The sequence below is a fragment of the Rhizobium sp. N324 genome (genome assembly GCF_001664485.1).
In the GTDB taxonomy this organism is placed as follows: Bacteria; Pseudomonadota; Alphaproteobacteria; order Rhizobiales; family Rhizobiaceae; genus Rhizobium.
In genome coordinates, this window is the sequence record NZ_CP013630.1 from 2,489,186 (window position 1) to 2,603,000 (window position 113,815).

At 62.4% G+C, this 113,815-nt stretch carries 99 protein-coding genes, 3 pseudogenes and 1 riboswitch (2 of these 103 cut by a window edge); of the genes and pseudogenes, 48 read left to right on the forward strand and 54 right to left on the reverse strand.

Translation table 11 applies throughout. The features are described from left to right. Both AMK05_RS12025 and AMK05_RS12030 read left to right on the forward strand, forming a co-directional pair. Positions 1-319, forward strand: partial view of a YcjF family protein gene (locus AMK05_RS12025; protein ID WP_064838654.1) — the 3' portion only. The gene continues 761 nt to the left of window position 1, outside the view; 319 of the gene's 1,080 nt are visible here — the last part of the coding sequence; its start codon lies off the left edge, out of view; its stop codon occupies positions 317-319. A 210-nt stretch (positions 320-529) separates the two neighbouring features. Further along, positions 530-1,081 carry a hypothetical protein gene (locus tag AMK05_RS12030; protein ID WP_003579600.1) on the forward strand — a complete coding sequence of 184 codons (552 nt, stop codon included), beginning with the start codon at positions 530-532 and terminating at the stop codon, positions 1,079-1,081. A 68-nt stretch (positions 1,082-1,149) separates the two neighbouring features. On the opposite strand, the gene folK is transcribed toward AMK05_RS12030, so the two are convergent. From folK to folP, 3 genes are read right to left on the reverse strand one after another with little or no spacing between them, the layout of a single operon-like run. After that, positions 1,150-1,668: a 2-amino-4-hydroxy-6-hydroxymethyldihydropteridine diphosphokinase gene (gene folK / locus AMK05_RS12035; RefSeq protein ID WP_171899828.1), complete on the reverse strand. Its 519-nt coding sequence runs from the start codon at positions 1,666-1,668 to the stop codon at positions 1,150-1,152. Next, a complete protein-coding gene (gene folB / locus AMK05_RS12040; RefSeq protein ID WP_003586182.1) occupies positions 1,661-2,026 on the reverse strand; it encodes a dihydroneopterin aldolase in 366 nt (121 codons plus the stop codon). The genes folK and folB overlap by 8 nt, the downstream gene beginning before the upstream one ends. Then, positions 2,023-2,892 carry a dihydropteroate synthase gene (folP, locus tag AMK05_RS12045; protein ID WP_064838656.1) on the reverse strand — a complete coding sequence of 290 codons (870 nt, stop codon included), beginning with the start codon at positions 2,890-2,892 and terminating at the stop codon, positions 2,023-2,025. Before folP ends, folB begins: the two co-directional genes overlap by 4 nt. Positions 2,893-2,993: 101 nt before the next feature. On the opposite strand from folP, the gene AMK05_RS12050 reads away from it, so the two are divergent. Then, the gene (locus tag AMK05_RS12050) at positions 2,994-3,620 is read left to right on the forward strand and encodes a DUF922 domain-containing Zn-dependent protease (protein WP_064838657.1); all 627 of its coding nucleotides are present in this window, start codon (positions 2,994-2,996) and stop codon (positions 3,618-3,620) included. A 312-nt stretch (positions 3,621-3,932) separates the two neighbouring features. On the opposite strand, the gene AMK05_RS12055 is transcribed toward AMK05_RS12050, so the two are convergent. Continuing rightward, entirely contained in the window at positions 3,933-4,253 is a 321-nt protein-coding gene (locus AMK05_RS12055; protein WP_064838658.1) for a 2Fe-2S iron-sulfur cluster-binding protein, read from the reverse strand. Between the two features lie 201 nt (positions 4,254-4,454). After that, complete coding sequence (locus AMK05_RS12060) at positions 4,455-4,838, reverse strand: Hpt domain-containing protein (protein WP_003569019.1); 384 nt, start codon at positions 4,836-4,838, stop codon at positions 4,455-4,457. A gap of 464 nt (positions 4,839-5,302) precedes the next feature. Between AMK05_RS12060 and AMK05_RS12065 the strand changes: the two genes are divergently transcribed. Then, positions 5,303-12,307, forward strand: coding sequence for a hypothetical protein (locus AMK05_RS12065; protein ID WP_064838659.1), 7,005 nt, complete (start codon positions 5,303-5,305; stop codon positions 12,305-12,307). Positions 12,308-12,428: 121 nt separating this feature from the next. Then, positions 12,429-12,990 (forward strand): annotated as a pseudogene (locus AMK05_RS12070) (cysteine hydrolase family protein). Between the two features lie 39 nt (positions 12,991-13,029). Here AMK05_RS12070 and AMK05_RS12075 read toward each other — a convergent pair. Together AMK05_RS12075 and AMK05_RS12080 are read right to left on the reverse strand one after the other, a co-directional pair. Beyond that, the gene (locus AMK05_RS12075) at positions 13,030-13,530 is read right to left on the reverse strand and encodes an AAA family ATPase (RefSeq protein ID WP_064838660.1); all 501 of its coding nucleotides are present in this window, start codon (positions 13,528-13,530) and stop codon (positions 13,030-13,032) included. Positions 13,531-13,674: 144 nt separating this feature from the next. Then, complete coding sequence (locus AMK05_RS12080; protein ID WP_064838661.1) at positions 13,675-14,424, reverse strand: aminoacyl--tRNA ligase-related protein; 750 nt, start codon at positions 14,422-14,424, stop codon at positions 13,675-13,677. A 369-nt stretch (positions 14,425-14,793) separates the two neighbouring features. Here AMK05_RS12080 and AMK05_RS12085 point away from each other — a divergent pair, with 369 nt between their 5' ends. Then, positions 14,794-15,669 carry a D-alanyl-D-alanine carboxypeptidase family protein gene (locus AMK05_RS12085; RefSeq protein ID WP_064838662.1) on the forward strand — a complete coding sequence of 292 codons (876 nt, stop codon included), beginning with the start codon at positions 14,794-14,796 and terminating at the stop codon, positions 15,667-15,669. Between the two features lie 110 nt (positions 15,670-15,779). On the opposite strand, the gene AMK05_RS12090 is transcribed toward AMK05_RS12085, so the two are convergent. The 5 genes from AMK05_RS12090 to AMK05_RS12110 all read right to left on the reverse strand — a co-directional run bounded on the left by AMK05_RS12090 (position 15,780) and on the right by AMK05_RS12110 (position 21,206). Beyond that, positions 15,780-17,033: a sensor domain-containing diguanylate cyclase gene (locus AMK05_RS12090; protein WP_064838663.1), complete on the reverse strand. Its 1,254-nt coding sequence runs from the start codon at positions 17,031-17,033 to the stop codon at positions 15,780-15,782. A gap of 147 nt (positions 17,034-17,180) precedes the next feature. Continuing rightward, a complete protein-coding gene (locus AMK05_RS12095) occupies positions 17,181-17,792 on the reverse strand; it encodes an ABC-type transport auxiliary lipoprotein family protein (RefSeq protein WP_064838664.1) in 612 nt (203 codons plus the stop codon). Between the two features lie 24 nt (positions 17,793-17,816). Further along, positions 17,817-19,187, reverse strand: a complete 1,371-nt coding sequence (locus tag AMK05_RS12100; protein ID WP_064838665.1) for an MlaD family protein — start codon at positions 19,185-19,187, stop codon at positions 17,817-17,819. 8 nt (positions 19,188-19,195) lie between these two features. Beyond that, entirely contained in the window at positions 19,196-20,035 is an 840-nt protein-coding gene (locus AMK05_RS12105) for an ABC transporter ATP-binding protein (RefSeq protein ID WP_064838666.1), read from the reverse strand. Position 20,036: 1 nt separating this feature from the next. Continuing rightward, on the reverse strand, positions 20,037-21,206 hold the full coding sequence (locus tag AMK05_RS12110; RefSeq protein ID WP_171899776.1) for an ABC transporter permease: 1,170 nt from the start codon (positions 21,204-21,206) through the stop codon (positions 20,037-20,039). Positions 21,207-21,304: 98 nt separating this feature from the next. Here AMK05_RS12110 and dgcA point away from each other — a divergent pair, with 98 nt between their 5' ends. Further along, a complete protein-coding gene (gene dgcA, locus AMK05_RS12115) occupies positions 21,305-22,288 on the forward strand; it encodes an N-acetyl-D-Glu racemase DgcA (protein ID WP_064838668.1) in 984 nt (327 codons plus the stop codon). Here the strand turns inward: dgcA and AMK05_RS12120 are convergent. Further along, positions 22,240-23,457 carry an MFS transporter gene (locus tag AMK05_RS12120; protein ID WP_064838669.1) on the reverse strand — a complete coding sequence of 406 codons (1,218 nt, stop codon included), beginning with the start codon at positions 23,455-23,457 and terminating at the stop codon, positions 22,240-22,242. The two genes, dgcA and AMK05_RS12120, sit on opposite strands and share 49 nt — an antisense overlap. A gap of 164 nt (positions 23,458-23,621) precedes the next feature. Beyond that, positions 23,622-24,434: a UDP-2,3-diacylglucosamine diphosphatase gene (locus AMK05_RS12125; RefSeq protein WP_064838678.1), complete on the reverse strand. Its 813-nt coding sequence runs from the start codon at positions 24,432-24,434 to the stop codon at positions 23,622-23,624. A 172-nt stretch (positions 24,435-24,606) separates the two neighbouring features. Between AMK05_RS12125 and AMK05_RS12130 the strand changes: the two genes are divergently transcribed. After that, complete coding sequence (locus AMK05_RS12130; RefSeq protein ID WP_064841346.1) at positions 24,607-25,356, forward strand: histidine phosphatase family protein; 750 nt, start codon at positions 24,607-24,609, stop codon at positions 25,354-25,356. A 271-nt stretch (positions 25,357-25,627) separates the two neighbouring features. On the opposite strand, the gene AMK05_RS12135 is transcribed toward AMK05_RS12130, so the two are convergent. Continuing rightward, entirely contained in the window at positions 25,628-28,780 is a 3,153-nt protein-coding gene (locus tag AMK05_RS12135; RefSeq protein WP_064838679.1) for an efflux RND transporter permease subunit, read from the reverse strand. A 5-nt stretch (positions 28,781-28,785) separates the two neighbouring features. Continuing rightward, positions 28,786-29,958 (reverse strand): efflux RND transporter periplasmic adaptor subunit, encoded by a 1,173-nt coding sequence (locus AMK05_RS12140; RefSeq protein WP_064838680.1) that lies wholly within the window; start codon positions 29,956-29,958, stop codon positions 28,786-28,788. 239 nt (positions 29,959-30,197) lie between these two features. On the opposite strand from AMK05_RS12140, the gene AMK05_RS12145 reads away from it, so the two are divergent. Continuing rightward, positions 30,198-30,758 carry a TetR/AcrR family transcriptional regulator gene (locus AMK05_RS12145; protein WP_064838682.1) on the forward strand — a complete coding sequence of 187 codons (561 nt, stop codon included), beginning with the start codon at positions 30,198-30,200 and terminating at the stop codon, positions 30,756-30,758. 227 nt (positions 30,759-30,985) lie between these two features. Here AMK05_RS12145 and AMK05_RS12150 read toward each other — a convergent pair whose 3' ends face one another. Further along, entirely contained in the window at positions 30,986-32,425 is a 1,440-nt protein-coding gene (locus AMK05_RS12150; protein WP_064838683.1) for an FAD-binding oxidoreductase, read from the reverse strand. 441 nt (positions 32,426-32,866) lie between these two features. Here AMK05_RS12150 and AMK05_RS12155 point away from each other — a divergent pair, with 441 nt between their 5' ends. After that, a complete protein-coding gene (locus AMK05_RS12155; protein WP_064838684.1) occupies positions 32,867-35,179 on the forward strand; it encodes an NADP-dependent malic enzyme in 2,313 nt (770 codons plus the stop codon). Positions 35,180-35,196: 17 nt separating this feature from the next. Here the strand turns inward: AMK05_RS12155 and AMK05_RS12160 are convergent, their stop codons facing one another. Continuing rightward, on the reverse strand, positions 35,197-35,730 hold the full coding sequence (locus AMK05_RS12160; protein ID WP_064838685.1) for a ribonuclease H family protein: 534 nt from the start codon (positions 35,728-35,730) through the stop codon (positions 35,197-35,199). Between the two features lie 153 nt (positions 35,731-35,883). On the opposite strand from AMK05_RS12160, the gene AMK05_RS12165 reads away from it, so the two are divergent. Beyond that, positions 35,884-36,975: a DUF2865 domain-containing protein gene (locus tag AMK05_RS12165; RefSeq protein WP_064838686.1), complete on the forward strand. Its 1,092-nt coding sequence runs from the start codon at positions 35,884-35,886 to the stop codon at positions 36,973-36,975. 18 nt (positions 36,976-36,993) lie between these two features. Here the strand turns inward: AMK05_RS12165 and bluB are convergent, their stop codons facing one another. Beyond that, positions 36,994-37,683, reverse strand: coding sequence for a 5,6-dimethylbenzimidazole synthase (bluB, locus tag AMK05_RS12170; protein WP_064838688.1), 690 nt, complete (start codon positions 37,681-37,683; stop codon positions 36,994-36,996). Between the two features lie 42 nt (positions 37,684-37,725). Next, positions 37,726-37,911, reverse strand: a riboswitch (cobalamin riboswitch). A 174-nt stretch (positions 37,912-38,085) separates the two neighbouring features. Between bluB and AMK05_RS12175 the strand changes: the two genes are divergently transcribed. From AMK05_RS12175 to AMK05_RS12190, 4 genes are all read left to right on the forward strand, one after another. Continuing rightward, a complete protein-coding gene (locus tag AMK05_RS12175) occupies positions 38,086-39,492 on the forward strand; it encodes an MFS transporter (RefSeq protein ID WP_064838690.1) in 1,407 nt (468 codons plus the stop codon). Positions 39,493-39,693: 201 nt separating this feature from the next. Then, positions 39,694-41,568 (forward strand): methyl-accepting chemotaxis protein, encoded by a 1,875-nt coding sequence (locus AMK05_RS12180; protein WP_064838693.1) that lies wholly within the window; start codon positions 39,694-39,696, stop codon positions 41,566-41,568. 59 nt (positions 41,569-41,627) lie between these two features. Further along, positions 41,628-42,209 (forward strand): hypothetical protein, encoded by a 582-nt coding sequence (locus AMK05_RS12185; protein ID WP_064838696.1) that lies wholly within the window; start codon positions 41,628-41,630, stop codon positions 42,207-42,209. A gap of 326 nt (positions 42,210-42,535) precedes the next feature. Beyond that, positions 42,536-43,597 carry a 3-deoxy-7-phosphoheptulonate synthase gene (locus tag AMK05_RS12190; protein WP_064838698.1) on the forward strand — a complete coding sequence of 354 codons (1,062 nt, stop codon included), beginning with the start codon at positions 42,536-42,538 and terminating at the stop codon, positions 43,595-43,597. Here AMK05_RS12190 and AMK05_RS12195 read toward each other — a convergent pair. Both AMK05_RS12195 and AMK05_RS12200 read right to left on the reverse strand, forming a co-directional pair. Continuing rightward, positions 43,594-44,421, reverse strand: coding sequence for a TolB family protein (locus AMK05_RS12195; RefSeq protein WP_064838701.1), 828 nt, complete (start codon positions 44,419-44,421; stop codon positions 43,594-43,596). The two genes, AMK05_RS12190 and AMK05_RS12195, sit on opposite strands and share 4 nt — an antisense overlap. Positions 44,422-44,490: 69 nt before the next feature. Further along, positions 44,491-46,170: an NAD+ synthase gene (locus AMK05_RS12200; protein WP_064838703.1), complete on the reverse strand. Its 1,680-nt coding sequence runs from the start codon at positions 46,168-46,170 to the stop codon at positions 44,491-44,493. Positions 46,171-46,360: 190 nt separating this feature from the next. On the opposite strand from AMK05_RS12200, the gene AMK05_RS12205 reads away from it, so the two are divergent. Then, a complete protein-coding gene (locus AMK05_RS12205; RefSeq protein WP_064838705.1) occupies positions 46,361-46,891 on the forward strand; it encodes a DUF1003 domain-containing protein in 531 nt (176 codons plus the stop codon). 140 nt (positions 46,892-47,031) lie between these two features. Here the strand turns inward: AMK05_RS12205 and AMK05_RS33260 are convergent. Together AMK05_RS33260 and AMK05_RS12220 are read right to left on the reverse strand one after the other, a co-directional pair. Continuing rightward, positions 47,032-47,792, reverse strand: a protein-coding gene (locus tag AMK05_RS33260; RefSeq protein WP_088930309.1) for an IS5 family transposase whose coding sequence is annotated in 2 segments (ribosomal slippage) — positions 47,032-47,465 and positions 47,465-47,792 — 762 coding nt in all. Because the reading frame shifts where the segments join, the coding sequence is not laid out codon by codon here. 68 nt (positions 47,793-47,860) lie between these two features. Then, a complete protein-coding gene (locus tag AMK05_RS12220) occupies positions 47,861-48,259 on the reverse strand; it encodes a GFA family protein (protein ID WP_064838707.1) in 399 nt (132 codons plus the stop codon). A 297-nt stretch (positions 48,260-48,556) separates the two neighbouring features. Between AMK05_RS12220 and AMK05_RS12225 the strand changes: the two are divergent. Then, a pseudogene (locus tag AMK05_RS12225) lies at positions 48,557-50,391 on the forward strand (ABC transporter ATP-binding protein). A 57-nt stretch (positions 50,392-50,448) separates the two neighbouring features. Here the strand turns inward: AMK05_RS12225 and AMK05_RS12230 are convergent. Beyond that, positions 50,449-51,822: a class II 3-deoxy-7-phosphoheptulonate synthase gene (locus AMK05_RS12230; RefSeq protein ID WP_003579666.1), complete on the reverse strand. Its 1,374-nt coding sequence runs from the start codon at positions 51,820-51,822 to the stop codon at positions 50,449-50,451. 255 nt (positions 51,823-52,077) lie between these two features. Between AMK05_RS12230 and AMK05_RS12235 the strand changes: the two genes are divergently transcribed. Continuing rightward, positions 52,078-53,361, forward strand: a complete 1,284-nt coding sequence (locus AMK05_RS12235; RefSeq protein ID WP_064838710.1) for a pilus assembly protein TadG-related protein — start codon at positions 52,078-52,080, stop codon at positions 53,359-53,361. A gap of 15 nt (positions 53,362-53,376) precedes the next feature. Here the strand turns inward: AMK05_RS12235 and gor are convergent, their stop codons facing one another. Next, a complete protein-coding gene (gene gor / locus AMK05_RS12240; protein ID WP_064838712.1) occupies positions 53,377-54,762 on the reverse strand; it encodes a glutathione-disulfide reductase in 1,386 nt (461 codons plus the stop codon). A 183-nt stretch (positions 54,763-54,945) separates the two neighbouring features. Here gor and AMK05_RS12245 point away from each other — a divergent pair, with 183 nt between their 5' ends. Continuing rightward, positions 54,946-55,164 carry a hypothetical protein gene (locus AMK05_RS12245; RefSeq protein WP_064838714.1) on the forward strand — a complete coding sequence of 73 codons (219 nt, stop codon included), beginning with the start codon at positions 54,946-54,948 and terminating at the stop codon, positions 55,162-55,164. 44 nt (positions 55,165-55,208) lie between these two features. Here AMK05_RS12245 and AMK05_RS12250 read toward each other — a convergent pair whose 3' ends face one another. The 3 genes from AMK05_RS12250 to rpiA form a co-directional block, all read right to left on the reverse strand. Further along, on the reverse strand, positions 55,209-55,493 hold the full coding sequence (locus tag AMK05_RS12250) for an acylphosphatase (protein WP_064841347.1): 285 nt from the start codon (positions 55,491-55,493) through the stop codon (positions 55,209-55,211). Between the two features lie 94 nt (positions 55,494-55,587). Continuing rightward, the gene (locus AMK05_RS12255) at positions 55,588-56,157 is read right to left on the reverse strand and encodes a DUF2059 domain-containing protein (RefSeq protein ID WP_003579679.1); all 570 of its coding nucleotides are present in this window, start codon (positions 56,155-56,157) and stop codon (positions 55,588-55,590) included. A 15-nt stretch (positions 56,158-56,172) separates the two neighbouring features. Then, positions 56,173-56,871: a ribose-5-phosphate isomerase RpiA gene (gene rpiA / locus AMK05_RS12260; RefSeq protein WP_064838717.1), complete on the reverse strand. Its 699-nt coding sequence runs from the start codon at positions 56,869-56,871 to the stop codon at positions 56,173-56,175. Between the two features lie 270 nt (positions 56,872-57,141). Here rpiA and AMK05_RS12265 point away from each other — a divergent pair, with 270 nt between their 5' ends. After that, positions 57,142-57,852: an HAD family hydrolase gene (locus AMK05_RS12265; protein ID WP_064838719.1), complete on the forward strand. Its 711-nt coding sequence runs from the start codon at positions 57,142-57,144 to the stop codon at positions 57,850-57,852. 313 nt (positions 57,853-58,165) lie between these two features. On the opposite strand, the gene AMK05_RS12270 is transcribed toward AMK05_RS12265, so the two are convergent. Together AMK05_RS12270 and AMK05_RS34525 are read right to left on the reverse strand one after the other, a co-directional pair. Continuing rightward, the gene (locus AMK05_RS12270; protein ID WP_064838721.1) at positions 58,166-60,079 is read right to left on the reverse strand and encodes a L,D-transpeptidase family protein; all 1,914 of its coding nucleotides are present in this window, start codon (positions 60,077-60,079) and stop codon (positions 58,166-58,168) included. A 70-nt stretch (positions 60,080-60,149) separates the two neighbouring features. Continuing rightward, positions 60,150-60,416 carry a hypothetical protein gene (locus tag AMK05_RS34525; protein WP_143535316.1) on the reverse strand — a complete coding sequence of 89 codons (267 nt, stop codon included), beginning with the start codon at positions 60,414-60,416 and terminating at the stop codon, positions 60,150-60,152. Between the two features lie 61 nt (positions 60,417-60,477). On the opposite strand from AMK05_RS34525, the gene fumC reads away from it, so the two are divergent. Next, on the forward strand, positions 60,478-61,869 hold the full coding sequence (gene fumC / locus AMK05_RS12275; protein WP_064838723.1) for a class II fumarate hydratase: 1,392 nt from the start codon (positions 60,478-60,480) through the stop codon (positions 61,867-61,869). Positions 61,870-62,047: 178 nt separating this feature from the next. Here fumC and AMK05_RS12280 read toward each other — a convergent pair. Next, positions 62,048-62,874, reverse strand: a pseudogene (locus tag AMK05_RS12280) (VCBS domain-containing protein). Between the two features lie 254 nt (positions 62,875-63,128). Between AMK05_RS12280 and AMK05_RS12285 the strand changes: the two are divergent. Both AMK05_RS12285 and AMK05_RS12290 read left to right on the forward strand, forming a co-directional pair. Next, positions 63,129-64,736 (forward strand): fumarate hydratase, encoded by a 1,608-nt coding sequence (locus tag AMK05_RS12285; protein WP_064838726.1) that lies wholly within the window; start codon positions 63,129-63,131, stop codon positions 64,734-64,736. 251 nt (positions 64,737-64,987) lie between these two features. Beyond that, positions 64,988-66,055 (forward strand): GGDEF domain-containing protein, encoded by a 1,068-nt coding sequence (locus tag AMK05_RS12290; RefSeq protein WP_064838729.1) that lies wholly within the window; start codon positions 64,988-64,990, stop codon positions 66,053-66,055. 48 nt (positions 66,056-66,103) lie between these two features. Here the strand turns inward: AMK05_RS12290 and AMK05_RS12295 are convergent, their stop codons facing one another. Continuing rightward, complete coding sequence (locus AMK05_RS12295) at positions 66,104-66,715, reverse strand: pyridoxamine 5'-phosphate oxidase family protein (protein WP_064838731.1); 612 nt, start codon at positions 66,713-66,715, stop codon at positions 66,104-66,106. 37 nt (positions 66,716-66,752) lie between these two features. Continuing rightward, positions 66,753-67,733, reverse strand: a complete 981-nt coding sequence (locus AMK05_RS12300) for an alpha/beta hydrolase (protein ID WP_064838734.1) — start codon at positions 67,731-67,733, stop codon at positions 66,753-66,755. 47 nt (positions 67,734-67,780) lie between these two features. Here AMK05_RS12300 and AMK05_RS12305 point away from each other — a divergent pair, with 47 nt between their 5' ends. Then, positions 67,781-68,248, forward strand: a complete 468-nt coding sequence (locus AMK05_RS12305) for a MarR family winged helix-turn-helix transcriptional regulator (protein WP_064838736.1) — start codon at positions 67,781-67,783, stop codon at positions 68,246-68,248. Between the two features lie 3 nt (positions 68,249-68,251). Here AMK05_RS12305 and AMK05_RS12310 read toward each other — a convergent pair whose 3' ends face one another. Both AMK05_RS12310 and AMK05_RS12315 read right to left on the reverse strand, forming a co-directional pair. Then, the gene (locus AMK05_RS12310) at positions 68,252-69,442 is read right to left on the reverse strand and encodes a low temperature requirement protein A (protein ID WP_064838738.1); all 1,191 of its coding nucleotides are present in this window, start codon (positions 69,440-69,442) and stop codon (positions 68,252-68,254) included. Between the two features lie 23 nt (positions 69,443-69,465). Further along, a complete protein-coding gene (locus tag AMK05_RS12315; protein WP_064841348.1) occupies positions 69,466-69,840 on the reverse strand; it encodes a gamma-butyrobetaine hydroxylase-like domain-containing protein in 375 nt (124 codons plus the stop codon). Positions 69,841-69,976: 136 nt separating this feature from the next. Between AMK05_RS12315 and moaA the strand changes: the two genes are divergently transcribed. Continuing rightward, complete coding sequence (gene moaA, locus AMK05_RS12320) at positions 69,977-71,023, forward strand: GTP 3',8-cyclase MoaA (protein ID WP_064838740.1); 1,047 nt, start codon at positions 69,977-69,979, stop codon at positions 71,021-71,023. A gap of 282 nt (positions 71,024-71,305) precedes the next feature. Here the strand turns inward: moaA and AMK05_RS12325 are convergent, their stop codons facing one another. After that, entirely contained in the window at positions 71,306-72,091 is a 786-nt protein-coding gene (locus tag AMK05_RS12325) for a methyltransferase domain-containing protein (RefSeq protein WP_064838742.1), read from the reverse strand. Between the two features lie 116 nt (positions 72,092-72,207). Here AMK05_RS12325 and AMK05_RS12330 point away from each other — a divergent pair, with 116 nt between their 5' ends. Genes AMK05_RS12330 through AMK05_RS12340 form a run of 3 tightly spaced genes read left to right on the forward strand, consistent with a single transcriptional unit; the run spans position 72,208 to position 75,167 of the window. Then, a complete protein-coding gene (locus tag AMK05_RS12330; protein ID WP_064838744.1) occupies positions 72,208-73,344 on the forward strand; it encodes an ABC transporter substrate-binding protein in 1,137 nt (378 codons plus the stop codon). A 6-nt stretch (positions 73,345-73,350) separates the two neighbouring features. Next, positions 73,351-74,421 (forward strand): FecCD family ABC transporter permease, encoded by a 1,071-nt coding sequence (locus AMK05_RS12335; protein WP_064838747.1) that lies wholly within the window; start codon positions 73,351-73,353, stop codon positions 74,419-74,421. After that, positions 74,415-75,167 (forward strand): ABC transporter ATP-binding protein, encoded by a 753-nt coding sequence (locus tag AMK05_RS12340; RefSeq protein ID WP_064838750.1) that lies wholly within the window; start codon positions 74,415-74,417, stop codon positions 75,165-75,167. Before AMK05_RS12335 ends, AMK05_RS12340 begins: the two co-directional genes overlap by 7 nt. A 22-nt stretch (positions 75,168-75,189) precedes the next feature. Here the strand turns inward: AMK05_RS12340 and AMK05_RS12345 are convergent, their stop codons facing one another. From AMK05_RS12345 to AMK05_RS12360, 4 genes are all read right to left on the reverse strand, one after another. After that, on the reverse strand, positions 75,190-76,140 hold the full coding sequence (locus AMK05_RS12345) for a sugar-binding transcriptional regulator (protein WP_064838753.1): 951 nt from the start codon (positions 76,138-76,140) through the stop codon (positions 75,190-75,192). Positions 76,141-76,161: 21 nt separating this feature from the next. Beyond that, complete coding sequence (locus AMK05_RS12350; RefSeq protein WP_064838755.1) at positions 76,162-77,628, reverse strand: FGGY family carbohydrate kinase; 1,467 nt, start codon at positions 77,626-77,628, stop codon at positions 76,162-76,164. 66 nt (positions 77,629-77,694) lie between these two features. Next, a complete protein-coding gene (locus AMK05_RS12355; protein WP_064838758.1) occupies positions 77,695-78,651 on the reverse strand; it encodes a transketolase family protein in 957 nt (318 codons plus the stop codon). Continuing rightward, positions 78,651-79,460, reverse strand: a complete 810-nt coding sequence (locus AMK05_RS12360; protein WP_064838760.1) for a transketolase — start codon at positions 79,458-79,460, stop codon at positions 78,651-78,653. The genes AMK05_RS12355 and AMK05_RS12360 overlap by 1 nt, the downstream gene beginning before the upstream one ends. 211 nt (positions 79,461-79,671) lie before the next feature. On the opposite strand from AMK05_RS12360, the gene AMK05_RS12365 reads away from it, so the two are divergent. From AMK05_RS12365 to AMK05_RS12385, 5 genes are all read left to right on the forward strand, one after another. Beyond that, positions 79,672-80,652 carry an ABC transporter permease gene (locus AMK05_RS12365; RefSeq protein ID WP_064838762.1) on the forward strand — a complete coding sequence of 327 codons (981 nt, stop codon included), beginning with the start codon at positions 79,672-79,674 and terminating at the stop codon, positions 80,650-80,652. Positions 80,653-80,768: 116 nt separating this feature from the next. After that, positions 80,769-81,698 carry a sugar ABC transporter substrate-binding protein gene (locus AMK05_RS12370; RefSeq protein WP_003569108.1) on the forward strand — a complete coding sequence of 310 codons (930 nt, stop codon included), beginning with the start codon at positions 80,769-80,771 and terminating at the stop codon, positions 81,696-81,698. 235 nt (positions 81,699-81,933) lie between these two features. Further along, complete coding sequence (locus tag AMK05_RS12375) at positions 81,934-83,412, forward strand: sugar ABC transporter ATP-binding protein (protein ID WP_064838764.1); 1,479 nt, start codon at positions 81,934-81,936, stop codon at positions 83,410-83,412. Positions 83,413-83,434: 22 nt separating this feature from the next. After that, positions 83,435-84,223: an SDR family oxidoreductase gene (locus tag AMK05_RS12380; RefSeq protein ID WP_064838766.1), complete on the forward strand. Its 789-nt coding sequence runs from the start codon at positions 83,435-83,437 to the stop codon at positions 84,221-84,223. 232 nt (positions 84,224-84,455) lie between these two features. Further along, positions 84,456-85,238 (forward strand): glucose 1-dehydrogenase, encoded by a 783-nt coding sequence (locus AMK05_RS12385; RefSeq protein ID WP_064838769.1) that lies wholly within the window; start codon positions 84,456-84,458, stop codon positions 85,236-85,238. Positions 85,239-85,773: 535 nt separating this feature from the next. Here AMK05_RS12385 and AMK05_RS12390 read toward each other — a convergent pair. Beyond that, on the reverse strand, positions 85,774-87,105 hold the full coding sequence (locus tag AMK05_RS12390) for an IS1182 family transposase (RefSeq protein WP_082935607.1): 1,332 nt from the start codon (positions 87,103-87,105) through the stop codon (positions 85,774-85,776). Positions 87,106-87,412: 307 nt separating this feature from the next. After that, the gene (locus tag AMK05_RS12395) at positions 87,413-88,180 is read right to left on the reverse strand and encodes an SDR family oxidoreductase (protein WP_064838772.1); all 768 of its coding nucleotides are present in this window, start codon (positions 88,178-88,180) and stop codon (positions 87,413-87,415) included. 342 nt (positions 88,181-88,522) lie between these two features. On the opposite strand from AMK05_RS12395, the gene AMK05_RS12400 reads away from it, so the two are divergent. Genes AMK05_RS12400 through mobB form a run of 3 tightly spaced genes read left to right on the forward strand, consistent with a single transcriptional unit; the run spans position 88,523 to position 90,585 of the window. After that, the gene (locus AMK05_RS12400; protein WP_064838774.1) at positions 88,523-89,431 is read left to right on the forward strand and encodes a DMT family transporter; all 909 of its coding nucleotides are present in this window, start codon (positions 88,523-88,525) and stop codon (positions 89,429-89,431) included. Positions 89,432-89,440: 9 nt separating this feature from the next. Continuing rightward, positions 89,441-90,070, forward strand: coding sequence for a molybdenum cofactor guanylyltransferase MobA (gene mobA, locus AMK05_RS12405; protein ID WP_064841349.1), 630 nt, complete (start codon positions 89,441-89,443; stop codon positions 90,068-90,070). Then, positions 90,067-90,585, forward strand: a complete 519-nt coding sequence (gene mobB / locus AMK05_RS12410; protein ID WP_064838776.1) for a molybdopterin-guanine dinucleotide biosynthesis protein B — start codon at positions 90,067-90,069, stop codon at positions 90,583-90,585. Before mobA ends, mobB begins: the two co-directional genes overlap by 4 nt. Here the strand turns inward: mobB and AMK05_RS12415 are convergent. The 3 genes from AMK05_RS12415 to AMK05_RS12425 form a co-directional block, all read right to left on the reverse strand. After that, entirely contained in the window at positions 90,520-92,682 is a 2,163-nt protein-coding gene (locus AMK05_RS12415) for a hybrid sensor histidine kinase/response regulator (RefSeq protein WP_082935715.1), read from the reverse strand. The genes mobB and AMK05_RS12415 overlap by 66 nt on opposite strands. Further along, the gene (locus tag AMK05_RS12420) at positions 92,654-94,165 is read right to left on the reverse strand and encodes an ATPase domain-containing protein (protein ID WP_064838780.1); all 1,512 of its coding nucleotides are present in this window, start codon (positions 94,163-94,165) and stop codon (positions 92,654-92,656) included. Before AMK05_RS12420 ends, AMK05_RS12415 begins: the two co-directional genes overlap by 29 nt. Before the next feature lie 151 nt (positions 94,166-94,316). Further along, positions 94,317-95,210: a LysR family transcriptional regulator gene (locus tag AMK05_RS12425; protein WP_064838783.1), complete on the reverse strand. Its 894-nt coding sequence runs from the start codon at positions 95,208-95,210 to the stop codon at positions 94,317-94,319. Between the two features lie 192 nt (positions 95,211-95,402). Between AMK05_RS12425 and AMK05_RS12430 the strand changes: the two genes are divergently transcribed. Further along, positions 95,403-95,798 carry a (R)-mandelonitrile lyase gene (locus tag AMK05_RS12430; protein ID WP_064838785.1) on the forward strand — a complete coding sequence of 132 codons (396 nt, stop codon included), beginning with the start codon at positions 95,403-95,405 and terminating at the stop codon, positions 95,796-95,798. A gap of 13 nt (positions 95,799-95,811) precedes the next feature. Beyond that, a complete protein-coding gene (locus tag AMK05_RS12435) occupies positions 95,812-96,801 on the forward strand; it encodes an aldo/keto reductase (protein ID WP_064838787.1) in 990 nt (329 codons plus the stop codon). A gap of 44 nt (positions 96,802-96,845) precedes the next feature. Here AMK05_RS12435 and maiA read toward each other — a convergent pair whose 3' ends face one another. From maiA to AMK05_RS12460, 5 genes are all read right to left on the reverse strand, one after another. Then, a complete protein-coding gene (gene maiA, locus AMK05_RS12440; protein WP_064838789.1) occupies positions 96,846-97,481 on the reverse strand; it encodes a maleylacetoacetate isomerase in 636 nt (211 codons plus the stop codon). Next, positions 97,462-97,737: a hypothetical protein gene (locus AMK05_RS12445; RefSeq protein WP_145924763.1), complete on the reverse strand. Its 276-nt coding sequence runs from the start codon at positions 97,735-97,737 to the stop codon at positions 97,462-97,464. Before AMK05_RS12445 ends, maiA begins: the two co-directional genes overlap by 20 nt. Positions 97,738-97,797: 60 nt before the next feature. Further along, on the reverse strand, positions 97,798-99,120 hold the full coding sequence (locus tag AMK05_RS12450; RefSeq protein ID WP_064838793.1) for an ATP-binding protein: 1,323 nt from the start codon (positions 99,118-99,120) through the stop codon (positions 97,798-97,800). Continuing rightward, positions 99,117-99,857: a response regulator gene (locus AMK05_RS12455; protein WP_064838795.1), complete on the reverse strand. Its 741-nt coding sequence runs from the start codon at positions 99,855-99,857 to the stop codon at positions 99,117-99,119. Before AMK05_RS12455 ends, AMK05_RS12450 begins: the two co-directional genes overlap by 4 nt. A gap of 114 nt (positions 99,858-99,971) precedes the next feature. After that, positions 99,972-101,006 carry an alpha/beta fold hydrolase gene (locus AMK05_RS12460; protein ID WP_064838797.1) on the reverse strand — a complete coding sequence of 345 codons (1,035 nt, stop codon included), beginning with the start codon at positions 101,004-101,006 and terminating at the stop codon, positions 99,972-99,974. 306 nt (positions 101,007-101,312) lie between these two features. Here AMK05_RS12460 and AMK05_RS12465 point away from each other — a divergent pair, with 306 nt between their 5' ends. Next, entirely contained in the window at positions 101,313-103,082 is a 1,770-nt protein-coding gene (locus AMK05_RS12465; protein ID WP_064838799.1) for a cytochrome c biogenesis protein DipZ, read from the forward strand. 53 nt (positions 103,083-103,135) lie between these two features. Continuing rightward, a complete protein-coding gene (locus tag AMK05_RS12470) occupies positions 103,136-103,894 on the forward strand; it encodes an alpha/beta fold hydrolase (RefSeq protein ID WP_064838801.1) in 759 nt (252 codons plus the stop codon). 152 nt (positions 103,895-104,046) lie between these two features. On the opposite strand, the gene AMK05_RS12475 is transcribed toward AMK05_RS12470, so the two are convergent. Next, the gene (locus AMK05_RS12475) at positions 104,047-106,254 is read right to left on the reverse strand and encodes an OmpA family protein (RefSeq protein ID WP_064838803.1); all 2,208 of its coding nucleotides are present in this window, start codon (positions 106,252-106,254) and stop codon (positions 104,047-104,049) included. A gap of 329 nt (positions 106,255-106,583) precedes the next feature. On the opposite strand from AMK05_RS12475, the gene AMK05_RS12480 reads away from it, so the two are divergent. From AMK05_RS12480 to AMK05_RS12495, 4 genes are all read left to right on the forward strand, one after another. Next, positions 106,584-107,357 (forward strand): transporter substrate-binding domain-containing protein, encoded by a 774-nt coding sequence (locus tag AMK05_RS12480; protein WP_064838806.1) that lies wholly within the window; start codon positions 106,584-106,586, stop codon positions 107,355-107,357. A gap of 113 nt (positions 107,358-107,470) precedes the next feature. Further along, the gene (locus AMK05_RS12485) at positions 107,471-108,277 is read left to right on the forward strand and encodes an ABC transporter permease (protein WP_064838808.1); all 807 of its coding nucleotides are present in this window, start codon (positions 107,471-107,473) and stop codon (positions 108,275-108,277) included. Beyond that, entirely contained in the window at positions 108,274-109,104 is an 831-nt protein-coding gene (locus tag AMK05_RS12490; RefSeq protein WP_064838810.1) for an ABC transporter permease, read from the forward strand. The genes AMK05_RS12485 and AMK05_RS12490 overlap by 4 nt, the downstream gene beginning before the upstream one ends. 173 nt (positions 109,105-109,277) lie before the next feature. Then, positions 109,278-109,544 (forward strand): usg protein, encoded by a 267-nt coding sequence (locus tag AMK05_RS12495; protein ID WP_003594110.1) that lies wholly within the window; start codon positions 109,278-109,280, stop codon positions 109,542-109,544. A gap of 16 nt (positions 109,545-109,560) precedes the next feature. On the opposite strand, the gene AMK05_RS12500 is transcribed toward AMK05_RS12495, so the two are convergent. Beyond that, entirely contained in the window at positions 109,561-110,286 is a 726-nt protein-coding gene (locus AMK05_RS12500; RefSeq protein WP_064838812.1) for a DUF2270 domain-containing protein, read from the reverse strand. 113 nt (positions 110,287-110,399) lie between these two features. On the opposite strand from AMK05_RS12500, the gene AMK05_RS12505 reads away from it, so the two are divergent. The 4 genes from AMK05_RS12505 (at position 110,400) to AMK05_RS12520 (ending at position 112,817) form a co-directional block, all read left to right on the forward strand. Beyond that, entirely contained in the window at positions 110,400-111,218 is an 819-nt protein-coding gene (locus tag AMK05_RS12505) for a methyltransferase domain-containing protein (protein ID WP_064838814.1), read from the forward strand. A gap of 101 nt (positions 111,219-111,319) precedes the next feature. Next, positions 111,320-112,006 carry a glutathione S-transferase family protein gene (locus AMK05_RS12510; RefSeq protein ID WP_064838816.1) on the forward strand — a complete coding sequence of 229 codons (687 nt, stop codon included), beginning with the start codon at positions 111,320-111,322 and terminating at the stop codon, positions 112,004-112,006. Further along, positions 112,003-112,344: an ArsR/SmtB family transcription factor gene (locus AMK05_RS12515; protein WP_064838818.1), complete on the forward strand. Its 342-nt coding sequence runs from the start codon at positions 112,003-112,005 to the stop codon at positions 112,342-112,344. The genes AMK05_RS12510 and AMK05_RS12515 overlap by 4 nt, the downstream gene beginning before the upstream one ends. Beyond that, on the forward strand, positions 112,341-112,817 hold the full coding sequence (locus tag AMK05_RS12520) for an SRPBCC family protein (protein WP_064838820.1): 477 nt from the start codon (positions 112,341-112,343) through the stop codon (positions 112,815-112,817). Before AMK05_RS12515 ends, AMK05_RS12520 begins: the two co-directional genes overlap by 4 nt. Before the next feature lie 122 nt (positions 112,818-112,939). Here the strand turns inward: AMK05_RS12520 and AMK05_RS12525 are convergent, their stop codons facing one another. Continuing rightward, positions 112,940-113,392 (reverse strand): DUF1801 domain-containing protein, encoded by a 453-nt coding sequence (locus AMK05_RS12525; RefSeq protein ID WP_064838822.1) that lies wholly within the window; start codon positions 113,390-113,392, stop codon positions 112,940-112,942. 33 nt (positions 113,393-113,425) lie between these two features. Beyond that, positions 113,426-113,815: the 3' portion of a DUF1801 domain-containing protein gene (locus tag AMK05_RS12530; protein ID WP_064838824.1), read on the reverse strand. It continues 81 nt past the right edge of the window; the window shows 390 of its 471 coding nt (coding positions 82-471); its start codon lies off the right edge, out of view; the stop codon is at positions 113,426-113,428.

Sequence of the window (113,815 nt, forward strand, 5' to 3'; positions counted from 1 at the left end):
GGCCGAGCTTTACGGCGGTCGCCCCGGCACGCTCGGCATGGTCCGCCTGTTGCGCGACGTGCTGGCGCATCTGGCCGTCACCGGCTCGATCGCCGTCGGCGACAGCCTCGTCCAGCAGGTGCTCGGCCATGGGCTGGCCTCCAAGCTCTCGGCCCGGCTCGGCGAAGGCGTCATCAACGGCCTGATGACCGCCCGCATTGGAATCGCGGCGATGGATCTCTGCCGCCCGCTCGCCTTCCATGCCCTGAAGCGGCCGGGAATCGGCGATTTCATCGGCGACCTCACGCCCTCCATGTCGCCGCGCGGCAACACTCCCTGAGAGACGGAGCAAATCCGCACAGTTTGCCATCCCTAACGGAATGTTGGCGAAATTACAGCAGATTCAAGGCTCTAATGGCGACAAGCTAAAATCTTGACCGCGCGAAACCCCTGTATTCCAGCGCATTTCGGCGCGATTGAAAGGAAGGATTAACCATTCCCAGGCAAAACTTGCAGCCAGTTCGTGAGTGGTGTTTGCCAAGGAAAATCCATGTATTCGCGCAAGTTTCTCATTATATGCGGTCTGGCCGCCGCGGCATTGTCTCCCGTCGCAGACGTCGCTCCGGCAGCCACTGCCGCAACCCGTGACAAGGCCTTCTTCGATTCCGTCGCCGGCTCCTGGAAGGGCCCGGGCGAAATCGTCGCCGGCAAGTACAAGGGGACGAAATTCACCTGCAATCTGATCGGCGAGCCCACGGGCGATAGCGGCGCCGGCATCAAGCTCGACGGCACCTGCCGCGTCGGCGTCTTCAAGCAGCCGATGACCGCCGTCATCTCTCAGTCGGGCTCGACCTACAAGGGCAAGTTCCTCGACGGCGCCGCCGGCAAGGGTCTCGACGTCGTCTCCGGCGCGGTCAGCGAGGATACCGTCGTCGTCGGCATCAACCGCGCCAAGCTCAACGGCGCGATGATCGCCCGCGTGCGCGACGACAAGACGATGAACGTCACCGTTTCGGTCAAGGTCGAAAGCCAGATGATCCCGGTCATCGGCCTGACGCTGACCCGTCAGGTCGACGAGATGGCCGTCGGCTCCATCCAGTAGATCAATCGCACAGCGGATTTTCCTGAAGCGGCGGGGTTCCCGCCGTTTTCCTTTTCAGGATCTTCGCCTCAGATCTGTAGCCACCAGTCGCGGCGGTTATCGGCGATTTCGATGCCGGCCACCTCGGCATCTTCAAGCCAGTCGCTGACCGCCCTGCCCTTGACGACAAGGTCCGGCGCGATATCGGCAAGCGGCATCAGCACGAAACCGCGATCGGTCATGCGCGGATGCGGCAGTTCCAGCCGCGGCGCCTCCTGGATGACTTCGTCATAGGTCAGCACGTCGATATCGAGTGTGCGCGGCCCCCAGCGCTCGATACGCTCGCGTTTCATCTCCCGTTCGATCGACAGGCAGACATCGAGCAAGGCCTCCGGCTTCAGCCGAGTTTCGACGGCGGCGCAGGCGTTGAAGAAGAAGGATTGGTCGGTCTTGCCCCAGGGTGGCGTGCGGTAGAGCCGCGAGACCGCCGTAACCCGGCAATCGTCTCGTGCGTCCAGCCGCTGCAAGGCGGCGGCCATCGCCTTGACGGGATCGCCTATATTGCCGCCGAGGCCAAGTGTGGCCGATTGCAATGCAGTTTCAGGCAAAGTGTTCAACGCTCACCTGCACGAAATCGAGCACGCCGGGCACCGGCGCGTTCGGCTTGCGCACCGTGATCTTCGCCCGCCGGACCTGCGGGAATGTCTCGCAGAGCCCCTTGGCTATATCGAGCGCCAGGGCTTCGATCAGGTAGCGCCGTTTGCCGGTGACGATCCCCTCGATCACCGTGAAGGCGATGCCGTAATTGACGGTATCGTCGATCGAATCGCTTTTCAGCGCCTCGCCGGCAACGACATCGAGCTCGGCATCGACGAAGAAGCGCTGGCCGAGGAATTCCTCCTCGTCATGCACGCCGTGGCGCGCAAAGAAGGCGCAGTTCTGCAGCGTGATCGTGTAGGTGGTCATGTCGGCCGCTTCCTCTCGAATTCCTGGCGCGCATTCAGCATAGCATCGGCAATATCCAGCGCATCCCTGTTGATTGCGACATTATGCACCCGGAAAATCGCAGCCCCCTGAACCCTGAGCAAGGCGCTGGTGACGGCCGTTGCCGCATCCCTGTCTGCCGCCTCACGCCCGGTCACCGCGCCGAGGAAGCGTTTGCGCGAGGTCCCCGCAAGCAGCGGCAGGCCGAAGCGGGAAAGTTCGGAAAACCGCGCCATCAGTTCGAGGTTCTCCTCTGCCGTCTCCTTGGCGAAGCCGAAGCCGGGATCGAGCACGATGCGGTCGCTGTTGACGCCGGCTGCCTGGGCGATCTCAAGCGACCGCTTCAGAAAATGCACCTGGTCGGCAATCACGTCGGGAAGCTTCGCCCTGTCGCGGCCGGTATGCATGATGCAGAGCCCGGCCCCGGTCGCCGCCGCGATGTCGGCGATATCCGGCTCCCTCTGCAGCCCAAAGACGTCGTTGACGATGTGGGCGCCGGCGCTGACCGCAAGCCGCGCCGTCTCGGCGCGATAGGTGTCGATTGAAATCAGCGCCTGGGTACGCCCGCGCAGCGCCTCGATGACCGGCAGCACACGCGCCTGCTCCTCGGAAGGGCTGACGGCAGCGGCGTTCGGCCGGGTCGATTCGCCGCCGATATCGATAATCCCGGCCCCTTCGCTCACCGCCCGAAGCCCATGTTCGACCGCAGCATCGACGGTTTCGAAGCGTCCGCCGTCGGAAAAGGAGTCCGGCGTCACGTTGATGATCGCCATGATGAGAGAACGACGGCCGAGTTCGATCTCCCGGCCATGGCCCACACGCCATAAACTGCCTTCGAACCCTGTCACCAGACTTATCCCATCGATCGCGAAAAAAGCGCCATCCGATATTGCGCTTGCGGTGGCTATGCCCCAAGCTCCGGTCGATTTCAACACGGGTTGCGTACAGAATGCCGCTTGCAGTGCGTTATATGGTCCTTCCTATCGCCTTTTCCATTGCTCTTTCCGTCTGCAGCCCAGTGCAAGCAGAAGTGATTGCATCGAAAAGCTATTCCTATTTCGACATTCGCGGCAAAACCGCGGATGAGCTCGACCGCGAACTCAGCCGGCGCGGGCCGACGTCGAGCGGTTCCTCGGCGCGCCACCCCGGCGCAACGAAGATCCGCTTCGGCGGTGAAGCCACCTATATCCAGGATAATGGCCGCTGCCGCGTCGGCAACGTCAAGGTCACGGTCCACACCCAGATCATCCTGCCGCGCTGGAACAGCCGCAAGGGCGCCAGCAAGGAGCTGTCGATGATCTGGGACGCCCTGTCGAGCGATATCAAGCGTCACGAGGAGCGCCATGCCGAAATCGCCCGCGATCAGGCCCGCGCCATGGAACGCGCCATCCGCGCCCTGCCGCAGCAGCGCGGCTGCGAAGCCATGCAGGAACTCGTCTCGGGCGAATCAGCTCGCGGTATAGAGGAGCACGATCGGCAGCAGGCGCGATTCGACCGGGTCGAGGCGGTCAATTTCCAGAAGCGCATGTTGAGATTGCTGAACAATCGAATCAATGGCCGAGCCGGCGCAAAATAAGGCTTTTTCAGTCTGGTTGCGAGCGGAAAACCTTAGCTGCACAACGAAACCTGTGCGAAACTTGCCGCCTCCCCAGTGATTTAATGGTCATTTTTCATCCTGGCAGACTCAACCGGAACGCGTTAATATGAACACATTCGAAAGTGCAGCTACGGCATCTGCCCTTTCATCGCTGGGTTCTCCTGGCGCGTTCCGAAGCCGCGGATGTTCCTCCCTCATCCGTAGGTAATGCGCCCGCCTCGCCTCGCTCGCACCAGCGCGCGAGGCGTCTTTTTTCTGGATCGTATACTGGCGAAGGTGAAGCGCAGGCGCTTAAGCCTGGCGCTCCGGCACGTGCACCACGAGGCCGTCATAGGCAGCCTTCATGCGGATCTGACAGGACAGCCGCGAGGTCGGGCGCACATCGAAGGCGAAGTCGAGCATATCCTCTTCCATCGCTTCCGGCTGGCCGACCTGCTCGGTCCAGGCCTCGTCGACATAGACATGACAGGTCGCGCAGGCGCAGGCGCCGCCGCATTCGGCCTCGATGCCGGGCACCGAATTGCGCACGGCATTCTCCATGACGGTGGAGCCTTGGTCGACGTCGAGGTCGAAGTGCGTGCCGTCGAAGGCGACGATGGTAAGTTTGGGCATCAGGACTATTTCCGGTCTTCAAATGATGGGCGGATTTTCTTCCGACAATTCGACGCTTCAGTCAACATCGGGAAAGTCGCCCTAACCTCGCAGATCGGGCCGTCACCCGCCGTCTTCAAAGCGTCATGGAAGACGTCGCAAAAAGACCCGCGGTTCCGCAATGGAACAACGGGCCTCATTTGGACGCATCTAGAACAGGGATCAGCCGCGGCAGAGCTTCAGGATGAAATTCTCGGCGTCGATGACGGCGGCACCGAGCGCAGCCGTCGCACCGGCGTCACCGCCGGTTTCCTCGACGGCTTCGGCCGTCTGCGACACGCGGAACGCGCCGACCGAGCTTGCCGCGCCCTTCAGGCGGTGCGCCGCCGCGCCGACCCGGATGGTTTCGCCGCTCGCAATATCCTGCAGACATGCGCGAGCCTGGCGTGCAAACATCTGAAGGACTTCAATTTCCAGCGACTTGTCGCCCATCGTCTGCTTGGCGAGATGGACGAGATCGATCGGCCGGACCTTCGAGGGACAGGGTCCCTTTGCATTATCCGGCGCCTCGAATACGATGTTCAATGCTGCCATCTGAGCTGCCATTGCCAATTCTCCCGTCTCGTGTCGTGCGCTGTTGCAACAGTTCTGCGTCAGGAGGGTGGCCATCGCGTTAAATTCCGGCACATCCGGGGCCGAAATCTCGCCATATGGTTAACGTCCGTTAAATATCCCTAAATTATTGGTTTTTAAGCGCTGCCGCGGATTCAAAGATGTTAACAACGAGTTAACGAGCCTTGAATCTCAAGCCTTCATTAATTGTGTGAAGAGCCCAGATGTGTCACTACGATACTGGTGGAGCGGGTTTATGGTACGCGCCTTTGCCGAGCGAGTGGATAATGGTAGTGTTTTGATACCTTCCGTTTGAAAAAGCGGCTATCCACTCTGAAATGACATGCTTATCCGTCCGTCGTTGGGATGGAAGGCTGAAACGGCAAAGTTGTTCCCCGGGTGAGGCGGAAGCCCGGGATTGCGTTGCCGGACCGGCCGACAGTAACGAGGCATAACCAATGGCGAACAACAAATATAACGAGTCGATTGAGGACAAGGCGTTCAAGGCATTGGACGAGGCGCTCCAGATCGACTTCGGCAAAGATAACGTGCCGTCTCGCCGCGGCGACGCGCCTGAGGCCCCGGAGGCTAATGTGTCTGATCCAGTGAATGCGCGTAACCAGCAGGCCCAGGAAGAAGCGCAGCGCCGCAACCGTCGCGGCGCCGGGGCTGAGCAGGCTTCGAGAGGGCCGGCTTTCACGCCCGCCAATGATGCCAGCCGCAACACGCCCGCCTCGATCCTGAAATCCTTTGACGGCGCCTCCAGCCGGTCGGCGATGCGCACCGCAACGCTGTTCTCAGTGCTCTGGGTCATGGGCGGCCTCGGCCTGATGTCGCTGCTGTATGCGCCGCAGATCTGGCAGATCCGCTCGCTCGCCGATCTTGTCGCCCTGCCCGGCGTCATTGCCGGCCTCGTCGGCATCATCATTCCGGTGATGATGTTCTATGCTTTCGCCATCATGATCGCCCGCGCCCAGGACATGCGCAACGCCGCCCGTTCCATGGCGGAGGTCGCATTGCGCCTGGCGGAGCCGGAAACCATCGCCTCAGAGCGCATCATGACCGTCGGCCAGGCCGTGCGCCGTGAGGTCTCGGCCATGAACGAAGGCATCGAGCGCACCATCGCGCGTGCGTCCGAGCTCGAAACGCTCGTCCATTCCGAAGTCAATGCACTGGAACGCTCCTATGCCGATAACGAGTTGCGCGTCCGTGGTCTCGTCCACGAACTCGGCTCCGAGCGCGAGGCGATCGTCAACCATGCAGACCGCATCCGCACCTCGATCGGCAGCGTCCACGACCAGTTGAAGGAAGAACTGTCGCTTGCGACCGAAGAGATCGCAGTGCGGCTTTCCACATCTGGCGAAGCCTTTGCCTCGCTGATCGATACGCGCGCCGCCACGATTTTGGAAAAATCCGACAACGCCCTTCAGTCGATCGGCAGCCTGCTCGCCGCCAAGACCGACAGCCTGTTGCAGACGTTGAACGCATCGGGCTTCGCGCTCGCCACCGAATTCGACAACCGCCTCGAAGCGCTCTCCGTCAACCTCAATGATCATGGCGAAAAACTGCTCAGCCAGTTCGAGACGCGCGCCTCGACCATGGACAGCAGCACCGAGAAGCTGAATGCCGCGCTGCACGAGCGCACGCAGCAGCTCAGCGAAATCCTGATCGCCCGCACCCGCGAGATCAATGAGAGCCTGACATCAGGCGAACGCACCATCGGCGGTACGCTCGACGATGTGCTGTCGAAGCTGAACAGCGCCCTCGATGAGAAGGGCGCAAGCTTCCGCCAGAGCCTGCAGAGCTCGGCTGACGACGCCGTCATGGATCTCGACGTCCGCTCCGGCTTCTTCGAAGAGCGGCTGCAGACGACCGTTGCCCAGTTGTCGACCGCCTTCGACGAACGCGTCGCCGAATTCACCAGCGCCTTCGACAAACGTACCGGCTCGCTTGACACCAAGCTGATGGAGAGCCTCGCCCGCATCAACGAGACGCTGACCGGCGGCTCGGAGTCGATCGACGGTATCCTGAGTTCCAGCATCGACCGGCTCGGCTCGTCGATGACCGATCAGTCGCTGGCGCTCGCCACCGCGCTCGCCACCGGCCATGAAATGCTGGAAAGCGCGCTCGGCACCCGGGCGGACGAAATCACCACGGCGCTCAGCAGCCGCACCGGCGAACTGACTTCGGCGCTGCAGAGCGCTACTTCGGACATCGCGCTGACGCTTGCATCCGGCACTTCCGAGCTGCAGAACAATCTGCAGACGCGCTCGGCCGAATTGCGCGACACGCTGCGCACCACCACCACCGATCTGACAACCGCCGTTGCCGAAGGCACCGAGCGGGTCACGTCTGCCTTCGGCGGTCGCGCCGAGGAACTGAGCGGCGTGCTTTCGGCGCGTGCGGCAGAAATCAGCGAGGCGGTCGGCACGGCCCACAGCCGTATCGACAGCGTCATGGCAGAGCGCGGCGGCGCGCTCGTCGAGGCGCTCACCGCCCATCACGGTCGCTTCGAGGAAGCGCTGACATCACGCTCCGATGCCATCATCAACGCCGTGTCCGGCACGCACGACCGCCTGGCCGAAACGCTCGACGAAAAGGCCATGGCGCTCGCCATTTCGCTCAACGAAAACCAGGCCCGCATCGAAAATACGCTCGAGACCCGCTCCGCGGCCCTGCTAAACGCCGTCTCCGGTACCCATGACCGCCTGTCCGAAACACTGGACAGCAAGGCGGCCGCCCTGACCACCTCGCTCGACGAGCGCCATGCCCGCATCGAGGACGCGCTGGGAGTGCGTGCCGAGGCGCTGCTGAACACCGTATCCGGCACACGCGACCGTCTTGCCGAGACGCTCGACGAAAAGACGGCGGCCTTCGCCATCTCCTTGAACGAGAGCCAGGCGCGCATCGAAGACACGCTCCAGACCCGCTCGGCGGCTCTGCTGAACGCGGTCTCCGGCACCCACGACCGCCTGTCCGAGACTCTGGAAGGCAAAGTGGCAGCTTTTGCAACCTCGCTGAGCGAAGGCCAGGCCCGCATCGACGAGACGCTCGAAACCCGCTCCGCCGCTCTGCTGAACGCCGTCTCCGGCACGCATGACCGGCTGTCCGAGACACTGGACGACAAGGCGATGGCGCTCGCCATTTCGCTGAACGAAACCCAGACGCGCATCGAGGATACGCTGGAGACCGGCTCCGCAGCCCTGTTGAATGCCGTCTCCGGCACCTATGAGCGCTTGTCCGAAACGCTGGACGAGAAGGCGATGACGCTCGCCATCTCGCTGAATGAGAGCCAGTCGCGGATCGAAGACACGCTGGAAGCGCGCTCGGAAGCGTTCCTCAAGACCGTGTCCGGCACGCATGACCGTCTTTCGGAAACGCTCGACGAAAAGTCGGCAGCCATCGCCGCCTCCCTGGACGAGGGTCGGAGCCGCCTGCAGGACACCCTGGAGAGCCGCTCGGAATCCATCCTCAGTGCGGTCTCCGCCACCCACGACCGCCTGTCCGAGACGCTGGACGACCGGGCGATGGCGCTTGCCATTTCGCTGAACGAGAGCCAGAGCCGTCTCGAAGAGACGCTGACATCAGGCGCCGAAGCGATCACCAACGCGGTCTCCGGCACGCATGACGGCCTGAACGGTGTGCTCGACCGCAACGCTGCGGCCATTGCCACCTCGCTGAACGAAGGCCAGATCCGCCTCGAGGAAGCCTTGGTGCACCGCACCGCTGCGATCATCGGCGCCGTGACGGCAACGCACGATCGGCTCACCGACACGCTCGACGAAAAGACCATGGCGCTCGCCATTTCGCTCGACGACAACCAGAGCCGCTTCGACAGCGTGCTCGAAGCGCGCAGCAATGCCATCATGGAGGCCGTCTCCGGCGCCGAGTCGCGCGTCGCCGGCGCCTTCACCGACAAGACCGATGCCATCCGCGCCGCCTACACCGACAATCAGCAGCGGCTCGAAAATGCGCTTTCCGAACATAGTGCCGCCCTTTCCGGCGTTCTCGATGCCGGCGGCGCCCGCTTCGAGGATCTCGTCGGCGGTCTCACCGGCCGCATCGAAGGCCGTCTGACCGATGCCCATGTTCGGCTCGGAGGCCTCGCCGACGAGGCCGCGGCACGCATCGAAGGCGGGCTCACCTCTGCCCATGAGCGCATCCGCACGACGCTTGAGGATCGCGCCAACGCCATCGACCTGTCGCTGAACCAGGCGCATGCGCTGATCAATGATACGCTGACCGAACACGCGACCAGCATCGGCACCTCGGTGGCGACCAGCGTCAGCATGCTCGAAATGTCGCTGGAGGATCGTGAAGCCGCGATCCGCCAGGCGATCGATGCCAGCGCCCAGACGTTGGAAGACCGCATGCATGCCGGCGCCGGCCAGATCGCCGGCCGCTTCCAGGAGGCGGCAAATGCGATTTCCAGTTCCACCCAGAATTTCTCCGCCCAACTCGATCAGTCTGTGGAAAGCCTGACGGGCCGTTTTGAAGAAACCGGATCGCGTGTCGAAGCCGGTCTTGCGGCGATCGAAACGCGCATCCGCGACGGCGTCGGCGGCGTTGCCGAAAAGGTCGAAGCCGCCAGCGGCCAGCTCTCCGGCGTGCTTGCCGACGGCATCTCCCGTTTCGGCGCGCTCAGTGACGACGCTAACAGGCGCATCTCGTCGACGCTGGAAGGCAGTGCCGCAAACCTCACGCAGGCCATCGACAGCCGCACCGCTCATCTGGCCGAGACGCTCGATAGCCGCGCCACCAGCCTGACGGGCGCTATCGAAGGCCGCACGGCAAACCTTGGCGAAACCCTCGACCGCGGCAATGAACGCATCGAGGAACGTCTCGCCACCATGGACCGTGCGTTGACCGTCGGGCTCGAGGCCGTCAACCGCACCATCGAAGGCAAGGCCGCCGGCCTCGCCTCGACGCTGCGCAGCGCGGTTGCCGAAGCGGCTCAGGGAATGGAAGGCGAAGCGACGAGAACCACCGAGCTGCTCGGCAAAACCGGCCAGCAATTCGCCGTCGATCTCAATGCCAAGAGCGATGAATTCACCCGCACCATGGATGAGCGCTCGTCGCAGATCGTCACCCGCGTCACTGAGGCCCAGAGCAGGCTCGCAAGCCAGGCCGCCGCCGTCGCCCAGACCTTCTCGGAAGCCGGCAACGCCATCGTCAACAAGGTCGCTGAGGCCGAGACCATCGTCGGCACGCAGGTCAATGCCATCTCCAAGGCGCTGTCGGATGCCGGCCAGTCTCTGGAGACGCGCGGCGATGCCATCCGCTCGACGCTGTCGGGAGCCGGCAGCGAGATTTCTGCCACGATGGCGGATGTCGACCGGGCGCTCGAGGCCCGCGGCAGCGCTATCCGCTCCAATCTCGAAGAACGCGCCCGCGAGATCGATACGACCTTCTCCGAGATCGACCGGGCACTCGAAGCGCGCGGCAATTCGATCCGCGCGACGCTCGACGAACGCACCCGCGACCTCAACTCGATGCTGGCAGGCCGTTCGGTCGAATTGACGCGCATCCTCGACGAAACCGCCCGTCCGATCATCGACCGCTATACCGATGCCGGCGAGCAGGCCGCCGCCCGCATCACCGCCGCCGCCAACCTCAGCGCCGATCGTCTGCGCGCCGAAAACGAAGCGCTCGCCAGCGCCGTTGCCGCCCGCACCGAGAATGTCGCCAATGCCGTCAGCGCCATCGAAAACAGCCTGGTCGGCAACGTCAACGGCCTCGTCGAGCGTATGTCGGAAAGCAGTGCGGCGATGGCGATGATGATGAACCGCGCCGCAGAGCAGTTGTCCAGTGTCGACAGCCGTCTCGGCGAGACCACGACGCGCTTTGCCGACTCCACGACCAAGGCTGCCGAGATGGTCAACGCCTCGACCCGGCTTCTCGAAGGCAAGGTCGACCGTCTTTCCGACATTTCGGGCCAGACGCTGTCGCAGGTCGGCGGCATCATCGGCCGCTTCGACGAACACTCCAAGGTCCTGACCCAGGCCTCGCAGCTTCTCGGCGCCGCCCAGTCCAACCTCGCCTCGACGCTCGAAGAGCGCGAAGGCGCGCTGCAAGCGCTCTCCGTCAGCCTGGTCCAGCGATCCGACGAGATCGAAAAGACCATGCGCGGCCTCGGCGGCATGATCGAAACGGTGTTCGAGCGGGCGGAGCAGCGCTCCAACCAGGTCACCGGCAATCTGCGCCAGGGCGTGCAATCCTCTTTCGCCGATATCGGCCGCATTCTCAGCGAAACCGAGAAGCGCGCCCAGGAAGCGGCCGAGACGATGCGCGAGGCGATCACCCGCGCCGGCGACGAGGCCAATACGACGATCGACGGCACCTTCGCCAATGTCGAGCGTCGCTCCGGCGATCTCTCCAACCGCATTCGCGGCGGTCTGACGGCCTCGCTGTCGGAAGTCGAGCGCATGCTCGGCGAAGCCGGCCGCGCCTCCGACGGCGCCGCCCAGAACATGCGCGAAGCGCTGCGCGAAGCGATCGACGATGCCGTCGGCCGCTTCTCCGGCGCCACCGATGATATCCGCCGCTCCGCCGCCGACATCCGCAACGAGCTCGACGCCACCCGCGCCGAATTGAAGCGCGGCGCCTTCGACCTTCCCGAAGAAGCCAAGGAAAGCGCCTCTGCCATGCGCCGGGCCGTCGCCGAGCAGATCAAGGCGCTCCAGGATATCTCCCAGCTTGTCGGCCGCTCCAGCCAGCAGCTTGAGATCTCCGAGCCCGTCGCCCGCACGCTCGCTCAGGCGCAGCCGGCCGCGCGTGCCGCCCAGCCCCCCGCAAGCCAGCCAGTCGCCAGCCAGCCGGCAGCAGCCCAGCCCCAGCAGCCGGCGGCGCGTCCGCCGATCGAAGCGACGGGCCTGCGCGGAACGATCGCCCCGTCTGCACCGGCCGCCGCCCCCCAGCGCGCCGCTCCGCAGGCTACCGCTACCCAGCAACCAAGCCGTCAGGAGCCGGCTCGTCCGGAAAGCGGCGGCTGGATCAGCGATCTCCTGCGCGGCGCATCGCGTGAGGAAGCCGCCGACGAGGCGCCGGCCCGTAGCCCGGCCCGCCCTGCGGAAACCGCCGCACCGGCCGCCCGCAGCAATGACAGCCGCAATCCGCGCCACGTCGTCGAATCACTGAACTCGTTGTCGGTCGATATTGCCCGCGCCATCGACCACGACGCCTCGGTCGATCTCTGGCGCCGGTACCAGCGCGGCGAGCGCGACGTCTTCACCCGCCGCCTCTACACGCTGAAGGGCCAGCAGACCTTCGACGAGATCAAGCGCAAATACGACCGCGAACCGGAGTTCCGCACCGCCGTCGACCGCTATATCGGTGATTTCGAAAAGCTGCTCGCCGACGTCGCCCGCACCGACCCGAACCAGACTGTCACACAGTCCTACCTCACCTCGGATACGGGCAAGGTCTACACCATGCTCGCCCATGCGGCCGGCAGGCTCAGCTGAGTTTGCCGATCTGAACTGAAGCTCAGGGAAAGCCGCTTGAACATGTGTCAGGCGGCTTTTCGCGTAATACGCCAGTGCGAGCAAAATCTCTTTGGCGACAAGCAAGGAAAACTTCCCCCAAATGACCCAGGCTCTTCTGATCATCGACGTGCAGAATGCGATTCTCTCCGGAAAAGCCTCGCCGGAGCGGCAACCTCAGATTGATGCCGCCACTCGACCAAACCGTCGCGCGACTGGCCGCGCTTCAAAAGCAAGCCCGGCAAGCAGGCGCGCCGGTCGTGCTGGTCCAGCATGACGGCGATAGCGGCCATCGCCTGGCCGTCGGCACGCCGGGATGGGCGCTGCGCCAGGAGATTGCGCCGGGACCAGGCGAGGTCGTCGTGCGCAAGAAAAGCGCCGACTCCTTCTTCGAGACCGACCTCGCCGAACGCCTGGACGAACGCTCGATCACCCACCTCGTCATCGGCGGCTGCATGTCGCAATTCTGCGTCGACACGACGGTCAGGCGCGCCGTCTCGCTCGGATATGGCGTGACTCTGATTGCCGACGGTCATACCACCGGCGACACGGCCACCCTCACCTTCTCTGAGATCGTCGCCCACCACAATGAAACGCTCGACGGTTTCGACGCGGGCCAGGCGACGGTGGAAATCCGCCCCGCCGCCGACATTGCCTTTTCATAAGGCTCGGCATGCCCGAGCTGAAATCAAATCAGTCGGGCATCAATTCCCGAGCCTGACGATCAGCGCATCGACGATCTCTTGCACACTCCTCGCAGCCGTATCAACAACGATCGGCCTCGGCCCCCAGTCTTCATAGACGTGCTCGACGATTTGCGGCCATGTCGGTTTGATAAGACCTTCGACGTCGGTTTTGCGCGTCTCGGCCCGGCGGCGATGTTCGGTCTTGTCGGAACAGATTACCTCGACCTCGGCCGCGATCACGCCGGAGCGCGCAGCGACCGCCAGCCAGGCCTCGCGGGTTATGGTCAAAGGGTTGACCGAATCTGCGACCACCGGCCTGCCGAGCGTCAGATTATCCTGCGCGATGCCGTAGGCGACGACATAGCCTGCCGGGCCGATGTCATGGGAAGGGTCGCCCGACGTTCTGATTGCCTGTTCGATCGTATCGACCCGCACATGCACGGCTCCGAGCCGTGTCGCGAGGGCGCGCGAAATAGTCGTCTTTCCACTGCCCGGCAAGCCGCCGAAGATCACCAGCATGGTCTCTCACCCGTTTGTGAATATGCGGCGGAGAAGCCGGACCGACTTGTCCGGCCTCGTCCATCCCTTATTTGTAGAGGAGATGCATGCCAAGGCAAGCAGAAGTAGTCTTCCATAGCAGACTGGCGCCTTTGCCGCCCTGTCCTATCTGTCGGCTGCCTTGCCCCAATTGTAAACGCACCGATCGAGACCGATGGCGATTTCCAGCACGAGGACATCGTGGTCGACATCCGCTCTCTTCTTCGGCTGCGACCGGTAGCGTTGCGGAAAGTCCGTGCGCCGTGAGATCGAGCAGACCTCCATCCACTTGTCGCCGTTGTCGACCTCGATGTCCATCGTCACCTCGGAATAGGCCGGCAGCCGGTCGGAGGCCACGATCCGCGTCGGCAGATGGATCAGCGAGGCGATCATGCGGCGTAGCGGTTCGAGGCAGGCGGCGTGATAGTCGTTGCCGCTGTCGGCGGTGAAGGCACATTGGAATTCCAGCTGCCAGAACTCCTTCAGCCGCATGTGTTTCGCCGGCTGCTCCTGCTCGCGGCGATAGGACCGGCCCGCCTGCCAGACGCAAAGCGGCAGTCGCGTCTTCGAGTGATTTCCGAGAATATGCTGCATATAGGCATAGGTCGACGGCGTGGTCTCCGGTCTCAGCACCAGCACGGTATCGCCGGCGGAGAGCTGCTCCTGGATCCAGATGTCGGCGTTCGAATAGGCGCTGGAAACCAGTACCCGCGGCATCAGCGCCGGCGCTTCGATCCTTCGCACATCCCAGGCCGGATTGACCGATTTGAGAAAGCTGCGGACCTCTTGCGAGAAGAAGGCGATCATATGATCGCGCAGATGGATTTCGCGCTCCTCCCAATGGACGAGCGAATTGACATGATAAAGATTGAGCACGGTGCCTGTCTCCCTGGCAGCCTTGATTGACGTGGTTGGGGCTTTACGTCCAGCGGTGCGCCGGACGCCCACAGCGCCCAACGTCACAGCAGGACGCGGAGACCTCGTCCGTCAAAAGCGCGCACAATCGCGACCTGCAGGCAGGTGCGGAATTGGCAGGAGAAGGGAGCGCGCTTCATGGTCATGATGAATTTTCTACGTGCCGCCCGTGCCGTTGTCAAAGGCCAAGACGGCGAGACAAAATGAATCAGCTGTGGATGGGGCTTTTTTATTGCCGCCCGTCCTTCATTTCGTCACAAACTTTCTCGATCGGCTTGCGTTTAGCCGATAAGCTCACCCAACCGTCCAACGACAGAGACAGTAACATCGATGACCAAGACGACCTCACGGCTCCTTGCCACCGCGCTCTCTTCAGCCGTGCTCATGGGCGCTTTCACGCTGGCTCAAGCCGGCCAGGCAAGCTTCGTCGTCGATGCCCAGTCCGGTCAGGTTCTCGAAGCCTCCAATCAGGACGTCCTGAACTATCCGGCATCATTGACCAAGATGATGACGCTCTATCTCGCCTTCGAGGCCCTGCATGGGGGACGCCTCACCTGGGACCAGAAACTGACCATGTCGGAAAATGCCGAGAGCAAGGAGCCCTTCAAGCTCGCCGTCGGCGCCGGCCGGCAGGTGACGTTGCGCGAAGCGGTCGAAAGCATCGTCGTTCTGTCTGCCAACGACTCCGCCGTCGCGATCGCCGAACAGCTTGGCGGCTCCGAACTGGCTTTCGCCACGACGATGACCGACAAGGCGCGCCAGCTCGGCATGACGAATACCGTCTTCAAGAATCCCTCGGGCCTCCCCGATCCGGAGCAGGTGACCACGGCGCGTGATATGGCGACCCTCGGCCTCTCGCTGATGCGGGATTTCCCCGAGGAGTTCAAGCTCTTCTCCATGCGTGGCTTTCAGTTCCGCGGCATGAAGCTGCGCGGTCACAACAACCTCATGTATCGCTATGACGGCGTCGACGGCATCAAAACCGGTTATACCGATGCATCCGGCTATAACGTCGTAACGTCGGCACTGAAGGATGGCCGCCGCGTCGTCGGCGTGGTCATGGGCGAGAAGACCGCGAGCCTGCGCGACGACAAGATGGCAGGACTGCTGGACAGCACCCTGTCTTCCTCATCGAACGCGACAGCTTCGACAACGCCAGGCAACCAGCCGGGAGTGACGATGACGGATACGCAGCCGACGAAATAGGCTGCTGGCTGAGAGCGGTTTTTGATAGAAGCGCAGAACCGCTCTCGCTTTTTGTTTTTAGGCAATTCCGGACAGAAAACCGCTTCGCACTTTTCCTGGAATTGCTCCAGCTATCTGAACGCCACTTCCAGGTGCTGCCGGTCCTGGGCGATCACCCTGCAATTCGTTTCGAATCCTTCGCCCTTGATGGCAAGAATGAACTCGGAAGGAATGCCGGCCGAATTCGAAACCGAAATGCCGGCGCTTTCCGAGCCGATGGATTTAACGGTGCAGTCGATGGTCGAGCGTCGATCGTTGAACAGGATCGAACCTGCCTTCAGCACCCGCCGCCGCGCGCCGATGGCGTGGTCGGCGTGGATGGAACTCCATGACACGCAACGATTCCGTCCCGCATGCTTGGCCTGATACATCGCGGCATCCGCCTGAGCCAGGAGCGTTTCGATCTCCTTGCTGACCATCGAGAGCGCCGAGGTTCCGAAGCTCGCCGTGACGTTCAAGGCGCCGTGATCGCCGCGAATGGGCTGCGCGGCGATGGCGGCTCTGAGTTTCTCTGCGACGGCGACAGCTCCCTCCCGATCGACATGTGGCAGGACGACGGCAAACTCCTCGCCGCCAATACGCCCGAACAGATCGCCGGCGCGAAGGGTCGCCTTGCAAATCGAGGCTACCGTCTTGAGAACCGCGTCTCCCGCGGCATGCCCATAGGTATCGTTCACCCGCTTGAAATGGTCGATATCGAAAGCGATGCAGGACAGGTCATGCTGGTGCCGCAAGGCAATCGAAATGAGTTGATCAGCCTCCTGCTTGAAGGCGCGCCGCGTCATCGCCTCCGTCAGGCTGTCGGTGGCAGCCGACTGCACAAGTTCGAGACGGTCCATCGCCGCCCCCGCCAGTTCCTCAAGAATACCGAGGTCTCTGCTGCCGAACGATCTTGGCCGGCGATCGATCGCGCATACCGTTCCGATCATGTGCCCGGCCTTCGTTCTCAACGGCACACCCGCATAGAAGCGGATATGGTCCTCACCGGTCACCGCGGAATGTTTTGAAAAGCGGGCATCCTTGGTGGCATCCTGCACGATGACGGGCTCGTCACAGTCGACGACGCAGCGGCAGAACGTGTCCTCGAGCGACACCTCATCGGCCGACAGGCCGGAACAGGCCTTGTACCATTGCCGGTGTCCATCGATCAGAGAGACGATCCCGATGTCGATCGAAAAGATCTGCTTTATCAGGCGGACGATCCGCTCGAAGCCTTCGTCCCTCGGCGTGTCGAGGAGATCGAGCTGCTGCAACGCAGCCAGGCGCTCGCTATCGCGCTGTATCGCTTCCGACGACGACTTTCCGAATACGCGTGCGACCACCATGCAGCATGCCTCCTGACAGCGATAACATGATGCGTTCCACAAATTCGTGAAGAAATTGAATACGATGGCAGCCGCAGCCTCATGGCGCCAAATATTTTTTAGTATCGGCAACCCTCGATGTCGACGCAGCGGCCGCGCAACGCCATCTCAGATTGAACGCAGCGTCCAACTGACGATCTCGGAGGCAACCGTCGAGAAGGCGCGGTCCAGGCTCTTGACGAACCCGTCATTGTCGCCGCCGGCCGGGGCCGTGGCGCGGAACACCTTCTGGGCGCGCACCGAGCCGTTGCGGTCGTTGAGAATCTTGGCGGAGATTTCGACCACCGCCTGGTTGCCGTTCGACGCATCGATCTCGAAGGATCGGATATCGGTAACGACCTGATAATCGATCGCCAGCCCCTGCCCCGGCATGCCGACGCCGCCGAGCTTGCCCGAGTTCTCGAAGGCTTCCACCAGCTTCGACTGCACCATGCGCGGCAGCTTGTCGCCCCATTGCGCCCGCGAGAGATACTGGATTTCCGAAGGTCCAACACGGATGACGATCTGCTCGCTGCCGAGCGCACTCAGCGCCGTTGGCGGTGCGATCAGGATCTGGCGGGATTTGGCCGCGGGCCCCTCGCCGTCGACGGCGGCAGACAGGTCATAGGTATCGTTCTTGGCCGCGGTGCCGCACCCGGAAAGGATCAACGCCGTCAGCGACAGCGCGATCACCGTTCCCCTGATCCAAGAACGGCGCGACAACAGATGCGATGCGACCATATTAGGCTACCCCTGACTTCCCAGTTAACGCCGCGTCCGGCCGTCATATTGTTTGACCGTGTCCCCGCCGAAGATCAGACGTTGCGGATTGCGGTCGAAGTTTGTGATCGTGTCGTTCAGATTGTTCACGGTTCCGCGCATGTCGTTGACGAGCGTCTGCACGTCACGCAGGCCGCCGCTGGAGAATTTCTGCAGATTGTCGGCGATCGGCCCGATGCGCGCATTCAGGTTGTCGGCGACCTTCTTGAAGGATTCCAGCGTGTCGCGCGCTTGCGCGAACATCGACTGCGTATTGTCGGTTCCGAGCAGCGCATCGACTTTGATAAGAATGCCGTCGATCCGGGTCGAGGCAGAATTCAGCTTGTTGGCAAGCTGCGAAACGTCCTGAATCGTCTGGTCGATATCTTTCTGGCGCGACGAAACCGTGTTGGCGACATCGCGAATCGAGGCGACGGCGGCACGTGCATCCTTGGTCGCCTGCGCGATGTCGTCGACAGAGCCCTTCACCTTGGCGGGGTCGATCTGGGCGACGAGCGTGTCGACGCGGTCGAGCGTCGCCTGGGCCTGCTTGCCGAAATCGTTGAAGGTGGTGGCCGTCTGGTCGAACTTCTGGATCGCCCCCTTCAGGTCGCCGGAGGCATCGGCGACATTGGCCGTGATCTTCTCGGCGTTGGAGACGATGTTGTCGATCTTCTGCGCGTCGACCGCCTTGACCAGCGATTCCACCGCTTGAAGCGTCGAATCGACCCGCCCGGAGACCGCCTTCACCGTGTTCGAAAGCTCACCGACGCTCTGCAGGAAGGCGTCGATATTGCCGGAATTCTTGGCAAGCGCATCCGAGAAGGTCTCGGCATTCTTGAACGTCTGGGTCAGCGGCGCGCGTGAATCTTCGATGAACCCCTGAAGTTCGCCGACCGCGTCATTGGCGCGATCGAGGATCTTGTCGGCGGTCGCCAGAAGATTGGTGACGCTCGACTGGTCGGCGACGATGACGGCGCGTTTGCCGTTGTCGATCGCGTGCTGGAGGATGCTTTCCTCGCCCTTGCGGCCGCCGGACAGTTCGATATAGGCGGCGCCGGTCAGGCCCTGAATTTCAAGGGCGGCCTTGGTCGAGGGGTAGATCGGCGCGTCGGTGCGCACCTGGGTGAAGGCCAGCGAATATTGCGGATCGTCGGCATCGATCGACAGCGTCTGCACCGAACCGATCTGAATGCCGTTGAAGCGCACCGGCGAGCCGACGCTGAGGCCGTTGGCCGAGCCCGGAATACGCACGATCAGCTCGGTCATCGGGCCGCCGCGGCCATATTCGGCCATCCAGTAGACGAAGCCGAAGGCCGCCGCGATCACCAGCACCGTGAAAAAACCGACAATCGTGTAATTGGCTTTGGTTTCCATTTATCCGGTCACTTCCCGCTGCTGCCGTGCCGCGCGCCATCATTCTGCGGCACGATCGAGCGCGCCCGCTTACCTTTGAAATAGGCCTGCACCCACGGATCGTCATAGGCCAGCATGTCGTCGATCGTGCCTTCCACCATTACCCGTTTCTTTCCGAGCACGGCAATACGGTCGCAGACCGAGAACAGGCTGTCGAGGTCATGCGTGACCATATACACGGTCAGTCCCAGACTATCGCGCAGGTTGGCGATCAGGTCATCGAATTCAGCCGCGCCGATCGGGTCGAGACCAGAGGTCGGTTCATCCAGGAAGACGAGTTCGGGATCGAGTGCGAGCGCCCGGGCAAGGGCGGCGCGCTTGATCATGCCGCCGGACAGTTCGGACGGGTATTTGTCGGCGGCATCGGCGGCAAGCCCGACCATGCGGATCTTCAGATGCGCCAGTTCGTCCATCAGCGAGCGCGGCAGGTCGAGATATTCGCGCATCGGCACCTGGATGTTCTCCTTGACCGTCAGCGACGAAAACAGCGCGCCCTGCTGGAACAGCACGCCGAGCCGCATGTCGAGCGCGTTGCGCTGCGGTTCGTCGAGTTCGTCGAAATCCTGGCCGAGGATCTTGATCGTGCCGGAGCGGCGCGGCAGCAGCCTGAGCACGGTGCGCATCAGCACCGATTTGCCGGTGCCCGATGCGCCGACGAAGCCGAGGATCTCGCCGCGATAGATATCGAGGTTGAGATTGTCGAGCACGACCTTGGAGCCGAAGGCGACGGTGACGTCGCGCGCCGACAGCACGATGTCCCTTTCGTTCCTGTCTTCCGTTTCGATCGGTTTTTCCACGCGATTCGCCATGCTAGAAGTCGATCGCTGCATAGAACATCGCAAAAAGGCCGTCCATCAGGATGACCACGAAAATCGCCTTCACCACCGCGGCGGTGACGTGCTGGCCGAGCGATTCGGCGCTGCCGCCAACCTTCAGCCCTTCGACGGCGGCAACAATGCCGATGACCAGCGCCATGAACGGCGCCTTGATCATGCCGGAGAGCACCGTCGACAGCGTCACCGCCTCGTGCAGGCGCGACAGGAAGTTGGCGAAGGTGATGCCGGAATAGCCCCAGGCGACGGCCGCCGCGCCGGCGAGCGAGGCGAAATTCGCCAGCACCGTCAAAAGCGGCAGCGCGATGGTCAGCGCCACCAGCCGCGGAAAGATCAGCACACCGATCGGGTTCAGCCCCATCACCTTCAGCGCGTCGATCTCCTCGCGCATCTTCATCGAGCCGATTTCGGCGGTGATCGCGCTGCCCGAACGGCCGGCGATCATGATCGCCGTCAACAACACGCCGATTTCGCGCAATTGCAGAATGCCGACGAGATCGACGACGAAGACCTCGGCGCCGAAGTAGCGCAGCTGGAAGGCGCCCTGCTGGGCAATGATCGCCCCGATCAGAAACGACATCAGGAGGATGATCGGAACGGCGCGAACGCCCATATGGTCGATCTGGTTGACGATCGAGGCCGGCGAGACGCCGCTGCCGCGGCCGAACTTCATCTGCGCGCCGCGCACCGCCGAGCCGAGGATATACATGGCGGCGGCAAAATTGTCCCAGACGTCGTAGGTCATCCTGCCGATCGGCGCGAGGATGCGCGCGGCAAGCGAGACCTTCTCCCTCTGCTCGGGCTCCGGTTTGGCCGGCTCCTCGGAAAACATCGCCAGCATTTCGTCGATATGCGGATTGGTGCCTTCGAAGCGGACGGTCCGTCCGGCCGCCTCCTCTTCCTTCTTCAGCCGGCACAGCAACCAGATCCCGGCGGTATCGATATCGCTAATGTCGGAGAGATCGACCGTCAGGTCGCCGGCCTTCTGGTGCAGCAGCTTCTCGAAGTCGCGCAGCACGAAATGCACATAGGCGCTGCGCCAGTTGCCCTTGAGACGCACATGCTGCCCCGAACCATCGGACTGGTCGTCCACATCTAGTGAGGCAACGTTGCGATTCTCGGCGTTCAAGATACTTATGTCTTTCAAGGCTTACTGCGACATTGCCGACTCGGCGGATCCTTCGTCGCCCGGCGCGTCAATATACAGAAGCAACGTGCGATTTCCATGCTCACAGGACAGCAATAATGCCGCGCACCCTCGATATTCAGATGAATTCCTTTCCGATTGCCGGGACCTTCACCATCTCCCGCGGCGCCAAGACCGCGGCCGAGGTGATTACCTGCACACTCGCCGAAGACGGTGCGCAAGGGCTTGGCGAATGCGTGCCCTATCGCCGCTACGGTGAGACCATGGAAAGCGTTTTTGCCCAGATCGAAGCCGCGCGTCCGCTGATCGAGGCTGGACTGTCGCGCCGCGACCTCTTGTCGGCGATGCCGCCGGGTGCAGCCCGCAACGCCGTCGATTGCGCCCTCTGGGACTTTGAGGCGAAACGAACGGGTGAAAGCGTTGCCGCCCGTCTCGGCCTTGCCGATCTGAAGCCGCTCACCACCGCCTATACCATTTCGCTCGGAGAGCCGGAGGTGATGGCCGCCCAGGCCCGCGAACATGCCGGCCGCGCCCTGCTGAAGGTCAAGGTCGGAACCGGCGACGATGAAAGCCGTATCCGCGCCGTCCGCGCGGCCGCGCCCGATGCAACAATCATCCTCGACGCCAATGAGGGCTGGCCGGAAGCGGTGCTGGAGCGTCATCTCGACATCGCGGCGCAAGCGGGTGTGGCTCTGGTCGAGCAGCCGCTGCCGGCCGGCCGCGACGCTCTGCTTGCCGAAATCCGCCGCCCGCTGCTCGTCTGCGCCGACGAGAGCGTTCACCACACCGGCGATCTCGCAAGTCTTGCCGACCGCTATGACGCGATCAACATCAAGCTCGACAAGACGGGCGGGTTGACGGAGGCCTTGGCGATGAAAGCCGAGGCGGAACGGATTGGGTTCAGCATCATGATCGGCTGCATGGTCGGCACCTCGCTTGCCATGGCGCCGGCCGTGCTGCTCGCCCAGAACGCCGATTTCGTCGATCTCGACGGCCCGCTGCTGCTTGCCCGCGACCGCGAACCCGGCCTGCGCTACGCCGCTTCCCTGGTTTTTCCGCCCGAAAGCACGCTCTGGGGCTGAAGGTAATAGGCTGAAATGACGAGGCCGAGGCCGGAGAACGCGACCAGCGCCATGACATAATAGCTGACGACGCCGAGCCAGGCATAGAGATAACCCGACGCCAGCGTCATCAGCGCCATCGCCATGCCGACATAGAAGAAGTAAGCGCCCTGCGCCGAGGATTCCTGCGTCTCCTGCACCGTCGCCATGATCCGCCGCTGCACCCCGGTATGCACGAAGGCATAGGTGAAGCCGTGGAAACATTGCAGCAGAAAAAATCCGGCAAAGCCCGCATTCATCGGAAACAGGATCCAGCGGCAGACGCTGACGGCACAGCCGAAGCGGATCAGCGTCCAGGCATCGAAGCGCCGGTTGAGACGCTTCGACAAGAAGAACACCGTCACCTCCGAAGCAACGCCGGCGCTCCACAGCAGGCCGACTTCGGTGCCGGAAAAGCCGAGATGATGCCAGTAGATCGACGAAAACGCGTTGAGCACTGCATGGCTCGACTGCTGGATGGCGACACCGATCAAGAGCAGCAGCAAATGCGGCTCGCGCAGCCCACTGCCGGTGGCGGCCGGAATGTTGATCGGCTGGCCGCGCCGACGTGTCGGCCCGATGCGCGGGCAGAAGATCGCCATGACAACGGTCATGGCAAACCCGAACACCATGACATCAAGCACCAATCCGCCGCCCCACCGGCTGATCAGCTGGCCGCCGACCAGTGTCGAGACGATGAAGGCAATCGAGCCCCAGACGCGCATCGATCCGTAATCCAGCCCCCAGCGGCGCACGCCCGAGATGACGATCGATTCGACGACGGGCACATAGGGCGCAAAGGTGGCGCCCTGCAGCGCATAGACGATCGCCACCGGCCAGAAACTCGTCGTCCAGAACAGCGCGATCGCCGTCAGCAGCGACAGGCCGCCCGACCAGAGCAGCACGTCGGCGCGCTCCTTCAGACGGTCGGCGATCATCGCGACGACAGGCGCCACCAGCACGCGAACCACCATCGGTATGGCGAGGATGATGCCGATTTCATGGTCGCTGAAGCTGTGGGTCGCGAGCCAGACGGGAAAGAATGGCAGGACGATGCCGTTGACGAGCAGCGGCGCGCAATAGGAAAGCGCGCTGAGCAGCCGGAAGCGCGGCGGCGCTCCCTCACTCGGGGACTGTTGGGCGGGAATCATTGGTGGACCTGAAGGAAACTGGTCGTTGTCCTAACACACCACCCTGGAGGCGCCTATTGCGAGAAATAGCCCTACTGAAACGTTTTAGAAAATAAATACAGCCTGTCGCCCGACGGTAACGGGTAAGTCGGTGGAGCGCGGGCGCGGGCGCGGCGATGCCGATATCAGGCCGCCTGCGGGGCCAGTTCGCCTTCATCGCGCATTTCAATGGCGGCAAGCGCCGGCACGCTGCTGGCGAGCGCCCGCCAGGTGATCAGTTCGAAGGTGCCATCCTCATGCTCGGCGACCGCCGTGCAGCTCTCCACCCAATCGCCCGTATTGATGTAGCGGATGCCGTCCATGTCCTGGATGATGGCATGGTGGATATGGCCGCAGATCACGCCGTCGGCGCCGCTTTTGCGCGCTTCCTCCGCCACGACGCGCTCGAACTCGCCGATGAAGTTGACGGCATGTTTGACCTGCAGCTTTGCCCAGGCCGAGAACGACCAGTATGGCATGCCGAGGCGGCGGCGCACGGCCGCCAACAGGATGTTGATGCGGATTGCCGTGTCGTAGGCCCAGTCGCCGAGATAGGCGAGCAACCGGGCATTGCGGACGACGACGTCGAATTCGTCGCCGTGCAGGATCAGATATTTCTTGCCGTCGGCGCCGTCATGCATCATGCGGTCGACGACCTCGATGCCGCCGAAATGCATGCCCGGGAAGTCGCGCAGGAATTCGTCGTGATTGCCGGGGATATAAACGACGCGCGTGCCCTTGCGCGCCTTGCGCAGCAGCTTCTGGACGACGTCGTTGCAGACCTGCGGCCAGTACCAGCTGCGCTTCAGGCGCCAGCCGTCGACGATGTCGCCGACCAGAACGATCGTATCGGCCTCGTGGTGGCGCAGGAAATCCAGGAGGAAATCAGCCTTCGCGGCCTTCGAGCCGAGATGGACATCGGAAATGAAGAGCGTGCGGAAATGTCTGGGTTCCATCATGTCTATCACGAGCGTCGCTCATGCCCCATCTTTCATCTCACCTTCCAAAACCAGACTCGTGTTTCAGGAAGATGACAGGTTGCGGAAAAGCCGGCGCGGTGGCGATGTTGCCCTCTCCATCGGGCACGTTCATGATGACGGCGATTCCAGATCCGACACTGCGGAATGGCTGATGCGCCTCTTTCTCGTTCGCCACGGCGAATCTCTCGGCAACCTCAACGAACAGGCCTATCGCCAATTCGGCGATCACAACGTGCCGCTGACGCAGTGGGGCCATCGTCAGGCGGTCGAAGCCGGCGGGGCCATCGCCTCCTATCTGAAGGCATTGCCGCGCGCCGATTTCGGCAAGCTGCAGATCTGGTACTCGCCATTCCTCAGGACACGGCAGAGCAAGGACGCCCTGCTCACAGCCCTGCCGGAAAGTGTCGTCGGCGAGATCCGGGAGGATTACCTGCTGCGCGAGCAGGATTTCGGCCTCTTCACCGAAATCTATGACCATGCCGAACAGAAGCAGAAGTTTCCCGAGGAATTCGAAAAATGGGCGAGGCTGCGCAGCAACAGCGGCAAATTCTACGCCCGGCCGCCGGATGGCGAGAGCCGGGCGGATGTGGCCCAGCGGGTGCGTCTCTTCCTCCAGACCGTCATGCGCGACGCTGAGAATAGCGACCACAACGTCGTCATCGTCGGCCATGGCGTCACCAACCGGGCGGTCGAAATGAATTTTCTGCACCGCCCCGTCGAATGGTTCGAACGCTCAGACAATCCCGGCAATGCCGATATCACGCTGATCGAGGGCACGCGCTTGCAAGGATACCAGTCGATCTTGCTGCACCAGGCCGCCGACCGGCAGCCGGGACAGGAAGGTGAGTTGCGCGATGCCTATGGCGCCGATGTGACGATCACGCCCAAGGCCGGCGGGTAGTGGGAACTCCTATCAGGCCATTACCAGCAGTTCAATCAATGAGCACGGCGTTGCTACATCCCCTTCTCCCCAGCGGGGAGAAGATGCCGGCAGGCAGATGAGGGGGTGAGCGGCAAAGCCGCGAATGCACTGAGCGCAGGCGAAGGGCAATCTATGGCGTGCCGTACAGCCCCCTCATCCGACCCTTCGGGCCACCGTCTCCCCGCTGGTGAGAAGGGAAAGCAAGCGTCAATCTCGCCCGGGGCACAACCCTCCCCGTTTCGCCGTCACCCTATGTCGGTGACGTCGCCGTTGCCGCGTCCTGCCCGGCCGGGACCTCCTCGGTCACGGTCTCCGGCCGCTTCGTCCGCAGCAGGCGCAGTACGAAGACGAAGAAGACGGGGACGAAGAAGATCGCCAGCACCGTCGCCGAAATCATGCCACCGAGCACGCCGGTGCCGATCGCATTCTGGCTGGCGGCACTTGGCCCGGTGGCGATCGCGAGAGGCACCACGCCCAGGGTGAAGGCGAGCGAGGTCATGATGATCGGTCGGAAGCGCAGGCGGGCGCCTTCGATCGCGGCATCCATCAGCGATTTCCCTTCGGCGAAGCCATCCTTGGCGAATTCGACGATCAGGATGGCGTTCTTCGCCGACAGGCCGATGATCGCGATCAGGCCGACCTTGAAGTAGATGTCGTTCGACATGTCGCGGCTCATCACCGCCAGCACGCAGCCGATCACCCCGAGCGGCACGACCAGCATCACCGACAGCGGGATCGACCAGCTCTCGTAAAGCCCCGACAAAAGCAGGAAGACGAAAAGAATGCTGAGGCCGAACAGGAACGGCGCCTGCGATCCCGATCTGAGCTCCTCCAGCGACTGGCCGGTCCATTCGAAGCCGAAGCCATCGGGAAGCTCGGCGGCCAGCCGTTCCATTTCGGCAATCGCCGCGCCCGATGAATATCCCGGCGCCGGAGCGCCCGAAATGCGAACGGAAGGATAGCCGTTATAACCGACGATCTGTGCCGGTCCCTTCTGCCATTCGGCGACCGCGAAGGAGGACAGCGGCACCATGCCGCCGCTCGCATTGCGGACGTTGAGCTTCATCAGGTCTTCGGCCTGAAGTCTGCTCTTGTCCTGTGCCTGCACGATGACGCGCTGCATGCGGCCGGAATTCGGAAAGTCGTTGACGTAGCTCGAACCGAGATTGGCGGTGATCGTGCTGTTGATATCGGCGAAGGCGATGCCGAAAGTGTTGGCCTTTTCGCGGTCGATGACGAGCACCAGCTGAGCGGAATCCGGCATGCCTTCCGGCCGGATGCCGGCGATGATCGGATTCTGCGATGCCTTGCCGACGAGCAGTCCCGCCGCCTCGGTCAGCGCCGCCTGTCCCTTTGCGCCGCGATCCTGCAGGCGGAAGGTGAAGCCGTTGGTCGTGCCGAAGCCTTCGATCGGCGGCGGCGACAGCGCGAAGGATGTCGCATCCTTCAATGCAAACAGTTGCATATTGACCCGGTTGGAGATTTCCTGCACCGAATTGCCTGCGCCGCGCTCGGCCCAGTCCTTGAGCGTGACGAACACCAGGGCGGCATTCGGCCCCTGGCCGGAAAAGCTGAAGCCCTGGATCGCGACGACGTTCTCAACCGCCGGCTCCTGCTTGAAGATCGCCTCGATGCTTTCGAGCGAGGCGACCGTGCGGTTGCGGCTCGCCTCCGGCGGCCCCTGCACGTCGACGATCAGGAAGCCCTGGTCCTCATCCGGCACGAAGCTGCTCGGCAGGTTGACGAAGAGATAGCCGAGGCCGACGACGACCGCGAGATAGACGACCATGACCCGCCAGGAGCGCTTGGCCAGTCCCTCGACGGTGCGGGAGTATCGGCCGGTCAGCCGGTCGAACTTGCGGTTGAACCAGCCGGCGATGCCCTTTTTCTCGTGATGGCCCTTGATGGGCTTCAGGAAAGTGGCGCAGAGCGCCGGCGTCAGCGACAGCGCCAGGAAGGCCGAAAACAGGATGGAGACGACCATGGTCAGGCTGAACTGGCGGTAAATGATGCCGGTCGAACCCGGGAAGAACGCCATCGGCACGAAGACGCAGGTCAGAACCAGCGTGATGCCGAGGATCGCGCCGGTAATTTGCCGCATCGCCTTCTTGGTCGCCTCCTTCGGCGACAGCCCTTCCACCGCCATCAGCCGCTCGACGTTTTCGACCACCACGATGGCGTCGTCGACCAGAATGCCGATGGCAAGCACCATCGCGAACATCGTCAGCACGTTGATCGAGAAACCTGCGGCAAACATCACCGCCAGCGTCCCGAGCAGCGCGACGGGCACGACGAGCGTTGGAATGATGGTGTAGCGGAAGCTCTGCAGGAAGATGAGCATGACGATGAAGACGAGCGCGACGGCTTCTGCAAGCGTATGCGCCACCTTCTCGATCGATGCGGAGACGAACGGGCTGGTGTCGTAGGGAACGGAATATTCGACACCCGCCGGGAAGAAGCGCGACAGCTCCTCCATCTTCGCCTTGACGAGGTTGGACGTGTTGACGGCATTGCCCGTCGACGACAGCTGGATGGCGATGGCAGCGCTCGGCTGCCCGTTCAGCCGGGTGGAGAAACTGTAGCTCTCGCTGCCCTCTTCGATCCGCGCGACATCGCGCAGCCGGACGTTCGATCCGTCGGCATTGGCGCGCAGCACGATGTCGCCGAATTCCTTGCTGTCGGTCAGCTGACCCTTGACCAGCACCGTCGCCGTCAGGTCCTGCGAGATCGGATTGGGTGCGGCGCCGATCTGGCCGGCCGCCACCTGGGCATTCTGCGCCGAGATCGCCGCACTGATATCGGATGCGGTTAGGTTCAGGCCGACCATCTTGTCGGGATCGATCCAGATGCGCATTGCCCGCTGCGAGGCAAACAGCTGTGCGCGGCCGACGCCGTTAAGACGGCGCAGCTCGCCGATGACGTTTCTGTTGAGGTAGTCGCCGAGCGCCACCTCGTCGGTCTTCCCATCCGTAGAGGTCAGCGAGATGAACATCAGGAAGCCTGATGACGCCTCCTCGACCGTGATGCCCTGATCCTTGACCGACTGCGGCAGCCGCGGTTCGACGCGGCGGATGGCATTCTGAACGTCGACGGAGGCCTGATCGATGTCGGTGCCCGCCGCAAACGTCGCGGTGATCGTCATCGCGCCCGAGGTATCGGAGGTCGATTCAAAATAGGAAAGATGCTCGACCCCGTTCAGCTCTTCCTCAATCTGGCGGGTGACGCCCTGATAGATGTCCTGCGGCGATGCGCCGGGATAGCTGGTGGTGATGCTGAGCTGCGGCGGCGCGACCTTCGGATATTGCGCGACCGGCAGGAACGGCAGCGCGATCAGGCCTGCGATCGAGATGAAGATCGCAAAGACCCATGCAAGGATCGGGCGATCGATAAAGAAACGTGCCATCGATCTTACTCCGGCTTCCTGGCGTCACCGGAGGCGACTTCGCCGCTACGCCACTCCTCAGGCGCGACCTTGGCGCCAGGTTGCAGTTTCTGCACTCCGTCGACGACCAGGCGTTCGCCCGCGGACAGGCCGCTTTCGACCACCCATTCATTGCCAGAGGATTGACCGAGTTCGACATCGCGCGGCTGCGCCACGTCTCCCTCCTCGACGACATAGACCTGCGCCTTGCCATCGGCCGCGCGGATGACGGCGCGCTGCGGGATGAGGATCGCCTTCTCGCGGACGGCCTGCTCGATGCGGACCCTGACGTAAAGACCCGGCAGCAGATCGCCCTTGGGATTGGGGAATTCGGCGCGCAGGGTAACCTGGCCCGTCGTCGCATCGACCCTGGCGCTGCGGAAAAGCAGCTTTCCGGCTTGGCCGTAGACCGTGCCGTCGTCGAAGACCAGCTTGATGTCGGCTTTGCCTGCTTCCGTCGAGGCGAGGCTGCCGTTTTCGACCGCCCGCTTCAGCGCCAGCAACGCGCCGGAGGACTGCGTGAAGTCGGCATAGACGGGGTCGATCTGCTGGATCATCGCCAGCGCATCGCCGGCATCGGCCGTCACCAGCGCGCCTTCCGTCACCAGCGCACCGCCGATGATGCCTGATATCGGTGCCCGCACTTCGGTATAGCCGAGATTGATCTTCGCTTCGTCAAGTGCGGCCTGCGCCAGCGCGACATCGGCATCGGCCTGGGCAACGGCGACCGCCGCCGCATCATATTCGACCCCGCTTGCGACATCGCGGTCACGCAGCGATTTCTGCCGCTCCAGCTGCTGGCGGGCATTCAACTGCGTGGCCTTAGCACGCTCGAGGCTTGCTTCGGCGCTTGCGACGCGGACCCGAAATAGGGCGGGATCGATCCGATAGAGCACATCGCCCTGCTGAACGAGACTGCCCTGCTCGAAGACCCGTTCCTGCAGGATGCCTGAAACCCTGGCTCGCACCTCCGAAACCCGCGTCGCAGCAATCCGCCCGGGCAATTCGCTGACAACGGGAACCGGACGCGCATTCAGCGTCAGCACGCTGACGCCGACCGGCGGCATCGCGCCGCCTTCCTGAGCGTAAGCCGGCAAGCCGACGGCGAGGAACAGCGCCAGCGTTAGCGCATAACGCAATGATTTCGTATTAAAAAACATGTTCGTAAGCCTTCCTGACGGCCCCACTGAGGTCCAAAAAAGCACAGCCCGCCGACATGACGTTCGGCGGGCCTCCTGGACCGACAGATAGTCGATCTCTTTTCGCTTTGCAAGATACCTACCGGTTGGTATGATAGCAACATCACTTTTCGCGGCGCCATAGCCCGGTGATCCCGGGAGTGATACTGATCCCCTCCGGTCTCCTCCTCGCGAATCTCATCTCGAACCCAGGTCATGCATTGGTAGATAGCCCCCGCAACAGAAAGAAACAGCCGGATGTGGTGCGGCAGGCTCTCCTCGATTGCGCCACCAGGCTGGCGCTGGAGCACGGTCTGGCCGCCGTCAGCCTCCAGGCGGTCGCCACCGCCGCCGGCGTCACCAAGGGCGGCCTGTTTCATCATTTCCCGAATAAACAGGCTTTGGTGGAGGCCGTCTTCGACGGCATGATGGAAAGCTTCGACCGCGAAATCGATGAAGAGCTGGCAAGGGATAACGGCGGCCACGGCACATTCACCCGCGCCTATGTCCGCACCCTGTTTGCCGACCGCGCCCTCAACAGCAGCCCATGGTCGGCGCAAACCATGACCGTTCTTGCCGATCCTTACTCCAAAAACCTCTGGCACAAATGGATCAATGACCGGCTCATCAGGCACGCCGCGACCGACACGGGAACGCGGCTCGAGATCGTTCGCCTGGCGGCCGACGGGGCCTGGCTGACCCATGTTCTGAGGCCCGACGATCAAGATGGATCCGACGACACGGCTCTGCTGCAGGAGTTGATCGAGCTCACCGCGAAGTGACGGGCAACCGGCCTGTCACCGTCCGGCGCTCGCAAACCTACGAAAAAACCCCTCCCCAACCCCTCCCCACAAGGGGAAGGGCCTTAGATGCGGTGCCGGCGTACCCCATTTCATCGTTTCATCCGCGGAACGGCCGATGTCCGCCTCAGGTGGCGCCGCGCGTTAGTCCCTCCCCCTTGTGGGGAGGGGTTGGGGAGGGGTTTTTACGACCGCCGGTTCCGTATCCCTCAGGCAGCCCGCACAGCTGCCGTCGGTTTCACGTTCTGGTTCATCCGGAACAGATTGTTCGGATCATAACGCCGCTTGATTTCGGCAAGCCGGTCGTAGTTGGCGCCATAGGCCATTTCCACCCGATCGGCCTCGTCCTCAGGCATGAAGTTGATATAGGCGGTACCCACGGCATGCGGCTTGGTTGCCTCGAAAAGCTCCCGCGCCCAGCCGATACAGCTTGCGTCCATCCCCGTCTCGCGCCAGCGCGCATGCACATTCATGACGAAATGCGAGCTGCGCTGCGGAAAGGCGGTGGCTTCGGTGGGAATGCGGCCGGCCGCGCCGCCGACATGGCCGACGAAGATTTCGCATTCCGGGCCGGGCAACTGGCGCACGGCCTTGAGCAGCACCTCGATCGCCGCATCCGAGAGCGCGGCGAAATCCTGGCTTTTCCAGTAATTGCGCGCACCCGGCGTCAGCAACGGGTCGAATGCCTGCTGCCAGCCGGTAAACGGCACAGGGCCGACGACGTCGGCAATCGGTTTTCCGATCGCCCGCAATCTTTCCGTTGCTTTTTCCCCGGCCGCGATGTCTCCGCAATAACACATGGCAAGCACCACGACCTCCTTGCCGTGCCACTCGGCCGGCAGGAACGGCAGCGGCGGCGCCTGGCGCATCACCACCCAGCAAGTCAGTTCATCGGGCGCCGCTTCCAGCGCCTGCCGATATTCCCGCAGCACTTTCTCCGCGTCAGCGAAGGGATGCACCACCAGCCCGGCGAGGACCTCTGTCTTGAGCGGATTGAGCTGGAACTCGAAGGAGGTGACGACACCGAAATTACCGCCGCCGCCGCGCAGTGCCCAGAAGAGGTCCGGCCTTTCCGTCTCGCTCGCCTTGACCAGCTCGCCATCGGCCGTCACCACATCGACCGAGACCAGATTGTCGATCGTCAACCCGAATTTGCGGGTCAGCCAGCCGAAACCGCCGCCGAGCGTCAGGCCGGCGATGCCGGTCGTCGAATTGATGCCGGTCGGCAGCACCAGACCGAAGGCCTGCGTTTCCTGGTCGATATCGGCAAGCGTTGCCCCCGGCTCGATCCTGGCGCGGCGCGTCTCCGGGTCGACCCGCACCGATTTCATCGCCGACAGGTCGATGACGACGCCGCCATCGCACACCGCGTTGCCCGCAATGCCGTGGCCGCCGCCGCGCACCGAAACGAGCAGATTGTTGTCGCGTGCAAACCGCACGGCGCGCACGACATCGGCAGCACCGGCGCAACGCGCGATAAGCCCGGGCCGACGATCGATCATCGCATTCCAGATCGCCCGCGCTTCGTTGTAATCCATGTCTTTATTGGTCAGGAGATTGCCGCGAAATCCGGCGGCAAACGCATCGATGGCCACATCATTGACCATCGTCTGCCCCTTTTGCAGGGTCGTCAGGTTCAAATTGTCCATGATTTCCTCCATGCGACCGGCGCCCCGCACCGTCGCGGCGGCATATTGCGCCTGCGGTGATCGCCAAACAAGTTTTCCAAAAGGATTAGCTAGTTGCTTCCGCCGCGATGAGGCTCCATGCAAAGAACGCATCTTGTGTGCCGTGGATACCCCCCTCTGCCCTGCCGGGCACTCCCCCACAAGTGGGGAGATTGGATGGGCGCGATGGCTCACTCAAGCAACGACCGCACAAATACGCTGGTACAGTAAAGAGGGAGCGACGATCCAGCCTCATGCCGATCTCCCTCCTTGTGGGGGAGATGCCCGGCAGGGCAGAGGGGGTTACCCCACGGCACAACCTAGTCCTCTCGAAAACTTCGCCCATCCCCCATTTCCATACTGTCGCCCGTATCCGATTGATGTATGGAGGGAACTCCCAAAAAGACGTGCACGGAGGCGGCAATGGATAACCAGGAAAAATCCAAGACGGACAAGAACCTGACAAGCGGCGATCTCGACGAGCAGGCGCTGTTTTTCCACCGCTATCCCCGCCCCGGCAAGCTGGAGATCCAGGCAACCAAGCCGCTCGGCAACCAGCGCGACCTGGCGCTCGCCTATTCGCCGGGCGTTGCCGCCCCTTGCCTTGCCATCCGCGACAATCCTGAGATGGCGGCTGAATATACCTCGCGCGCCAATCTCGTCGCCGTCATCTCCAACGGCACCGCCGTGCTCGGCCTCGGCAATATCGGTCCGCTGGCCTCGAAGCCGGTGATGGAGGGCAAGGCCGTGCTCTTCAAGAAGTTCGCCGGCATCGATGTCTTCGATATCGAGATCGACGCGGCAAGCGTCGAGCAGATGGTCTCGACGGTCAGCTCGCTGGAGCCGACCTTCGGCGGCATCAATCTCGAAGACATCAAGGCGCCGGAATGTTTCGAGGTCGAGCGGCGCCTGCGCGAGAAGATGAAGATCCCGGTTTTCCACGACGACCAGCACGGCACGGCGATCATCGTCGCCGCCGCGATCCTGAACGGGCTGGAACTTGCCGGCAAGGCGATCGAGAACGTCAAGATCGTCGCCTCAGGCGCCGGTGCGGCCGCGCTTGCCTGCCTCAACCTCTTGGTGATCCTCGGGGCAAAACGCGAAAACATCTGGGTTCACGATCTCGAAGGCCTCGTCTACGAGGGCCGCACCGAGCTGATGGACGAATGGAAATCCGTCTACGCCCAGAAGAGCGACACGCGCACGCTCGCCGAAAATATCGGCGGCGCCGACGTCTTCCTCGGCCTGTCGGCCGCCGGCGTGCTGAAGCCGGAATTGCTGGCGCAGATGGCCGACAAGCCGCTGATCATGGCGCTCGCCAATCCGACGCCAGAAATCATGCCCGATCTCGCCCGTGCCGCCCGTCCCGACGCGATGATCTGCACCGGTCGCTCGGATTTCGCCAACCAGGTCAACAACGTCCTCTGCTTCCCCTATATCTTCCGCGGCGCACTCGATTGCGGTGCCGAGACGATCAACGAGGAAATGAAGATGGCGGCCGTGCGCGCCATCGCAGCCCTCGCCCGCGAGGAACCGTCGGACGTCGCCGCCCGCGCCTATTCCGGCGAAACGCCGGTCTTCGGCCCGGATTACCTGATCCCCTCGCCCTTCGATCCGCGCCTGATCCTGCGCATCGCGCCTGCCGTTGCCAAGGCTGCCGAACAGAGCGGCGTGGCGCGCCGCCCGATCCAGGATTTCGACGCCTATCTCGACCAGTTGAACCGCTTCGTCTTCCGCTCCGGCTTCGTCATGAAGCCGATCTTCACCGCGGCCAAGGCCGCCGAGCGCAAGCGCGTCATCTTCTCCGAAGGTGAAGACGAGCGTGTGCTGCGCGCCGCCCAGGTTCTGCTGGAGGAAGGCCTTGCCGACCCGATCCTCATCGGCCGCCCGCAGGTCATCGAGACGCGCCTGAAGCGCTACGGCCTGCGTATCCGGCCGCTGCAGGATTTCGAGGTCATCAACCCCGAGGACGATCCGCGCTTCCGCGAATATGTCGATCTCTATTTCTCCCTCGTCGGCCGCCGCGGCGTCATTCCCGAAGCCGCCCGTACCATCGTGCGCACCAACACCACCGTCATCGGCGCGCTCGCGCTGAGGCGCGGCGAAGCCGATGCGTTGATCTGCGGACTCGAAGGCCGCTATGAAAAGCATCTGCGCGACGTCCGCCAGATCATCGGCAAACGCAAGAATGTCCGTGATTTCTCCGCCCTCAGCCTGATGATCTCGCAGCGCGGTGCCACCTTCTTCACCGACACCTACGTCACCTTCAACCCGAGCGCCGAGGAGGTTGCTGAGGCAACGGTGCTGGCGGCCGAGGAAATCCGCCGTTTCGGCATCACCCCGCGCGCCGCCCTCGTCTCGCACTCCAACTTCGGCTCGCGCGAATCCGAAAGCGCTACGAAGATGCGCAATGCCCTGCAGCTCGTGCGCGAGACTGCCCCCGATCTCGAGGTCGACGGCGAAATGCACGGCGAAAGCGCCATCACCGAGGCGCTGCGCAAGCGTGTCATGCCGGATACGACGCTGCATGACGAGGCGAACCTGCTGGTCTTCCCGAACCTCGACGCCGCCAACATCACGCTCGGCGTCGTCAAGTCGATGACCGATGGTCTGCATGTCGGCCCGATCCTGCTCGGCACCGCCCTGCCCGCCCATATCCTCGCCCCCTCGGTCACCTCCCGCGGCGTCGTCAATATGGCCGCACTGGCCGTCGTCGAGGCATCGCAGCCGGCGTAAGCCGGCTGCGGCCAACGTCAGCCACCGGCGATCGACAGGCGTCCTCTATCCGCGAGCGCGTCCGCGCGCTCGTTGCCGGCAATCCCTGAATGCCCCTTGCACCAGGCAATGGTCACCAGGGCGTTTTGGCATAGCTGAAGATCGACCGCTTTCCAAAGGTCCGCATTGTCGATCGTTCGCCTTCGCCCCTGTCCATTCGGGCTACTTTTCTTCCAGCCGTTGTTCTTCCAGATATGCCGCCGGCTGTTGCAGCCTTTGACGGCATAGACGGAATCGGACCAGATGATCGCGGGTTCGCCGGCTGTTTGGCTGTTGATCCACATGGCGGCCCTGAGAACGGCGGTCAATTCCATGGAATTATTGCTGGAATCGTCGACGCCACCGAAGTCGGAGGCGATTTCCGCCGCATCGCGATAAGCGACAAACGACCAGCCTCCATGCCCGGAACCGGGCTCATAACAACCGTCCGCGAAGAGGTGAAGGCCGTGTTGGGCTTCCGTCACGCCTGATATCGGCGCAAAGGATCGGATCTCGTCGGGGATGCCTGTCATTTTCACCGCGTCTCTGGCGATTGCTGGATAAGATCAGGAAAATACGCTAATATTTTCTCTGAGCTTATTAAGAGAAATCCGTTAAGGGAAAACGCGCGGCCGATTGAAGTCGCATTCGACCCACCGACCGTTTGCTCATTCCGGGACGACGCCGTGAAACGCCGAAACCTGTCTCTCGCCCTTCTTCTCGCCTTCGCAGCGCCCGCCGTCGCGCAGACCAATGCCATCTGTGAGGACCTGCGCGGCCGTCTCGCCGACCTGCCGCGATCGATCGGCAATAGCAACGGCCCGGAAGCACGCCAATATGCCAGTGCCATGGCCGAGCAGAACCTCGAGCTGCGCAAGGTGCGCAACGACCTGCGCAGTTACGGCTGCACCTCGGGCAGCATGGTGGTGATCGGCGGCGAGAATGCCGATTATTGCACCGAGCTGTCGCAGGCCGAAGGCCGGATGATCGACAATATCGCTTATCTCCAGGACCGCCGCGACGAGCTGGCCGACCGGAACAGCGCCGATGACGACCGCCGCGAACTGATGGCCGCGCTCGACAGCAACGGCTGCAACAGCGAGAACTTCTATGCGCCTTCCGCGCGCGGTGCCGGCGAGCCTGCCCCGAGCGTCGAGGAGCAGGCGATGCGTTCCGATACCTTCATTCCGCTCGGCGGCGGCGAGGAGGCCGACCCGCATTACGGCCTGCCGCGGGCCGATATGCTGTCGCCGGTCAGCACCATGTGCGTGCGCAGCTGCGACGGCGGCTTCTTCCCGATCAGCTCGAACACCACCTCGGTTGATTTCGGCCGCGACGCCCAGACCTGCGCCAAGATGTGCCCCGGCATCGAGACCGAACTCTTCTATCGCGAGGTGACGAGCACGGAGGCCTCGAACATGATCTCGGTCGCAACCGGCACGCCCTACAGCGCCATGAAGAACGCCTTCGCCTACAAGAACCGCGCGCCCGGTGAAAAGAACACCTGCGCGTGCAATCTCACCGCCTATTTCGACGAGATGCGCGGCAAGCAGGCGGTCAGCCAACCGCCGCAGCAGGGCTCGATCACCACCATCCGCACCAATCCGCCGATCAAGGAGACCGCGACAACGGCCGCGCCGCAGTCATCGGTGCCTGAGCGCCCTTACGATCCCACGCAGAACAAGGTCCGTCAGGTCGGCCCGCAGTTCCTCGCCGGCGACCAGGGCTCGATTGATCTTGCCAATCCCGCAGCACCTGGCCCCCAACCGCAGCAGTAGCCGCAGCAGCAGTGATGGCTAAGGCTCGTTGCGTCCCCAGCCGTCGTGGAAGACGAGTTCCTCGAGCGGCAGCCGCTGCCGCCAGCCTTTAACCGAGAGTTCCGGCTCGTCGTAAAGCCGGTCGACGAACCCGGCGCAGAGCCAGGCGATCACTTCGATATGCTCGGGTATGCCGAGAATGGTCTTCAGATCGCCTTCGCGAAAAATGCTGACCCAGCCGATGCCGATCCCTTCGGCGCGAGCCGCAAGCCAGAGATTCTGGATGGCGCAGACTGTTGAATAGCTGTCCATCCGCGGATTATGCGTGCGCCCCAGCACCACGCTGCCGCTGCGGGTGGGATCGCAGGTCACGCATATGCCGAGCGGCGCCTCGACGATGCCTTCGAGCTTGAGCGAGCGGTAGGCTTGGCGCCGCTCGCCCTCGAACATCGCTGCCGCTTCCTCGTTGGCCTTCGAAAAGGCATCGCGGACCTGCGCGCGCACCGTTGGACTTTTCACCAGAATGAAATTCCACGGCTGCATGAAGCCGACGGAGGGTGCGTGGTGGGCGGCTGTCAAGAGCCGCGCCACGACATCGTCCGGCAAGGGATCGGGCAGGAACTGGCTGCGAACGTCGCGCCGCGTCATGATCGCGTGATAGACGGCCTCGCGTTCGGCCAAGGAAAAACCGGACGCCACTGACAGGGCATCCTCATCAAAGGGTCGCATCGTCAAATCCCCAACAACGCAACCGCCCGCCGTCCGCGCGGGTTGGGTCTATCTTGCCAGGCCGGTCTTCTGACTTGGCGTCATCCGTCTGCCGCAGCCTTCCCGGCAAAAGCCAGTGGCATATGAAGCGGCAGGCGTCGGCCTTACAGCGTTGGGCACGTTCCGGTCTTGCACCGGATTCCCGATTCTCCCGCCTGGATGGCAGGCACCTGACGCCGCATCTATTTCAGCAAAACAGCGCCACCGCAAGCCGGCTCTCACATCGCATTCAAACTGCCTGCGACATCGACTTCATGGACAGGCGGGTGTCGCTGCCCTAGAAATGAATTGATCCCGACCGACGCCCATGGCGCCGTGATTTGTCTCCTTGCATCCCGGTTGCCCGTGCCCCGCCTCACACCCATGATCCTTGCGGTCGCCCTGTTCATGGAACAGATGGATTCGACCGTCATCGCCACCAGCCTGCCGGCGATAGCGGCCGATATCGGCACCTCGCCGATCGCGTTGAAGCTTGCCGTCACCAGCTATCTCGTGGCGCTGGCGATCTTCATCCCGATCAGCGGCTGGATGTCGGATCGTTTCGGCGCGCGTAACATCTTCCGCATGGCGATCTTCGTCTTCATGATCGGCTCGGTCGCCTGCGCCTTTTCCAATTCAATCGCGGCCTTCGTCGTCGCGCGGCTGATCCAGGGCGCCGGCGGCTCGATGATGACGCCGGTCAGCCGCCTGCTGCTGGTCCGGGCAACGCCGCGCCACGAACTCGTCGATGCCATGGCCTGGCTAACCATTCCGGCGCTGATCGGGCCGATCATGGGTCCGCCGATCGGCGGTTTCCTCACCACCTATCTCACCTGGCACTGGATCTTCTGGATCAATGTCCCGATCGGCGTGCTCGGCATCATCCTCGTCACGCGTTTCCTGCCGGCGGTCGAGCCGCGCAGCCCGCGGCCGATGGATTTTCCGGGCTTCTTCCTTTGCGGCATCGGCTTTTCCGGATTCGTCTTCGGCCTCTCGGTGATCAGCCTGCCGGCCGTGCCGGTGATCTACGGCTATGTCACGGTGGCCGTCGGCATCCTTGCCGGCCTCCTCTATCTCCTGCATGCCCGCCGCGTGCCCTATCCGCTGCTCGATCCGAAAATGTTCCGCTACCCGATGTTCCGGGCGGCGATCCTCGGCGCCTCGAATTTTCGCATGGGGCTCGGCGCCCTGCCCTTTCTGATGCCGCTCATGTTGCAGCTCGGCTTCGGCCTGACGCCGCTGCAATCGGGCTCGGTCACCTTCGTCAGCGCGCTCGGCTCGATGGGCTCTAAATTTGCCGCTTCGCGCACCTTCAATGCCTTCGGCTTCCGCACCGTCACATCGATTACCACCTTGCTTGCGGCAATCTTCCTCGGCATCAATGGCTTCTTCACCACGGAGACGCCGCTGCCGCTGATCATGGCCTGCCTGCTGATCGGCGGCCTCTTCCGCTCCATGGCCTTTTCGGGCGTCAACGCCATGGCCTTCGGCGATGTCGACGATGCCGACAGCAGCCAGGCGACCGCGATCAACGCCGTGGCCCAGCGCATCTCCATGGCGATGGGAGTGGCGATCGCCGGCGGCATCCTCGAAATTTCGAGCGGCTTCCATGGCGGCAGGCTGCTGGTCTCGGATTTCCACACCGCCTTTTTCAGTGTCTCGGCGATTTCGGCGCTGGCCTGCATCACCTTCCTGCGCCTGCCGCGCGACGCCGGTGCCGAACTGACGACACGGCGCCGCAAGCACCGCCAGGCCGAGCCGGGTGAGGCCATGGCGGAAAACAGCCCTTGATCCCGCCGGCCGCCGTTTCGGTATCCCATTCCACTTTATGATTTCTTCACACATCGAAGACAGACTGCGTTTGCGCGTTTTGGGTCGCACAGGGGGACATGGGCATGAGTGCTCATGCTGCGACCGCCGGCGTGGATGCCTGTATTGATAGGCTGGTCGGGAACATATCCGACTGAGCCCGCGTTTCGAGGCCCCCGCGGCATGTTCCAATTTTTGAAAACGATGCCTCTGACAGCCAAGCTGGCGGCGATTATCGTGGCCGTCAACCTTTGCGGCATCTCCGCCTTTGCCACCTACACCTGGATGTATGAAACCAAGGCGTTGATCGATGGCGCCAAGGCGAACTGGTCCAAGGATGCGGAGCAATTTGCCTCTCTGGCCGCCGGCGGCGTGAAATGGGGCAAGGCGAACGCCGTTCGCGAGGCCTATTCGCTGTACCGCGACGATCCCTCGCTCGACCTCGTTCAGTTTGCCGCCTTCAACGCCGAACCTGCGGCCGTCGATACATGGACGCGCGACGGCATTGACGGTCTGCCGGCAGCCGCCGATCTGGCCAAGCGCCTCAGCGCCAAACCTGAGAAAACGACGATCGACGACAGCGGAGTATCGGCCGGTGTCGTGACCATCATCGCACCGCTTCCGCTGGACAAATCGGGCAAGGCGACCGGCTATGTCGTCACCAACTGGTCGGTTGAAAAAATTGCTGCTGAGGTCGAGCAGAAGGTGCTGATTTCGCTGCTGACGCAGTTCGCGATCACCGCCCTCGCCGTTGTCGCTTTCCTTCTCGCCATGCGCAGCCTCGTCGGCCGCCCTCTCCGGATTCTCAGCGAGCGGATCAGCGCCTTGCAGAAAGGCGATCTGGCCTCTCCCGTCACTTACAGGGAAAATGGCGACGAGATCGGCTTCCTGGCGCGTGCCCTGGAAGTTTTCCGTAACGAGGCGATTGCGAAAGTCGAAAGAGAACAGGCTGCGGCCGAGCAGAGCGCCTCGTTCGACGCCGAAAGGGCGCGCAACGCATCCTTGACGGAAGAGGCCAGCAACGCGCAGCGGCTGGTCATGACCGCGCTCGCCAATGAATTGGAAAAGCTCGCCGCCGGCGACTTCTCGACACACCTGGCCGATCTCGGCCCTGAATTCGATAAATTGCGGCAGGATTTCAACCGTATGGTCGAAGCGGTCGCGGCAGCGCTGACCGAGATCAAGATCGCCTCCGTCGCGGTTGAAGGCGGCTCGAGCGAGCTTGCCTCCTCCGCCGATCAGCTTGCCAAACGCACCGAGCAACAGGCAGCAGCCTTGGAACAGACCGCAGCCGCACTCGATGAGGTGACCACCACGGTCAGAACATCGTCGCAGCGGGCCGAAAGTGCCGGAAAGCTGGTCGAAGAAACGAAGCGCAGCGCCCATGTCTCGGCGACCGTGGTACGCGATGCGATCGGGGCGATGGATCGTATCCAGACCTCCTCGAGCCAAATCGGCCGCATTATCGGCGTCATCGATGAAATCGCTTTCCAGACGAACCTGCTGGCGTTGAACGCCGGCGTCGAGGCGGCGCGCGCCGGCGAAGCCGGCAAGGGTTTTGCGGTCGTCGCGCAGGAAGTGCGTGAACTCGCCCAGCGTTCCGCCAATGCGGCAAAGGAAATCAAGAACCTGATCAGCGTCTCCGGCCAGGAAGTGGCGGCCGGCGTCGGGCTGGTGAACGAAACCGGCGATGCCCTGTTGAAGATCGAGGAGCAGATCAACCGCATCAGCGACAGTATCGCTTCGATCGTCCAGTCCTACCGCGAACAGGCGACGGGCCTGCAGGAAATCAACGGCGCCATCAACCAGATGGATCATGCGACACAGCAAAACGCGGCAATGGTCGAGGAGACCAATGCCGCCTGCCAGGAACTGCGCACGCAGGGACGGCTTCTGCAGGATTCGGCCGGCAGGTTCACTGTTGGCGCCGCTGCCGCCAGCCAGCCCAAAGCCGCTCAACCCGTTCGTCAATCTCGCCCCGAACCCCGAGCCTTGGTGCAGCGGCATGCAGGAAATGCCGCCGTTGCCGCTGCTCCCGGTGCCTGGGAGGAGTTCTGACCTCGTCTTCGTTCGATAGACTTTATTCCTCAGCACCCATAATCAGGAAGGGAACAGTTATGAAGAAAGTTGTGTCCGCATTTCTTTTGGCCTGCACCGCAATTGCCGTGCCGACGGGCGTATCCATGGCCCAGGATGCGAAACTCGCCCCGATCTCCGACTACGTCACAAGCGATGTAAAGCCATGGCTTAACGACCCGGTCATCATCGAGGCCATCAAGGCCCAGAATGCCGCAAACGCCAATCTGGGCCAGGCCGATATCGACGCTCTCGACAAGAAGTGGCGCGCCGAGGTCGATGGGTCCGACCATTCGATGATCGACGGCGTGCTCGGCAATGCCTTGTCGAAATTCCTTCAGGAAAAGAAAGAGGCTTCCGGCGGCAAGATTGCCGAGATCTTCGTCATGGATGCAAAGGGGCTGAATGTCGGCCAAAGCGATCCCACCTCCGACTACTGGCAGGGCGATGAAGGCAAGTTCCAGAAATCCTTCGGCGCCGGCAAGGACGCCGTCTTCGTCGATGAGATCGAAAAGGACGAATCGACCCAGACGCTGCAGTCGCAGGCAAGCGTCACCATATCGGACGACAAGGGAACGCCGATCGGCGCCATCACCGTCGGCGTGAACGTCGACGCTCTCTGATCGTAAGACCTTATTTGGTTCGTATCTCTCGCCCAGAAGCAGCGCGCTTCTGGGCGATTGCTTTAAGCCCTCAGCAGGAACGGTGGCGCCGCGCCGGCGCGCGTGGCTTTCAGCCCAAAATTCTGCGTGACATCACGCAGCCGCGACGATACATACGCCTGATGTCGACCGCTTCGATCCACGCCTCGCGTTTTTATTGGTACCGCTGCTCCCAGCGGATGCGGGTCTATGCGTAACTGAAGTCGACGCGACGACAACCCGAACAGCCGCTAGTCTACCTGGCGGCTTTTTTATTCCGCTCGGTATGACCAAACAGGAGCCATACCGTGTCCGATACCATTGACGATCTCCGTATCCTCGAGATCACCCCGCTGACCAAACCCGCCGATATCATCGCGGAAATCCCGCGAACCGTTGCCGTCAGCGAGACGGTGACCAGCAATCGCCATGCGATCCATAAGATTCTCGAGGGAGAAGACGACCGCCTGATCGTCGTCATCGGCCCTTGCTCCATCCATGATCCTGCTGCGGCACGCGAATATGCCGAGCGGATGGCGGAACAGCGGCAGCGCTTCTCCAACGATCTCGAAATCGTCATGCGCGTCTATTTCGAAAAGCCCCGCACCACGGTCGGCTGGAAGGGCTTGATGAACGACCCGCATCTCGATGGCAGCTACCGCATCGAGGAAGGGCTTCGGATTGCCAGACGCCTGCTGCTCGACGTCAATGCCATGGGCCTGCCCGCCGGCGCCGAATTCCTCGAGACGATCACGCCGCAATACATTGCCGACCTCGTCAGCTGGGGCGCGATCGGCGCACGCACGACCGAAAGCCAGATCCATCGCCAGCTCGCATCCGGCCTCTCCTGCCCGATCGGCTTCAAGAACGGTACCGACGGCGGCGTCCGCGTCGCGCTCGACGCCATCCTCGCCGCCTCGCAGCCGCATCATTTCCCCGCCGTCACCAAGGACGGGCAGGCTGCGATTGCTTCAACAAAGGGCAACGAGGACTGCCAAATCATCCTGCGCGGCGGCAAACAGCCGAACTATGAAGCGGCCGACGTCGAAGCCGTGGTCGGCGAAGCCGTCAAGCTGGGCGTGACCCCGCGCATCCTGATCGATGCCAGCCATGCCAACAGCAGCAAGGATCCCATGAACCAGCCGCGCGTCGTCAAATCCGTGGCCGCGCAGATCGCCGTCGGCAACCGCCACATCAAGGGTATGATGATCGAGAGCAACCTCGTCGCCGGCCGCCAGGATCTCGTCCCCGGCAAAACGCTGGTCTACGGCCAATCCATCACCGACGGCTGCATCGGCTGGGACATGTCGGTTGCGACGCTGGAAGACCTGGCGCAATCCGCCCGCGCCCGGCGCAAGGCAGCCGCTTAAGCTTCCGGGAAATAGCGCACATAGGCGAATTCCTCGCCATCAGGAGACCAGCAGGGCACGTTGATCGTGCCCTGCCCGCCGAACAGCTCGAACAGCGTCTTCAGATTGCCGCCATCCATATCCATCAGCCGCAGCCGCACGTCGAGATCGCGCGGGTGGTCGAAAACCGAGGGGTCGTAGGACAGGATCAGCACCTTGTCGTTCCGGGGCGACGGATGGGCGAACCAGTTGCCCTGATTGTCCGAGGTCACCTGTTCCAGTCCGCTGCCATCGGGATGGACGCGCCAGATCTGCATCAGCCCGGTGCGGCTGGAATTGAAATAGATCCATTGTCCGTCGGCCGAATAGTCCGGCCCGTCATTGCGGCCCTCGCCATGCGTCAGCCGCGTCTCGGCGTCGCCATCGACGGAGATCGTGTAGATGTCGAAGAGGTCGTCGCGGATGCCGCAATAGGCAAGCCGGCGGCCATCCGGAGACCAGCCGTGCCAGTAGGACGGCGCGTTCTCGGTCACGAGCCGCGGCGTGCCGCCCGCAATCGGCAGGACGTAGATCGTCGACTTGCCGAATTCGGTCTTGTCGGAGATGACGATCTGAGTGCCGTCGGGCGAAATACCGTGATCGTTGTTGCAGTTCACGGCAAAGCCGGTATCGACCTTGGTGACTTCGCCGCCATGGAGCGGCAGCCGGTAGAGCAGCCCATCGCCATTCAAAAGCAGGTAGGAACCGTCAGGCGCGAAGTTCGGCGCCTCCACCAGCGTGTCCGTCTGCCAGACCTCGCGGGCTCTGCCCGTCCTGACATTGTAGATCTCGACCGAGCTGCGCATGTTTCCTCTCTCGCATTTCCAGAGCGATAGCGTCAGCAATCCCGATGGCGTCAGCAATCCCGATCGCGATTAGCGATCCCGGAACCGGTTGGTGATCGGATAGCGCCGGTCGCGGCCGAAATTCTTCTTGGTGATCTTTACGCCCGGCGCCGATTGCCGCCGCTTATATTCGGCAAGATAGAGCAGGTGCTCGATGCGATGGACGGTCGCCACATCATGGCCGCGCGCGACGATCTCCTCGACTGCCATCTCCTTCTCCACCAGGCATTCGAGAATATCGTCGAGCACCGGATAGGGCGGCAGTGAATCCTGATCCTTCTGGTCGGGACGCAGTTCGGCCGACGGCGCCTTGTCGATGATATTGTTCGGGATCACCTCGCCCGACGGCCCCAGCGCACTTGGCGGCACATTCTCGTTGCGCCAGCGGGCCAGCGCATAGACCTGCATCTTGTAAAGGTCCTTGATCGGATTGAAGCCGCCGTTCATATCACCGTAAAGCGTGGCGTAGCCCACCGACATTTCAGACTTGTTGCCGGTCGTCACCACCATCGAGCCGAACTTGTTGGAGATCGCCATCAGGATGACGCCGCGCGCCCGGCTCTGCAGGTTTTCCTCGGTGATGCCGCTATCCGTGCCCGCGAAGAGATCGGACAGCGCGCTGCTGAAGCCCGTCACCGGCTGCTCGATCGGCACGATGTCATAGCGGCAGCCGAGCGCCTTTGCGCAATCGGCCGCGTCCTTCAACGAGTCTTCCGATGTGTAGCGGTAGGGCAGCATGACGGTCCGCACCCGCTCCTCGCCCAGCGCATCGACGGCGATTGCCGTGCAGATCGCCGAGTCGATGCCGCCGGAAAGGCCGAGCACCACCGTCTTGAAGCCGTTCTTGTTGACATAGTCGCGAAAGCCGAGCAGGCAGGCCCGGTAGTCGGCCTCCTCGCCTTCAGGAATATGCGCCATCGGCCCTTCGGCGCAGTGCCAGCCGGCCTCGCCGCGTTTCCATGTCGTCACCGCCAGCGCCGTCTCGAACTGGCTCATCTGGAAGGCAAGCGATTTGTCGGCATTGAAGGCGAAACTGGCGCCGTCAAACACCAGTTCGTCCTGGCCGCCGAGCTGGGCGGCGTAGACCAGCGGCAGGCCGGTCTCGATCACCTGCTTCAGCACCACCTGATGGCGGATATCGACCTTGCCGCGATAATAGGGCGAACCGTTCGGCGACAGCAGAATCTCGGCTCCGCTTTCGGCCAGCGTCTCGCAGACGCCGAGATCGCCCCAGATATCTTCGCAGATCGGAATGCCGATGCGCACGCCGCGGAAATTGACCGGCCCCGGCATGGCGCCCTGGTTGAAGACGCGCTTCTCGTCGAACTCGCCGTAGTTCGGCAGATCGATCTTGTCGCGCACCGCGATCACCTTGCCGCCGTCCACCACGGCGACGGAATTATAGCGCCCGGTCTCGTCCTGCCGGGGAAAACCGATGAGAACGCCCGGCCCGCCATCGGCGGTATCCGCGGCGAGGCTTTCGACCGCCTTCCAGCAGGCGCGGATGAAGGCCGGCTTCAGTACCAGGTCCTCAGGCGGATAGCCGGAAATGAAGAGTTCGGTCAGGACGAGCAGATGCGCGCCTTCTCGAGCCGCATCGGCGCGCGCTTCGCGTGCCTTGACGAGATTGCCGGCGACATCGCCGACTGTCGGATTGAGCTGCCCGATGGCGATACGGAAGATATCAGAAAGAGCGTTTTCCTGTGTCATGTCATTTATTTAGCCTGCACCTTCCGCGACCGCAACATGTCCCGCGGCAAAAGCCGCACCTAGCGGTGACGAAATTTTTATGAACGGACGCGCGATGGTCTCGCGGCATAGACACGCATTGCAATTTGCCGGAGGAGCGGAATACTGCCCGAAAAGCGACTGCATCGATAACGGGCACCGGAAACAGGCCATGTCTAATCTCTCGAACTTCATGCACCATCATTTCGACAAGCCGGCCGACGAACTCGGCGACATCGAAAAACGCGTGCTGGCGAAGGCGCATGCGCGCAAGGTCATCTCAACCGATGTCAACGCCGCTCTTTCCGCCGAGTCCTCGTTCGGTGAGCGTGTCGCCGACGGCATCGCCCGCGTCGGCGGTTCCTGGTCCTTCATCCTCGCCTTCCTGGCCTTCCTTGTCGTCTGGACGCTGATCAACACCATCATTCTGGCAACAGGCGCTTTCGACCCCTACCCCTTTGTTTTCCTCAACCTGATCCTGTCGATGCTCGCCGCCATCCAGGCGCCGATCATCATGATGTCGCAGAACCGCCAGGCCGAACGCGACCGCTTCGAGGCCGCCAAGGATTACGAAGTCAATCTTAAGGCAGAGCTCGAGGTGCTCTCCCTGCACCAGAAGATCGACATGCGCGTGCTGACCGAGCTGACGGCGCTTCGCGAGGACGTCGCCCGCCTCAGCGCCGATCTTGCCGCCAGGGGCTAAAGCATGTCGCACAAAACTGTGCAGCGCTTTTCCCAGGCAAAGCGCAAGGCGCTTTGCCGCAACGACGTGCGTAAAAACAAAGACCTAAAGCGCGAGGAGCGAATCTGAAGATCGCGACGCGCTTTAGGAGCTGTGGACACTTATCTGAGCCATAGGATTGTTGCGGCCAGAGCGATCATGGCTTTGTAATTTCGAACGGTTTTCTCATATCGTGTGGCGATGCGTCGAAACTGCTTGAGCTTCGAGAAGCAGCATTCGACGAGATAACGCTGAGCATAGAGTTGCTTGTCGAGCGGATACTTCTTGGCACGCGAGGGATTGTTCGGGATGACCGCTTGCGCGCCCTTGTCGGCAATGAGTTTGCGTAGCCGGTCGCTGTCGTAGGCCGTATCGGCCATGACGACCTCGGCTGGCAGGTCTTCGATCAGGAGATCGGCTTGCGGGGCATCCCCTTTCTGACCGGCGGTCAGAATGAAACGAACGGGACATCCAAGGCCACGCACGGCCATATGGATTTTGGTGCTCAAGCCTCCGCGGGAACGGCCAAGGGCCTGATCTTCAGCCCCTTTTTTGCGCCGGAGGCGTGCTGGTGGGCGCGAATAATAGTGCTGTCGACGATCAGATATTCGAAGTCGGTATCCTCCGACATCGCCTCAAAGACACGCCACCAGACACCCTTTTGGCTCCAGCGGCTGAAGCGGCGAAACACGCTGTTCCAATCACCGAACACCTCCGGCAGATCGCGCCAGGGCGAACCCGTCCGCACGATCCACAAGACCGCTTCCACAAACATGCGATTGTCACGTCCAGACGAACCACGCGTGCGATCGTCGCCAATGATATGGCGAGACATCCGCTCCCACTGGTCATCTCGAAGAATGAGACGATCTAAAACACCCATGACTGCCTCCAAAAGACAGTCTTGAATCTGATTTGCTCACCTTTGGGAATCCCAAGAGTCCACGACTCCTAGACCGGATACCTGTCATATTGCGGCAGGCCATCTGTGATCTCATAGAAATCGCCCTTGTCGACGCAGTAGATGTGATGGCTAAAGGCAAGGCCGCTCGGCTCGTCGAAGCTTCCGGCCATGACGGAAATCTCCGGCGATTGGTCGCCCTGCCAGAACAGCGCCGAACCGCAGTTCGAGCAGAAGCCGCGCTGGGCTTCGGCGCTCGACCGATACCAACGGATCGCGCCGGCGTCTTCCACCGAAAGAGCGGCACGCGGCACGTTGACCGCCGCATAGTAAAACCCGGTCTGCCGGCGGCATTGCGAGCAATGGCAGCCGACGACGGGTCCGGGCTTTGCCCCGATTGAATATCGCACAGCGCCGCAAAGACAGCCGCCTGTATGCCGTTCGGTCATGTTCGCTCTCCCCTTTATGACTGAAATTGCCGCCGATCCGGCCTTCCGTCAAATCCATTCCGTTCAACAAAATCATCAGAAATCTTGACGAGCGCAGGCTTTGCCGATGCCCGGTTGCTGCGGTCATCGCTGTTGCCTGTCGACAACACCCGCCCATCCCGTCCCATCCCGGCATTGAATTAGTCGCTGTTGTCGGCGATACTGCGGCTGCAATTTCATTCGATCCCCGGGAGACTGACATGAGAGCGACCCTGTCCAAACAGAAAGGAAACATCGCCCACAGGGACATTCTGCCTCATGAATATTCGGTTCTCCCGTGCGAGGAAAAGCTCGCGACGCCATAACGCTTTCCTGAAATTATTCCTGCACGATCCCACCGTCGACCGCGGCCGACGCTGGTCGCGCATGCGAAAATTTCTCTCCTATTATCGCCCGCATCTGCCCTTGCTGCTGGCGGATTTGCTGTGCGCCATCCTTGTCGCCGGCACGGCGCTCGCGTTGCCGCTCTGCGCCAATATCGTCACCAGCCGCCTTCTGGCTCTGCCCGACGCCCCTGAGGCCTTTGCCCAGATCCTCGGGATGGGCGGCGTCATGCTGGCCGTCCTAGTGGTCCAGACGCCGCCATCTTCTTCGTCGACTATCGCGGCCACGTCATGGGCGCCCGCATCGAGGCGACGGTCCGGCAGGAACTCTTCGAGCACTGCCAGAAACTCTCGTTCAGCTTCTACGATCGCCAGCGCACCGGCCAGCTGATGAGCCGCATCACCAATGATTCCCTGTGGCTGGGGGAGCTCTTCCATCATGGCCCCGAGGACCTTTCCATCGCCGTGCTGAAATATGGCGGCGCCATGCTGGTGCTGTTCTTCATCGATCCGCCGCTGGCCGGCCTCATCCTGCTGCTGACGCCTGTCGCGGTGATCTATGCGCTCTATTTCAACCGGCGCATGAACCGCGCGCTGGAAGCCAGCAAGCACCAGATCGCCGCGGTCAACGAGCGCGTCGAGGATGCGCTGGCCGGCATCCGCGTCGTCCAGTCCTTCGCCAACGAGGCGCTGGAAAGGGAACGCTTCGCCGAGCAGAACCGGCGCTTCCTGCAAAGCCGCGCCGACGGCTACCGCAGCGAGGCGTGGTTTTCGGTCGGCACCGAAACCTTCGCCCAGCTCGTCACCATATTGGTGATCGTCGTCGGGGGCTTACGCATCCTGGCAGCGGAACTGACCGTCCCGGATATGCTGACCTTCCTGCTCTGCGTCGCCGTGCTGGTCGATCCCGTCCAACGGCTCGCCAATTTCGTACGTCTCTGGCAGGAGGGCTATACCGGTTTCATCAGGGCGATGGAAATCCTGGAGATCGACCCTGATATCACCGATCGCCCGACCGCCAGGCCGATGCCGACGCCAAGGGGGGAGATCAGTTTCTCCGACGTCGCCTTCGGCTACGAGGCCGATGGCCCGCGCGTGCTGGAGCGGCTGTCCCTCACCATCGCCCCCGGCGAGTTCGTTGCCCTCGTCGGTCCTTCAGGGGTCGGCAAGAGCACGCTTTGCGCACTCATACCGCGGTTTTACGATGTCGAGGCCGGAGCGATCCACATCGACGGCACCGATATTAGAGACGTGACGCTGGCCTCGCTGCGGCGCCATGTCGGGGTGGTGCAGCAGGATGTCTATCTCTTTGCCGGCACCGTGGCGGAAAACCTGCGCTATGGCAGGCCCGACGCCAGCGATGCGGAGCTGGAGGCGGCGGCCCGCGCCGCCAATGCGCACGATTTCATCATGGCCCTGCCCCAGGCTTATGACACCGATATCGGCCAGCGCGGCGTCAAGCTCTCCGGCGGCCAGCGCCAGCGCATCACCATCGCCCGCGCCTTCCTCAAAAATCCGGAGATCCTGATCTTCGACGAGGCGACCAGCGCGCTCGACAACGAAAGCGAAAGGGCGGTGCAGCAGGCGCTGCTCAGCCTCGCGAACGGCCGGACCACCTTGGTCATCGCCCATCGCCTGTCGACCGTCCGCCATGCCGACCGCATCCTGGTGCTGACGGCTGACGGCATCGTCGAACAAGGCACGCATGACGAGTTGATGGCGCATGACGGCGTCTACGCCAACCTGCACAGCGTGCAGGCCAGCATTTGACTGCAATAAAAAACCCGGCATCGGCCGGGTTTTTTTGTCACTCGTCTCGGGTCGGCCTCAGCCGTTGGCGACCATACGCTTCTCGTCGCGGCCGCCCTTCATGCGTTCGGCAAGCAGGAAGGCAAGCTCGAGCGCCTGGTCGGAATTGAGGCGCGGATCGCAATGGGTGTGGTAGCGGTCCTGCAGGTCGTCGGCGGTGACGGCGCGGGCGCCGCCGGTGCATTCCGTCACGTCCTTGCCGGTCATTTCGACATGGATGCCGCCGGGATGCGTGCCCTCGGCGCGGTGGATCTGGAAGAAGCTTTCGACTTCCGACAGGATCCGCTCGAAGGGACGGGTCTTGTAGTTGTTGAGCGTGATCGTGTTGCCGTGCATCGGGTCGCAGGACCAGACGACCTTGCGGCCCTCGCGCTCGACGGCGCGGATCAGCCGCGGCAGGTTTTCGGCGACCTTCTCATGGCCGAAGCGGCAGATCAGCGTCAGACGCCCGGCTTCGTTAGCCGGATTCAGGATGTCAATCAGTTGCAGCAGATCGTCGGCCTGCAGCGACGGGCCGCATTTCAGGCCGATCGGGTTCTTGATGCCGCGGCAATATTCGATATGCGCATGGTCGGCCTGGCGCGTGCGGTCGCCGATCCAGATCATGTGGCCCGATGTGGCATACCAGTCGCCCGAGGTGGAATCGACGCGAGTCAGCGCCTCCTCGTAGCCGAGCAGCAGCGCCTCATGGCTGGTGAAGAAATCGGTCTCGCGCAGGCTCGGGTGGTTTTCCGAGGTGATGCCGATCGCCTTCATGAAATCCATGGTTTCGCTGATGCGGTCGGCAAGCTTGCGGTAGCGCTCGCCCTGCGGGCTGTCCTTGACGAAGCCGAGCATCCACTGATGCACGTTTTCGAGATTGGCGTAACCGCCCATCGCGAAGGCGCGCAGAAGGTTCAGCGTCGCGGCCGACTGGCGGTAGGCCATGGCCTGGCGTTCCGGGTTCGGAATGCGCGACTCCTCGGTGAACTCGATGCCGTTGATGATGTCGCCGCGATAGGCCGGCAGCGTCACATCGCCCTGCTTCTCGACATTCGACGAACGCGGCTTGGCGAACTGGCCGGCGATGCGGCCGACCTTGACGACCGGCAGTTGCGCGCCGAAGGTCAGCACGACGGCCATCTGCAGGAAGGCGCGGAAGAAGTCGCGGATATTGTCGGCGCCGTGTTCGGCGAAGCTCTCGGCGCAGTCACCGCCCTGCAACAGGAAGCCGTTGCCTTCGGCGACATTGGCGAGATGCTTCTTCAGGCGGCGCGCCTCACCGGCAAAAACCAGCGGCGGATAGCTGGCGAGCGTGGCCTCCGTTGCCGCCAACGCGGCTGCGTCCGGATATTCGGGAACCTGCAGGATCGGTTTCTGCCGCCAGCTGCTCGGGGTCCAATTCTCTGCCATGTCACTCACCTCACTCACATCCGTCCCTGGGATGCACCTATCCTTGATTGCGGCGGCTTATAGACCTTTAGATCGGGCTTGCAAAGGCCAATCGCCCGATGCTCCACGCCATGCCGCCGCCATCGGCCGACGCTCGCATATAGGTAGCAAAAATCCCCGCTTCCATCGTTAAACCAGCATATACCACGTCGATTTCCCTATATTTTAGACTTTGAATGTAGAACCGGAAGGAGGTTTCAACATCGGGGACATGTCATGGCGATCCTTCCGCCCGGCTTCATAGCGGACCGCTCAGGCAATTTCGGCATCATGACCGCATTGCTGATGGTGCCGCTCCTTGGCATGGCAGGCATGGCGGTGGATTTCGCTCACGCCATGAGCCTGCGCACCCAGCTCTTCGCCGCCGCCGATGCTGCCGCGGTCGGCTCGATCGCCGAAAAATCCGGCGCGGTCGCCGCCGCCATGACCATGAGCGGCAACGGCACGATCTCGCTCGGCAAGACCGACGCCCGCAGCATCTTCATGTCGCAGGTGTCGGGAGAACTGGCGGACGTGAATGTCGATCTCGGCATCGACGTTACCAAGACCGCCAACAAGCTGAATTCGCAGGTTTCGTTCACCGCCACCGTGCCGACCACCTTCATGCGTATTCTCGGCAAGGATTCGATCACCATCTCCGGCACGGCGACCGCCGAATACCAGACCGCCGCCTTCATGGATTTCTACATCCTGCTTGACAATACGCCCTCTATGGGCGTCGGCGCGACACCCAACGATGTTTCAAAGCTGGAGGCCAAGACAGGCTGCGCCTTTGCCTGCCATCAGATGGATCAGAGCACCAACAATTACACCATCGCCAAAAGCCTCGGCGTCGCCACGCGCATCGACGTGGTGCGCCAAGCGACCCAGGCGCTGACCGATACAGCCAAGACCCAGCGCGTCAGCAGCGGCCAGTTCCGCATGGGCGTTTATACGTTCGGCACCAAGGCCGAGGACGCAAAGCTCACGACGATTTCCGGCCTTACCTCCGACCTGACGAAGGTGAAAAACTATACCGACGCGGTCGATCTGATGACTATTCCCTACCAGAACTACAATAGCGACCAGATCACCAACTTCGACAGCGCCATGACGCAGATGAACACCATCATCGATCCGGCCGGTGACGGCACGTCGAACACCAGCCCCGAAAAGATCCTATTCTTCGTTTCCGATGGCGTCGGCGACAGCTACAAGCCGTCCACGTGCACCAAGAAGACAACCGGTGGCCGCTGTCAGGAGCCGATCGACACCTCCTTCTGCAAGCCCTTGAAGGATCGCGGCGTCAAGATCGCCGTGCTCTATACCACCTATCTACCGTTGCCGAGCAACAGTTGGTATAATACCTGGATCAAGCCTTTCCAGAACGAGATCCCGACGAAGATGCAGGCCTGCGCCTCGCCCGGCTTCTACTTCGAGGTGTCGCCGACCGAAGGTATCGCGGATGCGATGAAGGCGCTCTTCCTCAAGGTCATCCGCGCGCCGCGCATTACCAGCTAAGCGCACACGGATGTCTCAGACGCGCTGCCCATCACGGACCCGATAGCTCGGCGCATACATGGTGACGAGCTCTTCGGCCGCCGTCGGATGCAGCGCCATCGTCTGGTCGAAATCGTCCTTGGTGCAGCCGGCCTTCAGCGTGACGCCGAGCAGCTGCGCCATCTCGCCGGCATCGTGGCCGAGGATATGGGCGCCCACCACCTTGCGGCTCGCCGCATCGACGATCAGCTTCATGATCATCCGCTCGGCTCGGCCGGAAAGTGTGGCCTTCAGCGGCCGGAACTGCGCCCGATAAACCTCGAGCTCGCCGTAACGCTTGCCCGCCTCCTCTTCCGAAAGACCGACGGTGCCGATCTCCGGCTGCGAGAAGACGGCGGTCGGGATCAGCTCGTAGTCCGGCCGGGTCGGATTGTTCTTGTACTCGGTTTCGATGAAGCACATCGCCTCGTGGATCGCCACCGGCGTCAACTGTACCCGGTTGGTGACATCGCCGAGCGCATAAATGTTTTCGACATTGGTGCGGGAATAGTCGTCGACGATAATCGCTCCGCGCTCGTCGACCGCGACGCCGGCCGCATCGAGGCCGAGGCCTTCGGTGTTCGGGTCGCGCCCGAGCGCCAGCATGACGACGTCGGCCTGTAGCGTGCCGCTGTTCAACGTCTCCAGAACGAGTCCGCCCTCGCCCTTCGACACCTTCTGCAGCGTGTCGTGGCAAAGGATGCGGATGCCCTTGGCAACCATCGCCTCGTGCAGTCCGCGCCTCAGATCCTCGTCGAAGCGCGACAGAATCTCGGCGCCGCGATAGATCAGCGTCGTCTCGACGCCGAGGCCATGGAAGATATTGGCGAACTCGACGGCGATATAGCCGCCGCCTGATATCACGATCGATCTCGGCAGCACTTCGAGATGAAAGGCCTCGTTGGAGGAGATGCAGAACTCGTGGCCGGGAAGGGCCGCATGCGGGTTCGGCCGTCCGCCGGTGGCGATCACGATGGTCTTCGCCGTCACCGTCTGCCCTGTTTTCACAAGCCGCAACGTATGAGCGTCGACGAGTTCGGCACGCGTTTCCAGGATCTCGGCATTGGCGCCGGCAAGACCCTTCTTGTAGAGGCCTTCCAGCCGGACAATTTCGACATCCTTGGCCGCCACCAGCTTCTTCCAGTCGAAGCTGCTTTCGCCGACCGTCCAGCCGAAGCCGGCCGCATCCTCGAAATGCTCGTGGAACTGCGAGGCATAGACGAAGAGTTTCTTCGGCACGCAGCCGCGAATGACGCAAGTACCGCCGTAGCGGTACTCCTCGGCGATCGCCACCTTTTTGCCGAGCGAGGCAGCGACACGCGCGCCGCGCACGCCTCCGGAACCGCCGCCGATGACGAAGAGGTCGTAGTCGTAGGAAGACATGAGGAGCTCCGGAAGGGAATCGCAGGAAGGTTGTTGCTGATATAGGGGCGATCGCCCTGAAAACAAAAGCCCGCTCCTGCATCATCCCGTTCCCCTCGCCCGAATCTTCACGGCAAACGGTTGACCCGGCCGCCCGAGGCTGGCAGGCAAATCCACGCAATAAAAAAGAAGCCGGAGCAAACGATGGATCAGACTCTCTTCGCCAACCTGTGCAAGGCCGGCAAATTCAAGGAAGCGCTCGGCCTCGCCATCCAAGGCCATGAGAACGAAAAATACGCACCGAGCCGTTTCGCGATGGACAAGAAAACAGGACTGCCGATCTTCTACCGCGGCAACAAGCGCGTCGAGCCGGATGAAACGGGCGTGTGGCAATTGGCCAAGAGCTCGCAGGATTGGGGCTGAGGGTCCGGTGTTTCCGGATGCGCATCCCTTGGCGGTTTGCCGCGTCAACCCGTGATGCGGAAACCCGCCGGCATTGTCTCGAGCGGGCTCGCTTCCGTCTCGACATCGGAAACCAATGCGCCCGCAGGCCCGCGGCCGAAGCGCTCGATCATTGTCGAGATGGCGGTATCGGGCCCTGCGATCAAAGCGGCGACAGATCCGTCCGCTTCATTGCGCACCCAGCCTGTGAGCCCGAGCCGCAGCGCCTCATCGCGCGCCCACATGCGAAAGCCGACACCCTGGACCCGGCCTGATACCCGCACGCGCACAGCCTCGTAATGAGCAGACATGTTGCCTCGCCAAAGCCTCATCGGCATTACGGCATCCATCATAGCAAAAAAGCCCGGGCGATGCCGGGCTTTTGCAAATCCGCCGAGGCGGTCCTTACTTCTGGGCAGCCGGCGCCGGAGCGGGCGCGGGTGCAACCGGGCTGTCGGTTGCCGGCGGCGGCGCCTTGATGACCTTGGAAAGCTCGGCATTGCTCTGCTTTTCCAGGTCGCGGGAAATGCCCTGCGCCCAGATGTCGGCAGCCTTCGCCGTCTCGCGCGAGGCGACCGGGCCGTCGCGCAGCAGCTTCTTGCCGACGTCGGAATTATAGAAGTCGGCGATCGCCTTCAGTTCGTCGGCGGTAAAGGTCTTGGCGTAGGTGAGCGCCGCCTCCTTCTCCAGATCGCCGCGGCGGGGCGCCAGCGCCAGCGCCTGCGCGTCGACCGTCGACGAAATGATGTCCTGGTAGTTCGGCGAATCCTGGATCAGGCCGGCCTTCAGTCGCTCGGCAAGACCGGGCAGAATGTTGTCGAACTGGGCCGTGGCGCCGATGGCGTCGATCGCCGCGCGAGACGCCTTCAGCTGCTCCTCGGAGACCTCCTGCGCCTTGACGGCGGAGCCGAAGGCAAGCCCGGAAAGAACGATCGTCGCAGCGGCAAAACGGCCAAGACCTGCAATGTTCATCATGAGTGTATGCTCCTGTTATCTGTTTGCCTGCAGCGTGCGCGCACCTGCAGGACCGGCAATGATCGCAAGTGCCGCCATATTGATAAAGAGCCCGTGTTCGACGACGCCGGGTATGGAATTCAGCTCGCTCGAAAGCGCCTCTGCATCAGGAATGCGGCCAAAAGATGCATCGATGATGTGATGGCCGCCATCCGTGGTAAACTCTCCGTCACCGGATTGGCGCAGGCTGAGTTCGCCGGAAAGGCCGAGCCGGGCCGCGACCTTCTCGATCGCGATCCGTGTCGAGACGAGCCCGAATGGATTGACCTCGATCGGCAGCGCGTAGGCGCCGAGCGTGTCCACAAGCTTGCTCTCGTCGGCAATGACGATCATCCGCTCGGAAGCGGCCGCGACGATCTTTTCGCGCAGCAGCGCGCCGCCGCCGCCCTTGATCAATCTGAGCGCCGGATCGACCTCGTCGGCGCCGTCGATCGTCAGATCGAGTGCCGGCAGTTCATCGAGCGATTTCAGCGGCACGCCGAGTTCGACGCAAAGCCGCGCCGTTCTTTCTGACGTCGGAACGCCTTCGACCCTGAAGCCGCCCGCGACCTTCTCCGCCAGCAGGCGAACGAATTCTTCCGCCGTGCTGCCTGTGCCGATGCCGAGGCGCATTTCGTCTTCGACATGGGCGAGTGCGGCTGCGGCGGCCTTGATCTTCATTTCGCGGGCATCCATGCGCCGCCAACTCCGAATTATTGCGTTGGATGTGCTGTTTACACGGCTCGCCTGGCAAACGAAAGTCAAAATCATCACGGAAAATGAAAAGCCGAAACAAATGCCTGTGGCCTTCCCGACGAGCCTCCCGACGTTGCTTTCTGCCGCGCGATCGCCTACCTCAGAAACCATCATCTTTCCGGGGCGACCTGTCGTTCCCTTGAACGACATTCGTTCCGCCGGGACCACCCGTCGCTCTCCAGAACGACCCATCGCGCAAAGAGGCAACCCTTGACCCCTTCCCCTGTCCGCCCGGCACTCATTGTCTTCGATCTCGACGGCACCCTTCTCGACACCCATACGGATCTGGTCGAGAGCCTGAACCACACGATCGCAGCCCTTGGGCTCGAACCGGTCAGCTATGACGACCTCACCCATCTCGTCGGCAACGGCGCGCGCGTGATGATCGAGCGCGCCTGCCGCTTGCGCGGCCATCCGCTCGAAAGCGACGCCCTGCCGCCGCTCGTCGAGCGCTTCGTCATCCATTATGCCGGCAACATGCCCGGCCGCACCGAGCCCTATCCCGGCCTCCTCGCGGCGATGGACCGGCTTAAATCTGCCGGTTACCGCCTCGCCGTCTGCACCAACAAGATGGAAAGCCTGGCGCTCGGCCTGCTCGAAAAACTCGACCTCGTCAGCTATTTCGACGCCATATCAGGCGGCGACAGCTTCCCCGTGCGCAAGCCCGACGCCCGCCACCTCACCGGCACCATCGACCGCGCCGGCGGCGACATCGCCCGCACCGTGATGATCGGCGACAGCATCAACGACATCGCCGTCGCCCGGAATGCCGGCGTACCGTCGATCGCCGTCCCCTTCGGTTATTCCGACGTGCCGGTCTCCAACCTCGATCCGGATATGATCATCACCCATTACGATGAGCTGACGCCTGATCTGGTGGAGAGGCTGTTGCAGGAATATGCGGTGAAGGTCGCGGTGTAAGACTGATAAATCAGGCTGAAGCGATTGCGGTTTTGGCCCCCTCATCCGACCCTTCGGGCCACCTTCTCCCCGCTGGGGAGAAGAGGGGAGCAAGTTGCTTCCGACACTGCAAAAACGAACCCACCTGCTTAATGGTATACCATTCGATGGGGCGATGACGAAGCGGCGTTCGCCCTCTTCTCCCCAGCGGGGAGAAGGCGGCCCGAAGGGTCGGATGAGGGGGGCCACACGGCACAGCCTTTACCAAAAAACCACTCCAAAACAAAACGGGCGGCCCGAAGACCGCCCGCTGCATAACCCGCTAAACCCTACGTCAAATCTGCGCACCACGCGCCTTCGTCGTCGCGTCGAAAGCCTTGTCGACATAGGCGTCACGGCCATAGACGTCGTCGAAATACTCCACCACGCCGTCCTTGTTCGGCCAGGCGGTGAAGTAGGACACGTAGACCGGGATCTTCTGCGGCACCTTCACCGCATGGTTCTGCCCGCTGGCGATCTGCTTGGCGACGTCGTCGACCGACGTGCCGAGCACGGCGGCGGCCATTGCGCGCGGATTGGAAAGACGCACGCAGCCGTGGCTCAGAGCCCGCATATCACGCTTGAAAAAGCTCTTCGACGGCGTGTCGTGCATGTAGATCGCGTGGCTGTTCGGGAACAGGATCTTCAGTTCACCGAGCGCATTGTCGCTGCTCGGCGGCTGGCGCACCGAAACATTATTGGTCGAGCCGTACCAGTCGACACTCGACGAGGCGACGGCATGGCCGTTCACTTCGACTTCATAGCCGAGCTGGTCGAGATAGTTCGGGTCCGAGCGCAGCTTCGGCAGCATCTCGTTGATGATGATCGACTGCGGCACGCCCCAGAACGGGTTGAACTCCACCGTCTCGATCTCGTCGTCGAAGAAATAGGTCTGGTTGTTCTTGCCGCCGACAACGACGCGCATCGACAGCTGTTCCTTGCCGTCATTGTGGTAATAGGCCATGAAGGCCGGCTGGTTGATCATCACGTAGCGTGAACCGAGATCCTCCGGCAGCCAACGCGCCTGCTCCATGGCGACATCGAGCTTGTCGATCTTCGAGGCATTGGTATCGCCGCCGGTCATGGCGCGCACGGTCGCCTGGCCGATGACACCATCGGCCTTCAGTCCCCGCTCTTGCTGGAAGGCCTCGACCAGCGAGACGATATCGGGCGAGTAGTCACTGCTGCCTGCGTAAGCGGCAAGCGTTGCCGCGTGGTCGGTCTTCAGCGTTTCGGACCCATGCTTGCCGATCGCCTTGACGATATTGGCGATCTCGGGCGAGCTGTCGCCAGGCTTCAGCAGTTTGTCGAGCGAAACGACGATTCGCTCCTCATTGCCGCCATCGGCGGCGCGAAGCTTGGCAAGCTCCGCTTTCAGCGCCTCGAACTGCGGACCATCGGGCGAGCGGCTGGCTATATAGGCGCCGGCATCGGGGCTCATACGGGCAAGCTTCAGCACCGGCGTCAGATTGACCACCTTGCGCTGGAAATCGTGATAGCCGGAAATCTTGTTCGGATCGATGCGGCCGCGCACCGTATCCTGCACAAAGGCCAGCACCTTGGCCGAGAGTTCGAGTTCGAACTGCGTCAGCGCCCGGTCGCGGGCGGCGGGATCGGGATTGGCAGGATCGATATCCGGCGTCTGGACAGCGTAATCGGCCGGGTCGAGACCGACCGAAGCCACATCGGCAAGTGCCGCCATCGCCGACTTGGCGCGGTCGTTGACCTGGTTGCCCTCGACCCAGACAAGCGGATTGCGGCTGTCGCCGTAATAGGCTTCGAGCGCCTTTGCGACGTCAGCATTGGCGCGCACCTTGGCCTGCGCCAGGAAACGGCGCTGCACGGCGGGTTCGGCGCCGGCATCGCCACCGCTCGCCGAAACATCGGCGACCGCGCCGGTGACGACAGGATCGGCAAACTTGCTGGTGTCGACGAACTGCAGCGTCTCGGTCTTATAGGTGTAGTAACGCGGGCCGCTGACCTTCGGCAGCGGCGCTTCCGGATCGAGCCCGCCGAGCGAGCCGCCATCGGCGCCGCGCGGCACCGGACGGCCGGGCGCCTGATCCATGAAGATGGTGCTTTGGGTCCGCTGCCTGTCGCCGCGCAGCATGTCCATCAAAGTATAAGCATGCGCGGGTGCGGCACTCATAACCGCTACGCCGCAGGAAATTGCCAATGCGGATGCCGCGCTTTTCAAAACGAACGTCATATATCTTCCAGTCCCGGTGTCATGCTGTTCTCAGCTCAAATCCCGCGAAACTCAGCGTCCGGCTCATTGATCAGAAACCGGCCTGCGCCGCCAGCGCCGGCGGACTCAATTCTGTGTGACGGAGTTCCTGCATGGCGCCGCGCAGAAGTTCACACAAAATTATGAAATTATTAGTTAATTTTTTACCGAATTTTCGCATCCGGGCCAGTGGGACGAATTCGCCCGGACGCATAAAATTTTCAAAGTGGCCGAAAAAGCACGCCGCACAACCCATCAAAACATGACTGCCAATTTCAATATTTCCTATCGCGTCCGGTTTTCTTGTCGGACGTTCCAACCTATAAGACCTCATCTTTCTCAGATGACCGAAAACAGCATGTAAAGGGAAGGCAAGGCCGATGACCGCAACCCGCACCGAAACCGATACTTTTGGCCCGATCGACGTCGCCGCCGACCGATATTGGGGCGCCCAGGCCGAACGTTCGCTCGGCAATTTCAAAATCGGCTGGGAAAAGCAGCCGCTGTCGATCGTGCGCGCGCTCGGCATCGTCAAGCAGGCCGCCGCCCGCGCCAACATGTCGCTCGGCCAGCTCGACCCTGCGCTTGGCAAGGCAATCGTCGACGCCGCCCAGGAAGTGATCGACGGGAAGCTCGACGAGCATTTTCCGCTTGTCGTCTGGCAGACCGGTTCGGGCACGCAGTCCAACATGAATGCCAATGAGGTGATCTCCAATCGTGCTATAGAAATGCTCGGCGGCGTCATGGGTTCCAAAAAGCCGGTGCATCCGAACGATCACGTCAATATGAGCCAGTCGTCGAACGACACCTATCCGACGGCGATGCACATCGCCTGCGCCGAACGGATCGCCCATCACCTGCTGCCATCCCTGAAGCACCTGCATGCCGCCCTCGACATGAAGGTCACCGAATTCAGCCACATCATCAAGATCGGCCGCACCCACACCCAGGATGCGACGCCGCTGACGCTCGGCCAGGAATTTTCCGGTTATGCCGCCCAGGTCGGCTCCGCCATCAAGCGCATCGAAATGACCCTGCCCGGCCTCTGCGAACTCGCCCAGGGCGGCACCGCCGTCGGTACCGGCCTCAATGCGCCGGTGGGCTTTGCCGAAAGGGTCGCCGAAGAGATCGCCGCCATAACGGCCATGCCCTTCGTCACCGCGCCGAACAAGTTCGAGGCGCTCGCCTCTCATGACAGCATGGTCTTTTCCCATGGCGCCATCAATGCGGCCGCCGCCGCCCTCTTCAAAATCGCCAACGACATCCGCCTGCTCGGCTCCGGCCCGCGCGCCGGTCTCGGCGAACTGGCGCTGCCGGAAAACGAACCCGGCTCGTCGATCATGCCCGGCAAGGTCAACCCGACCCAGTGCGAGGCACTGACGCAGGTCTGCATCCACATCTTCGGCAATCACGCCGCGCTGACCTTCGCCGACAGCCAGGGCCATTTCGAGCTCAATGTCTACAATCCGATGATGGCCTATAATTTCCTGCAGTCGGTGCAACTGCTGGCCGACGCCGCCGTCTCCTTCACCGACAATTGCGTCGTCGGCATCGAGGCGCGCGAGGACAATATCAAGGCCGGCCTCGAACGCTCGCTGATGCTGGTCACCGCCCTCGCCCCGAAGATCGGCTACGACGCAGCCGCCAAGATCGCCAAGACCGCCCACAAGAACGGCACGACGCTGAAGGAAGAAGCGCTTGCGAGTGGACTGGTCTCGGCGGAAGATTACGATGCGATCGTCCGGCCGGAAACAATGATCGGGCCGAAGTAAGACGTTGGGGGGTACCGCCCACCTCTCCCTCATTCCTGTGCTCGTCACAGGAATTCAGCCACGGCGCGTCCGCGCCATGATTGAATCATACTTCAAGGGAGTCTTTCGCGCCCAAGGACTTGGGCGCACTGGATTCCTGTGACGAGCACAGGAGGGAGATGATGCGCCCCGGCAAACGTCAAACCAACAGCGAAAAATTGTCCATCACGACAGAATTTCCCATGAAATCGAAGCGGATTTCGTCGATGTCTTCGATGCTGACCTCGAGATTGGGACCGGTAACCTCGAGTTCCTGCTGATAGACGATCTGGCCGTCGTTCATGGCCGTCAGCGTCAGGTGAAACGGCGATGCCGCCAGTCGGCGATCGAGACGCCCTGAAAGGTGAACTCCCCGCCGTCGACCATTTTCAACGTCACGGGCGCTGAACCCGGGGATAGGACGGTATCGCTGAAGCCGTCCTCGGTGATGGCGTCGACGCCTGGGATGGTATCGTAGACGATACCGTTCAGAAGCGTCAGTTCCTGACTGCCGTTCACAAAGAGTGCAAAGCCCCGATAGTCGGGAAGGAAGAAATTATCCGCCCTCGACGTGACGCCCATGTCGTCGAAATCCAGGACCTCGTGGTATTTTTCGCCTTCGTTGACGCCGTCGATCGCGAGCGTCAGCACGCCTAGGTCCGTGCCTCCTGAGCCATCGGACATCTTGTAGCTCAGCGTCTCGATGAGCTGATCGTATTTCCCTAAATTCCTCACCACGTCGAGCGTGTAGTCCAACTCGTATGTGAAATGACCGTCAGGTTTCACTTTGAAGGTTCCGTACTCGCCCTCAATGATCGTTTCGTGGTCAGGCCCATGTTTGGCGTCGATACGCACGCCATTGACGAAGCGGGCATACATCTGCGCTCCCTCAGGATCGCTGGCGAGGCGTAGCAGATTGCCCCTGATCCAGTCATGCTCGAAAAAAACGAGAAGGTCGTCGACAGCAGTTGGCTTTGCATTTGGCATTGGAAGCCCCGGCAGGTTAACGCTGCGGGAATATGAACCGGGCTCGAACCGAAAGCAACCTGAAGTCGGTCTCTTCGCACCAAATGTCGATGTCCCCTTTCTTTTACTCGCCTAGCGCGTGTGACATGCCGACGGCAAAATGCAGCACGACATGGCCGCAACGCCAAACTCCGCCGCATGCAGATTGCTTTTGCCCGACAGGGGATTTAGATCGGTTCCAATTTAGCGACGCGCCCACCAGAAAGGTCACTTCGATGGCTGACGATCTCTTTCCCCTTGGCAAGGATGCCACTGCCTATCGCAAGATCAGCAGCGATTATGTGTCGGTCGATACCTTCAAGGGTCAGGAGATCCTGACTGTCGAGCCGGAAGGCATCCGCCTGCTCGCCGAAACCGCCTTTGCCGACATCAACCACCTGCTGCGCCCCGGCCATCTGAAGCAGCTCGCCTCGATCCTCGACGACCCCGAGGCGACCGACAATGATCGCTTCGTCGCCTACGACCTCCTGAAGAATGCCAATATCGCTGCCGGCGGCGTATTGCCCATGTGCCAGGATACCGGCACGGCAATCATCATGGGCAAGAAGGGTCGCAGGGTCTGGACCGAAGGCGGCGACAGCGCCGCCCTCGCCCGCGGCGTCATGGATGCCTATGAGAAGAAGAACCTGCGTTATTCGCAGCTCGCGCCGGTGAAAATGTTCGAGGAGAAGAACACCAGGAACAATCTGCCGGCCCAGATCGATATCTATGAGGAAGGCACCGACGCCTATGAATTTCTCTTCGTCGCCAAGGGCGGCGGCTCGGCCAACAAGACCTTCCTCTACCAGGGCACGCCCTCGCTTTTGACGCATGACCGGATGATCGACTTCCTCAAGGAGAAGATCCTGACGTTGGGTACGGCCGCCTGTCCGCCCTACCATCTGGCAATCGTCATCGGCGGCACTTCGGCCGAGATGAACCTGAAGACCGTCAAGCTCGCCTCGACCCGCTATCTCGACGAGTTGCCGACCGAAGGCTCCGAGAGCGGCCACGCCTTCCGCGATCTCGAGATGGAGAAGGAAATCCACAAGCTGACACAGCAGATGGGTGTCGGCGCCCAGTTCGGCGGCAAGTATTTCTGTCATGACGTGCGTGTCATCCGCCTGCCCCGCCATGGCGCCTCGCTGCCGATCGGCCTTGGCGTCTCCTGTTCCGCCGACCGCCAGGCCAAGGGCAAGATCACCCGCGACGGCATCTTCATCGAACAGCTCGAAACCGATCCGTCGAAATACATGCCCGAGATCGATGAAGCGAAACTGTCTGAATCGACCGTCCATATCGACCTCAACCGGCCGATGGCCGAAGTGCTGGCCGAACTCTCCAGGCATCCGGTCAAGACGCGCCTGTCGCTCACCGGCACCATCATCGTTGCCCGCGACTTGGCGCACGCCAAGATCCGCGAGCGCCTGGAAAAGGGCGAAGGCATGCCCGATTACCTGAAAAACCACCCGGTCTATTATGCCGGTCCCGCCAAGACGCCTGTAGGTTACGCCTCCGGCTCCTTCGGCCCGACGACGGCCGGCCGCATGGACAGCTACGTCGACCAGTTCCAGTCCTTCGGCGGCTCGATGGTGATGCTCGCCAAGGGCAACCGCTCGCGCGCCGTACGCGAGGCCTGCAAGAAACATGGCGGCTTCTACCTCGGCTCGATCGGCGGCCCCGCCGCCCGCCTCGCCCAGGACTGCATCCGCAAGGTCGAAGTGTTCGAATATCCCGAACTCGGCATGGAAGCGGTCTGGAAGATCGAGGTTGAAGACTTCCCCGCCTTCATCGTCATCGACGACAAGGGCAATGATTTCTTCCAGGAATTGAACCTGGGGTGATATCGACAAGTCGAATACGACCTCCGGCAGAGAAGAACTGTAAGTTTTTCGGACAGCTCCTTCACATAACCAGCCTGCGCCGACCCCGAAAAAGATAGATTTTTCCGTGCAGAATCATAGGCATGAAAGAAGTATTGACCTATAGGGCAATTGTCGCATGTAGTATTTGGTATATGTCGCTTTAATCTTTTCCCAAGAAATTTAAGCTACCAAATAGAATATTGCCTTTGAATATATGAGGAGTTCGCCGGATGAATACGGCTGTCGCGCCCAAGGTGCAGGTTCCCGATGTTGCGGGCCAGATCACCTATGCCATGCGCTCGATGGGCGTTGCGCCGATACCGCGCAATTACGAACTCTTCTACGAGGCCTATATCGGCTCCAATCCGGCGCTCACCCGCGAACTAGCCGCCCTTGGCAGCCAGGCGACGCAGGCCGAACTCGACGCGCTCGGCGCGCAATATTTCACCAGCAGCCCGGCCCGCGTCGTCGACGACGCCCATAGCCGCATATCGGGCGAACTCGACGGCCTGCTCAGGATCCTGCGGCAGGAGCAGAGTTCGCTGGAAAGCTATACCAGGCTGCTTGGCGAAACCCATAAGCGCATCACCTCCAAGAGCAACGCCAGCGTCGAACTGATCGAGAACGCCATCGAGCTTTTGAGCCAGGCGACGGGCGACACCATGGCGCATGGGGAACGCACCGTCGAAGACGTCGTTCAGCGCTCGCAGGAGATGGACCAGGTCCGCAAGGAACTGGACGAATACAAGCGTATCGCCAACACCGATTCGCTGACGCGCCTTTCCAACCGCCGCGCCTTCGACGAGCGCCTCGCCGCCGTCTTCAACAATCCCGGCATGCGGCCGGTGACGGCGCTGCTGCTCGCCGATATCGACAACTTCAAGAAGATCAACGACACCTACGGCCATCCCGTCGGCGACAAGATCCTCGCCACCGTCGCCTCGGTCATCCGCAGCAATGTCCGCCGCGATGTCTTCGTCGCCCGTGCCGGCGGCGAGGAATTCGCGCTGATCATCGACGGCAATACGCCCGAGGAAATCACCGCGATCGCCGAGCGCATCCGCCGCACGCTGGAAACGACACCGTTCAAAAACTCCCGCACGCGGGTGAATTACGGCCCGATCACCGTCTCGATCGGCATCTGCATGGCCTCCAGCGCCGAGGATGCCGGCGAACTCTACAGCAAGACCGACATCGCCCTTTACGGCGCCAAGAATGCCGGCCGCAACTGCACCATCCTCTATCAGGACGGCATGCAGAAGGATTTCACCAAGAGCTGGCTGATCTACAAAAGCTGACGGCGAACCGCCGCCGCAGGCGCGCTGTCACCCACAGGTGACAGCGGCTTACCACATCGTCTTCGCCGCCCGTCCCGGCCATTCGCGGTCGTAGGTTTCCTGGTCGAAATCGCCGACCGCCGCCTTCAGCATCTGGCCGGGGGTCGGCAGGCCTGCGGGATCGGCGAAATGCCCGGCATTCCAGAGTTCGGCCCGCATCACCGCACGGGCGCATTGAAAATAGACCTCGTCGATCGAAATGACGATGACGGTGCGCGGATGTTTGCCGTCCATCTCGAAACCTGCAAGCAGCGCCTCGTCGTTGGAAACGACGCCGCGTCCGTTGATGCGCATCGTGGTGTTCGAGCCGGGGATCAGGAACATCAGCGCGAGCCGCGGATCGCGCACGATATTGGAAAGCGAATCGACGCGGTTGTTGCCGCGCCAGTCCGGCAGATGCAGCGTCCCGTCGTCGACGACGCGCACCACCCCGCCGAGATCGCCGCGCGGTGAACAGTCGAGCCCTTCCGGCCCGACGGTTGCAAGCGCCGCGAACGGCGAGATCTCGATCATCTCGCGATAAAGCGGCGTCAGCCGCCTGGTCACCTTGTCGACCGAGGCCTGTGACAGGCCGGCGCCGTAGATCGTGTTGAGCTCTTCGATGCTGCTGATGATTTTCATGAGGCGTCCCGCCGCGGCTTGATCTTCGCGCCGGACGCTACAATGTCGCGCGCCGCGCCGGAAGCTCAAAAAACGGAATGATCTCCGCAACTTTTTTGATGCTTTCGTCAAACGCGCCCTCTTCACCCCGATCGCCGTCGAGAAAAGCCGCAATCGCGCCAAACACCGGCGCTGCGCCCACGATGCGCCGGTGCCCGAAGCCGTTCGCCCAGAACAGGCGCACACTTGCACCCGCCGCACCGTACCGCCTGGCATGGGCCGGCGGCACCTCCTTGTCGTCCTCGGCATGGATGACGAGCACCGGCCGGCCGATGCCGCCTGCCGTATTGTCCGCGTCGAACGCCTCAAGTCGCCTCCCGGTGACGCGATAAACCTCATTCTCCAGCGCAGCCTGCGCCGCGGGGCGAAGGCCGATCATCCGGCCGAAATCGACAAACAGCCAGCGCATCTCGCTTGGCGCGCCGATCAGCACCAGCCGTTCGCAGGCAACAGGCCCCATGTCGGGCAGCAGGCCGGCCGCCGAGACCATCAGCGCCGCACCGCCAAAGGAATGGCCGATGACCGCATCGAAGGTGCCGAACCGCTCCCCGGCCGCGGCGATCGCACCGACCGCAAGCCCCATATGCAGGGAACACCCGCCGGCGCGCCCGTGGCCGGGAAAATCGAGCGCCACCACTTCCGCACCGGTTGCCGCAAGCATCGAGACGAGCTCGGCCATATATTCGCCACTCGAGCCCCAGCCATGCGTCACCAGGAAACGCGGGCGTTTTCCCCTCGCCCCGCCGTTCAGCCGATAGGCATGCGCTTTCGCCCCGCTGGCAAGCTTGAGGGTAAAATGCTCGGCGCCGGCAAGCCGGGCCGCGCCCGCGGCGTGCGCCGCCTTTGCCTTCGCGCCCTTCGGCCGCGGCGACGGTGTGCGGCAGAACAGCCGGAATGCCATCCTGCCGGCCAGCTCCGGTGAAACCGCCTGCAGAGCCGAAAAACCCAGACGGGTGACCTCCAGCGCAAAATTTGCCATAGTGAGAATCCAAAAGACTGTTCAACACTGAACAATAAAGTACAACGATGAACAAAAATCAATCCCTTCCCTGGGATCATCCGCGTTTTCGCAGCTGGATCGCGGTGGCGCGCGCCTGCCAGCTGATGCAGCAGTCGCTGACCCGCTCGCTGGCCGATCTCGACATCAAGCCGCCGCACCTCGATATTCTGGTCAATCTCTATCGTTTCGAAGGCATCTCGCAGCAGGAGCTGGCGCGCAAGCTGCTGGTCGGCCGCTCCAATATGAGCATGCTCTTGCCGCAGATGGAAAAACGGGAGCTGATAGAGCGGCGCGGCGACGCGCGCGACAAGCGCGTGCTGCGCCTCTACCTCACCGGGGAAGGCCGCCGGCTGACCGAGGCGGCGATGGCGATCCAGACCGACCTCATCGAACGCACGCTCTCCGACGAACCGATCGAACAATGCATGGCGACGGCCATCTCGATGGAGCGCATCATCGCCACCCTGCTCAAGGATCTCAGCGACGACGACTGATGATCAATGCAGCGTCGGCGCCGGCGATGTACCGCTCAGCGAGCGGTATTCCCAGGCGGCGACGACGATCAGCACCAGCGTCGCCAGAATGCCCAGCAGATAGATCTCGATGAAGGGGGCTGAGAAGGCGAGCAGGATCAGCAACACGAGGCCGGCAAGATGCGACAGCGGCAGCTGCCCGCTGGTCGCGCCCTTGAACCAGAGATTGCCGATCAGGAACAGGCCGGAGCCGCCGAGCACCGCCGCAGCAATGCCGAAATCGCCGGTCTCGTGCGGATGCGAGAACATGAACTCGACGGCCACCGCATGCACGATGATGCCGGCCAAGATCGGGATATGTCCATAGGTGAAGGCCTGCCGCGCCAACGCCCCCGGCGTCGCCTCATGTTCGATGCGGTGGGCGGCGCGCCCGTGGCCGAAACGGAAATAAAGCCACCACATGGCGACCGTGCCGACGAAGCCGGTGACGAAGACGATCCCGGTCAATCCTGAAACCGGCAGCTCCGAAAAGGTGCGTCCGGAAACCAGGATCGCTTCGCCGAGGCAGATGATGACGAAGAGCGCGCAGCGCTCGGCCATATGCGCGCCGGAGACATCCCAGTCGCTGGGAACGGAGCGGCCGAGGCCCGGCACCGCAAAGCCCGCGGCCGGCCCGGCATATTCGATCGCCAGCGCGATCACCCAGGCGATCAGCCGGGCTTCATGCTCCAGCAGCCCGCCGGCAATCCAGAAGACGCCTGCAACGATGAGCCAGGTGGTGATGCGGACGAAATTCAGCGTATTGGCGCGGTCGACGCGTGTCATCGCATAGGTCGCAAACAGCGAGCGCCCGACCTGCATCGCCACATAGGCACCGGCAAAGAGCAACCCCTTGTCGCCGAAGGCCTCGGGAAGGGAGGCCGACAGCAGCAGCCCCAGCATCATCAGCGCCACAAGCATGCCGCGCACCGGCATCTTGTCGGGATCGAGCCAGTTGGTCACCCAGGCGGTGAAGATCCATACCCACCAGACCGCAAAGGTCATCAGCGCCGCTTCGGCGGCACCAAGCGGCGTATAATGAGCGGCAAGCGCATGCGAAAGCTGCGAGATCGAAAAGACGAAGACCAGGTCGAAGAACAGTTCGAGGAAGGTCACCTTGCTGCCGGCCGCACTCCCCTTGGCGCGCAGCCAGTTCTTTCCGTTCGCTTTTGTCATGTATCCCCCGATACCCGTTGATTTCAGCGCGGCTTTTCCGCCGTGTCGCGGTTCATGCCTTTTTCGCGGAGCTCGTCCTCATAGGCCGAAAACAGCTCCGCGCCCCGTTCGCCGAGTTCGCGCAGATAAGTCCAGGTATAGATGCCGGTATCGTGCATGTCGTCGAAACCGATCCTGACGGCATAATTGCCGGTCGGCGTCATCGAGATGATCGCGACGTTGCGCTTGCCCGGCACCGTCACCCGCTGTCCCGGCCCGTGGCCCTGCACCTCGGCCGACGGCGACAGCACGCGCAAAAGCTCAGCCGACAGCTCGAAGCTCCGGCCGTCGTCGAAGGTCACCGCCAACCGCTGCCGGTCTTTCGAAACGCGAATTTCGCTCGGCCAGATATCGCTCATCATTTTGTCCTCTTCTCCTGCGAGGAGTAGGCGCTGATGTTTTTCAGCGCAAGCTGAAATTGGCATGCGCGCACCGGCTGTTTCCCTTGACGCGACAATAGCATATGCCCACATTGAAGAGAGTACGGAGATCCAGTTGAATACCAGGGTAGGAACGATAGGCGATGCATCGCCGCTCACGGCGGATGCACATCCGATGATCGACCCGTTCGGCCGGGCCGTCACCTATCTGCGCGTCTCCGTCACCGACCGCTGCGATTTCCGCTGCACCTATTGCATGGCCGAGAACATGACCTTCCTGCCGAAGAAGGACCTGTTGACGCTGGAAGAGCTCGACCGGCTCTGTTCCGCCTTCGTCGCCAAGGGTGTGAGGAAGATCCGGCTGACCGGCGGCGAACCGCTGGTGCGCAAGAACATCATGTATCTTGTCCGCCAGCTCGGCGAAAAAATCGGTTCCGGCCTCGACGAGCTGACGCTGACCACCAATGGCTCGCAGCTCTCCCGCCATGCCGAGGAGCTCTACGAGTGCGGCGTGCGCCGCATCAACGTCTCGCTCGATACGCTCGATCCCGATAAGTTCCGCAAGATCACCCGCTGGGGCGATTTCGCCAAGGTGATGGAAGGCATCGACGCGGCGCAGAAGGCCGGCATCAAGATCAAGCTCAACGCCGTGGCGCTGAAGGATTTCAACGACGCCGAGATGCCCGATCTCCTGCGCTTCGCCCATGGCCGCGGCATGGACCTGACGGTGATCGAAACCATGCCGATGGGCGAGATAGACGAGGACCGCACCGACCAGTACCTGCCTCTCTCCGAGCTGCGCACCGATCTGGAAAAGCAGTTCACCCTCAGCGATATCGATTACCACACCGGCGGCCCGGCCCGTTACGTCAGGGTCACGGAGACCGGCGGCCGCCTCGGCTTCATCACGCCGATGACCCATAATTTCTGCGAGAGCTGCAATCGCGTCCGCCTGACCTGCACCGGCACGCTCTATATGTGCCTCGGCCAGAACGACGCCGCCGATCTTCGCACCGCACTGCGCGCCACCGAAGACGATTCCCTCCTCCACACCGCCATCGACGAGGCCATCACCCGCAAACCGAAGGGCCACGACTTCATCATCGACCGCACGCACAATAGGCCGGCCGTGGCGCGGCATATGAGTGTCACTGGTGGGTGAGGCCCGGTCCCCGCAAAGCGGGGAGCGATCGATCCAGTGAATCGATCGCAGGGCCGAACGCCCTGAGCCCAAGCGGAGGGCCGGGATACGGTGCGGAAATTTCCCTCTTCTCCCCAGCGGGGAGAAGATGCCCTTCAGGGCAGATGAGGGGGGAGCGACGACAGGAGCGAATGCGCTGAGCGCAAGCGAAGGGCATTAAATGCAGTGCCGCGGCCCCCCTCATCCGACCCTGCGGGCCACCTTCTCCCCGCTGGGGAGAAGAGGGAGAAGCCGCAGCCCTCATCACCCAGGCTTACGCGCACAAATCGCAAACCGCTCCTGCACCATCCGCTCCAGCCCCCTGAGAAACGGCATCTTGCGCGCCTGCGCCCAATGAATGTCCCCAAGCTTGCGGTCGACGACGATGTCCACAAATCCGGCCTTGCGCAGAAGCTCGACGACCGCTTCGGCCGGCATGTCATGGGAGAAATGCACGCGCGAGCGGATCTTCTGGTGCCGCGCCATCATCTCCGGCGACATATGGCTCGCAGCCGGCTTGCCAGTGATCTTCGTCCAAAGCTTCTGCAGGCCCTTGACCCAGGTCTCCTTGCCCATATTGCCGTCGAGGATCAGCACTTTGCCGCCTGGCTTCAGCACCGCGAACCATTCCTTGAAGGCCGAGGCTGGGTCCACCAGCGTCCAGACAAGGTGCCGGTTGGTGATGACGTCGTAGCTGTCCCGCGGCTCCATGGTGCTTTCGGCGTCGCCGGAGATGAAGCGGATATCGGTGCCGCGCTTCTTCGCCTTGGCGCGCGCCTTCGCCAGCATCGCGTCCGACCAGTCGAGCCCGGTGACCCTGAAGCCGACATCATTCATCAGATGCGATATCACGGCGGTGCCGCAGGCGAGATCGAGTGCTGCGCGCCCCTGCCCTTCGCCGAGATGCTTCCGGATCAGCCGCTGCCAGCCCTTCCGCTCGCCTTCCGAAAAGATTTCATGGCCGACGCTCTGGTCGAAGGTCTCAGCCCGCTCCGACCAGAAATCGCGAATTTCGTCGCGGATCGAGTAGTTGGTATTCATCGAATTCATCGCAAGGCACCCCGGCATGGCATCAGTTTGGAAAGGCTCTAAAACATATAACTTGATTCACAAAGTCATATTTCTTATGCCTGCGGACATTATTCAGACGTCAGGGGAATTTCCAGATGAATTTCGCAAAACTGCTCGCAGTGTCCGCAGCTGCGATTGCCGGCTTGATGCCGCTTTCGGCCTGGGCGCAGTCCTTCACCGTCAAGGATGTCGCCGGCCGCGAAGTCAGCTTCGACAAGCCGGTCGAGCGTGTGATCCTTGGGGAAGGCCGCATGCTCTACGCCGTCGCGCCGATCGAGAAGGAAGATCCCTTCGCCAAGATCGTCGGCTGGCGCAACGATCTCTGGACCACCGATAAGGACGGCTTCAACGCCTATGTCGCGAAGTTTCCCAAAGGCAAGGACCTGCCCTTCCTCGGCAATCTGACGGATGGCACGCTACAGACCGAGACCGTCGTCAAGCTACATCCCGATGTGCTTTTGCTGCCGATCGGCAACAAGACGGCAGCCGACGAAGTCAAGCTCAAGGACATGCTCGCCGGTATCGGCGTGAAGATCGTCTATATCGATTTTCGCGAGCATATTCTCGCCAACACCGAGCCGAGCCTGAAGATCCTCGGCCAGCTCTTTGGCCATGAGGACCGCGCCGAAGCCGTCGCTGCCTACTGGAAAGAGCAGATGGCGCGCGTCACCGACAGGCTGAAGGCCGCCAATCCGCCGAAGCCGAATGTCTTCATGTACCGCGCCGCCGGCCTGGTGGAATGCTGCGGCACCTTCGGCCCCGATAATTTCGGCCTGATGGTCGATCTGGCCGGCGGCCATAACCTCGGCTCCGATTTCCTGCCGGGCTATACCGGTTCGATCAATGCCGAACAGGTCGTCGCCTCCAATCCCGATGTCATCGTCGTCACCGGCTCCAACTGGAGCCAGACCAAGGATGCCAAGGACTTCGTCAATGTCGGCCCGAATGCGGCCGCGACCTTCACCGACAGCCGCAAGGCGCTGAACACGCTGATGGAAAACCCGGCTTTCACCGGCTCCAGGGCAGTTGCCGGCGGCAACGTCCATGCGATCTGGCACCAGTTCTATACCAGCCCCTATCAATTCGTCGCCGTGCAGCAGCTCGCCAAGTGGTTCCACCCGAACCTCTTTGCCGATCTCGATCCGGATGCCACCTTCAAGGAATTCCACGAAAAATTCCTGCCGGTCGCCTATCAGCCGGGTTATTGGGTCGATGCCAAGGCGAGCCAGTAGTCCGAAATGGCCGAGATCGCCGCCATATCGGTTGAAGGAGAAGCTGGGAGGGAGCGCTACCGCGCCCTCACCCGGCGCAAGCTTTTGATCCTAGCCGCCATGACGGCGGCGCTCTGCCTGTCCTTCTCAGTCGATCTCGCCTGGGGACCGGCCCGCTACAGCCTCAGTGAGGTCGTCGCCGCCCTCCTCGACCCCTCCTCCGTTTCCGATCAGGTGCGGGCCGTCGTCTGGAATATCCGCATGCCGGTCGCCGTGATGGCGATCGTCGTCGGTGCCTCGCTCTCCGTCGCCGGTGCGCAGATGCAGACGATCCTCGCCAATCCGCTGGCCAGCCCCTTCACGCTCGGCATCTCGGCGGCGGCAAGCTTCGGCGCGGCTCTGGCGATCGTCACCAGCGTTCCGCTGCTGCCGGTCGCCGCCGGCCTGCTCGTGCCGGTCAATGCCTTCATCATGGCGCTGATTGCGACACTTTTCATCCATTTCGTCTCGCAGGCCCGCGGCGTCTCGGTGCAAACAGTGGTGCTGCTCGGCATCGCCCTGGTTTTCACCTTCAACGCGGCCCTCGCCTTCCTGCAATATCTCGCCTCCGAACAGGCGCTGTCGGCAGTCGTCTTCTGGACGATGGGCAGCCTCACAAAAGCCACCTGGCCGAAGATCTGGGTGACGCTCGCCGTTCTGCTGATTGCCCTTCCGCTCTTCGCCCGCAATGCCTGGGCGCTGACCGCCATCCGCCTCGGCGAGGACAAGGCCGCGAGCTTCGGCGTCAATGTCCGCCGCATTCGGCTGGAAACCATGCTTGTCGTCTCGCTGCTGGCCGCAGTCCCCGTCAGCTTCGTCGGCACCATCGGTTTCGTCGGCCTCGTTGGCCCCCATATCGCCCGCATGATTCTCGGCGAGGATCAGCGCTTCTTCCTGCCGGGCTCGATTCTGTCAGGCGCGCTGCTGCTGTCGCTGACCTCGATCGTCTCGAAGTCGATCATCCCCGGCGTCGTCTTCCCGATCGGCATCATCACCGCGCTGGTCGGCGTGCCCTTCTTCTTCTCGCTCATCCTCTCGAACAGGAGCCGGTCATGGTAGCGCTTCAGTTGCAATCGGTCGGCGCCTATCACGGCCGCAAGCTCTTCGTCGAAGATGTGACGACGCCGGTGATGAAATCGGGCGAGATCGTCGCTGTCATCGGCCCGAACGCCGCCGGCAAGTCGACGCTGTTCAAACGCATCACCGGCCTGCTCAAGGGTCCGGGCGATGTTGTCGTCGAAGGCTCGAAGGCGAAGAACGCCATCAGCTACATGCCGCAGGATACCTCCGCCAATGCGGTGCTGACCGTCTACGAATCCATTCTCCTCGCCCGCAAGCAGGGCCAGTCCTGGGCCGTCGGCGACAATGACCTGCACTTCATCGACGAGATCATGGCGGCGCTCGATATCGCAGCACTCGCCTTCCGCGATCTCGGGGCGCTGTCCGGAGGCCAGCGCCAGCTCGTCTCGATCGCCCAGGCGCTCGTCCGCGAACCGGAAATCATGCTGATGGACGAACCCACCAGCGCCCTCGACCTCCACCGCCAGGTCGAAGTCCTCGACTTCATGCGCCGCCGCGCCCGTGCCAAAGGCATGATCGTCCTCGTCGCCATCCACGACCTCAACCAGGCGCTGCGCTTCGCCGACAAAGTCCTCCTCATCGCCAACGGCCGCATGCGCGCCTGCGGCACCCCCAGGGACGTCGTCACCGCCGAAATGCTGCGGGAGATTTATAGGGTCGAAGCCCGCGTGGAGAAATGCTCGCTGGACCATGATCATGTGATCGTGGATGGGACGGCGCATTGAGGCTGGCAATCAGCCTGCCTGATCAATCGATCAATCGCTGCGCCGTAAACTTGTCCGTAACAAGCATGTCGATGACCCCGACGCGCAGCGCCCCTGCAATAGCGTCAGTCTTTTTGGCTCCGCCGGCGAGCGCAATGACCCGGTCCACGCGCTCCAAATCCTCGAGCGGCAGCCCGATGACCCGGTCATCCAGGGGCGTCTTGACCGGCTTGCCGTTTTTATCGAAGAAGCGAAGCGAAATATCGCCGACGGCGCCCGCTTCCGCGAGATCGGAGAGTTCGCGAGACGAAAAGATGTTGCCGGAGCGTGCGAGAAGTTCGGAGGGTTCGACAGCTCCTATACCGACGATCGCAAGCGTTATGCTGCCGAATAGATCCATCGTCTCGCGGACGAACGGGTCGGCCTGCATCAGAAGCTTTGCCTCCCTCGACGTCGTCACGCCCTGCACGGGGAGCAGTTTCGGCTCGGCGCCGGTCAGCCGTGCAAGCCGCGTGGTCAGCTGTGTAGCGTGCGTCTGCACCGAAGGATCGCCCATGCCGCCAAGGGTCTGGACGACGTATTTCACCTGAGCGCTCTTCTGCGGATGAATATTCTCGACCATCTTGAAAATGGTCTGGCTCCAGCTCGAAACGCCGATGATCTCCCCCGGCGCCAGCGTCACCTCCAGGAGATGCGCCGCTGCCTCGCCGATACGGGCCATGATGGCGCCGTCCCGGTCTTCCGTGCACTCCACGACGATCGCCTCCGGCAGATCGTATTTTTCGCGAAGCGCGCTCTCGAGTTCGCTGTAGGTGCCGACGGGAGGAATGACGCTGGTTCGCACGATATCTTCAGCCTCGGCACGCTTGAGCATGCGCGACACCGTCGCCTGCGACAGGCGAAGGTGCTGTGCGATCTCCGCCTGCCGCCGACCCTCGATGTGGTACATCTGGGCGACCCTTGAAATGAGGCGGAGTTCGTTGAGGCGAGTCATCGCTAATCCCAGAGTGAATTTTTATTCACCTTTAGCCTGTGTTTCGCGGGACGTCGAGCGGGCGAGCGCATCATTCCAGGTCTGCAGAAGCGCTGCTCGATCGACGGGTTGCGGCTGAATGGTCTGGGTGTTTCGCGGCAAGCCCGCGACCATGTGGAGGTCGCTCCACAAGCCGAGGGACAACCCCGCCAGATAGGCGGCGCCCAGCGCCGACGCCTCGGGTGCTTCGCATTGGATGACGGGATGTTGGATGAGGTTCGAGACGCACTGCATCAGGAAGCGGTTCTGGCTCGGTCCGCCATCCACATGGAGCGCGCCGAGTTCGCCGCCGCTTTGCGCCCGCATCGCCGCGATCACGTCATGCACCTGGAAGGCGATGGAATCGGTGACCGACCGCGCCATTTGCGCCCGTGTCGTGTTGAAGTTGATCTGCGAGAACAGGGCACGGGCGTCGGAATGCCAGTAAGGCGCCCCCAGTCCGACGAAGGCCGGCACGAAACCGGGTCCGCCAGGCGCAGCGCTCGCAGCGAGTTCGACAAGGGCCGCCACATCTTCAAGGCCGAGAATATCCGCCATCCAGGGAAGGCTGGCGGCGCAAACCAGAATATTGCCTTCGAAGGCGAAAGTCGGTTTTCCCCCGATACGCCATGCGACGGTGGTTGTGACCCCGTTGCGCGGGGCAATGAATTGCGGCAGCGTCGTCATGATAGAAGAGCCGGTTCCGAAGGTCACCTTGCCGTCGCCCGGCTTGAAGGCTCCATGGCCGAACAAGGCTGCGTGGCTGTCTCCGATCGCGGCCATGATTGGAGTGCCATCCGGCACCCCTGGCAATCCTTGCGTCCTGCCGAAATCGGCGGAACTGTCGAGCACCTCGGGCAGGAGCGCGATATCGACGCCGAAGATCTCGCCAAGCTCCTCGCTCCATTTCTGTTCCCGCAGATCGAACAGCTGGCTCCTGGCGGCGTTGGAAGCGTCGCAGACATGCCGGCGTCCGCCCGTCAGGCAGTGGACGAGCCAACTGTCGATCGTTCCCAGCCGCACTGGCCGCTCGGCTGGAATCCGGTCGAGCAGCCATCGGAGTTTCGAACCCGGGAACATCGGATCCAATGGCAGGCCGGTCAGCGCCTGCACACGGTCAGCGCGGCCTTCGGCAATCAGACGTTCGCAATCCTGCGCGGTTCGACGGCACTGCCAGCTGACCACCGGTCCGAGCGGCTCTCCCGTTTCGGCGTCCCAGGCGGTGACGGACTCGCGCTGGTTGGAAATGGCGACCGCCTCGATGCTTACAGCCGGGCTGGCCTTCAGGCAGGCGTCGATCGCTTCGCAGACCGATGCGTAGAGCCGGCGCGGGTCTTGTTCGACCCAGCCCGGCTTCGGATAGGAGATGCCGACAGGAGCCGAACCCCTTCCGACGATGTCTCCCTGTTCGGAAACGAGAACTGCTTTCGAATTGGTCGTGCCCTGGTCGATTGCCAGAATTGCCCGCATTCCATCCTCCCGGATCAGGTGGCGGCCGGGCGACAAAAACCTCCCGGCCGGTCACGCCATCCCAGTTTACTTACGCTTGATCAGCGACTGTGCAGCGTCGGCGATTGCCGATGGCGACATCCCGTATTCGTCGAGCAGGAATTCTGCCGAACCTGTGGGGGCATAGACGCCGGGAACGCCGAGACGCTTCATCGGCACCGGAGCATTGTCGACCACCACTTCGGCGACCGCGGAACCGAGCCCGCCAAAGATCGAATGCTCTTCGGCGGTGACGATCGCTCCGGTTTCCCTCGCCGCGGCGATGATGGCTTCCTCGTCGATCGGACGAACCGTGGCGAGGTTGAGCACTCTGGCATTGATGCCGCGGCCAGCGAGAATCTCTGCCGCCTTGACAATCCGATGGGTCAAGGTGCCGTTGGCGATAAGCGTGACGTCGGAACCCTGGCGAAGCAGATTGGCCTTGCCGAGTTCGAACCTATGCCCCTCCGGAAGCAGATCCGGCACACCGACCCGCGACAGACGCAGGAAACATGGCCCGTTATAGGCCGCGGCCCACTCGACCGCGGCAGCGGTTTCGATGCGGTCACAGGGCGCAATGACCGGAAGATTGGGCAGGACCCGCAGCCAGGCGAAATCCTCGATGGAGTGATGCGTCGGACCGAGTTCGCCATATGCCATTCCGGAGGAAATGCCGACCAGCTTGACGTTGGCATTCGAGTAGGAAATATCAGCCTTGATCTGCTCCAGCGACCGTCCCGTGAGAAACGGCGCAGCGGCGCACACGAATGGAAGACGCCCGCCATTGGCAAGGCCCGCTCCAACGCCGACCATGTTCTGCTCGGCAATGCCGACGTTGACGAGGCGCTCTCCAAACTTCGACTTGAAACCGCCGAGCTTGGAGGAACCGACGGAGTCGTTGCAGACGGCAACGATCGTTTCGTTTTCAGCTGCCAGCCGCTCGAGCGTGGAGGCAAAGGCGTCGCGGCAATCGTGGAGCTTGGGTGGGTTTACTGGCGCGTTCATTAGAGTGCCTCCGACAATTCTGCCAATGCGATTTCGTATTGTTCCTTATTGGGCACCTTGTGGTGCCAGTCGACCCGGTCCTGCATGAACGAAATTCCATGGCCCTTGTTGGTATGGGCAACAATACAATGCGGTCTCGATCCCCGGTGTTCGAGCGCCGGAACGATCTCGCTCATATCGTTGCCGTTGATCTCGGTGACGTCCCAATCGAAGGCCTCGAGCTTCGGCCGAAGCGGAGCGAGATCGTTGGTTTCCGAAAGCGCCGCACCCTGCTGGAACCTGTTGTGGTCGATCACCAGCGTCAAGTTGTCGAGCTTGAACTGCGCGGCCGCCATGATCGCCTCCCAGTTGGAGCCCTCCTGCATCTCACCGTCGCCGGTGACGACATAAGTGTGATATCCAGCGCCGGCGAGTTTGGCGGCTTTCGCCATTCCGACGGCGACCGGAAGACCGTGGCCGAGCGGCCCGGTATTCGTTTCGACGCCGGGAACCTTGTTGCAATTCGGATGCCCGTTCAGCCTCGAATGCGGCTGCAAAAAGGTGGAAATCTCCTCCTCCGGAATGAAGCCGCGTTTGGCGAGCGTCACATAGAGAGCGCAGGCCGTATGTCCCTTTGAAAGAACGAACCTGTCGCGGTCGGGATGCTTCGGCTGATCCGGCCAGACCTTCAGCACACGAAAATAGAGCGCCGTCAAAATGTCGATGACCGACATCTCCCCGCCAATATGGCCGGCGCCCGCTTCGAAGACCGCCTGAAGATCGCGCAATCGGATCTCGCGGGCGATGCGCTCAAGTTCTGTCCTATCCATGATTCCTCGCGTGCATAAATATTCACTATCCAATATTTTTGCACAACATACCGATTAGTCAAGCCCCTTAAACGAGGCTGCCAGCGTAAGCGCCGCCAGAAATCTTGTTGACAGCTGGAAAGCAAGTTGTTAATGAATTTTCCAGCAGGAGTGAATAATTATTCTAACCTGAGCGAATATTGAAATACAAGCCTAGGCAGAGGGAGGAGCAATGGTGGCGCTCGATATCAATGAACACGGGCTTTCGTCCGGCGCCTGGCTGAGCAAGCTCAAGGGAGCGACAGGTCCGCTCGTGGGATTGCTGGCGCTGTGCGTCTTTCTGAGCCTCAGCACGGACACGTTTCTTTCGGTTCGAAACGGCCTCAACATCCTCGACCAGATCACCGTTCTCGGCATCATGGCTGTTGGAATGACCTTCGTCATCCTGATTGGCGGCATCGATCTCTCCGTCGGCTCGGCACTCGCCCTGGCCATGATGGTCATGGGCTGGACCGCCAACGTCGCCGGCCTGCCGCTGCCGGTCGGGATCGTCTTTGCGCTGATCGCATCGGCATTTTCCGGCCTGATCGTCGGACTTCTGGTCACCCAGTTCAGGGTCCCAGCCTTCATCGCCACGCTTGCGATGATGTCTGCGGCGCGCGGCGTCGCCAACATGATCACGGACGGCCAGCAGATCGTCGGATTCCCTGACTGGTTCATGATGCTGGCAATCGATCGCCATTTCGGCGTCATGACGGCCACGGTCTTTCTCATGCTCGCGGTTGTTCTCGCGGCCTGGCTCTTCCTGCACTTCCGCTCCGAGGGACGCATGCTCTATGCGGTGGGCGGAAACGCCGAAGTCGCGCGGCTGGCCGGCATCAACGTGCCCCTCGTGACGATATCAGTCTATGTCGTGAGTGCCGTCCTTGCGGGGCTTGCGGGCATCGTGCTCGCCGCCCGGCTGGATTCCGTCCAACCATCAAGCGGTCTCGGCTACGAGCTGGACACCATTGCCGCTGTCGTCATCGGCGGGACTTCGCTCTCCGGCGGCGCGGGCGGCATCGGCGGAACGCTGATCGGCGTCCTGATCATCGGCGTGCTGCGCAACGGGCTCAATCTTCTCAACGTCTCGCCGTTCCTGCAGCAGGTGATCATCGGCATCGTCATCGTGCTCGCGGTCGGCGCGGAGACCATTCGTCGGCGTCGCGCCTGACGAGCAGGGTCCGCCGCGTTGGCGGGCCCAAAATTCCGCCCCGAAATTGGGGGCGGATCAGTGCCCCGAGGGGGAGGACATACCCGAGGGTTCCATCAAACAACGGAGGAAATACAATGAAAATAGCGCGCACCATGCTCGCATCTGCTGCACTGCTCGGTCTCATGCTCGGCCCCGTGCACGCGGCGGAACTGAAGAAGCTCGGCCTCGCCGTTGCCAATCTTCAGGCAAACTTCTTCAACCAGATCAAGCAATCGGTCGAGGCCGAAGCCAAGAAGCGCGGCATCGAAGTCATCACGGTCGACGCAAAGGGCGACGGACCGACGCAGGTCAACCAGATCCAGGATCTTCTGACCCAGAAAATCGACGCGCTGATCTACATTCCGGCAGGTGCAGCGGCCGCGACCGTTCCGGTCAAGCTGGCCAAGAGCGCCGGCATCCCGGTCGTTAACGTCGACCGCAACGCCGAGGGTGCACCGGGCGATACCTTCCTCGCAACGGATTCCGTCGCCTCAGCCAAGGCGGTGTGCGACTACATTCTGAAGGAAGCCGGCGGCAAGGGGAAGATGGTCATCATCCACGGCCAGAAGGGCACGACGCCGGAAGTCGATCGCTCGAAGGGCTGCGCTGAATCCCTCAAGGCCTATCCTGACGTGAAGGTTGTCGCCGAGCAGTTCTCGAACATCTGGAGCCAGGACGAAGGCTTCCAGATCATGCAGAACATGCTGCAGGCAAACCCGGACGTTTCGATCGTTTTCGCACAGGCCGACGGTCTCGCCCTTGGCGCTGCCCAGGCGATCAAGGTCGCCAATCCGTCGCAGAAGATCGTGGTTGGCGGTTTCGATGGCGACACCGCGGCTCTCGAAGCCCTCAGCAAGGGTGTCTTCAACGTAACGGCGACACAGCAGACGCAGAAGATGGGTCGCGATGCGGTTGAAAACGCAGCCAAGCTTGTCGCCGGAGAAAAGGTACCCCCGGTCCAGCTGATGGATGCGACGCTGACGACCAAGGAAAACGTCGCAGGCTTCATCGCCAACCATCCCTAAAGCATGTCGCGCAAAAGTGTGCCGCGGTTTTGCGGCAACGACATGCGTAAAAACAAAGAGCTAAAGCGCGTCGCATGAATCAAGTTTGACGCGACGCGCTTTAGCGCATCGCGCCGAAAGTCGGGAAGGATTTTCGGAAAGCACGATGCGAGGATTGAAAGTGTTAGAGCGTCCTTTGTCCGTCCGAAAGGACGCACGGCGCTCCAATGAAGTCGAGGTCTTGAGGAGGTGTGCCATGACTGACCCGGTTCTTTCCCTGAAGGGCATATCCAAGTGGTATGGGCCGCTCCAGGTTCTGAAGAATGTCAGCCTGGACGTCTATCCGGGCGAAGTGGTTGCTCTGCTCGGTGAAAACGGAGCGGGCAAGTCGACCCTGTCGGGCATCATCGCCGGGTCACGCACACCGTCCGAAGGATCGATGACATGGCTGGGGCAGCCTTATGCCCCGGCCACCCCCCGGGAAGCGATCGACAAGGGCGTTGTGCTGATCCATCAGGAACTGCAGCTTCTGCCGCAGCTGTCGATCGCGGAAAACGTCTTCATCGGACGCTGGCCGATGAAGAACGGCGTCGTCGACCGTGCCCAGATGGTTCGCCGGGCGCAGGACCAGCTCGCGCGTTTGAACCTTCACATACCCGCCACGCGGACGGTCGCCGGCCTTTCCACCGCAAATCAACAACTGATCGAGATCGCCAAGGCGCTGGCTCTCAACGCCAAGCTGCTGATCCTCGATGAACCGACAGCCGCCCTCGGCGGCGCGGAGACCGAAGCGCTGTTCGAACAGGTTCGTAAGCTCCGGTCGGAGGGTGTCGGCATCGTTTACATTTCCCACCGTATGGAAGAGATCAAGCAGATAACCGACCGGATCGTCGTTCTTCGCGACGGGGAGCGGGTGCAGGAATTCTCAGACAGCGCCACCCCGGTGCGAACGATTGTCGAGAGCATGGTCGGGCGCCCGCTTGACCGCCTGTTCCCGACTCTGCCGGTGCCGACAGACCGTCCGGTCCTTGAGGTGTCCGGGCTGAGTTCGCCGGATAATTCGTTCCGCGACGTGACCTTCGAGGTGCGGGCCGGAGAAATTCTGGGCATTGCCGGATTGGTCGGCGCCGGCCGCACCGAACTGGTGCGGGCGATTTCGGGCGCCGATCCGATCAGTGCAGGTTCGATCAAGCTGGAAGGCGAGGAACTCAGGCTGCGCGATCCGGCGGACGCGATCGCCAAGGGCATCGTGATGGTTCCGGAAGACCGCAAGGAGCAGGGTCTGATCGTCGGGCACCGGATCAGCGAAAACGTCATCTACGCCAATTTGGACAAACTCGGCGGTGGCTGGATTACGCCGCGGGTCAAGCGCTCGTTTGCGGAAAAGGCAGTTGCCAAGTTCGGCGTCAAGGGCCGTGCCGAGCAATATGCCTCGGACCTTTCCGGCGGCAACCAGCAGAAAGTCGTCATCGCCAAGTGGCTGATGCGCGATCCCAAGGTCGTCGTGCTGGACGAACCGACGAGAGGCATCGACGTCGGCGCCCGCGCCGGCATCTACGATATCATCGTCAATCTCGCCAAACAGGGCGTCGCGGTCATCGTCGTAAGCTCGGACCTCGAGGAAGTTCTCGGGGTCTCCAATCGCATCCTCGTGCTTGCGCAAGGCAAGCAGGCGGGCATCCTCAATCGTGACCAGGCAAATGACGTTTCGGTCATGGAGCTGGCCACCATCTAAACAGACAAAGAAAGGAAGAGCGGTGCCCGACATCACTCTGAACGCCCCGAAGCTTTTCGATCTCAGCGGCCAGGTTGCCATCGTGACCGGCGCCGGGAGCGGCATTGGGCAGCGCATTGCCATCGGCCTTGCGCAATGCGGCGCCGACGTGGCGCTGCTCGACCGTCGAACCGACGACGGACTGGCCAATACGGCTGAACATATTCGCGCCGCCGGCCGCCGCGCGATCGAGATCGCGGCTGACGTCACGAGCAAGTCTTCCCTCGGAGAAGCAGTCGCACGGACCGAAGCCGATCTCGGCGCCTTGACCCTTGCCGTCAACGCCGCAGGCATCGCCAACGCGAACGCCGCCGAAGAGATGGAAGAGGATCAATACCAGACGTTGATGGATATCAACCTGAAGGGCATCTTTCTTTCCTGCCAGGCCGAGGCCCGCGCCATGCTGAAGAATGGACGCGGCTCCATCGTCAACATCGCTTCCATGTCCGGCGTGATCGTCAACCGGGGCCTGAGCCAGGCGCATTACAACGCCTCCAAGGCGGGCGTCATCCATATGTCGAAGTCTATGGCGATGGAATGGGTCGGCCGCGGCATTCGCGTCAACACCATCTCCCCCGGCTACACGGCAACGCCGATGAACACCCGTCCGGAGATGGTTCATCAGACCAAGCTTTTCGAGGAGCAGACGCCGATGCAGCGCATGGCAGCGGTCGACGAGATGGTCGGTCCGGCGGTGTTCCTGCTGTCGAATGCGGCAAGTTTCGTCACCGGCGTCGATCTTCTCGTCGACGGTGGTTTCTGCTGCTGGTGATGCGGATTACAAAGCTCGTTGCCGGCAACTGGAACATGAACCGATCTCGCTTCCTCCCTGGCTGAGATCGAGGCGCTGAAGGGACCAACGGGCACGACGGCGCGATATCGCCGCCTGCCCGCCCTTCCCGCCGATAGAACGAGCTGAGGCCGACGCCGTCACTGGCGCTCAAGACCGCGCGAATCCGTTGAGCGGATTTGCGGCCCTCGACGGATACCCGAAAGGAAAGAGCATGAAACGCTTTGAGCAAAAGACTGTCGTCATTACCGGAGGCAGCCGCGGCATCGGCGCTGCCATCGCCAGGCGTTTTGCCCGCGAAGGCGCCAATCTCGTCGTTTCGGCCAACGAGGATCTGGTCCACGGCGTTGCCGAGCAGATCCGGGCCGAAGGCGGCAAGGCGATCTCCTTCATCGGCGACGTGACCGACAAAACAAGCGTCATCGCCCTCTACGATGCGGCCGAGACGGAATTCGGCTCTGTCGACGTCTCGATCCAGAATGCCGGCGTCATCACCATCGCCCGCGTCGAGGACCTCACCGAGAACGAGTGGGACAAGGTCATGGCCGTCAACACCAAGGGCGTCTTCCTCTGCGCCCAGGAGGCGATATCGCGCATGCGCAAACACAAGCGGGGCGGCCGCATCATCAACACCGCCTCTGGCCAGGCCCGCGACGGCTTCATTTTCACGCCGCACTACGCCGCCTCGAAAATGGGCGTGGTCGGCGTCACCCAGAGCCTGGCCAAGGAAGTCGCGACCGAAAACATCACCGTAAACGCCTTCTGCCCCGGCATCATCGAGACCGACATGTGGGCCTATAACGACGAGGCCTGGGGCAAGCTGCTGGGCAACTACGCCCCCGGCGAACTGATGAAGGAATGGGTCGAAGGCATCCCGATGAAACGCGCCGGCTCCGGCGAGGACGTTGCCGGCCTGGTCACCTTCCTCGCCAGCGACGACGCCGCCTACATCACCGGCCAGACGATCAATGTCGATGGCGGGTTGATTATGTCGTAGGTGGGATGGAGGCTTTCGGCGGGACGGCACTGAAGCTAAATGTGAAATAATTTCGCAGCCATATGCCTTTCGCTTGCCGCTCAAGGCGTTCGTCGCTGCCGCTCCTCACCCCTCATCTGCCCTGAAGGGCATCTTCTCCCCGCTGGGAGAAGGGGGGCAAGCTGCACGATCAACATCCCTGCACCAAAGGTCTCAAGAGGAGTGAGACGCCACCACGATTCCCCTTCTCCCCAGCGGGGGTCCGAAGGACGGGTCGAGACCGACGGCTCGACCCCGGTCGATGCCGGCAGGCAGATGAGGGGGTGAGCGGCAAAGCCGCGAATGCGCTGAGCGAAAGCAAAGGGCAAGAGAAGCAGGCACCAGGGCAGTGGCCGACCCCGTCCTTCGAGGCCCCTGCGGGGCACCTCAGAGCTTGTGAAGCTTTTGAATCCGGCGCGTTTTTGGCCGATCTTGGCTGGCCGATGCAGTCGAGCGTCAGGCGATTGCGCGCTGCGTTCGGATGGTCGCGTGTTGGTGTCTGGGTGGTGACAGTGGCTCAGCCCTTGGCAAGCCGATGGCCTTGCAAGATATTGTTGGTGAGTGCGTAGCAGAGCACGACGGCCTGGACCTTTTCGATGCCGCGCACCGTCAATTGTCGCAGATTCCAGTTGCGCCAGCGGGCATGGACGCATTCGCAGATCGATCGGGGTTTGTACTGAGCCTTGCCCGCCTCGCTTGCCATGCGGGCCCGCCAGGCCGACACACCCGGACCGTCGCCGCGGCGCGGCAAGAAGGGATCGGTTCCGTGCTTGGACTGAGTGGGCGGACAAAAGACCTCAACCCCTTCGCCGTGCGCCCACTCGATATCTTCAGCGCTGCCAAAGCCGCCATCGGCGAGATAGCGCCGCGGCAGATGGCCGCTTAGCGCGCGCAACCGCTCCAGCATCGGCCGCATGAGGCCGCGATCGGAGCCGGCATTGGTCACCTCGAGCCCGACCACGAACTGCTCACCGGCCGTGCTCGCAACCTGCACATTATAACCCGGGCGGAAGCCGCCGTCGGCCATCTTCATCACCCGCGCCTGTGCATCCGTGCTGGAGGCGCGCGGCTCCTTCGGCTTTTTGCCATTGCCGCGCTTTTCTTCGCGCGCCTGGCGATGGCGCTCGATCTCGTCAAGAGCGACCTGGGCTGCTCTGAGCCGCTCGCCGCGCTCGCGCGCCGCCCGCTCCCTGGCCGCCTCGATGCGCCGAGTGCTGGCATCCGAACGCGCATCGACCTCGTGCTTGAGCTGATCCACAACCGCCTCGGCAATGGAAAGATGCCGATCAAGCGTCGCTTTGCGGCCGAACGAGGCCGCACCCGCGCTTGCCCGGACCCGCACGCCATCCTGCGCCAGACAATCGAGAGTGACGAGGCCGGCACCGGCAAGCGCCGCCAGATGCTCGGCAAGCAGCCGGTCGAGCAAATCGGCGCAACCAACCCGAAAATCCGACAGTGTGTGATAGTTCACCGAGACACCGCCGCACAGCCAGCGATAGACGTCGTGGCTCCCGCACTGCCGTTCCAGCGCCCGCGCGCTGCCGACGCCGTCGCTGCTGGCATAGAGCCACAGCGCCAGCAAAAGCCGTGGCGAAATCGGTGGATGGCCTGGCCGGTGCTCACGCGCCTTGATCCGATCTTCGAGCGTGCTCAGATCCAGTCCCTCGACATAGTTCCAAATGACCCGCACCGCATGATCCTGGCCGATCAAGCTGTCGATATCGACGGCACGCAACTCGATCTGATCGCGCACCGGCTCACGCATGCGCGCCGCTCCGCGTCCCACCTGAGCACTTCGCCGCGCTCCATGCACCGGCAATCCTTCGAACAGGTCGTCGCCCACCATCATCCCCCAAGCAAATCAACGACCCAACAGAATCACAATCCAATCGCCTCCGCTACCAAACATTCACAGGCTCTCAGGATGAGGTCGGAGAGAGGGCGCTGCTTGTGGTTCACCGGAGAGCGAAGCGGCAAGCCAGATCCCACTCTGCGTGGCACACAGGGTGGCCTCCAGCCACTCGCCACAAGATCAATCAAGCCAAACAGCACCACAATCAGCCCTCATCCTGAGGTGTGCAGGCCGCAGGCCGGAGCCTCGAAGGACGAGGGCGGGTGGCTCGACCTGCAACACGCCGATCCCACCCTCGCCCAGCCTACGTCCGGCTGATCGAAACCCCGCCATCCGCCAGCATTGCCGTCCCCGTCACGAAGCTCGCCATATCCGACGCCAGGAACAGCGCCGCATTGGCGATCTCTTCCGGCCGGGCCATGCGCTTCAGCGCATGCAGCCCCTCGACGAAGGCGAGCAGTTCCGGCGTCGCATCGGGTGCGTTGGTGATCGCAGCCGGCGTATCGGTGCCGCCGGGCAGCAGCGCGTTGACACGGATGTTCTGCCGGCCGAGTTCGGTCGCGAGCACCTGAACGAAGCCGATCAGCCCCGCCTTACCAGCCGCATAGGCGGCCATCCCGGGCATGCCGGCGGTGTGGCCGACGAAGGTCGAGGTGAAAATCAGCGACCCGCCGCCTTTTCCCATCGCCGCCGACTGGTGTTTGGCGCCGAGAAAGGCGGCGGTGAGGTTGGTCTCGATCGTTTCGCGCCAACCCTCCGGCGACAGTTCCGCCACCGGGCCCATTTCGCCGACGCTGCCGGCATTGTTGAAGGCGATATCGAGCTTGCCGAACCGCGAAACCGCCGTATCGGTGAGCCTTGCCTGCAGCGCCTCGTCCCGGACATCGCCCGATATGGCGACAGCCTGCCCGCCCTCCGCTTCGATTTCGGCGACGACGGCATTGAGCGCCTCCTGTCGCCGTCCGGTGACCACGAGCTTAGCACCCTCCCGTGCAAACAGCTTGGCCGCCGCGCGGCCGATGCCGGAGCTTGCGCCGGTGATGATCGCGACCTTGTCGTTCAGAAGTGTCATGTCCGTTTCTCCTCTGTTGTCGAGGCATCAGGGATCGCAAACATCAGGCAAGACAGCCACCCGATTCCCGCGCGGACGAACGAAAACCGGCGGCGATCGATGATTTCGGCCGGCAATCAGCTCCATCGCCAAACGAGGACGGAAACCTCGATCGACGCATCGGAAATACCGGAATTCGCATTGTAAAACGTTCACTTGCCGCGGTTTTTAAACATGCACCTGCCGCAGCGTCAGCACCATTGTGCGCCGCATCATCGATTTATCCCGGGTGTGACATTCATCCGATTCCCTTCATGGTTCTTCCCGACTAAGAAGGGGCGCACAGGTAAAGGGAATCTCTTCATGCCGCGGTCACGCAACACTCAGGGCGCCATCTATATGAGCATGGCGATGGCCGGCTTTTCCGCGAGTGATGCTCTCTCCAAATCTGTGATTGCCTATATGAACGCCGGCGAGATCATGTTCCTGCGCGGCCTCTTCACCAGCCTGCTCGTCTATCTGATCGCCAGGAAAATGGGCGCGCTGCGCTCCTGGCGCCTGGTGCTTAAGCCGATCATCATTCTCCGCATCGTCTGCGAGATGCTCTCCGCCGTCACCTATATCACCGCGCTCGGCGTGATGCCGATTGCCAACGCCTCGGCGATCCTGCAGTCGCTGCCGCTGGTCGTCACCTTCGGTGCTGCACTCTTCTTCCGCGAGCCGGTCGGCTGGCGGCGCTGGTCGGCGATCTTGGTCGGCCTCGTCGGCGTGATGATCATCATCCGCCCCGGACCGGAGGGGTTTACACCAGCCGCCCTGCTCTGCGTCGGCGCGGTGCTGACGACGGCCGGCCGCGATCTCGCCACCCGCTCGATCGATCCGGAGATTCCCTCGCTGATGATCACCGTCATCACCGCCGTCTCTATCTCCTTCTTCGGGGCTTTGCTCATCCCGGTGCTCGGCGGCTGGCAGCCGGTCAGCGCGACGTCGCTCGGGCATCTCCTGCTCGCCTCGGTGCTGGTGCTCGTCGGCTATCAGTCGGTCATCCTCGCCATGCGTACCGGCGAAATCTCCTTCGTCGCGCCATTCCGTTATACCAGCCTGATCTTTTCCTCCCTGCTCGGCTTCTTCTTCTTCGCCGAAGTGCCCGACAGCCTGATGCTGCTCGGCGCTGCGATCGTCATCGCTTCCGGCCTCTATACGTTCTATCGTGAGGCCAAGCGCCGCGTATCGCCGATCGCGCAGGAATCCGCGCCGCGCTCACCGGTTTGAGGCAGGATGATGACTGAATTCTCGCTCGACAGATCCGATATAGCAGGCGTGGTGCTGGCCGGCGGCCGCTCGCAGCGCATGGGCCGCGACAAGGCGGACGTGATGCTCGGGACCGAAAGCCTGCTCCGCCATGTGCTGACCCGCCTCTCGCAGCAGGTCGTTCCCGTTGCCGTCAATGCCGATACCGCCACTGAGGATGTTCCCGTCGTTCCCGACCGTTTCCCCGGCAAGGCCGGGCCATTGGCCGGCATTCATGCGGCCATGGTCTATGCCGCCGGCCTGCCCGCGGTCACCCATGTCGTCACCGTCTCCGTGGATTGCCCGTTCTTTCCGGCCGATCTCGTCGCCCGGCTGGCGGCAGCGCTCGAACGCCCGTCGCAGATCGCCATCGCCGCCTCCGAGGGCCGCAGCCATCCCGTCTTCGGTCTCTGGCCGGTGACGCTCGCCGCCGATCTCGAAACCTGGATCGCCGCCGACGAAAAGCGCCGCGTGCGTGACTTCCTGTTACGGCATGACGTAACGGAAGTCGCGTTTCCGCTGCATCCGACCCGCGCCAGCCTGCTCGATCCCTTCTTCAACATCAACACGCCCGATGATCTCGTCGAGGCGCAACGCTGGCTGGAGGCCCTTCGCGCATGACCGCCCCGAAAATCTTCGGCATCGCCGGCTGGAAAAACTCTGGCAAGACCGGCCTCGCCGTCCGGCTGGTGACCGAGTTCACCCGCCGCGGCTACACGATCTCGACGATCAAGCACGCCCATCATGATTTCGACATCGACAAGGTCGGCGCCGACAGTTATCGCCACCGCCAGGCCGGCGCCCACGAGGTCACCATTGTCTCCGGCACGCGCTACGCCATCATGCACGAGCTGCGCGGCGCCCCCGAACCCGAATTCGAGGAAATTCTCGCCCGTCTCGCCCCCTGCGATCTCGTGCTGATCGAAGGCTACAAGCGCGAATCGATCCCGAAGATCGAGGCCCGCCGCCTGGAGGCCGCCAATCGCCAGCCGCTGGCGCCGAGCGACCCTCATATCCGCGCCATCGCCGCCGATCATGCCGTTGCGGATACGGCCCTGCCCGTCTTTGATCTAGACGACACAAGCGCCATCGCCGATTTCATCGCAGCGATCGTCGGCCTTGAACAGCAGCCCTGAACCCCGCGCGCGGCCCGATCCGAGCACTTGAGAAGTCTCGCCGGCCACCGCCCTGGCGATTTCCTTGGCGAGCTGGGCCTGATCATAAGGTTTTCCCAACCTCGGAAGATCGATATCGGTGCCGGCGGGAAGATCGGCATAACCTGTCGCCAGCACGATCGGCAGCGCCGGATGAATGTCCCGCGCCGCCGCGGCGAGCTGTGCGCCGGTCATACCGGGCATCGAATAGTCGGTGATCACAAGATCGAACTGCTGACCGCTCCTGATCAGCTCCAGCGCCTGCGCGCCGGAATTTGCCTCGACGACCTCATGGCCGAGATCTTCGAGCATGTCGACCGAGCTCATGGCGATCAAGGCGTCGTCGTCGACCAGCAGGATCTTCAGCCTGGATGCGGCCGGCGAAGCGGGCAGTTCGGGCTCGGCGCGCCGCTCGGGCCACCGTTCGGTCGCCGGAAGCCACAATTCCGCGGTCGTTCCCACCCCAAGCTGACTTTTCAGAATAAGTGCGCCATTGAGCTGAACGGCAAGACCGTGGATCATCGACAATCCCAGGCCCGTGCCCTTTCCGAGTTCCTTGGTCGAGAAAAACGGATCGACGGCCTTCTTCAGCGTCTCCGCGTCCATGCCGGTGCCGCCGTCGGTCACCGCTAGGACAAGATAGGCTCCCTCGCCGAGATGGTCGTTACCACAGACGACCTCTTCCTCGCGCAGCGAAATGGACACGGCGCCCCCATCCGGCATCGCATCGCGGGCATTGACGGCAAGGTTGAGCAGCGCCAATTCGAGCTGGTTCGCATCAACCAGTGCCGGCGGCAATCTTGCCGGCAGGGTGGTTTCGATGCTGACCGAAGTGCCGACCGAGCGCCGCAGCAGGTCGTTCATGCCGGAAACCAGCTCGGCCAGATCGACGGGCTTGACCTGCAAATCCTGCTGTCTGGCAAAAGCCAGGAGCCGTTGCGTCAGCGCCGCCCCGCGGCGCGCGCCCTGAAGCGCCCCGTCGACGAGACGCGTCGCCTTGGCGTCTCCGGCCACGTGTTTGCCGAGCAGCTCCAGATTTCCGAGAACGACCATCAGCAGATTGTTGAAGTCGTGGGCGACGCCGCCCGTGAGTTGACCGATCGCTTCCATTTTTTGGGATTGGCGAAGCTGCTCTTCGGCTCTTTCACGCTGTGCGACCTCTTCAAGCAGGGTCTGGTGGGCGGCATTGACCTCCCTGGTCCGCTCCCTGACGCGTTCTTCGAGGGTTTCATTGAGCCGTCTCAGATTTTCCTCGATGGTCTTGCGGGCGGTGGTATCGGAGCAGACGCCGACGAGCTTCCTGGCGGAACCGTATCTGTCGGCATAAAGCTGGGCATGAACCTCGGTCCAATGCAGTGATCCATCAGGCCAGAGCGTCCTGTGCTCCAACGAATAGTCGCGGCCGGTATCGATTGTCTGGCGCAGGCGCGCCAGCACAAAGTCGCGATCGTCGGGATGGATGCTTGCGATCAGATCGTCACGCGTCACCTCATCATCCGGCCCTCGGCCGAAGACTGCCTTACAGGTCGCCGAAGCCGACAAGACCATCGAGGACAGCTCCAGCTCCCACGCCCCGAGACGACCGGCGGCGAGCGCTGTCTGCAGCCGCCGCTCTCCCTCTCCCAAAGCTTCCAGCCGGGCGCGCGCTTCATACTGGCGAAGCCGCCCCTTCAGTGCGGTCCGCGCAACGCTGATGAAGGACGTGGCATGGAACGGCCTCTCCAGAAAAGTCACGTTGCCGAGGAGCTCGGAAAGCCTGGCGGCGGCAGGATTTCGGTCAGGTCCGCCGCCACGCTGGGTGAGGACGATGAACGGCAGATCGGACCAGCTTGGCTGAGCGGCAACCCATGCAGCAATCGGTGTCAGGTCACACCCGCGGACGGCCTCTTCCGTCAAAATGCCAACCGCGACTTCGTCGTCGAGGGATGATGCGAAAACAGTGAGGTCGGCAACAGCTATCGAGGCTAGTCCGGCCTCATCGGTCAACGATGCCGCGACCTGGGCGTCGCGTCCGGCCGGTGCGTAGATCAGCGCCTTCGGGTCTTGGAGATTAGGAATTGCCGCCGTCCTCGCTGTCAGTGGGCAAAAGCGGAGCGGTCGCTGCGACGAACTCCGGAACACCACGAAGCACGCCCTGGAAACCGACGATGGGATCTCCGAATGTCAGGCCGCCAGCGTCGATCCGATATTCCCGGATGGTGTCCTCGTGGTGGCCGGTCCTTTTCTTGATGATGGAGACCGCCCGCCGCACGCGCCCGACCGCCTCGAAATATCGCAGCAGGATGACGGTGTCGGCGAGATAGGTCACATCAACAGGTGCCTTCATGTCGCCGACCAGTCCATGCTGGGCAACGGTGAGGAAGGTGTTGGCGCCCTGCCTGTTCAGATACTGCAGCAGCTCGTGCATATGCAATATCAGCGAATTCTCGTCCGGCATCGAGGCCTGGTAGCCGTTGATGCTGTCGATGACGACGGTCTTCGCTCCCGATCTGTCAACGGAAGCACAGACCCGATGGGCGAACTCACCCGGTGACAGTTCCGCGGCATCGAGTTGCTCGATATGCAGCAGACCCTGATCCCTCAGGGCCTCAAGATCCATGCCGAGCGCTTTCAGGCGCGTGAAGAGCAAACCAAGCTCCTCGTCGAAGATGAAGGCAGCCGCCCGTTCGCCGCGTGCGATGGCCGCCATCAGAAATTGAAACGAGAAAGTACTCTTGCCGGTACCGGCCGGACCCAGGATCAATGTACTCGACCCTCGTTCGAGCCCGCCGCCGAGAAGCAGGTCCAGCCGGGCAATACCGCTGGAAAGCTGATTGCGAGCATAATTCGACCTGTGTTCGGCGGCGACGAGACGCGGAAACACGACGACACCGCCGGTCTGGATGGTGAAATCGTGATAGCCGCCGCGGAACGCCTGCCCACGATATTTCGTCACCCGCAGGCGTCGCCGCTCGGCGCCGTAATTCGGCGCCAGCTCGTCGAGATGAATGACCCCGTGCACGACGCTGTGCACTGTTTTGTCAAGCGTGTCGGAGGTCAGATCGTCGAGGAGAAGGACGGTCGCCCCTTGGCGCGCAAAATAATGTTTGAGCGCAAGAATCTGCCGGCGGTAGCGCAGCGAGCTCTGTGCGAGCAGCCTTATTTCGGAAAGGCTGTCGAGAACCACCCGGCTCGGCTTGACCCGCTCGAAGGCTGCGAAGATTTCTTGTGTCGACTCACCGAGTTCAAGATCCGACGAATAAAGCAGGCTCTGTTGCTGGTCGGCATCCAGCAGGCTTTCCGGCGGCACGAGCTCGAAGACTTCGATATTGCCGTCGACCACCATGCCGTGCGATGAGGCACCGGCCCTAAGCTCGCTCTCGGTTTCCGAAAGGGTGATGTAGAGCCCCTGCTCTCCGAGCCGCGCCCCTTCGATCAGAAACTGCAATGCGATGGTCGTCTTGCCCGCTCCGGGATTTCCCTCCAGGAGAAACACGTGGCCAGTGGAAAGGCCGCCCGCCAGAATTGTGTCCAAACCGGACACTCCGGTCCGGGCTTTCGTGGCAGGTGCCGCAGTATTCATGCATTGTTTCCTCAGTTTTAATGGGAATTAGCGGCGAGCGATGGAATGTCAAATCGCCGGTAGGCGTGATTTTGCTTCCGGTAAAAGCCGATCGATCGAACGCCTGCGGCTCGGATGCGCGCCCGTCCGCGCCGTTCGAAACTGCCGGCGTCTATCCTCGATAACGAAGCGCATCGACGACGACGGCAAAGGCCGGCGACGTGTGCCGGCGGCTCGGATAATAGAGATGATAGCCGGGAAACGGCAGGCACCAGTCCTCGAGCACGCGCACCAGCCGCCCGTCGGCCAGATGCGCCGCGACCACGTCCTCCGGCATGTAGGCAAGCCCCAGGCCTGCCAGCACCGCGCTTAACCGCAGCGCTATATTGTTGAAGACCAATTGTCCTTCGACGCGAACCCTGAGTTCACGCCCGTCCTTCTCGAACTCCCAGGCATAGACGCTGCCATAGGTCGGCAGGCGCAGATTGATGCAATTGTGGTCGGTCAGTTCCTGCGGCGTCAGCGGCTTCGCCCTGGTGTGGAAATAGTCGGGAGCGCCGACCACGGCCATGCGCATGTCCGGGCCGATGCGCACCGCGATCATGTCCTTCGCCACCTGTTCTCCAAGCCGCACCCCCGCATCGTAGCGCTCGGCGACGATGTCGGTCAGGCCGTAGTCGACGATGATTTCGACATTGATATCGGGATAATCAGCCAGGAGCTTTTCCAAGGCCGGCCAGAGTACGGCATCGGCCGCATGCTCGCCGGCATTGATGCGGACGGTGCCGGCCGGCTTCTCCCGGAACGCGCTCAAGGCCGCAAGCTCGGTCTCGATCTCGTCGATGCGCGGGCCTATGGTAAGAAGCAGCCGTTCCCCGGCCTCCGTCGGCGAGACGCTGCGCGTTGTCCGTGTCAGCAAGCGCAGTCCAAGCCTTTCCTCCAGCCCGCGGATGGTGTGGCTGAGCGCCGATTGCGAAACCCCCAGCTTGCCCGCCGCCTTGGTGAAGCTCTGCGCGCGCGCAACGGCAAGAAAGGCGATCAGGTCGTTGACGGCGGGACGCGACATTTATGAAATTTCCTCATGAGTTCTTGCCGTTTATACCACCTAATCACGACCGGGCCCACGCGCTAAATAGCTTCTCATCCCAGGCAGACATGTCTGCCCCCGGCGGACCTGTCCGCCCAAGCGACATGTCCGCCGAAGCGGACTGTCTGCCCCGGCGGAAACCGCACCCCAACAACAGGAAAGGAAGACGAGATGGACATCAAGCGAAGCGGTTCACAGCCTTCGGCCAAGGGACCGTCCGACTGGTTTACCGGCAGCGTGCGCGTCGATCCGCTGTTTGCAGTGACGAGCCCCGCACGCGCGGCCGGCGCGAGCGTCACCTTCGAGCCCGGCGCCCGAACCGCCTGGCACACCCACCCGCTCGGCCAGACGCTGATCGTCACCTCGGGCTGCGGCCGCGTGCAGCGCGACGGCGGGCCTGTCGAGGAGATCCGCGCCGGAGACGTCGTCTGCTTCGCACCCGGTGAACGCCATTGGCACGGCGCGTCGCCGACGACGGCGATGACCCATATCGCCATCCAGGAACAGCTCGACGGCAAGGTCGTCGACTGGTTGGAGCATGTCACCGACAGACAATATCAAGGCTAGAAAGGAAACGTCTATGCAGAAGCGTGAACTCGGAAAGAGCGGACTTCAAGTCTCGGCCATCGGTCTCGGCTGCATGGGGCTGAGCTATGGTTACGGCCCGGCAACCGGCATACCGGAGGCGATCGCGTTGCTCCGGCGGGCATTCGAACGCGGCGTGACCTTCTTCGACACCGCCGAGGCCTATGGACCCTATAAGAACGAAGAGCTTTTGGGAGAGGCGCTCGCTCCCTTCCGCAGCGAGGTGGTGATCGCCACGAAATTCGGCTTCAACTTCGACGCCAATGGCGGCCAGAGCGGCATGAACAGCCGCCCGGAGCAGATCCGCGCGGTTGCAGACCAGGCGCTGAAGCGCTTGAAGACCGATGTCATCGATCTGTTCTACCAGCATCGCGTCGATCCGGATGTTCCGATCGAAGACGTCGCCGGCACGGTCAAGGCGTTGATTGCGGAAGGCAAGGTCCGGCATTTCGGCCTCTCCGAAGCCGGCGCCCAGACGATCCGCCGCGCCCATGCCGTCCAGCCGGTGACGGCGCTGCAGAGCGAATATTCGCTCTGGTGGCGCGAGCCCGAGCAGGAGATCCTTCCGGTGCTGGAAGAGCTCGGCATCGGCTTCGTGCCGTTCAGTCCGCTCGGCAAGGGCTTCCTCACCGGCGCGATCAGCGAAACCACAACCTTCGACAGCAAGGACTTCCGCAACATCGTGCCGCGGTTTTCGGCAGACGCGCGAAAGGCCAACCAGGTGCTCGTCGATCTCCTCGCAGAGATCGCCGCGCACAAGAAGGTCACCTCTGCCCAGGTGGCGCTCGCTTGGCTGCTGGCGCAGAAGCGCTGGATCGTGCCGATCCCCGGCACCACCAAGCTGCATCGGCTTGACGAGAACATCGCAGCCGCCGACGTCGAACTGACCGTTGAGGATCTCGGCAATATCGAAAGCGCGCTCGCCAGCATCAAGGTGGAAGGCGATCGCTATCCCGCGCATCTGCAGGCAAGGGTCAACCGCTGAGAAAAGAAGCGGCCGCCATCGTTTGCGGCCGCTTCTTCATCGCGTCATCGTCTCGGCGCCGGCGCGTTCTCCTGGAAAGCCGGGATCGCCTCGAGCCTGCCGACAATCTCGGCAATATTGGGCCACCGGGCGAGATCGAAGCCCATGCGGCGGGCGCTGATCGCCTGCGGGAAGAGAAAGATATCGGCAACGCCAGGCCGGTCGCCGATGGCGAAGACGCCCTGCCTCCGGCCGGCAATCATCGTCTCCACAGCTGCCATTCCCTCACCGACCCAATGGCGGCTCCAGGCGGCAATGGCATCGGCATCGGCCTGGAAGGTCGTTTTCAGATGCAGCCCGATCCGCGGCGGCAGCAGCGCATGGATCTCGGCTGCGATCGCCAGCGCGATCGACCGCGCCAGTGCCCGGCCCTCCGCTGTGTCGGGCAGCAGCGCCGGTTGCGGCTGGACCTCGTCGAGATATTCGACGATCGCCAGCGACTGGGTGATGAGAACGCCGTCATCCGTAAGCAAGGCCGGCACCAGCCCTTGCGGATTGACGCTGCGATATCCGTCCTGCCGGCTCTCGGCCTCTTCGCCGAGAATGCTGACCGGCAGCGCCTCGGCCGTCAGCCCCTTCAGGGCGAGCGCGATGCGAACTCTTGAGGTCGCCGAGGAAATTTCATTCTGATAGAGTTTCACAGTCTTTCTCCCTGATGGCCTGAAACGAAACCGTGGATGCCGCCGTCACGAGGCCGGCAAGCGGCGAAGGTTCCCGCGAGCTTACGTCGTAGATGCAGGGCGCGGCGAAAACCGCCCCTCCCAGAATGCAGATGATCATCAATCGCATCAAATCCTCCATGGCTGCTGCCGCGACCGGCTTGAACGGAGTGTGTTTGACCGACTGTTGTATCCGGCATGTTTCCGACATCGGCCGTGATGTCACAAAACGTAGCATCCGTTATCCAGGGTATTTTCCCATACAAGAAACGCCGGAAACTCTCCGGCGGCCCCATCGTCACCGAAGAGTGATTTCCGCCGCCAGCCCGCCGCCGGGGCGATTGTAGAGCCGAAGGGATCCGCCGATTTTGGCGGTCAGCTGCTGGGCGATCGCAAGACCGAGACCGGTGCCGCCGGTCTCCCGGTTGCGGGATTGCTCCAGCCGGAAGAAAGGCTGCATGGCGGCTTCGAGCATCTCGTCAGGAATTCCAGGCCCCCGATCCATCACGGTGATGACGACATCGTTTTCCGCGTTGTGCCCGACGCTGATTTCGGCAGCACCCGCAAACTTCAAGGCATTGTCGATGAAGTTCGACAGGATACGGCGAAGAGCGTGCGGCTTGGTCGAGGCGGCGCCCTGAACCGGCCCGACGACCGTCACCGCCTTGCCGGTGTCCTGGTAGTCGTAGGCTATGCTGTCGATGAACGAGGCGAGATCGATGCGGGCATTATTCTCGCCGCTGCCGTGGGCGCTGCGCGCATAGGCTATGCCGTCCTGGACGAGGCGCTGGATCTCGCCGAGATCATGTATCAGCTTGTCTTTCTCGGGCGAATCCTCCGCCATATCGGCGCGCAGCCGCATGCGGGTGATCGGCGTCTGCAGGTCGTGCGAGATGGCCGCCAGGATCTGCACGCGCTCCTCGAGATAATGGGCGATCCTCTCCCGCATCGCGTTGAATGCCCTCGCCGCATGCGCGACCTCGCTCGGACCGGCCTCACTCAAGGCGGAACCGTCCTTGTTGGGATCGAGGGCATCGGCGGCGGCAGCAAGCGTGCCGAGCGGCCGGATCGCCTGGCGAACCGCAAACCAGGTGCAGAGGATGAGCAGCAGCATCTGGACGATGAAGACATAGGGCAGCCATGCGGCGATCGGCATGACGCCCTTCGGGGTGACGTCGATCGTCAGCGGGCTTCCGTCGCTCAGCGTCAGATGCGCCTGCAACCGGTTCACCTCACCTGGTATCCGTTCGATGCTGATCGGAAAACGATGCCCGATCGCCTCCTCGATCTTGCCTGATATCTCCGCCCCCTTGCTTGATGTGTCAGGCACCCCGGGAAGTCCGGTCCCGAGCACGAAACGGTAGTTGCCCCGGCTCAGCCGATCCAGAAGATCGCCGCGCTCGCCAGGCGGGAGCCGGTCGAGAACGGCGATCGACGTTGCAACGTCATTCTCCAGCGTGCCGAGCATCACAGCTTTGGCCGACATGGTGCGCTCCATGTAGAGCACGCCGAAGGACAGCCCGTAGGCAAGGGCGAGACCGATCAGAAGGATGAGGAAGATCCGCGACCGCAACGTCCTCGGCCATACAGAACCCACCAACGAAGGGATGGCCGCCCTCATGGACGCAGCTCCGTGATTTCGACCGGAACCGAAAATACATAGCCTTCGCTGCGCACCGTCTTGATGTAGGTCGGTTCGCGCGCATCGTCGCCCAGCCGCTGGCGCAGCCGGCTGACCAGGAGATCGATCGAACGATCGAAGAGATCGGCGTCGCGGCCCTGCGTCAGGCTCAGAAGCTGATCGCGATTGAGCACCCGCTGCGGATGATCGATGAAGACGCGAAGCAGCCGGTACTCGGCGCCGCTGAGTGCAATCGCCGTCCCCTCCTTGTCGAGCAGATGCCGGGCGACCGTGTCGAGCCGCCAGTCGCCGAAGCTCAGCAGCTGCCCCGCTTCGCTGATCTGCAGGTTGGGCGGCAGCATGCGCGTGCGCCGCAGCACCGCCTTGATGCGGGCCAGCAGCTCGCGCGCGGCAAAGGGTTTGGCGAGATAGTCGTCGGCGCCCATCTCTAGCCCGAGGATCCTGTCCATCTCGTCGGTGCGCGCCGTCAGCATCAGGATCGGGATGGCCTTGTGCCGGCCGGAGCGCAATTCGCGGCACAGCACCAGCCCGTCGTCGCCGGGCATCATCACGTCGAGCACGATCAGGTCGACGGCGTTGGCTTCGAGAAAGCTGCGCATCTGCCGCCCGTCCGCGGCAACGCTGGTCCTCAGCCCGTTCTTCTGCAGATAGCCCGAGACCAGCTCGCGGATTTCGCGATCGTCATCGACGACCAGGATGTTATCGACATGATCCATATGTCCGTATTCCCTTACCGATAGAAGCAGTCGCGCCCTTCGCCTCGACATGGAGGCGCTGACGCGACCTACGCATATTCCGCCGGACGGAGCAATGCGGCCCCGCGCCTGCGATCAGAAGCGGTCGACGTCGATGACCGCCTGCGCAAAAGCCTGCGGTGCCTCTTGCGGCAGGTTATGCCCGATGCCGCCGCCGATCGTGCGATGCTCGTATCGGCCGGAGAACTTTCCGGCATAGGCGGAGGGCTCCGGATGCGGCGCACCGTTTGCATCCCCCTCCATGGTGATCGTCGGCACCGAGATCATCGGCAATCCGGCAAGCGTCTTTTCATAGGCATCGTATTTGGCCTCGCCTTCGACAAGCCCGAGGCGCCAGCGATAATTGTGAATGACGATCGCGACATGGTCGGGATTGTCGAAGGCGGCGGCCGACCTGTCGAAAGTCGCATCGTCGAAATTCCACTTCGGCGAAGCCGTCTGCCAGATGAGCTTTGCGAAATCATGCGTATTGCTCTCGTAACCGAGCCGCCCACGTTCGGTTGCAAAATAGAACTGATACCACCAGGCCAGTTCCGCCTTGGGCGGCAGCGGCTTGAGGTTGGCCTCCTGGCTGCCGATCAGGTAGCCGCTCACCGAGACCATCGCCTTGCAGCGCTCCGGCCACAATGCCGCCATAATGTTGGCCGTCCGCCCGCCCCAGTCATAACCGGCAATGACCGCCTTCTCGATATCGAGCGCATCGAGCAGCGCGATCATATCGGCGGCGAGCGCCGACGGCTGACCGTTGCGCGGTGTCTGGTCGTCCAGGAAACGGGTCGTGCCGTAACCACGTAGATAGGGCACGATCACTCTATAGCCTGCCGAGGCCAGCAGCGGCGCAACATCGACGAAACTATAAATATCGTAGGGCCAGCCATGCAGCAGCAGAACAACGGGACCATCCGCGCTGCCGGCCTCGGCATAACCAATATCGAGCACGCCCGCCTTCGCCTGCTTCAGCGCTTCAAAAGACGTATTGGTTCCGGCCTTCACGGCCGGCAGCGCCGACTGGGCGACGGCTGTGCCGGCCACGCCGAATTCGACGGCAGCAAGGGCGATTGCCGTCATGCCGAAGAAGCGGCGGCGGTGATGGTTGATTTGCTCTGACATCGGTCTCTCCTGTCGAATGGATCACGTCCTCAAAAGACGTTCCACTTGTATCAGCGATATGTCATGAGCGACCATTATTGAATGCTGATGTAGCTTCCGGCCGCCGGGATACATTTTGATACAATCGCGCGGTGCGACCCCGTTTGTGTCGCTCTGTATCGCGATCGCCCATCTGCAAACTTCGGTACATTTTCCCGCGAAACCGGACACATCCGGGATACGTCGACCCGGCCATATCCCCGTCGTTGCTGGTTCAGGCCCATCGCCGTCCAGAGCCCGATCAATCGGTTTCAAAGGAAAACGATGATGACACTGCTGATCATTGCCTACCTCGGAGGCGCGCTGACGATCCTCAGCCCGTGCATCCTGCCCATCCTCCCCTTCGTCTTCGCCCGTGCCGGACAGCCATTTGTTCGCAGCACCCTGCCGATGCTGGCCGGCATGGCCGCCACCTTCGCCCTTGTCGCCACCCTTGCCGCGGTCGGCGGCAGATGGGCCATCCGCGCCAATGAATATGGCCGCCTCGCCGCGATCGTCCTGCTGGCGCTCTTCGGCGCCAGCCTTCTGTCGCCGCGCTTTGCAAGCACCCTTGCCCGGCCGATCGTCGATCTCGGCAACAATCTTCTGAACGCCAACGGCAGTGGACGCGCCGCGCCGACGGTCAAGAGCGCCCTCATCCTCGGCGTCGCCACCGGCCTGCTCTGGGCGCCTTGCGCCGGGCCGATCCTCGGCCTCGTCCTGACCGGCGCCGCCCTGCAGGGCGCCAATCTGCAGACGACGTTCCTGCTCGCCGCCTATGCCGCCGGTGCCGCAACGTCGCTTGCCGTCGCCCTGCTTGTCGGCGGCAGGATATTCGCCGCCATGAAGCGTTCCCTAGGCCTCGGTGACCGGATTCGCCAAGGTCTCGGTGCTGCGGTCATCGCGGGCGTCGCCGTCATCGCGCTCGGCCTCGACACCAGCCTGCTGTCGCGGCTTTCCTATGCCAGCACCGCCTCGCTGGAACAGGCAGTGCTCGACCGGCTGCATACCAAGCCCGCCACCGGCGCAGCCGCCGAGGTCGCCGGCAAAGACGTAGTGATCGCCGACGCGAAGAAACCATTCCTCAGCGATCTGCCGGTCGAAGGTTATGCACCGTCGCTCGACGGCGCCATCGAATGGCTGAACTCCAAGCCTCTGACCACGGAGCAGTTGCGGGGCAAAGTGGTGCTCGTCGACTTCTGGACCTATTCTTGCATCAACTGCATTCGCACGATCCCCTATGTCAGGGCCTGGGCGGAAAAATACGCGGATCAGGGCCTCGTGGTGATCGGCGTCCACGCGCCGGAATTCGCCTTCGAAAAGAAGATCGACAACGTCAAGAAGGCGCTCAGTGATTTCCAGATCGGCTATCCCGTTGCGATCGACAATGATTACAAAATCTGGCGCGCCTTCGAAAACAGCTACTGGCCTGCCGGCTATCTGATCGACGCCAAGGGGCAGATCCGCTACCACCATTTCGGCGAAGGCAATTACGGCAGGACCGAAAAAGCCATTCAGGACCTGCTGCGCGAGGCCGGCAGCCAGATGACGTCAAGTGCGCCGGTCGCGCCCAATGCCAGGGGCGTGGAAGCAGGTCCGGACCTCGGCAATATCCGCTCCGGCGAAACCTATCTCGGCTACGAACAGGCGGCGAATTTCGCCTCGCCCGAGGGGCTGCAGGCCGACGCCCCGCAGAACTATTCGATCGCCGAACCCGACCTCAACGGCTGGGGCCTGTCGGGAACCTGGACTGTCGGCAAGGATCAGGCGACGCTTGACCAGGCCGGCGGCGGCATCACCTATCGCTTCAGCGCCCGCGACCTGCATCTTGTTCTCGGGCCCGGCGGCGACGGCAAGCCGATCCGCTTCCAGGTGACGGTCGACGGCAAGATGCCCGGGCCGGACCACGGCTCCGACATCGATGCCGATGGCAAAGGCACGGTCACGGCGACCAGGCTTTATCAGCTCGTCCGCCAGTCCGGCACGGTCGGAGCCCGCAATTTCGAGATCCACTTCCTCGATCCCGGGGTGCGGGCCTACGCCTTCACCTTCGGCTGAGCCGCAGACCGATCAATTCCGATCCTCAACGACGACCAAAGGAGTAATCCCTCATGAACAGACGTTTTCTTTTCACCGCAGCCCTTGCCTTCGCCACCACCGCCATCGCCTTCGCAGCAGAGGCTGCCGCGGTGAAGAACATCGTCATCGTCCACGGCGCGCTCGCCGACGGCTCGGGATGGCGCAAGGCGACGGAGATTCTCGAGAAGCGCGGCTTCAACGTCACCATCGTCCAGGAGCCCATTACGTCGCTCGACGATGATGTGGCGGCAACGAAGCGCGTTCTCGACCTCCAGGACGGACCGAGCCTGCTCGTCGGCCACAGCTATGGCGGCATGGTCATTACCGAAGCCGGCAATGACCCCAATGTCGCAGGCCTCGTCTATGTCGCGGCCTTCCAGCCCGACAAGGGCGAAAGCCTGCTGAGCCTCGCGAGCTCCAAGCCGGCCGGCAGCATGGATATCAAGGAAACGAAGGACGGCAAGTATCTCTATCTCGATCCGGGCGCCTTCGCCGCCGATTTCGCAGCCGACCTTCCGCAAGCCGACGCGGATTTCATGGCAAGGTCGCAGGTCTTCGCCGCCAAGCAGGCTTTTTCTGCCAAGATTGGCCAGGCGGCGTGGCGGACAAAGCCGAGCTGGTCGATCGTCGCCACCGAGGATCGTTCCATTAATCCCGAACTGGAGCGTGACATGGCAAAGCGCGCCGGCAGTGAAGTGACCGAGATCAAGGCCAGCCACGCCGTCTTCGCCTCTCACCCGGAAAAAGTCGCCGACATTATCGAAAAGGCGGCGAGGCAAGCCGGGGAGTAGCGCCGCGAATGCGCTGAGGCACGCGACAGGCAAATCATGAATGGCGCGCCTTGCGGTCCCGACCCTGCGGGCCTCTTCTCCCGATGCGGAGAAGTGGACAAGTCGAAAGCGAAAGGCGCCCCTCCCCATTCCTGGAGAGGGGCGCCTGTTCATCACTTGTTGGCAGCAACCGGGCGGACCAGCGCCGTCACGCGGCGAATGGTGACGCGGCGGTTTTCCTGCTCTGGGCCCGATGTGTTGACCTTCAGGTATTGCTCGCCATAGCCCTGCGTCGCCAGGTTCTCCGGTGCGATGCCGTAGACGTCGGAGAGCACGTTGGCGACCGATTCCGCCCGCTGGTCGGAGAGGACCAGGTTACTCTGGTCGGAGCCCACGGCATCGGTATGACCTTCGATCAGGAAGGTCTCGCTCGGATCCTTCTCGAGCACCTGGTTGATCGCGTCGGCGACCTTGCGCAGCGTACGCGCCTGCGTCATCGGGATATCGGCGCTGCCGGTTGCGAAGGTGATGGTGTCGAGGTCGATGCGGCGCACCTTGTCGCGGATACGAGCCGAATACTTCACCTCGTCAAGCGAATAGACACGCTCGACCGGCTCCACCGGCGGCTCGCTCAGGAACTCGTAATAGTCCCGGTTCGGATCGCTGCGGGTATCGATGATATAATCGCTGAGCGGTACGCGCAGCCGCATCGGCGGCAGGTCGGCGCCCGGATCCTCGAAATAGTCGCGGTCCGGATCGTCGTAGAGATCCTGTGAGTAATAGAGCACATGCTCGCGCCCGCGGGCATCGACACGCGACCGCTGGATGATGTCACCGTAGCGATTGCGGATCGTGACGATGCGATAGCCCTCCGGCCGCGTGATCGTCTCACGGTAGCGATCGCCCGAGAGTTCCTCGTAGCTGGGTCGCTCGCCGTCACGCAGGAACCGCCTGTCATCGTCGCCGCGCACGATCACCCGATTGTCGTACTGGATAATCACACGACCGTCGTCGCTGCGGTCGTCGAAGCGGGCGCCGTCGGGACGGACGAATTGCGGCCGCTCGCCGAGCTTCCGGCCCTTCTCGCTGGTTACCGCCTCGAGCTTGATCGTCGGCGCCTTGCCGGCGGTAGCAGCCTGCGCATCGGCATCCGAGGTCGGCACCTTCACCTCCTGGCTGTCGGCGCGCTGCCTGTCGCGATCGCGGCGGCCTTCCCGGCCCTTGCTGCGGTCGGCATCCTTATCGCTGTCGAGCACGGCTGCACCGTTCTCGACTGGCAGCACGACGGTCTCATTGCTCTTGGCCGGGTCTGCGGCGACCTTCTTGCGGCGCTCCAGCTCTTCCGGCGAAACCTTTTCCGGCGCCGGAATGGCCTGTTCCACCTGCTGGCCGCCGCTGGCGTCCGGCAGCGGCTGGGCGGTGTCGGTCGCTGGCGCGGCCGACTTGCCGCCGGCGGGCTGTTCGCCGGCAGGCTTTGCCGCGGTGCCGTCCTGCGGCTTTTCAGCGGGTGCGGCCTCCGGTGCCGCTGCCTTATCTTCGGGCGCTTCGGTCACCTTGCCGTCAGTCGATTTGCCTTCGGTCGGCTTCTCCGCAGGTGCTGCGGCTTCACCCTTTGCCGGCTTCTTCTCAGCCGGCGCCTCGGCGGCGGGTTTTGCCTCCGGCTTGACTTCGGGTTTGGCCTGCTCCTCGGCCGGCGTCAAGGCCTCGGGAGCGGCGGTCTCAGCTTTGCCCTTGCCTTTATCTTTGCCCTGGGCCTTGTCCTGACCTTTGGCCCGCTTGCCGCCTTCCGGCTTGGCTTCCGGCTGCGCCTGTTCCGTCTCCGGCTGCGCTTCCTTTGCTGCCGGCTGCTGTTCGGGCTGCGGCTGAGCCTCCGGCTCGGCCTGCTTCTTCGGCTTCCTCGGCTTTTCCTGTGTTACAGGCTGCTCCTGCTGCGGCGCGGCTTCCGGCTTTGCCTCGGGCTGGGCTTCCTGCTTGGATTTTCGCTCGGGCTTGCTTTCCGCCTTCGGCGCAGGCTGCTCTTTCGGCGCGGCTTCGGCCTTCGGCGGCTCCGGTTCGGCCTTGGGTTCGGGCGCGGGCGCCTCCTTCCGCTCGGCCTTCGGTTTTTCGCCGGGTGCCTCCTTCGGCTTCTCGGCGGCCGGCGCCTGCTCGGCTGGAGCCTCTTCCTTCTGCTTGCGCTTCTTCTTCAGCAACTCCTCCTCGGAAGGCGCATCCTGAGGCGCGTCCTGCGCCACCTCGAAGCTGCCCTGCTCGACCTGGCGCACGGACTGAGCCTGCGTCGCGACGTCGCGCACAGCGGCCATTGCCGATGCCGGCTGGAACGCCAGCGAAAGGGAAAGCAGCGGAAAAGCCGCGCTTGCGAATAATCTTGATTTCATGCCCATCGGGTTTCCTCGATCCTGTTTGAGCTTCCTGAAGGCCGATAGGCCCTGCTTCCGCCCCTAGCGTCGCAATGAGGCGAAACGGCGAAATGGCAATTGCCGAACCGCCGATTTGTTCCGGTTCTAGGAAGCCGAGGATTAACCTCGCGTGAATGTTGCAGTCTGCCGACGTTCATCTCGCCTGTTATTTGCACCGCCCAATTGCGATGGGATTTGTGTTGCAATTCCATGAAAAAAAGTCTGATTATCGTCGCAAGGCGGTCTCGGTACCGTTGAACTGCGGCCGTCAGCCACGAGAAAAAGAGCGGCGGCTACCAACTGAGAGGATCCTCATGCATATCTCCACCCGTATTTTCGCGGCAGCCTCGATCGCGGCGATGTCCCTTTTCGCCGGCTCGGCCATGGCCGATGGCGAGAAGTATGTGATCGGCACCGATTCGACCTATCCGCCCTTCGAATTCGTCGACGCGAGCGGCACGATCCAGGGCTTCGACATCGACATCACCAAAGCGCTCTGTGCCGAGATGAAGGCCGAATGCTCCTTTGTCAGCACCGACTGGGACGGCATCATTCCGGCGCTCAACGCCAAGAAGTTCGACATGATCGTTTCCTCCATGTCGATCACGCCGGAGCGTCTGAAGCTCGTCGACTTCTCCAACAAGTACTACAACACCCCGCCGGCCATCGCCGTGCCGAAGGATTCGAAGATCACCGACGTTGCCGGCCTCAAAGGCAAGGTCATCGGCGCGCAGACCTCTACGACGCACGCCAACTATGCCGAGAAGCATCTGGCCGACACCGAGCTGAAGCTCTATCCCACAGCTGACGAATACAAGCTCGACGTTGCCAGCGGCCGTGTCGACGCCGTCATCGACGACGTCGTCGTGCTCTCCGAATGGGTCAAGTCCGACGCCGGCGCCTGCTGCAAGATCCTGACGACCCTGCCGGTCGACAAGGAAATCAACGGCAACGGCGCAGGCATTGCCATCCGCAAGGGCGATCCGCTCAAGGAAAAGCTGAACACGGCAATTGCTGCGATCCGCGCCAGCGGGGAATATAAGAAGATCCAGGACAAGTACTTCGACTTCGACGTTTACGGCGAATAAGAAATTCGCTATCTGGCCGATCAAGGTAATGGCGGAAGGCTTGCTCTTCCGCCATTTTTGTTTGACAAAGATGGCAAGATCAAAACGGCAAAAGCCGTGAGGGGAATTCACGCATGGGCGGATCGTTTTCCGCGCTCGGCTCCTTCTGGAGCTCACTTGTGCACATTTTCGATCCGCTGTGCGGACCCGTTGGCATCTTCACCTGGTTGGGACAGTCGACGATCCTTGCCTGTGGCGATACCGGCTGGGGCGACGAGATTGCAGTTGGCCTGCAGGTCACGGTTTCGGTGGCGATCGTCACCCTGCCGATCGGCCTCGCCATCGGCTTCCTGGTGGCGCTCGGCCAGCAGTCTGAAGAAAAGTCGCTGCGTCTGGCGGCCGGCATCTACACGACGATCTTCCGCGGCCTGCCGGAACTTCTGACGCTCTTTATCATCTATTACGGCATGCAGATGCTGATCCAGTCTCTGCTGACCTTCGTCGGTTATGACGGACCGCCGGTCGAGATCAATGCCTTCCTCGCCGGCGTCATCGCGCTTTCGGTGGTTTTTTCAGCCTATTGTTCGGAAGTGCTGCTCTCGGCCTTTCGCGCCATTCCGAAGGGGCAATATGAGGCGGGCGACGCGCTCGGGCTGCATCACGGCCGCACGCTGCGCCTGATCATCCTGCCGCAGCTCGTGCGCATCGCGCTGCCCGGACTGACGAACCTCTGGATGGTGCTCCTGAAGGACACCTCCTACGTGTCGATCATCAGCCTTGCCGATATCCTGCGCCAGACGAGCGTTGCCGTGCGCGTCACCAAGGAACCCTTCTTCTTCTATGGCCTGGCCTGCTGCCTCTATCTGGTGCTCGCCATCCTCTCCTCCTTTCTGCTCGTCTATGTCGAGCGTTGGGCCAAACGTTCGGAGGTCCGCCGATGAGCTACGCCGAAACGCTGATCCCGCCGCAGCCCGCACCGCGTGAAGTGGTGAAGCCGATGACGCCGGCGCGCATGGCCGGCTATATTCTCGTCTCCGTCTGGGCAGTATTCGGCGCGCTGCTGGTGATCTCCGTGGTCAACGGCTGGGATCCGGAAAAATTCACCCGCTACGGACCGCGCTATCTCCACGGTCTCGGGGTTACACTCAGCCTCGTTTTCATTTCCGTCATCGGCGGCGCAGTTCTGTCGCTGCCGCTCGCCGCGGCGCGCATGTCGAAAAACCGGCTGCTGAATGCGCTCGCCTACGGCTATATCTATTTCTTCCGGGGCACGCCGCTGCTTGCCCAGCTTTTTCTGGTCTATTACGGCCTCGGCGTATTTCGCCCGCAGCTTGAGGCCGTCGGCATCTGGTGGTTCTTTCGCGATGCCTGGTATTGCGGCCTTTTTGCCATGACCATCAATACCGCAGCCTATCAGGCAGAGATCCTGCGGGGCGCCATTGAAAGCGTGCCGCGCGGCCAGCACGAGGCGGCCGCTGCCCTCGGCATCCATAGGTTCATCGCCTTCCGCAAGATCACTCTGCCGCAGGCTCTCATCGTCGCCCTTCGCCCTTACGGCAACGAGATCATTCTTTTGATCAAAGGCTCGGCTGTCGTCGCCATCATCACCGTGCTCGACCTGATGGGCGAAACCCGCTACGCCTTCTCCCGCACCTTCGACTATCAGACCTATCTCTGGGCGGCGATCTTCTACCTCGCCATCGTCGAAGCGCTACGCCATCTCTGGGCCTGGATCGAACGCCGCCTGACCCGGCATCTCAAGCGTTGATGACTTCGATCTGACTTTGGCAGCACTCTCGGAGACCTGCTGCCAAGTTATTGATATCAAAAATGAATTGTCCTTTTATGAGGTATCTGTAAAGCTTTCGTTAACCACTCGCATGTTTCCATATCAAGCAGCGCTAATAAGCGCGCGAGTGGGAACGAGAAGAAGTGAACACGATGCACAAGGACATGGAAAAACAACTACAGGGCTATGGTCTAACGACAGCCCAGATTCTCTACCACCTGCCGGATCATCCGGCGATCCTGCAGACATATGTCTGGCAGGAATATGATCTCGCCCCCGATTTTCCCGAAATGCGCGGCTTCCTGAAATTCTGGGAAGAGAAGCTCGACGGACCGCTGCATTCGGTGCGCTACATCCACCGCAAGCTGATCTCGGCGACCGAGTGGCGGGCGCTGAAGGGCGAGTTCATCCTGCACTGATCCGGCTTGCGCAGCATCAGACATGCGCCTCGCCATGGCCGAATTCGCCTTGATCACGGGCCGGGCGGAGCGCAAAACTGAGGATGGCGAGGTAGAAGGCGACGACGATGACGATAACGGCAAGGCCGGGAATGGGCCCGAGCACAGCATTGTCGATGACATAGGTCCAGGACTGCGCCTGCAACGCCGGCATGCCCTCCGTCTGCAGTTTTGGCGTCGAGATCTTCAGGCACCAGGCAAGAAACAAGATGGAATACATCCAGCCGAAGTTGCGTTTGAGCCGACGGTGCATCGCATCCCGATAGCTGAGCAGGAAACGCGGCTTGCGCAGGCTGCTGGCGACCACCGCGGCCCATTCGCTGCTGGCCCCCGCCTGCGGCGCCAGGATCTGCGCGAAATAGCTGCGCTCGATCTGGCGGATGCGGGCGCGATAGATATCGAAGAAGCGGTAGCGCCGCGCCTCGATAATCAGAAGCAGCGTCACCAGCATCATCCCGAACAGCAGCACCCCATGATGCGAGGTCGGCGTCGACAGCGACACCGAGAGCAGCGCCGCCACCACGGTGATCGCCCAGTTCGACGTCCGGTCGATGCGATCGCGCCAGCTCGTCATCCGCCCGAGTTCGCCGCGATAATAATGGCTGAGTGTATTGGTAATCTCGCCCGGCGTACCGGGCAGCAGCAACGCCCGCACAGCCTCTCCTTCAAGGGCCGATGACGGCCTATCCTGTTCCGATTTCATTGCTTTCCTCCCTTCATCTTCTTTGCCGCCATTCTGCGCCCGCAGCCACGCCATTGCAAAACATCGAAAGCCGCCGTAGACGCATGGCTGAAACAAAAGGACGATGGACTGCGATGGCAAAGAAGATCGACGAAGAAGCTCTCGGCGAGGCCTATAACCGCGCTCTGGCGCTGGAAAAGGCCGGCAATGTCGATGCGGCCGTTGCGGCCTATGAGGAAGTCCTGGCGATCGATCCCGACGATCACGGCGGTGCCGCCGTGCGCATCGCCGCAATGGGCCGGGGCGAAACACCGGTCAGGGCGCCCGACGCCTATGTCGAGACCCTGTTCGACCAGCATGCCGAGGTTTTCGAGGACGTGCTCGTCGAGCAGCTCGGCTATCACGTGCCAATGCTGGTGCGCCAGCACCTGCAGGCGCTGAAGCTTGGGCCGTTCAAGCGGCTGCTCGATCTCGGCTGCGGCACGGGCCTGACCGGCGGCGCGCTGCGCGACCTCTGCGAGGATATGACCGGCATCGACCTTTCGGAGAAGATGGTCGAGATCGCCCATGAGAAGGATCTCTACGAGACGCTTTTCGTCGCCGAGGTCGAGGATTTTCTCGACGACAATGATGAGGAAGCCTTCGACATCATCACCGCCACCGACGTGCTGCCCTATCTCGGCGCGCTCGAACCGCTGTTCTTCGGCGCCGCCGAGAACCTGACATCAGGCGGCCTGTTCATCTTCTCCTCGGAGACCCTGCCTGAAGAGACCCTCGCCGGCCGCGCCTATATGGTCGGCCCGCATCAGCGCTTCGCTCACGCCGACGCCTATGTGAGAGAAAGGCTGGCGGCCACCGGCTTCGAACTCGTCGAAATCTCGGATATCAACGTGCGCATGGAAGACGGCCAGCCGACACCCGGCCATCTGGTGATCGCCAGATATATCGGCTGATACAATAGTTACACAATCGGCGAACTATCTGTTGCGCATTCTTTTCTGATCTGATACTTAGTCGGTCGGTAAAGTTTCTGCCAAACAGGAAAGGTCGCCGCATGTCGCTCGTGTTCTATGGGCATCCGCTCGCCTCCTTCTGCCACAAGGTGCTGATCGCGCTCTACGAAAACGGCACGCCGTTTGAAAATCGCCTTGTTGATCTGTCCGACGAAGCCTCGCGCGCCGATCTTTTCCGCTTCTGGCCGATCGGCAAGATGCCGCTGCTGCGGGACGAAGCGCGCGACAGCACGGTTCCCGAGACGTCGATCATCATCGAATATCTCGACCATTATTATCCCGGCCCCGTTTCCCTGCTGCCGCCGGAAATCGACCGGGCGCTGCAGGTTCGCCTCTGGGATCGCTTCTTCGACCATTATGTCCAAGCGCCGATGCAGACCATCGTCAGCAATCGCCGACGCCCCGAGGGCAAGGAGGACGAAATGGAAGTGGCCGCCTGCAAGGCGACGCTTGCCACCGCCTATGCGATGATTGAAAAACAGCTCTCCGAAAGCCCATGGATCTCGGGCGAGGCCTTCACCTTGGCCGATTGCGCCGCAGCTCCCGCCCTCTTCTACGCCGAGACGCTGGTCCCGTTTTTAGAGGAGCAGCCGAAGCTTCGCGCCTATTACGATCGGCTTCTCGCGCGCCCGTCCTTTGCAAGGGCGCTCGAGGAAGCCCGCCCCTATTTCAAGTTCTATCCCTACCATGACAGGCTGCCTGGCCGTTTCCGGGATACAGCGGGATGATCGAAAGTCAGGCGGGTCTCGACCGCATGTTCCACGCGCTTTCCGACCGCAGCCGCCGCGGCATGATCGACCGCCTCGGCCGCGGCCCGGCGTCCGTCACCGAGCTGGCCGCACCGCTCGCCGTCGCCCTGCCGACGGTGATGAAACATCTGCAGGTGCTGGAGGATAGCGGCCTCGTACACTCCGAAAAATCCGGCCGGGTGCGAACCTACCGCCTGCAGCTGGATGCGCTCGCCGCCGTCGAGCGCTGGGTGGAACAACGAAAGAGCCGCTGGACCGCCAGCTTCGATAGGCTGGATCAATATCTTGCCGAAGAACCGGAGACCTTTTCCGAATGACGACACACTCCACCGAACACGCCACGCTCGTCATCGAGCGCCAACTGAAGGCGCCGATCTCTCGCGTCTTCCGCGCCTGGTCGACGCCGGAGGCGAAGCGCCAATGGTTCGCCTGCCACGGCGAATGGGTGCCGCTGGAGTACACGCTTGATTTCCGTCCGGGCGGCGCGGAAAGAAACCACGTCGCAGACACCGATGGGCTTCTGCACGCCTATGACGCCCATTACATCGATATCGTGCCGGATAGCCGCATCATCTATGCCTATGAGATGAAACTCGGCGAAAGGCGTATCTCCGCCTCGCTCACCACCGTCACCTTCAAAGCCGAACCTGCCGGCACAAGAATGACCTTCACCGAGCAGGTGGTCTTTCTCGACGGCTACGCCGACAACGGCGCCCGCCTCCAGGGCACCGAAATCGGCCTCGACAATCTCGAACTCTTTCTCGAGCGCGAGGCGAGCCCGATCCATTAGAACAGGATGATTTTAGGCCCGGTTGGCCTAAAATCTGAATCCTGTTCTAAAATAAAGAGTTAGAGCATGATGTCGTCCGAAACCGCTCACACTTTTCGGCATCATGCTCTAGATCGGGAGTCTCAGCTGCTCGCCTTCTTCCGCGCGCTGCCAGCCTTGGCTGACATATTCAGTGTCGCGGCAGCGCGAATGAGCGCCTTCAGCGCATCTTCATCGATTTTATCGCCCTCATGGAAATCGATGGCGCGCCTGGTATTGCCTTCGAGGCTGGAATTGAAAAGGTCCGTGGGGTCCTCCAGCGAGGCGCCCTTGGCGAAGGTCAGTTTCACCGCGCTTTTGTAGGTCTCGCCGGTGCAGATGATGCCGCCGCGCTCCCAAACCGGAACCCCTCGCCACTTCCATTCCTCGACCACTTCGGGCTCGGCTTGCTTGATGAGCGCCCGAACCCGGGCGAGCACTTCGCCGCGCCAATCCTTGAGCTCCTCGATCCTCGCATCGATCAGTTGAGAGGGCGAAGCTCCGCCATTTTTGTCGCCGGAGTCGGTCTTCTTCATGGTTGCCGTCGCTTTCTTCATGTTTATCGCCTTCCATCACTCGCCATTGAGACCTCACATCCGCTCGCCGGGTAATCGGCTCGCCTGCTCCACCCAGGAAGCGATCAGCCCCTCATCGAACGGATCATTCTCGCGAATGTCGAGGTATCGCACTTCCTTCTGCTTGGACGCACCCGGCGGCTGCGGATGCAGCGATGCGCCCTGGAAGAAGGCAACCTTGACGTATTTCGTGTAGCAATGGATGGCGAGGAACCACGCCTCTCCTTCCATGCCATAGAAGGGCGAATTCCATTTGACCGCCTTGGAGACACCGGGCACGGTATGGGTAATCAGCGCATCGAGGCGGCGTCCAATATCGCTTTTCCATCCCGGCATGGCGGCGATATAGGCCTGCACGGGCGCCTCGCCATAGCCCTTGGGAATCTGCGGGTTGCCGCCTGAAAG

What these genes read in the sequence shown, in the direction of transcription:
- AMK05_RS12030 (WP_003579600.1), top strand. Translation starts at nt 530, where the DNA reads ATGTATTCGCGCAAGTTTCTCATTATATGCGGTCTGGCCGCCGCGGCA.
- folB (WP_003586182.1), bottom strand. Translation starts at nt 2,026, where the DNA reads ATGACCACCTACACGATCACGCTGCAGAACTGCGCCTTCTTTGCGCGC.
- AMK05_RS12050 (WP_064838657.1), top strand. Translation starts at nt 2,994, where the DNA reads ATGCCGCTTGCAGTGCGTTATATGGTCCTTCCTATCGCCTTTTCCATT.
- AMK05_RS12055 (WP_064838658.1), bottom strand. Translation starts at nt 4,253, where the DNA reads ATGCCCAAACTTACCATCGTCGCCTTCGACGGCACGCACTTCGACCTC.
- AMK05_RS12060 (WP_003569019.1), bottom strand. Translation starts at nt 4,838, where the DNA reads ATGGCAGCTCAGATGGCAGCATTGAACATCGTATTCGAGGCGCCGGAT.
- AMK05_RS12065 (WP_064838659.1), top strand. Translation starts at nt 5,303, where the DNA reads ATGGCGAACAACAAATATAACGAGTCGATTGAGGACAAGGCGTTCAAG.
- AMK05_RS12075 (WP_064838660.1), bottom strand. Translation starts at nt 13,530, where the DNA reads ATGCTGGTGATCTTCGGCGGCTTGCCGGGCAGTGGAAAGACGACTATT.
- AMK05_RS12085 (WP_064838662.1), top strand. Translation starts at nt 14,794, where the DNA reads ATGACCAAGACGACCTCACGGCTCCTTGCCACCGCGCTCTCTTCAGCC.
- AMK05_RS12090 (WP_064838663.1), bottom strand. Translation starts at nt 17,033, where the DNA reads ATGGTGGTCGCACGCGTATTCGGAAAGTCGTCGTCGGAAGCGATACAG.
- AMK05_RS12095 (WP_064838664.1), bottom strand. Translation starts at nt 17,792, where the DNA reads ATGGTCGCATCGCATCTGTTGTCGCGCCGTTCTTGGATCAGGGGAACG.
- AMK05_RS12100 (WP_064838665.1), bottom strand. Translation starts at nt 19,187, where the DNA reads ATGGAAACCAAAGCCAATTACACGATTGTCGGTTTTTTCACGGTGCTG.
- AMK05_RS12105 (WP_064838666.1), bottom strand. Translation starts at nt 20,035, where the DNA reads ATGGCGAATCGCGTGGAAAAACCGATCGAAACGGAAGACAGGAACGAA.
- dgcA (WP_064838668.1), top strand. Translation starts at nt 21,305, where the DNA reads ATGCCGCGCACCCTCGATATTCAGATGAATTCCTTTCCGATTGCCGGG.
- AMK05_RS12120 (WP_064838669.1), bottom strand. Translation starts at nt 23,457, where the DNA reads ATGATTCCCGCCCAACAGTCCCCGAGTGAGGGAGCGCCGCCGCGCTTC.
- AMK05_RS12125 (WP_064838678.1), bottom strand. Translation starts at nt 24,434, where the DNA reads ATGATGGAACCCAGACATTTCCGCACGCTCTTCATTTCCGATGTCCAT.
- AMK05_RS12130 (WP_064841346.1), top strand. Translation starts at nt 24,607, where the DNA reads ATGCGCCTCTTTCTCGTTCGCCACGGCGAATCTCTCGGCAACCTCAAC.
- AMK05_RS12135 (WP_064838679.1), bottom strand. Translation starts at nt 28,780, where the DNA reads ATGGCACGTTTCTTTATCGATCGCCCGATCCTTGCATGGGTCTTTGCG.
- AMK05_RS12140 (WP_064838680.1), bottom strand. Translation starts at nt 29,958, where the DNA reads ATGTTTTTTAATACGAAATCATTGCGTTATGCGCTAACGCTGGCGCTG.
- AMK05_RS12150 (WP_064838683.1), bottom strand. Translation starts at nt 32,425, where the DNA reads ATGGACAATTTGAACCTGACGACCCTGCAAAAGGGGCAGACGATGGTC.
- AMK05_RS12155 (WP_064838684.1), top strand. Translation starts at nt 32,867, where the DNA reads ATGGATAACCAGGAAAAATCCAAGACGGACAAGAACCTGACAAGCGGC.
- AMK05_RS12160 (WP_064838685.1), bottom strand. Translation starts at nt 35,730, where the DNA reads ATGACAGGCATCCCCGACGAGATCCGATCCTTTGCGCCGATATCAGGC.
- bluB (WP_064838688.1), bottom strand. Translation starts at nt 37,683, where the DNA reads ATGCGACCCTTTGATGAGGATGCCCTGTCAGTGGCGTCCGGTTTTTCC.
- AMK05_RS12175 (WP_064838690.1), top strand. Translation starts at nt 38,086, where the DNA reads ATGATCCTTGCGGTCGCCCTGTTCATGGAACAGATGGATTCGACCGTC.
- AMK05_RS12180 (WP_064838693.1), top strand. Translation starts at nt 39,694, where the DNA reads ATGTTCCAATTTTTGAAAACGATGCCTCTGACAGCCAAGCTGGCGGCG.
- AMK05_RS12185 (WP_064838696.1), top strand. Translation starts at nt 41,628, where the DNA reads ATGAAGAAAGTTGTGTCCGCATTTCTTTTGGCCTGCACCGCAATTGCC.
- AMK05_RS12195 (WP_064838701.1), bottom strand. Translation starts at nt 44,421, where the DNA reads ATGCGCAGCTCGGTCGAGATCTACAATGTCAGGACGGGCAGAGCCCGC.
- AMK05_RS12200 (WP_064838703.1), bottom strand. Translation starts at nt 46,170, where the DNA reads ATGACACAGGAAAACGCTCTTTCTGATATCTTCCGTATCGCCATCGGG.
- AMK05_RS12205 (WP_064838705.1), top strand. Translation starts at nt 46,361, where the DNA reads ATGTCTAATCTCTCGAACTTCATGCACCATCATTTCGACAAGCCGGCC.
- AMK05_RS12220 (WP_064838707.1), bottom strand. Translation starts at nt 48,259, where the DNA reads ATGACCGAACGGCATACAGGCGGCTGTCTTTGCGGCGCTGTGCGATAT.
- AMK05_RS12230 (WP_003579666.1), bottom strand. Translation starts at nt 51,822, where the DNA reads ATGGCAGAGAATTGGACCCCGAGCAGCTGGCGGCAGAAACCGATCCTG.
- AMK05_RS12235 (WP_064838710.1), top strand. Translation starts at nt 52,078, where the DNA reads ATGGCGATCCTTCCGCCCGGCTTCATAGCGGACCGCTCAGGCAATTTC.
- gor (WP_064838712.1), bottom strand. Translation starts at nt 54,762, where the DNA reads ATGTCTTCCTACGACTACGACCTCTTCGTCATCGGCGGCGGTTCCGGA.
- AMK05_RS12245 (WP_064838714.1), top strand. Translation starts at nt 54,946, where the DNA reads ATGGATCAGACTCTCTTCGCCAACCTGTGCAAGGCCGGCAAATTCAAG.
- AMK05_RS12250 (WP_064841347.1), bottom strand. Translation starts at nt 55,493, where the DNA reads ATGTCTGCTCATTACGAGGCTGTGCGCGTGCGGGTATCAGGCCGGGTC.
- AMK05_RS12255 (WP_003579679.1), bottom strand. Translation starts at nt 56,157, where the DNA reads ATGATGAACATTGCAGGTCTTGGCCGTTTTGCCGCTGCGACGATCGTT.
- rpiA (WP_064838717.1), bottom strand. Translation starts at nt 56,871, where the DNA reads ATGGATGCCCGCGAAATGAAGATCAAGGCCGCCGCAGCCGCACTCGCC.
- AMK05_RS12270 (WP_064838721.1), bottom strand. Translation starts at nt 60,079, where the DNA reads ATGACGTTCGTTTTGAAAAGCGCGGCATCCGCATTGGCAATTTCCTGC.
- fumC (WP_064838723.1), top strand. Translation starts at nt 60,478, where the DNA reads ATGACCGCAACCCGCACCGAAACCGATACTTTTGGCCCGATCGACGTC.
- AMK05_RS12285 (WP_064838726.1), top strand. Translation starts at nt 63,129, where the DNA reads ATGGCTGACGATCTCTTTCCCCTTGGCAAGGATGCCACTGCCTATCGC.
- AMK05_RS12290 (WP_064838729.1), top strand. Translation starts at nt 64,988, where the DNA reads ATGAATACGGCTGTCGCGCCCAAGGTGCAGGTTCCCGATGTTGCGGGC.
- AMK05_RS12295 (WP_064838731.1), bottom strand. Translation starts at nt 66,715, where the DNA reads ATGAAAATCATCAGCAGCATCGAAGAGCTCAACACGATCTACGGCGCC.
- AMK05_RS12300 (WP_064838734.1), bottom strand. Translation starts at nt 67,733, where the DNA reads ATGGCAAATTTTGCGCTGGAGGTCACCCGTCTGGGTTTTTCGGCTCTG.
- AMK05_RS12305 (WP_064838736.1), top strand. Translation starts at nt 67,781, where the DNA reads ATGAACAAAAATCAATCCCTTCCCTGGGATCATCCGCGTTTTCGCAGC.
- AMK05_RS12310 (WP_064838738.1), bottom strand. Translation starts at nt 69,442, where the DNA reads ATGACAAAAGCGAACGGAAAGAACTGGCTGCGCGCCAAGGGGAGTGCG.
- AMK05_RS12315 (WP_064841348.1), bottom strand. Translation starts at nt 69,840, where the DNA reads ATGAGCGATATCTGGCCGAGCGAAATTCGCGTTTCGAAAGACCGGCAG.
- AMK05_RS12325 (WP_064838742.1), bottom strand. Translation starts at nt 72,091, where the DNA reads ATGAATTCGATGAATACCAACTACTCGATCCGCGACGAAATTCGCGAT.
- AMK05_RS12330 (WP_064838744.1), top strand. Translation starts at nt 72,208, where the DNA reads ATGAATTTCGCAAAACTGCTCGCAGTGTCCGCAGCTGCGATTGCCGGC.
- AMK05_RS12335 (WP_064838747.1), top strand. Translation starts at nt 73,351, where the DNA reads ATGGCCGAGATCGCCGCCATATCGGTTGAAGGAGAAGCTGGGAGGGAG.
- AMK05_RS12340 (WP_064838750.1), top strand. Translation starts at nt 74,415, where the DNA reads ATGGTAGCGCTTCAGTTGCAATCGGTCGGCGCCTATCACGGCCGCAAG.
- AMK05_RS12345 (WP_064838753.1), bottom strand. Translation starts at nt 76,140, where the DNA reads ATGACTCGCCTCAACGAACTCCGCCTCATTTCAAGGGTCGCCCAGATG.
- AMK05_RS12350 (WP_064838755.1), bottom strand. Translation starts at nt 77,628, where the DNA reads ATGCGGGCAATTCTGGCAATCGACCAGGGCACGACCAATTCGAAAGCA.
- AMK05_RS12355 (WP_064838758.1), bottom strand. Translation starts at nt 78,651, where the DNA reads ATGAACGCGCCAGTAAACCCACCCAAGCTCCACGATTGCCGCGACGCC.
- AMK05_RS12360 (WP_064838760.1), bottom strand. Translation starts at nt 79,460, where the DNA reads ATGGATAGGACAGAACTTGAGCGCATCGCCCGCGAGATCCGATTGCGC.
- AMK05_RS12365 (WP_064838762.1), top strand. Translation starts at nt 79,672, where the DNA reads ATGGTGGCGCTCGATATCAATGAACACGGGCTTTCGTCCGGCGCCTGG.
- AMK05_RS12370 (WP_003569108.1), top strand. Translation starts at nt 80,769, where the DNA reads ATGAAAATAGCGCGCACCATGCTCGCATCTGCTGCACTGCTCGGTCTC.
- AMK05_RS12375 (WP_064838764.1), top strand. Translation starts at nt 81,934, where the DNA reads ATGACTGACCCGGTTCTTTCCCTGAAGGGCATATCCAAGTGGTATGGG.
- AMK05_RS12385 (WP_064838769.1), top strand. Translation starts at nt 84,456, where the DNA reads ATGAAACGCTTTGAGCAAAAGACTGTCGTCATTACCGGAGGCAGCCGC.
- AMK05_RS12390 (WP_082935607.1), bottom strand. Translation starts at nt 87,105, where the DNA reads ATGATGGTGGGCGACGACCTGTTCGAAGGATTGCCGGTGCATGGAGCG.
- AMK05_RS12395 (WP_064838772.1), bottom strand. Translation starts at nt 88,180, where the DNA reads ATGACACTTCTGAACGACAAGGTCGCGATCATCACCGGCGCAAGCTCC.
- AMK05_RS12400 (WP_064838774.1), top strand. Translation starts at nt 88,523, where the DNA reads ATGCCGCGGTCACGCAACACTCAGGGCGCCATCTATATGAGCATGGCG.
- mobA (WP_064841349.1), top strand. Translation starts at nt 89,441, where the DNA reads ATGACTGAATTCTCGCTCGACAGATCCGATATAGCAGGCGTGGTGCTG.
- mobB (WP_064838776.1), top strand. Translation starts at nt 90,067, where the DNA reads ATGACCGCCCCGAAAATCTTCGGCATCGCCGGCTGGAAAAACTCTGGC.
- AMK05_RS12420 (WP_064838780.1), bottom strand. Translation starts at nt 94,165, where the DNA reads ATGAATACTGCGGCACCTGCCACGAAAGCCCGGACCGGAGTGTCCGGT.
- AMK05_RS12425 (WP_064838783.1), bottom strand. Translation starts at nt 95,210, where the DNA reads ATGTCGCGTCCCGCCGTCAACGACCTGATCGCCTTTCTTGCCGTTGCG.
- AMK05_RS12430 (WP_064838785.1), top strand. Translation starts at nt 95,403, where the DNA reads ATGGACATCAAGCGAAGCGGTTCACAGCCTTCGGCCAAGGGACCGTCC.
- AMK05_RS12435 (WP_064838787.1), top strand. Translation starts at nt 95,812, where the DNA reads ATGCAGAAGCGTGAACTCGGAAAGAGCGGACTTCAAGTCTCGGCCATC.
- AMK05_RS12445 (WP_145924763.1), bottom strand. Translation starts at nt 97,737, where the DNA reads ATGCTACGTTTTGTGACATCACGGCCGATGTCGGAAACATGCCGGATA.
- AMK05_RS12450 (WP_064838793.1), bottom strand. Translation starts at nt 99,120, where the DNA reads ATGAGGGCGGCCATCCCTTCGTTGGTGGGTTCTGTATGGCCGAGGACG.
- AMK05_RS12455 (WP_064838795.1), bottom strand. Translation starts at nt 99,857, where the DNA reads ATGGATCATGTCGATAACATCCTGGTCGTCGATGACGATCGCGAAATC.
- AMK05_RS12460 (WP_064838797.1), bottom strand. Translation starts at nt 101,006, where the DNA reads ATGTCAGAGCAAATCAACCATCACCGCCGCCGCTTCTTCGGCATGACG.
- AMK05_RS12465 (WP_064838799.1), top strand. Translation starts at nt 101,313, where the DNA reads ATGACACTGCTGATCATTGCCTACCTCGGAGGCGCGCTGACGATCCTC.
- AMK05_RS12470 (WP_064838801.1), top strand. Translation starts at nt 103,136, where the DNA reads ATGAACAGACGTTTTCTTTTCACCGCAGCCCTTGCCTTCGCCACCACC.
- AMK05_RS12475 (WP_064838803.1), bottom strand. Translation starts at nt 106,254, where the DNA reads ATGGGCATGAAATCAAGATTATTCGCAAGCGCGGCTTTTCCGCTGCTT.
- AMK05_RS12480 (WP_064838806.1), top strand. Translation starts at nt 106,584, where the DNA reads ATGCATATCTCCACCCGTATTTTCGCGGCAGCCTCGATCGCGGCGATG.
- AMK05_RS12485 (WP_064838808.1), top strand. Translation starts at nt 107,471, where the DNA reads ATGGGCGGATCGTTTTCCGCGCTCGGCTCCTTCTGGAGCTCACTTGTG.
- AMK05_RS12490 (WP_064838810.1), top strand. Translation starts at nt 108,274, where the DNA reads ATGAGCTACGCCGAAACGCTGATCCCGCCGCAGCCCGCACCGCGTGAA.
- AMK05_RS12495 (WP_003594110.1), top strand. Translation starts at nt 109,278, where the DNA reads ATGCACAAGGACATGGAAAAACAACTACAGGGCTATGGTCTAACGACA.
- AMK05_RS12500 (WP_064838812.1), bottom strand. Translation starts at nt 110,286, where the DNA reads ATGAAATCGGAACAGGATAGGCCGTCATCGGCCCTTGAAGGAGAGGCT.
- AMK05_RS12505 (WP_064838814.1), top strand. Translation starts at nt 110,400, where the DNA reads ATGGCAAAGAAGATCGACGAAGAAGCTCTCGGCGAGGCCTATAACCGC.
- AMK05_RS12510 (WP_064838816.1), top strand. Translation starts at nt 111,320, where the DNA reads ATGTCGCTCGTGTTCTATGGGCATCCGCTCGCCTCCTTCTGCCACAAG.
- AMK05_RS12515 (WP_064838818.1), top strand. Translation starts at nt 112,003, where the DNA reads ATGATCGAAAGTCAGGCGGGTCTCGACCGCATGTTCCACGCGCTTTCC.
- AMK05_RS12520 (WP_064838820.1), top strand. Translation starts at nt 112,341, where the DNA reads ATGACGACACACTCCACCGAACACGCCACGCTCGTCATCGAGCGCCAA.
- AMK05_RS12525 (WP_064838822.1), bottom strand. Translation starts at nt 113,392, where the DNA reads ATGAAGAAAGCGACGGCAACCATGAAGAAGACCGACTCCGGCGACAAA.